Origin of the sequence: Kibdelosporangium persicum (genome assembly GCF_013280595.1) — a bacterium.
Lineage (GTDB): Bacteria > Actinomycetota > Actinomycetes > Mycobacteriales > Pseudonocardiaceae > Kibdelosporangium > Kibdelosporangium persicum.
Genome location: NZ_JAAATY010000025.1, coordinates 56,771 through 142,250, shown reverse-complemented (window position 1 = coordinate 142,250; position 85,480 = coordinate 56,771). Strand labels below are relative to the sequence as shown.

Annotated in this window: 89 protein-coding genes, 1 tRNA gene and 2 pseudogenes (1 of these 92 only partly in view); 27 read left to right on the top strand and 65 right to left on the bottom strand. The window is 67.1% G+C overall.

Annotation, left to right across the window (positions count from 1 at the left end; translation table 11 throughout):
- From GC106_RS34465 to GC106_RS34455, 3 genes are all read left to right on the top strand, one after another.
- Nucleotides 1-935: HNH endonuclease signature motif containing protein (locus GC106_RS34465; protein WP_173139248.1), on the top strand; the 935-nt coding region annotated here is incomplete at its 5' end.
- Between the two features lie 17 nt (nt 936-952).
- A complete protein-coding gene (locus tag GC106_RS34460; protein WP_312873110.1) occupies nt 953-1,774 on the top strand; it encodes a helix-turn-helix domain-containing protein in 822 nt (273 codons plus the stop codon).
- A gap of 16 nt (nt 1,775-1,790) precedes the next feature.
- The gene (locus tag GC106_RS34455) at nt 1,791-1,973 is read left to right on the top strand and encodes a DUF397 domain-containing protein (RefSeq protein ID WP_312873109.1); all 183 of its coding nucleotides are present in this window, start codon (nt 1,791-1,793) and stop codon (nt 1,971-1,973) included.
- On the opposite strand, the gene GC106_RS34450 is transcribed toward GC106_RS34455, so the two are convergent.
- Genes GC106_RS34450 through polA form a run of 4 tightly spaced genes read right to left on the bottom strand, consistent with a single transcriptional unit; the run spans nt 1,948 to nt 7,175 of the window.
- Nucleotides 1,948-2,481: a Rossmann-fold NAD(P)-binding domain-containing protein gene (locus GC106_RS34450; RefSeq protein ID WP_173139246.1), complete on the bottom strand. Its 534-nt coding sequence runs from the start codon at nt 2,479-2,481 to the stop codon at nt 1,948-1,950. The two genes, GC106_RS34455 and GC106_RS34450, sit on opposite strands and share 26 nt — an antisense overlap.
- A 37-nt stretch (nt 2,482-2,518) precedes the next feature.
- Nucleotides 2,519-3,760 (bottom strand): Gfo/Idh/MocA family protein, encoded by a 1,242-nt coding sequence (locus GC106_RS34445; RefSeq protein ID WP_173139244.1) that lies wholly within the window; start codon nt 3,758-3,760, stop codon nt 2,519-2,521.
- 33 nt (nt 3,761-3,793) lie between these two features.
- Entirely contained in the window at nt 3,794-4,432 is a 639-nt protein-coding gene (gene bluB / locus GC106_RS34440) for a 5,6-dimethylbenzimidazole synthase (RefSeq protein ID WP_173139242.1), read from the bottom strand.
- 28 nt (nt 4,433-4,460) lie between these two features.
- Nucleotides 4,461-7,175, bottom strand: coding sequence for a DNA polymerase I (polA, locus tag GC106_RS34435; protein WP_312873106.1), 2,715 nt, complete (start codon nt 7,173-7,175; stop codon nt 4,461-4,463).
- 66 nt (nt 7,176-7,241) lie between these two features.
- On the opposite strand from polA, the gene GC106_RS34430 reads away from it, so the two are divergent.
- Both GC106_RS34430 and GC106_RS34425 read left to right on the top strand, forming a co-directional pair.
- On the top strand, nt 7,242-7,628 hold the full coding sequence (locus GC106_RS34430) for a PaaI family thioesterase (RefSeq protein WP_173139238.1): 387 nt from the start codon (nt 7,242-7,244) through the stop codon (nt 7,626-7,628).
- 1 nt (nt 7,629) lies between these two features.
- Nucleotides 7,630-8,556 (top strand): LysR family transcriptional regulator, encoded by a 927-nt coding sequence (locus GC106_RS34425; RefSeq protein ID WP_173139236.1) that lies wholly within the window; start codon nt 7,630-7,632, stop codon nt 8,554-8,556.
- A 45-nt stretch (nt 8,557-8,601) separates the two neighbouring features.
- Here GC106_RS34425 and GC106_RS34420 read toward each other — a convergent pair whose 3' ends face one another.
- The 7 genes from GC106_RS34420 to GC106_RS34390 form a co-directional block, all read right to left on the bottom strand.
- Entirely contained in the window at nt 8,602-9,447 is an 846-nt protein-coding gene (locus tag GC106_RS34420) for an SgcJ/EcaC family oxidoreductase (protein WP_173139234.1), read from the bottom strand.
- A gap of 101 nt (nt 9,448-9,548) precedes the next feature.
- Complete coding sequence (locus tag GC106_RS34415; protein ID WP_173139224.1) at nt 9,549-10,310, bottom strand: prolyl oligopeptidase family serine peptidase; 762 nt, start codon at nt 10,308-10,310, stop codon at nt 9,549-9,551.
- Nucleotides 10,311-10,438: 128 nt separating this feature from the next.
- A complete protein-coding gene (locus GC106_RS34410) occupies nt 10,439-11,155 on the bottom strand; it encodes an ABC transporter ATP-binding protein (RefSeq protein WP_173139222.1) in 717 nt (238 codons plus the stop codon).
- Nucleotides 11,152-11,985: an ABC transporter ATP-binding protein gene (locus tag GC106_RS34405; RefSeq protein WP_173139220.1), complete on the bottom strand. Its 834-nt coding sequence runs from the start codon at nt 11,983-11,985 to the stop codon at nt 11,152-11,154. Before GC106_RS34405 ends, GC106_RS34410 begins: the two co-directional genes overlap by 4 nt.
- A complete protein-coding gene (locus GC106_RS34400) occupies nt 11,982-13,715 on the bottom strand; it encodes a branched-chain amino acid ABC transporter permease (RefSeq protein WP_173139218.1) in 1,734 nt (577 codons plus the stop codon). The genes GC106_RS34405 and GC106_RS34400 overlap by 4 nt, the downstream gene beginning before the upstream one ends.
- Nucleotides 13,712-14,629, bottom strand: coding sequence for a branched-chain amino acid ABC transporter permease (locus GC106_RS34395; protein ID WP_173139216.1), 918 nt, complete (start codon nt 14,627-14,629; stop codon nt 13,712-13,714). Before GC106_RS34395 ends, GC106_RS34400 begins: the two co-directional genes overlap by 4 nt.
- Nucleotides 14,630-14,732: 103 nt before the next feature.
- Nucleotides 14,733-15,974 carry a branched-chain amino acid ABC transporter substrate-binding protein gene (locus tag GC106_RS34390; RefSeq protein WP_173139214.1) on the bottom strand — a complete coding sequence of 414 codons (1,242 nt, stop codon included), beginning with the start codon at nt 15,972-15,974 and terminating at the stop codon, nt 14,733-14,735.
- Nucleotides 15,975-16,187: 213 nt separating this feature from the next.
- Between GC106_RS34390 and GC106_RS34385 the strand changes: the two genes are divergently transcribed.
- The gene (locus GC106_RS34385) at nt 16,188-18,008 is read left to right on the top strand and encodes a hypothetical protein (RefSeq protein ID WP_173139212.1); all 1,821 of its coding nucleotides are present in this window, start codon (nt 16,188-16,190) and stop codon (nt 18,006-18,008) included.
- Here the strand turns inward: GC106_RS34385 and GC106_RS34380 are convergent.
- Nucleotides 18,001-18,597: an ANTAR domain-containing response regulator gene (locus GC106_RS34380; RefSeq protein WP_173139210.1), complete on the bottom strand. Its 597-nt coding sequence runs from the start codon at nt 18,595-18,597 to the stop codon at nt 18,001-18,003. The two genes, GC106_RS34385 and GC106_RS34380, sit on opposite strands and share 8 nt — an antisense overlap.
- Nucleotides 18,598-18,746: 149 nt before the next feature.
- On the opposite strand from GC106_RS34380, the gene GC106_RS34375 reads away from it, so the two are divergent.
- Nucleotides 18,747-18,820, top strand: a tRNA-Leu gene (locus GC106_RS34375).
- A gap of 864 nt (nt 18,821-19,684) precedes the next feature.
- On the opposite strand, the pseudogene GC106_RS49790 reads toward GC106_RS34375, so the two are convergent.
- From GC106_RS49790 to GC106_RS34355, 3 genes and pseudogenes are all read right to left on the bottom strand, one after another.
- Nucleotides 19,685-20,437 (bottom strand): annotated as a pseudogene (locus tag GC106_RS49790) (recombinase family protein); the annotation flags it as partial.
- Between the two features lie 263 nt (nt 20,438-20,700).
- Complete coding sequence (locus tag GC106_RS34360; protein ID WP_173139208.1) at nt 20,701-21,039, bottom strand: hypothetical protein; 339 nt, start codon at nt 21,037-21,039, stop codon at nt 20,701-20,703.
- 38 nt (nt 21,040-21,077) lie between these two features.
- Nucleotides 21,078-21,575: an XF1762 family protein gene (locus GC106_RS34355; RefSeq protein WP_246367480.1), complete on the bottom strand. Its 498-nt coding sequence runs from the start codon at nt 21,573-21,575 to the stop codon at nt 21,078-21,080.
- 119 nt (nt 21,576-21,694) lie between these two features.
- Here GC106_RS34355 and GC106_RS34350 point away from each other — a divergent pair, with 119 nt between their 5' ends.
- Complete coding sequence (locus tag GC106_RS34350) at nt 21,695-22,156, top strand: hypothetical protein (RefSeq protein ID WP_173139206.1); 462 nt, start codon at nt 21,695-21,697, stop codon at nt 22,154-22,156.
- A 56-nt stretch (nt 22,157-22,212) separates the two neighbouring features.
- Here GC106_RS34350 and GC106_RS34345 read toward each other — a convergent pair whose 3' ends face one another.
- From GC106_RS34345 to GC106_RS34335, 3 genes are all read right to left on the bottom strand, one after another.
- Nucleotides 22,213-22,809, bottom strand: coding sequence for a recombinase family protein (locus tag GC106_RS34345; protein WP_173139204.1), 597 nt, complete (start codon nt 22,807-22,809; stop codon nt 22,213-22,215).
- Between the two features lie 194 nt (nt 22,810-23,003).
- On the bottom strand, nt 23,004-23,900 hold the full coding sequence (locus tag GC106_RS34340) for a DNA methyltransferase (protein ID WP_173139202.1): 897 nt from the start codon (nt 23,898-23,900) through the stop codon (nt 23,004-23,006).
- A complete protein-coding gene (locus GC106_RS34335; RefSeq protein ID WP_173139200.1) occupies nt 23,893-24,888 on the bottom strand; it encodes a hypothetical protein in 996 nt (331 codons plus the stop codon). The genes GC106_RS34340 and GC106_RS34335 overlap by 8 nt, the downstream gene beginning before the upstream one ends.
- 542 nt (nt 24,889-25,430) lie before the next feature.
- On the opposite strand from GC106_RS34335, the gene GC106_RS34330 reads away from it, so the two are divergent.
- The 8 genes from GC106_RS34330 (at nt 25,431) to GC106_RS34300 (ending at nt 35,381) form a co-directional block, all read left to right on the top strand.
- Nucleotides 25,431-26,408, top strand: a complete 978-nt coding sequence (locus GC106_RS34330; protein ID WP_173139198.1) for a hypothetical protein — start codon at nt 25,431-25,433, stop codon at nt 26,406-26,408.
- A gap of 239 nt (nt 26,409-26,647) precedes the next feature.
- A complete protein-coding gene (locus GC106_RS34325; RefSeq protein WP_246367496.1) occupies nt 26,648-26,896 on the top strand; it encodes a pilin in 249 nt (82 codons plus the stop codon).
- 4 nt (nt 26,897-26,900) lie between these two features.
- Nucleotides 26,901-28,004, top strand: a complete 1,104-nt coding sequence (locus GC106_RS48280; RefSeq protein WP_246367479.1) for a TrbL/VirB6 family protein — start codon at nt 26,901-26,903, stop codon at nt 28,002-28,004.
- Nucleotides 28,001-28,813 carry a hypothetical protein gene (locus GC106_RS48275; protein WP_246367478.1) on the top strand — a complete coding sequence of 271 codons (813 nt, stop codon included), beginning with the start codon at nt 28,001-28,003 and terminating at the stop codon, nt 28,811-28,813. The genes GC106_RS48280 and GC106_RS48275 overlap by 4 nt, the downstream gene beginning before the upstream one ends.
- Nucleotides 28,810-30,006, top strand: a complete 1,197-nt coding sequence (locus GC106_RS34315) for a PrgI family protein (protein WP_173139196.1) — start codon at nt 28,810-28,812, stop codon at nt 30,004-30,006. Before GC106_RS48275 ends, GC106_RS34315 begins: the two co-directional genes overlap by 4 nt.
- Nucleotides 30,006-31,916 (top strand): VirB4 family type IV secretion system protein, encoded by a 1,911-nt coding sequence (locus tag GC106_RS34310; protein WP_173139194.1) that lies wholly within the window; start codon nt 30,006-30,008, stop codon nt 31,914-31,916. Before GC106_RS34315 ends, GC106_RS34310 begins: the two co-directional genes overlap by 1 nt.
- 48 nt (nt 31,917-31,964) lie before the next feature.
- Nucleotides 31,965-32,798, top strand: coding sequence for a GP88 family protein (locus GC106_RS34305; protein ID WP_173139185.1), 834 nt, complete (start codon nt 31,965-31,967; stop codon nt 32,796-32,798).
- Between the two features lie 51 nt (nt 32,799-32,849).
- Complete coding sequence (locus GC106_RS34300; protein WP_173139183.1) at nt 32,850-35,381, top strand: helicase HerA domain-containing protein; 2,532 nt, start codon at nt 32,850-32,852, stop codon at nt 35,379-35,381.
- Between the two features lie 197 nt (nt 35,382-35,578).
- Here GC106_RS34300 and GC106_RS34295 read toward each other — a convergent pair whose 3' ends face one another.
- The 4 genes from GC106_RS34295 to GC106_RS34280 form a co-directional block, all read right to left on the bottom strand.
- Nucleotides 35,579-35,782: a hypothetical protein gene (locus tag GC106_RS34295; RefSeq protein ID WP_173139181.1), complete on the bottom strand. Its 204-nt coding sequence runs from the start codon at nt 35,780-35,782 to the stop codon at nt 35,579-35,581.
- Nucleotides 35,783-35,911: 129 nt separating this feature from the next.
- Nucleotides 35,912-37,183 (bottom strand): hypothetical protein, encoded by a 1,272-nt coding sequence (locus GC106_RS47165; RefSeq protein ID WP_217281323.1) that lies wholly within the window; start codon nt 37,181-37,183, stop codon nt 35,912-35,914.
- A gap of 1,091 nt (nt 37,184-38,274) precedes the next feature.
- Complete coding sequence (locus GC106_RS34285) at nt 38,275-38,610, bottom strand: helix-turn-helix domain-containing protein (RefSeq protein ID WP_173139179.1); 336 nt, start codon at nt 38,608-38,610, stop codon at nt 38,275-38,277.
- Nucleotides 38,611-38,614: 4 nt separating this feature from the next.
- A complete protein-coding gene (locus tag GC106_RS34280; protein ID WP_217281322.1) occupies nt 38,615-39,721 on the bottom strand; it encodes a tyrosine-type recombinase/integrase in 1,107 nt (368 codons plus the stop codon).
- A gap of 183 nt (nt 39,722-39,904) precedes the next feature.
- Here GC106_RS34280 and GC106_RS34275 point away from each other — a divergent pair, with 183 nt between their 5' ends.
- The gene (locus GC106_RS34275) at nt 39,905-40,939 is read left to right on the top strand and encodes a replication-relaxation family protein (RefSeq protein WP_173139177.1); all 1,035 of its coding nucleotides are present in this window, start codon (nt 39,905-39,907) and stop codon (nt 40,937-40,939) included.
- Between the two features lie 4 nt (nt 40,940-40,943).
- Nucleotides 40,944-41,900 carry a C40 family peptidase gene (locus GC106_RS34270; RefSeq protein WP_173139282.1) on the top strand — a complete coding sequence of 319 codons (957 nt, stop codon included), beginning with the start codon at nt 40,944-40,946 and terminating at the stop codon, nt 41,898-41,900.
- Nucleotides 41,901-42,216: 316 nt separating this feature from the next.
- Here the strand turns inward: GC106_RS34270 and GC106_RS34265 are convergent, their stop codons facing one another.
- The 6 genes from GC106_RS34265 to GC106_RS34240 all read right to left on the bottom strand — a co-directional run bounded on the left by GC106_RS34265 (nt 42,217) and on the right by GC106_RS34240 (nt 46,518).
- On the bottom strand, nt 42,217-42,705 hold the full coding sequence (locus tag GC106_RS34265; protein WP_376777786.1) for a dihydrofolate reductase family protein: 489 nt from the start codon (nt 42,703-42,705) through the stop codon (nt 42,217-42,219).
- A 327-nt stretch (nt 42,706-43,032) separates the two neighbouring features.
- On the bottom strand, nt 43,033-43,305 hold the full coding sequence (locus tag GC106_RS34260; protein WP_173139175.1) for a hypothetical protein: 273 nt from the start codon (nt 43,303-43,305) through the stop codon (nt 43,033-43,035).
- Between the two features lie 173 nt (nt 43,306-43,478).
- Nucleotides 43,479-44,258, bottom strand: coding sequence for a M48 family metallopeptidase (locus GC106_RS34255; protein WP_173139173.1), 780 nt, complete (start codon nt 44,256-44,258; stop codon nt 43,479-43,481).
- Entirely contained in the window at nt 44,255-45,133 is an 879-nt protein-coding gene (gene dprA, locus GC106_RS34250; RefSeq protein WP_173139171.1) for a DNA-processing protein DprA, read from the bottom strand. The genes GC106_RS34255 and dprA overlap by 4 nt, the downstream gene beginning before the upstream one ends.
- A gap of 71 nt (nt 45,134-45,204) precedes the next feature.
- Nucleotides 45,205-46,005 carry a DUF8317 domain-containing protein gene (locus tag GC106_RS34245; protein WP_173139169.1) on the bottom strand — a complete coding sequence of 267 codons (801 nt, stop codon included), beginning with the start codon at nt 46,003-46,005 and terminating at the stop codon, nt 45,205-45,207.
- A 42-nt stretch (nt 46,006-46,047) separates the two neighbouring features.
- Complete coding sequence (locus GC106_RS34240) at nt 46,048-46,518, bottom strand: hypothetical protein (RefSeq protein WP_173139167.1); 471 nt, start codon at nt 46,516-46,518, stop codon at nt 46,048-46,050.
- Nucleotides 46,519-46,946: 428 nt separating this feature from the next.
- Here GC106_RS34240 and GC106_RS34235 point away from each other — a divergent pair, with 428 nt between their 5' ends.
- The gene (locus tag GC106_RS34235; protein ID WP_158894562.1) at nt 46,947-47,105 is read left to right on the top strand and encodes a hypothetical protein; all 159 of its coding nucleotides are present in this window, start codon (nt 46,947-46,949) and stop codon (nt 47,103-47,105) included.
- A 99-nt stretch (nt 47,106-47,204) separates the two neighbouring features.
- Nucleotides 47,205-47,768 carry an antibiotic biosynthesis monooxygenase family protein gene (locus GC106_RS34230; protein ID WP_173139165.1) on the top strand — a complete coding sequence of 188 codons (564 nt, stop codon included), beginning with the start codon at nt 47,205-47,207 and terminating at the stop codon, nt 47,766-47,768.
- A gap of 15 nt (nt 47,769-47,783) precedes the next feature.
- Here GC106_RS34230 and GC106_RS34225 read toward each other — a convergent pair whose 3' ends face one another.
- Nucleotides 47,784-49,229 carry an MFS transporter gene (locus tag GC106_RS34225; RefSeq protein WP_312873102.1) on the bottom strand — a complete coding sequence of 482 codons (1,446 nt, stop codon included), beginning with the start codon at nt 49,227-49,229 and terminating at the stop codon, nt 47,784-47,786.
- 101 nt (nt 49,230-49,330) lie between these two features.
- Between GC106_RS34225 and GC106_RS34220 the strand changes: the two genes are divergently transcribed.
- The gene (locus GC106_RS34220) at nt 49,331-49,933 is read left to right on the top strand and encodes a TetR/AcrR family transcriptional regulator (RefSeq protein WP_173139163.1); all 603 of its coding nucleotides are present in this window, start codon (nt 49,331-49,333) and stop codon (nt 49,931-49,933) included.
- 85 nt (nt 49,934-50,018) lie between these two features.
- Here the strand turns inward: GC106_RS34220 and GC106_RS34215 are convergent, their stop codons facing one another.
- On the bottom strand, nt 50,019-51,452 hold the full coding sequence (locus GC106_RS34215; RefSeq protein ID WP_312873101.1) for a SulP family inorganic anion transporter: 1,434 nt from the start codon (nt 51,450-51,452) through the stop codon (nt 50,019-50,021).
- On the opposite strand from GC106_RS34215, the gene GC106_RS34210 reads away from it, so the two are divergent.
- Nucleotides 51,442-51,618: a hypothetical protein gene (locus GC106_RS34210; protein ID WP_173138999.1), complete on the top strand. Its 177-nt coding sequence runs from the start codon at nt 51,442-51,444 to the stop codon at nt 51,616-51,618. The genes GC106_RS34215 and GC106_RS34210 overlap by 11 nt on opposite strands.
- A 214-nt stretch (nt 51,619-51,832) precedes the next feature.
- Here the strand turns inward: GC106_RS34210 and GC106_RS48270 are convergent, their stop codons facing one another.
- The 3 genes and pseudogenes from GC106_RS48270 to GC106_RS49785 all read right to left on the bottom strand — a co-directional run.
- Nucleotides 51,833-52,246, bottom strand: a complete 414-nt coding sequence (locus GC106_RS48270; RefSeq protein ID WP_376777790.1) for a MerR family transcriptional regulator — start codon at nt 52,244-52,246, stop codon at nt 51,833-51,835.
- A gap of 71 nt (nt 52,247-52,317) precedes the next feature.
- On the bottom strand, nt 52,318-52,830 hold the full coding sequence (locus GC106_RS48265; RefSeq protein ID WP_312873100.1) for an MFS transporter: 513 nt from the start codon (nt 52,828-52,830) through the stop codon (nt 52,318-52,320).
- Nucleotides 52,831-52,924: 94 nt separating this feature from the next.
- Nucleotides 52,925-53,485 (bottom strand): annotated as a pseudogene (locus GC106_RS49785) (MFS transporter); the annotation flags it as partial.
- A 177-nt stretch (nt 53,486-53,662) separates the two neighbouring features.
- On the opposite strand from GC106_RS49785, the gene GC106_RS34200 reads away from it, so the two are divergent.
- Nucleotides 53,663-54,352: a TetR/AcrR family transcriptional regulator gene (locus tag GC106_RS34200; RefSeq protein WP_173139157.1), complete on the top strand. Its 690-nt coding sequence runs from the start codon at nt 53,663-53,665 to the stop codon at nt 54,350-54,352.
- A gap of 170 nt (nt 54,353-54,522) precedes the next feature.
- Here GC106_RS34200 and GC106_RS34195 read toward each other — a convergent pair whose 3' ends face one another.
- From GC106_RS34195 to GC106_RS34170, 6 genes are all read right to left on the bottom strand, one after another.
- The gene (locus GC106_RS34195; protein WP_173139155.1) at nt 54,523-54,993 is read right to left on the bottom strand and encodes a hypothetical protein; all 471 of its coding nucleotides are present in this window, start codon (nt 54,991-54,993) and stop codon (nt 54,523-54,525) included.
- 2 nt (nt 54,994-54,995) lie between these two features.
- On the bottom strand, nt 54,996-56,111 hold the full coding sequence (locus GC106_RS34190) for a site-specific integrase (RefSeq protein WP_173139153.1): 1,116 nt from the start codon (nt 56,109-56,111) through the stop codon (nt 54,996-54,998).
- A 6-nt stretch (nt 56,112-56,117) separates the two neighbouring features.
- Complete coding sequence (locus tag GC106_RS34185; RefSeq protein WP_173139151.1) at nt 56,118-57,179, bottom strand: hypothetical protein; 1,062 nt, start codon at nt 57,177-57,179, stop codon at nt 56,118-56,120.
- Nucleotides 57,176-58,942 (bottom strand): hypothetical protein, encoded by a 1,767-nt coding sequence (locus GC106_RS34180; RefSeq protein ID WP_173139149.1) that lies wholly within the window; start codon nt 58,940-58,942, stop codon nt 57,176-57,178. Before GC106_RS34180 ends, GC106_RS34185 begins: the two co-directional genes overlap by 4 nt.
- Nucleotides 58,942-59,466, bottom strand: coding sequence for a site-specific integrase (locus GC106_RS34175; protein ID WP_173139147.1), 525 nt, complete (start codon nt 59,464-59,466; stop codon nt 58,942-58,944). The genes GC106_RS34180 and GC106_RS34175 overlap by 1 nt, the downstream gene beginning before the upstream one ends.
- Nucleotides 59,467-59,561: 95 nt before the next feature.
- Nucleotides 59,562-60,269: a phosphoadenosine phosphosulfate reductase domain-containing protein gene (locus GC106_RS34170; protein ID WP_217281333.1), complete on the bottom strand. Its 708-nt coding sequence runs from the start codon at nt 60,267-60,269 to the stop codon at nt 59,562-59,564.
- Between the two features lie 482 nt (nt 60,270-60,751).
- Between GC106_RS34170 and GC106_RS34165 the strand changes: the two genes are divergently transcribed.
- Nucleotides 60,752-61,528, top strand: coding sequence for a hypothetical protein (locus tag GC106_RS34165; RefSeq protein ID WP_173139145.1), 777 nt, complete (start codon nt 60,752-60,754; stop codon nt 61,526-61,528).
- Nucleotides 61,529-61,716: 188 nt separating this feature from the next.
- Here GC106_RS34165 and GC106_RS34160 read toward each other — a convergent pair whose 3' ends face one another.
- The 7 genes from GC106_RS34160 to GC106_RS34130 form a co-directional block, all read right to left on the bottom strand.
- On the bottom strand, nt 61,717-62,100 hold the full coding sequence (locus GC106_RS34160) for a tRNA lysidine(34) synthetase (protein ID WP_173139143.1): 384 nt from the start codon (nt 62,098-62,100) through the stop codon (nt 61,717-61,719).
- A gap of 177 nt (nt 62,101-62,277) precedes the next feature.
- Nucleotides 62,278-62,436: a hypothetical protein gene (locus GC106_RS34155; protein ID WP_173139141.1), complete on the bottom strand. Its 159-nt coding sequence runs from the start codon at nt 62,434-62,436 to the stop codon at nt 62,278-62,280.
- 544 nt (nt 62,437-62,980) lie between these two features.
- Nucleotides 62,981-63,205 carry a hypothetical protein gene (locus tag GC106_RS34150; RefSeq protein ID WP_173139139.1) on the bottom strand — a complete coding sequence of 75 codons (225 nt, stop codon included), beginning with the start codon at nt 63,203-63,205 and terminating at the stop codon, nt 62,981-62,983.
- A gap of 79 nt (nt 63,206-63,284) precedes the next feature.
- Nucleotides 63,285-64,091, bottom strand: coding sequence for a hypothetical protein (locus tag GC106_RS34145; RefSeq protein WP_173139137.1), 807 nt, complete (start codon nt 64,089-64,091; stop codon nt 63,285-63,287).
- On the bottom strand, nt 64,048-64,416 hold the full coding sequence (locus tag GC106_RS34140) for a hypothetical protein (protein WP_173139135.1): 369 nt from the start codon (nt 64,414-64,416) through the stop codon (nt 64,048-64,050). Before GC106_RS34140 ends, GC106_RS34145 begins: the two co-directional genes overlap by 44 nt.
- A gap of 266 nt (nt 64,417-64,682) precedes the next feature.
- Nucleotides 64,683-64,964, bottom strand: a complete 282-nt coding sequence (locus GC106_RS34135; RefSeq protein WP_173139133.1) for a hypothetical protein — start codon at nt 64,962-64,964, stop codon at nt 64,683-64,685.
- A gap of 143 nt (nt 64,965-65,107) precedes the next feature.
- Entirely contained in the window at nt 65,108-65,281 is a 174-nt protein-coding gene (locus tag GC106_RS34130) for a hypothetical protein (RefSeq protein WP_173139131.1), read from the bottom strand.
- Nucleotides 65,282-65,366: 85 nt separating this feature from the next.
- Here GC106_RS34130 and GC106_RS34125 point away from each other — a divergent pair, with 85 nt between their 5' ends.
- Nucleotides 65,367-65,756, top strand: coding sequence for a hypothetical protein (locus tag GC106_RS34125; RefSeq protein ID WP_173139129.1), 390 nt, complete (start codon nt 65,367-65,369; stop codon nt 65,754-65,756).
- Nucleotides 65,757-65,827: 71 nt separating this feature from the next.
- Here GC106_RS34125 and GC106_RS34120 read toward each other — a convergent pair whose 3' ends face one another.
- The 5 genes from GC106_RS34120 to GC106_RS34100 form a co-directional block, all read right to left on the bottom strand.
- Nucleotides 65,828-66,703 carry a hypothetical protein gene (locus GC106_RS34120; protein ID WP_173139127.1) on the bottom strand — a complete coding sequence of 292 codons (876 nt, stop codon included), beginning with the start codon at nt 66,701-66,703 and terminating at the stop codon, nt 65,828-65,830.
- A 61-nt stretch (nt 66,704-66,764) separates the two neighbouring features.
- The gene (locus GC106_RS34115; protein ID WP_173139126.1) at nt 66,765-67,334 is read right to left on the bottom strand and encodes a hypothetical protein; all 570 of its coding nucleotides are present in this window, start codon (nt 67,332-67,334) and stop codon (nt 66,765-66,767) included.
- A 979-nt stretch (nt 67,335-68,313) separates the two neighbouring features.
- Nucleotides 68,314-69,087: a DUF7178 family protein gene (locus tag GC106_RS34110; protein WP_173139125.1), complete on the bottom strand. Its 774-nt coding sequence runs from the start codon at nt 69,085-69,087 to the stop codon at nt 68,314-68,316.
- A 57-nt stretch (nt 69,088-69,144) separates the two neighbouring features.
- Nucleotides 69,145-69,432 (bottom strand): hypothetical protein, encoded by a 288-nt coding sequence (locus GC106_RS34105; RefSeq protein ID WP_173139124.1) that lies wholly within the window; start codon nt 69,430-69,432, stop codon nt 69,145-69,147.
- A 17-nt stretch (nt 69,433-69,449) separates the two neighbouring features.
- On the bottom strand, nt 69,450-69,839 hold the full coding sequence (locus tag GC106_RS34100) for a hypothetical protein (protein WP_173139123.1): 390 nt from the start codon (nt 69,837-69,839) through the stop codon (nt 69,450-69,452).
- Nucleotides 69,840-71,536: 1,697 nt separating this feature from the next.
- Between GC106_RS34100 and GC106_RS34095 the strand changes: the two genes are divergently transcribed.
- Complete coding sequence (locus GC106_RS34095) at nt 71,537-71,896, top strand: hypothetical protein (protein ID WP_173139122.1); 360 nt, start codon at nt 71,537-71,539, stop codon at nt 71,894-71,896.
- A 28-nt stretch (nt 71,897-71,924) separates the two neighbouring features.
- Here GC106_RS34095 and GC106_RS34090 read toward each other — a convergent pair whose 3' ends face one another.
- From GC106_RS34090 to GC106_RS34030, 13 genes are all read right to left on the bottom strand, one after another.
- On the bottom strand, nt 71,925-74,948 hold the full coding sequence (locus tag GC106_RS34090) for a BTAD domain-containing putative transcriptional regulator (protein WP_173139121.1): 3,024 nt from the start codon (nt 74,946-74,948) through the stop codon (nt 71,925-71,927).
- A 64-nt stretch (nt 74,949-75,012) separates the two neighbouring features.
- On the bottom strand, nt 75,013-75,441 hold the full coding sequence (locus GC106_RS34085; protein WP_173139119.1) for a hypothetical protein: 429 nt from the start codon (nt 75,439-75,441) through the stop codon (nt 75,013-75,015).
- 54 nt (nt 75,442-75,495) lie between these two features.
- Nucleotides 75,496-75,948: a pilus assembly protein TadG-related protein gene (locus tag GC106_RS34080; RefSeq protein ID WP_173139117.1), complete on the bottom strand. Its 453-nt coding sequence runs from the start codon at nt 75,946-75,948 to the stop codon at nt 75,496-75,498.
- Nucleotides 75,945-76,442, bottom strand: coding sequence for a TadE/TadG family type IV pilus assembly protein (locus GC106_RS34075; protein WP_246367474.1), 498 nt, complete (start codon nt 76,440-76,442; stop codon nt 75,945-75,947). Before GC106_RS34075 ends, GC106_RS34080 begins: the two co-directional genes overlap by 4 nt.
- Nucleotides 76,439-76,858: a TadE/TadG family type IV pilus assembly protein gene (locus GC106_RS34070; protein WP_312873096.1), complete on the bottom strand. Its 420-nt coding sequence runs from the start codon at nt 76,856-76,858 to the stop codon at nt 76,439-76,441. The genes GC106_RS34075 and GC106_RS34070 overlap by 4 nt, the downstream gene beginning before the upstream one ends.
- A gap of 76 nt (nt 76,859-76,934) precedes the next feature.
- A complete protein-coding gene (locus tag GC106_RS34065) occupies nt 76,935-77,120 on the bottom strand; it encodes a hypothetical protein (protein ID WP_173139115.1) in 186 nt (61 codons plus the stop codon).
- Between the two features lie 50 nt (nt 77,121-77,170).
- Nucleotides 77,171-78,064 (bottom strand): type II secretion system F family protein, encoded by an 894-nt coding sequence (locus GC106_RS34060; RefSeq protein ID WP_173139113.1) that lies wholly within the window; start codon nt 78,062-78,064, stop codon nt 77,171-77,173.
- Entirely contained in the window at nt 78,061-78,984 is a 924-nt protein-coding gene (locus tag GC106_RS34055) for a type II secretion system F family protein (protein ID WP_173139102.1), read from the bottom strand. The genes GC106_RS34060 and GC106_RS34055 overlap by 4 nt, the downstream gene beginning before the upstream one ends.
- On the bottom strand, nt 78,981-80,432 hold the full coding sequence (locus tag GC106_RS34050) for a TadA family conjugal transfer-associated ATPase (RefSeq protein ID WP_173139091.1): 1,452 nt from the start codon (nt 80,430-80,432) through the stop codon (nt 78,981-78,983). The genes GC106_RS34055 and GC106_RS34050 overlap by 4 nt, the downstream gene beginning before the upstream one ends.
- Nucleotides 80,429-81,220, bottom strand: coding sequence for a CpaE/TadZ family protein (locus tag GC106_RS34045; RefSeq protein ID WP_312873095.1), 792 nt, complete (start codon nt 81,218-81,220; stop codon nt 80,429-80,431). Before GC106_RS34045 ends, GC106_RS34050 begins: the two co-directional genes overlap by 4 nt.
- A gap of 38 nt (nt 81,221-81,258) precedes the next feature.
- On the bottom strand, nt 81,259-81,975 hold the full coding sequence (locus tag GC106_RS34040) for an SAF domain-containing protein (protein WP_173139087.1): 717 nt from the start codon (nt 81,973-81,975) through the stop codon (nt 81,259-81,261).
- A 962-nt stretch (nt 81,976-82,937) separates the two neighbouring features.
- Entirely contained in the window at nt 82,938-83,294 is a 357-nt protein-coding gene (locus tag GC106_RS34035) for a hypothetical protein (protein ID WP_246367473.1), read from the bottom strand.
- A 239-nt stretch (nt 83,295-83,533) separates the two neighbouring features.
- Nucleotides 83,534-83,956: a prepilin peptidase gene (locus tag GC106_RS34030; RefSeq protein WP_173139083.1), complete on the bottom strand. Its 423-nt coding sequence runs from the start codon at nt 83,954-83,956 to the stop codon at nt 83,534-83,536.
- A 583-nt stretch (nt 83,957-84,539) separates the two neighbouring features.
- Here GC106_RS34030 and GC106_RS34025 point away from each other — a divergent pair.
- Entirely contained in the window at nt 84,540-84,920 is a 381-nt protein-coding gene (locus GC106_RS34025) for a winged helix-turn-helix transcriptional regulator (RefSeq protein WP_173139080.1), read from the top strand.
- On the opposite strand, the gene GC106_RS48255 is transcribed toward GC106_RS34025, so the two are convergent.
- Nucleotides 84,917-85,480, bottom strand: the end of a protein-coding gene (locus GC106_RS48255) for an MFS transporter (RefSeq protein WP_173139078.1). The gene runs 2,073 nt beyond the window's last position; the window shows 564 of its 2,637 coding nt (coding positions 2,074-2,637); its start codon lies off the right edge, out of view — the gene reads right to left on this strand; it ends in the stop codon at nt 84,917-84,919. The two genes, GC106_RS34025 and GC106_RS48255, sit on opposite strands and share 4 nt — an antisense overlap.

Here is an 85,480-nt window from a genome sequence, read left to right as displayed (position 1 = left end):
GACAGGTGGAGGTCATCCGGAAGTTTGTGGGCAGCCTCGACCATGTGGAGCCCGAAAAGGTTGCTCTGGCTGAAGAGTTGATGGTCGAGCGTGCTGCCGAGGACGACCCGAATGCTTTGGCCCGGTATGGGGAGCGGTGGGTGCGTGATGTCATCGACCCGGATGGCGCGGCGCCTGAGGACGATGAGCCGCAGCGGCCGGAGCGAGAACTGCGGCGGCATATCTTTCGCGACGGGCGGATGGAGTTCAAGGGACGGTTGGATGCTGAGACCGCCGCTCTGTTCGACGCGCTGCTTGCGCCGTTTGAGAAGCGCGAAGCGGACGACACGCGCGAGTATGCCGAGCGTGGCGGCGACGCCTTCGCCGATGTCCTGCAGAAGGCAGCCAACTGTCCCGACTTGCCGACGCACAACGGGTACAAGACCGAAGTTGCCTTCACGATCTCGATGGATGAGCTGAAGAAGTCCGTGGACGATCGGGTGTTGCCGGGCACTCGGTTGACTGCGGGCGAGGCGCGGCGGATTGCCTGCGACGCGCATGCGCTGCCTGCCGTGATGGGCGGGGATTCCAAGCCACTCGACGTCGCCGTTCCGGCCTATGTGGTACCTGCGCATATCCGGCGTGGGTTGGTGCTTCGGGATCGCGGGTGCGCGTTCCCGGGGTGCGACCGGCCTGCCAGCGTGTGCCACAGTCACCACATCAAGTCCTGGTTGCGCGGCGGACCGACCGCTCTGAGCAACCTCGTGCTCCTGTGTGGACAACACCATCGGCTCGTTCACCGCAGCGAGTGGGAGGTGAGGCTCGACGGAGGCATCGCCTGGTTCACTCCACCGGACTACGTCGATCCCGTACGTACACCGAGAAGGAACCACTTACACCAGGCGGTGAGATTCCCAGTTGTGTACCCCGCCGATGTAAAGATGCGCGGAGGGTGAGCACAAAGGAGTTTGCCGTGACGGAGCCGAGTCGTTCCACGTTCCTGCGCCGCAAGCTGGGCGCCAAGCTGAAGAGGATGCGCGAACAGGCCAAGATGTCGTTGGATGACGCGGCTCCGCGGCTGGACAAGACGAGAAGCACGCTGCACCGGATAGAGAAAGGAGAGACTAGGGCGGACGTTCACCTGATCCGGTCGATGATGGACGTGTACGACATCTTCGACGCGGATCTGGTGGAGGAGGCACGCGCCGCCGCCAAGACGCCCTGGTATCGCGCCTATGGCTTCAAGGACCTGGGTTATGTCGACGTGGAGACCGAAGCTGCCCGGGTAAGAGAGTTTCAGCCGGTCGACATCTCAGGGCTGTTGCAGACGCCTGCCTACATGCGCGCGCTTTTCGACGCTTACCATCGTGGCGGACCGCTCACGATGGAAAACGACCTGAAGGTCAGAAGCATCCGCAGGCGTCGCCTGACCAGCAAGGATCGGCCGCTTCAACTGACTTCGCTGATCTATGAGGCAGCCCTGCATCGAGAGGTCGGCGGTGCAGAGGTCATGCGCGAACAACTCCGGCACCTGGTGGAAGTGTCGGAGCTACCCACCGTGACCCTCCAGATCGTCCCGCTCAAGGCGCTATATGTCCCCAACGGTGTGTTCACCCTGCTCGGCTTCGAAGACCCAGCGGACCCGGAAATGCTCTATGTCGAATACCCCACCGGGTCACTGCACATCGAAGACGAATCCGAGGTTCACGAAGCTAAACTGGTCTTCGAGCAGGTGCACGCGAAGTCGTTGAGCCCGACCGATTCGGTTGCCCTGATCGAGCGACTGATCTCATGACAACAAGGGACTGACCGTGGAACTGACCTGGCGAAAGAGCAGCCGCAGCAGCGCCCAGACCAACGCGTCCTGCGTCGAGATCGCTCGCTTACCGCACGGCTCCGCCGTCCGTGACTCCAAGAATCCCACCGCTGGGATTCTGACCTTTCCCGCGGCGCACTGGCAGGACTTCCTCAGTGCAGCGCGGTCCAGGGCCTGAACTCACCCACCTGGTGCACGGCGGGCTGGCGGCCGTCCAGCGCGCGGCGGACTCCGGCCATCACGCCGTCCGCGGTTTCGCGATGGGTGAGCCACCGTGTCCTGCCCGCGTTCCTCCGGAAACCCAGGACCACCTGCTGCGTGGGGTGGCCTGACAACACCGGCTCCGGGCAGCCTTGCAGGGGGTTCGCCGAGGCACTGCCGTGCACTTCAACCACCGGGCAGTCCGCTTTCAGCAGCGGGCTCACCGCGCGGAGCACCGGCACCCGGAAGCTCCCGCGCACCCAGGCGACCAGCAGGTCCGCCTCGCCACCCAGTGCGATACGTGTCCGCTCAGCCAGTTCGTCCGGCTGAGCCCAGTCAGCTTGAACCCAGACCGCCCCATGGGTGTCCAACGGCCGCCGCCGGCTCGGAGAGACCACATACCAGCCTTCGCTGGTCAACACCTCCACGCAACCAGCGAGCATGCCCGTCCCACCCAGGACCAGCGCGCGACGTTGCGACGGCATCGTCCCAGGCTACCGAGCCGGGCCCGAAAGGCAACAGTTAACGAAGTGTCAGGTTCAGGAGATCAGCCGTTCGGACGGGTTCGCCGGTCACGAAACTCTGGTTCGCCGCGAACCCGGTCACCAGCGACAGCGCGCCATCACGGTGGTCCGCCTTGCGGTGCAACGGATCGGGCGACGAGTCCGCGAACAGTGCCTTGACCATCCGCTGATCGGCCCCACCGTGGTCCTCTCGCACGAAATCCAGCGGGATCGTGTACGGCTTCTTCCAGAACGGGTGCACGGTCAGCTTCGCCCAGGACTCCTCGCTCGTCTCACCCAGGCTGACGTGGTCGTTCTCCACGACCTCCAGCTCGAGCCTGCCTTTGCTGCCGTTGACCATCAACCGGTAGCCCTCCCACGGCGAGTAGGCCGTCAGGTGGTACGTCAGGCTCGCGCCCGAGGCGTACCGCACCAGCACCGCCATGTCGTCCTCAATGGACACGCCTGGGCCGAAGGCGTTCTGGTCCCGGTGGTACCCGTCCTCGTGCTCGGCGTCGAGGTACAGCTTGGAGAGCCACGGGTCCTTCTCGAGGTGGATGGCGAACGGGTCCGCGGCCGCTTCCGGCGACCTGCTGGCGCGTTCGTAGTTCCGCTCGTAGCCGTGTGGCTGGCCGTCGCCGTAGAAGAACAGCCTTCCCTGGGTGTAGACGACTTCGGGCGTCGAGCCGACCCACCAGTTCAGCAGATCGAAGTGGTGGGAGGCCTTGTGCACCATCAGGCCGCCGGAGTTCGCCTTGTCGCGGTGCCAGCGGCGGAAGTAGTCCGCGCCGTGCCGCACGTCGAGCAGCCACTCGAAGTGCACCGACCCGATCTGCCCGATCTCTCCCCCGCTCAGCAGTTCGCGGACCTTCTCGTGGATCGGGTTGTAGCGGTAGTTGAACGTGACCGTCAGGTCGCCGTCGTTGCGGTCGACCGCTTCGAGGATCTTGACGCAGCTGGGCACGTCGACCGTCATCGGCTTCTCGGTGATCACGCTGCGCCCGGCGTCCAGGGCTTCGACGATGTACGTCTCGTGGAACCGGTCCACGGTCGTCACGATCACCGTGTCGACCTGGCGTTCGTCGAGCATCCTGAGGAAGTCGCCGGGATGGTGGGCCGGCACCGGCTCGGCCAGCAGCGCGTTGTGCGCCGCCATCCTGGTCTCGTTCACGTCGGCGAGCGCCACGAGCCCGTTGTCCGCCAGCGCGCGGACGTACAGCTTCGCGCGATTGCCCGTGCCCACCAGTGCGTAGCGTTTCATGCCGCCCCCGAAACTTTTCGAAAACGTTTACATCTACGCTAGCGGATCACGTCGCGATCCGAAACGCTCTTGGTGCAGCACGTCCTCTAACGGCAGGCGACGGCGCCAGCCGTGCCGCTCCAGATCCGGCACGTCGTGGACCTGCGAGACCGGGCCGAGGCACAGCCACGCCACCGGACGGATCGGCTCGGGGATGTCCAGCAGTTCGCGCAGGAACTCCTCCCGGTAGAAACTGACCCAGCCGACGCCGAGCCCTTCGACGGTCGCGGCCAGCCACAGGTTCTGGATCGCCAGGCACACCGAGTACAGGCCCGCGTCGGCGATCGCGTGCCTGCCCAGCACCGCGGGCGCGCCTTTCGCCGGGTCGTACGTGACCACGAGCGACAGCGTCGACTCGAGGATGCCCTCCACCTTGATCCTGCTGAAGGTCCGCGCGCGTTCGCCGGTCAGCTGATCGGCGAAGACCGCCCGCTCCTCGGCGACGTGATGCTGGAAAGCCTTGCGGGTCACCGGATCACGCACGATCACGAAGTCCCACGGCTGGCTTAAGCCGACGCTGGGCGCCGCGTGCGCGGCGCCCAGCACCCGCCTCAGGACCTCGTCGGCCACCGGTTGCCCGGTGAATTCGGCTCGCACGTCCCGCCGCCGGGTGATCACCTCATAAAAATCCACGCCGGGACACTAACGCCCCGCTTGCGCGCTAGTGGGCGGCGTCGTTCCAGGAGCGGCCGAAGCCGACGGAGACGTCGAGGGGGACGTCGAGGTGGTAGGCGCTGCCCATGCCGTCGCGGACGAGTTCCTCGACGGCCTTCTTCTCGTCGGCGACGACCTCGAGGACGAGCTCGTCGTGCACCTGCAGCAGCATCCGGGATTTCAGGCCCGCGTCCTTGAGCTTCCTGTGCACGTTGAGCATCGCGACCTTGATGATGTCGGCGGCGCTGCCCTGGATCGGCGCGTTGAGGGCCATCCGCTCGGCCATCTCGCGGCGCTGCCGGTTGTCGGAGTTGAGGTCCGGCAGGTAGCGGCGGCGGCCGAAGATGGTCTCGGTGTACCCCTCGCGCCTGGCCCTGTCCACAATGGACGTCAGGTAGTCGCGGATTCCGCCGAACCGCTCGAAGTACTCCTCCATCAGGCCGCGGGCCTCTTCGGTGGAGATCCGCAGCTGTTGCGAGAGGCCGAAGGCGGACAGGCCGTACGCCAGGCCGTAGTTCATCGCCTTGACCTTGGCCCGCTGGGAACCGCTGACCTCGGTGGGCTCGACGGAGAACACGCGCGCGGCGGTCGCGGCGTGGAAGTCGAAGCCGGAGTTGAACGCCTCGACCAGGCCCTCGTCGCGCGACAGGTGCGCCATGATGCGCATCTCGATCTGCGAGTAGTCGGCCGTCATCAGTTCGGAGTAACCCGCGCCGACCACGAACGCGTCCCGGATCCGGCGGCCCTCGTCCGTCCTGATCGGAATGTTCTGCAGGTTCGGCTCGGTGGACGACAGGCGCCCGGTGGCCGCGATGGTCTGGTTGTACGTGGTGTGAATCCGGCCGTCGTCGGCCACCGACTTGATCAGGCCATCCACAGTGGTCTTCAGACGGGTCGCGTCGCGGTGCTCGAGCAGGTGCTGCAGGAACGGGTGCGCGGTCGTCTCGAACAACGTCGTCAACGCGTCGGCGTCGGTGGTGTAGCCGGTCTTGGTCTTCTTGGTCTTCGGCATCTGCAGTTCGTCGAACAGCACGACCTGCAGCTGCTTCGGCGAACCGAGGTTGATCTCCTTGCCGATCACGCCGTACGCCGCCTGCGCGGCCTCCTTGACCCGGGCGGCGAAGTGCGCCTCCAGCGAGGCCAGGTGCTCCATGTCGATGCAGATGCCGATGCCCTCGATCTCGGCGAGCACCTGCAGCAACGGCAGTTCCATCTCGGCCAGCAGCTTCGCGCCGCCGGTCGCCTCGACCTCGGTGAACAGTGCCTCGGCGAGTTCGGCGACGGCACGCGCCCGGACGACCTCCGTGGCGGCGAGCTTCTCGCTCTCGTCGGCTTCGTCGAACATCGACAGCTGCCGCTCGCCCTCGACCTCCTCGACGCGCAGCTCCCGCTTCAGATGCCGCAGCACGAGGTCGTCGAGCGAGAACGACCGCTGACCCGGCCGCACCAGATAGGCGGCCAGCTCGGTGTCCATCACCAGGCCGCCGAGTTCCCAGCCGCGCTGGGCCAGCCCGTGTAGCGCGAGCTTGACGGCGTGCGCGACCTTCGGCACAGCGGGATCGGCCAGCCACGCGGTGAGCGCGCGCTCGTCTCCTTCACGCAACGCCGTGACGTCGATGAAGGTTCCATCCCCGTCGACACCGGCCACGGTTATCGACTGGAGATCCACCGCGCCGGGCCCGCCGGTGTGGCGAAACGCCAGGCCAGTGCGCCTGCCGGCGGGTGCGTGCTCGGCCAGCCAGGCGCCGAGTTCACCCTCTTCGACGCTCGTCGCCTTGACTTCGAAGCCCGATTCTGCTTCCGGCTCCGGCGCCTGCAGGCTCTGGAACAGCCGGTCGCGCAGCACCCGGAACTCCAGCTCGTCGAACAGCCGGTGCACCGCGTCGCGGTCCCACGCCTGCGCGACCAGGTCCGCGGGCTTCGCCGGAAGATCGAGATCCCGCACCAGCTGGGTGAGCTCCCGGTTGAGCACGACCGAGGACACGTTCGCCCGCAGGTTGTCGCCGACCTTGCCCTTGACCTTGTCAACCTGGTCGATCAGGTTGTCCAGCGAGCCGTACTCCTGGATCCACTTGGTGATCGTCTTCTCCCCCACGCCGGGGATCTTCGGCAGGTTGTCCGAGGGGTCGCCGCGCAGCGCCGCGAAGTCCGGGTACTGGGCAGGCGTCAGGCCGTACTTCGCCTCGACGGTCTCCGGGGTGAACCGGGTCATCTCGGACACGCCACGCGACGGGTACAGCAACGTGGTGTGCTCGGTGACCAGCTGGATCGCGTCACGGTCGCCGCTACAGATGACGACGTCGAAACCGCCCTCGGTCTCCGCCTGCGTGGCCAGGGTGGCGATGATGTCGTCGGCCTCGTAGTTCTCCTTGGTCAGCATCGGGATGTTCAGTGCGCGCAGCACGTCCTCGATCAGGCTGACCTGGCCCTTGAACTCGTCCGGCGTGGCGCTCCGGTTGGCCTTGTACTCGGTGTACTTCTCACTGCGGAAGGTCTTGCGGGACAGGTCGAAGGCCACCGCGACGTGCGTGGGTTTCTCGTCGCGCAGCAGGTTGATCAGCATCGACGTGAAGCCGAAAACGGCATTCGTGTGCTGCCCGGTGCCGGTCTGGAAGTTCTCCTTCGGCAGGGCGTAGAAGGCTCGGTAGGCCATCGAATGGCCATCTATCAGGAGGAGTCGATGCTGCTGGTCTGCCACGCGAGCGAGTCTAGGCCGACCCACCGACAGTTTTACTCGGGCCTTGCATACCCTCTAGTGGTTGCGTACGGAAACTTTCGGAGGACCCGCATGGGGGAGCTCGACGAGCAGCTCAACGACAAGATGGGCATCGAGATCATCGACTGGAATCCCGACCGGGTCGTGGCGACCATGCCCGTGAAGGGCAATCGGCAGCCGTACGGCCTGATGCACGGAGGCGCGAACGCGGTGCTGGCCGAGGCGGTCGGCTCGGTCTGCGCGGCGCTGAAGTCGGGTATGCAGCCCACTGTCGGTCTCGAACTGTCGTGCACCCACCACCGCGGCGTGCGGGAAGGACTGGTGACGGCCGTGGCCACGCCGTTGCACGTCGGCCGCAGCACGGTCACCGTGGACATCGTGATCACCGACGAGTCCGACCGCCGCACCTGTACCGCGCGGCTGACCTGCATGGTGTTGCAGTCCGCCCCGGGCTCGTGAGGTGGATCTCGACCTTGCCCAGGTCAGGGCGTTCGTCGTCACGGCTGACCAGCGGCATTTCAGCCGGGCGGCGGAAGCGCTGTTCCTGACCCAGCAGGCGTTGTCGAAACGGATCAAACGACTCGAGGAATCGCTGAACACGCAGCTGTTCTCGCGAACGAACCGTGCGGTCGAGCTGACCGAGGACGGCCGGAAGTTCCTGGCGCACGCGCGTGAGCTGATCAGGGTCGCGGACGCCGCCGTCGTCGCTCTGGGTGACCGGCCGCTGCGGCTGGACCTGATCGACTTCCGCCTCGCCCCCTCGTCCATCCTGCGCAAACTCGCCGAGAACGACCCGGAGCTCGTCGTCGAACGCAGCGCCCTGCAAGGCCTGGGCAACGCCATCGAGCCGCTGCTCAACGGCGAGCTGGACGTGGCGTTCGGCTACGTCGGCGGCATCGGCAGGCCACTGCCGGACGAGCTGGACCACCGGGTGGTCCGCCTGGAGCCGTTGCTGGCCTTGTTGCCGCCCGAGCACCCGCTGGCCGGGCACGACGAGGTCCGGATCGAGGACCTCCGTGACGAAGGCCTGTGGCTGCCGTCCCGGAAAAGCCCGACCGAGTGGCGCACGTACATGCACCAGCTCGGCAGCAGTCTCGGACTGTGGGTGGACGACAGCGGGATCAGTTACGACCTGAGGCACACGCTGGAGCAGGCCCGGTACGGCAGACCGCGGGTCACGCTGGTCGGCGCGGACATGGACCTGCCGCGCGACCTCAACCTGGCGGTGCTGCCGTTCAAGCCGCTGCCGCTGTTCCCGTGGTCGGTCGTGTGGCACAGGCAGAACAAGCGGCCGGCCCTCCGCGACCTGCTCGCCCTGGTGCGCAGGACAAGCCACGCGGAGGGCTGGTGCTCCTACGCCCCGGAAACCTCCTGGCTCCCCTCGTGAGTGTTTATCAGGGTTAGAACACGGATAAACACTCACGAGAGGTTTTCAGGGGATGGGGACGTAGCGGGTGTTCTGGAAGGATTCCTGCTGCCACTCGCCGTGCCGCCGCACCAGGATGTTTGTGTTGCGGGACAAGGAATCCGGGCGGCATTCGGTGCTCGGCGGGACCAGCTGGCAGCCGGTCCGCACGACCACCGCGACGTCCTTGCCGACGTACCTGACGTGCTCGCCGAGCGTCTTCAACCGGGTCTTGTCGATGTAGTTGTCGAAGTAGAACTGCATCCGCTCGGCGATCCCCTGGCGGGTCTTCAGGTGATCGGCGTTGAACGTCACGACGTCCGCGTCCTTGGTGTACGTGGACGCGAACTTCGCGCCGTCCTCCTCGTACCAGCCATCTTCCTGCCGTTGCCGGATCTGGTCGATCGTCCCGGCGTACGGCTTGGGTTCCGGCATCGCCACGACCCCGGGCGGAAGCGGCTCGACCCTGGTGTTCTGGAACGACTCCTGCGCCCATTTACCGTCCTTTTTGGACAGTACGTTGGTGTTGCGGGACAGCGATCCCGCACGGCAGTCCGTCGCCTCGACGATGCACGTGAGGCGCACGATGACCACGAGATCCCGCTTGGCGTACCGGACGTGTTCGTCCAGCAGTTTCAACCGCGAGGTCGGGATGTGATTGTCGAAGTAGTACTGCATTCCCTCGGCGATGCCTTTCCTGGTGGAAAGGTGCTCGCCGTTGAACGTGACCATGTCGCCGTTCTCGGTGAAGGTCGCGGCGAACTTGGCCCCGTCCTCCTCGTACCAGGCGTCGTACTGCTGCTTGAGAATCCGCGCGAACTGGGCCCCGTCGTCCCCGGACGCGCCGGCCGAAGTACCGATCCCCAGTGCCATTACCATTGTGCCGACCACTGCGGCAGCTTTTCTCCCCAACATGCCGCCAAGCTAGGCAGGCGACGGCGGTGGAGTCGTCCCCCAGGAGTTGCGAGTGCCGGTCAACCCGCGATGTACTTGGCGAACCACCGGGTGAACTCGGCGTCGACCCGCTCGGCGTCCCGGCCCACGACCTCGTGCCGCATGCCCGGGATCGTCACGAGCTCGGAACCGGCGATCTCCTTGTGCCCCAACGCGGCTGGCTCGCGCACCGCGATGTCGTCGTCCGAGCCGACCACTATCAGCAGCGGCACGTGGATCTCGTCCGCGCGACGCACGAAGTCGTAGTGCTCGGCGACCTCGCGGGATTCCTCGCTCCAGGTGTACGTGATCTCGAAGCGCCGCTCGTTGGCGGCGATCAATGGGGCCAGCTGCGTCACCGGGCTCACCACAGCGCCCGCCGCGATCGGAACGTCGCCCCTGGCAATGACTTCGTACGCCACCATCGAGCCCGCCGAACCACCGGCGACGGACACCGGACCGTCCGAAATGGACAGTTGCGCACGCAGTGCGGCCACCGCGGCCGGGAACTCGTCGGCCGCCTGCCGTGTCACCGGCCCGAACACGTTGAGCACCGCGTCCTGCGCCGACAACGCGAAGAACTCCTCGTCGCCGCCGGGCAGCGCCCGCCGTCCCGACATCGGAAGTCCGAAGTAGACGCGCCACGCCGGCAGGTCGTTCATCGGCAGCGCGGACGCCATCTCGGCCTCGGTCCGGGGCGCGTCCATCAAGTGCCACGTCACCACGAGCGGCGCGGGCCCGTCGACGCCCGCGGGCTTGAGAGCCACGAACGGAACACCCGCCGCGATACCGGTGATGCTCATTTTTCCTACTCCCTGTTCTCGGCTGATACGTCCAGCAAACAGCCTGGTCAGGGGGTACGTCCAACAGCCATGACGGCCTTGAGCACAACCGGCGGTTGTGATCACGCACAACCGCCGGTTGTGACCGGCTATCCCTCGCCGAGGTAGGCGGCCCGCACCCGCTGGTCGGCCAGCAGGTCGGTGCCGGGTCCCTCCAGGGTGGTGGAACCGAGGTCGATCACGTACCCGCGGTCCGACAAGGCCAAGGCCGCCAGCGCGTTCTGCTCGACCAGGAGGATGGTCGTGCCCTGCGACTGGAGTTCCTTGATCGTGTCGAAGATCCGCTGGGTCATGATCGGCGACAGGCCCATCGACGGCTCGTCGAGCATCAGCAGCTTCGGCTTGGACATCATCGCCCGGCCGATCGCCAGCATCTGCTGCTCACCACCGGAGAACAGGCCCGCCTTGTTGTGCCGCCGCTCGCCGAGCACGGGGAACAGCTCGTACACGCGCCGCATGTCGGCTTCGATCCCGGCGGCATCGTCGCGGACGTACGCACCGAGCTGCAGGTTCTCCTCGACCGTCATCCGGCCGAACAGCCTGCGGCCCTCCGGGCTGTGCGCGATGCCGCTGGCCAGGATCTCGTGCGCGGCCTTGCGGTGGATCGGCTCGCCGCGGAACAGGATGTCGCCGCGGGTCGGGCGCAGCAGACCGGAGATGGTCCGCAGCGTCGTGGTCTTGCCCGCGCCGTTGGCCCCGATGAGGCTGACGACCTGGCCTTCCTCCACGGAGAACGACACGTCACGGACGGCCTCGATGGCGCCGTAGGCGACGCTGAGGTTGCGAACCTCCAGCAACGGACTCACTGGTTCACTCCCTTGTCGTGCCCGCCGAGCAGTTCGGCCGCGTGCTGCACCTCGGCCTGTACTTCCTCCGGCGGCTTGCCCAGGTACGCCTCGATCACGTGCGGATCGTTCCGCACGACCTCGGGCGGTCCCTCGACCAGCAGCTTGCCCTGCACCAGCACGGACACGTGGTCGCACAGGCCGAAGATGAACTTCGTGTCGTGCTCGATCACCACGACCGACACACCGAGGTCGCGGATCTTGAAGATCAGCTGCCTGGTCGCCTCGGTCTCCTGCGGGTTCATGCCCGCCGTCGGCTCGTCGAGCAGCAGCACCTGCGGGTCCGTGGCCAGCGCACGGGCGATCTCCAGCCGCCGCTGGTCACCGTAGGGCAGGTTGCGGGCGAGTTCGTCGCCCGCGCGGCCGATGCCCGCGAAGGCCAGCAGCTCCTTCGCGCGGTCCCGGGCCTCGTTCTCGCCCTTGCGGAACCGCGGGCCACGGAAGATCGTGGCGATCGGGCCCTGCTTCATCCGGGCGTGCCGCCCGACCATGACGTTCTCCACCGCGGTCATGTTCGGGAACAGCCGGATGTTCTGGAACGTCCGGGCGATGCCCGCGATCGTGACCTGCGCCGGGTCGCTCGGCAACTGCCTGCCGTTCAGCAGCACCTGGCCCTTGCTGGGCGTGTACAGGCCGGTCAGGCAGTTGAAGAACGTCGTCTTGCCCGCGCCGTTCGGGCCGATCAGCCCGACGATCTGGCCGCGGTCCAGGGTCAGCGAGACCTCGGACAGCGCGGTCAGGCCGCCGAAGATCATCGTGACGTCCTGCGCCCTGAGAATCGGAGCGGTCATCGCGCCGGCACCTCCTGCGGCCTCGGCTGTTCCGGTTCGTCACCGGGTGTCTCGGCCAGCGTGTGGCCCTCGGCGTCCTCCCCGGCCAGCTCCGCTCTGCGGTGCCGGTCGGGGATGAGACCCTGCGGCCGGAACCGCATGATCAGGATCAGCGCCAGACCGAAGATCAGCAGGCGGTAGTCGGAGAACGCCCTGAGCTTCTCCGGCAGCACGAACAGCAGCGACGCGCCGAGCACCGCGCCGGGGATCGAGCCCATGCCACCGAGGATGACCGCCGCGAGCAGCGTCACCGACTCCATGAACAGGAAGCTCTCGTAGCCGACCGTGCTGGTCTTGTGCGCGAACACCGCACCGGCGATACCGGCCAGGACCGCGCCGCAGAGGAACGCGAGGATCTTGGCCTTGCCGGTCTTGATGCCCATCGCGCGGGCCGCGTCCTCGTCCTCCCGGATGGCGATCCAGGCACGGCCCATCCGGCTGTTCTTGAGGTTGGCGAACACCGCCATGACGGCGGCGATCAGCACGACGATCAAGAAGTAGTACAGCACGCCGGACGGCAGCGGGGTGCCGAACAGGGTGATCGACTCGTTGTACGCGGTGCCGTCGAACCACTGCAGCGGCGGGATGTTGGGGATCGAGTTCGACCCACCGGTCAGCCCGCCGATGTTGTTGCGCGCGGCGATCTGGAAGATCTCGCCGAACGCCAGCGTCACGATCGCCAGGTAGTCACCCCGCACCCGCAGCGTCGGCGAACCGACCACCGCGCCGAAGATGCCCGCGATCGCCGCGGAGATGATCACCACGAGGTAGAACGGCAGGTGGATGCCCAGTGAGGACGCCGCGGCGCCGGACAGGTTCGCCGCGACGAACGCGCCGATGCCCAGGAACGCCACGTACCCGAGGTCCAGCAGGCCCGCCAGGCCGACCACGATGTTCAGGCCGATGGCGGTCGCGGCGTACACACCGATGTTGGCGGCCACCGTCATCCAGTACTCGGTACCGGCGTTGGTGAACGGCAACAGGAACGCGCACAGCAGCAGCACGATGATGCTGAACGCGCGGTGCTTCTCGGACAGCTTCGAGATCCAGCGCAGGATGCCCAGCCCGGCGGCCGCGGCCATCAGGCCACCGCCGAACCCGAGGAACGACAGGAACATCGGGCCCGAGTACGGGTTGGCCGCACCGCCCTGACCACCGGCAGTCAGCGTCAGCGAGACGACGTACAGCAGGACGGCGAACGAGACCAGCAACCCGAGGTACTCGACCGGGGTCGGCAGGTTCGTCTTCCAGCGCGGGATCTCCTCCAGCGGCTGGCCGAAGGTGCCCAGGATCAGCAGCCCGCCGGCGACCAGCGCGGCGACGCTGCCGAAGGCGGACGCGCCGTCGGCGGCCGTGACCGCGCCGAGGCCGCCGCCCTCGGCCGTGATGAACAGGAAGTTGACCAGGCCGATCGCCGCGACGCCGAAGCCGAGTCCACGCAGGACGCGACGCTGCGCGGGCACCTTCACCACCGAGCACACCAAGGCCACGATGCCGACGAGGAACAGTTCCCACCGGAAACCGGTGAGCGCGAAGGGCGCGTCGAAGAACTGCAGCGTCGCCTTGTCCGGCCACGCGCCCTTGTTGAGCACGAACGTCGTCCACGGCAACATGGCCGCGACGATCGCCAGCACCGCACCGGCGATGCCCAGGATCCGCGCGATCGGCGGGCTCAGGAACGTCTTGGTCATGCCCGCACCCTTTCGGTCTCACCGAACAGGCCCTGCGGCCGGAAGACCAGGACCGCGATCAGCACGACGAAGATCCAGACGTAGTCGTACTGCGTCCCGCCGGGCAGGTACTGGCCGGCGATGGTCTTGACCAGGCCGATGATGAACCCGCCGATGACCGCGCCGCGGATGCTGCCGATCCCGCCGAGCACGGCCGCGGTGAACGCGAAGATGCCGTTCTGGAACCCGATGTCGATGCTGATGTTCGTCAGGTGGATGCCGTAGAGCACGCCGGCGACACCGGCCAGCACGGCGCCGATCGCGAACGTCAGCACGATCGTGCGGTCCGGGTTGATGCCCATCAGCCGGGCGACGTCCGGGTCCTGCGCGGTGGCGCGCATCGCCCGGCCCATCCGCGACTTGTTGATGTAGATCTGCAGCAGCGTGGTGAGCACGATCGTCACCACGATGAGCAGCAGACCCGTCTTCGGGAACACGACCGGGCCGATGTCGATGTTGCCCGCCAGGAAGGCCTTCGGGAACGGCAGTGGCGCCGTCGCCCCCGGGTACCACAGCCGGACGGCCTCCTTGAGGGCCACCGACACACCGAGCGCGGTGATCAGCGGTGCGAGTCTCGGCGCGTTGCGCAGCGGCTTGTACGCGAGCCGCTCGATGATCAGGGCGAGCACCATGGAGACCACCGCCCCGGCGATCACCATCAGCGGCAACGTGATGTACCACGTGCCCTTCACACCCTCGGGAATCACCCAGGTGAACGTGGCCAGCGCGCCGAACGCGCCCACCATGAAGATCTCACCGTGCGCGAAGTTGATCAGCTGCACGATGCCGTACACCATGGTGTACCCGAGTGCGATCAGACCGACAGTTCCACCGAGGATCAACCCGTAGACCAGCTGCTGTAGCAGCGTTGTCACAATCTACCTCCAACAAGGCGGGGGCAGGCCATCCCGTGACCTGCCCCCGCCAGACCACCCCGCCGATCGGGCGGAGCTTGCTAGTCCGCTATTCGGTTGTCACTCAGCTGTCGAGCTTGCCGGTCTCGACCGGCTCGAACTTGCCGTTGTTCACCTGGTACACGGTGAGCAACTTGTTGGTGCTGTCGCCGTACTGGTCGAACGCGATGTCGCCGTTCGCGCCCTTCTGCTTGTACGACTGCACGTTCTTGATCAGGGTCTCCCGCTGCGAGTCGCTCCAGTCGGCGTTGGCCAGCGTCGTGGCCAGCGCGCCGATCAGGGCGTTGGTCGCGTCGTAGGACATGCTGCCGTACGCGCTGTAGCCCTGGTCCTTCGGGAACTTGGCGTTGTAGGCGTCGATGAAGGCCTTGGCCTCCGGCAGCTTGTCAGCCGGGGCGCCCACCGAGGTGGCCAGGTCGCCCTGGGTGGCCGCGCCGCCCAGCTTGCCGTAGGTGTCGTCGACGATGCCGTCGCCGCCCATCAGCGGGATGTTCAGGCCGGCTTCCTTGATCTGCTTGGACAGCGGGCCGGCCGCACCGTACTCACCGCCGTAGTAGACGGCCTCGGGGGCCAGCGGCTTGATCTTGCCGATCACGCCGGAGAAGTCGGTGTCCTTCTCGCCGACCTTCTCACGGGCGACGATGGTGGCGCCGTTGGCCTTGGCCTTCGCCTCGAACTCGTTGGCGAGGCCCTCGCCGTAGGTCTTGCCGTCGGCGATCACGGCGATCTTCTTCTTGCCGGCCTTCTGGACCAGGTAGTTGGCCGCGAACGGGCCCTGGCTGTCGTCCGTGGTGCACACCCGGAAGTAGGTGTCGAACTGGCGCTTCGGCGCGTTCTTGTAGTCCTCACCGCGGGTCAGCGTGGGGCTGGTGTTCGCCGGGGAGATCTGGACGATCTTCTTGCCGGAGAGAATCGGCTGGACGGTCTGCGACGTCGAGGAGTTCAGCGTGCCGATGACGCCGACCGTGTTCGGGTCCGACGACAGCTTGGTGGCGGCCTGGCCGGCCTTCTGCGGGTTCTTCTCGTCGTCCTGCGGGTCGAGAACCAGCTTGTAGCCCTTGACGGTGCACTTCTCGTTGGCCTGGTCGACAGCGAGCTGGGCGGAGTTACGGATACCGACACCCAGCGCGGTCAATTCGCCACTGAGTGGAGCGATCACACCGACGGTCAGAGTACCTTTGCTGGTGTCGCACTGATTTCCACCGGCAGCATTCCCACCCGGGGTTTCCGATTTATTGGTGCTGCACGAAGTAATCAACAGAGCGCCAGCCGCGAGTACAGCAGCTGTAGCTACTTTCTTACGCACGAGACAATCCTCCTCGGTGCCGAGCCACGTAAATACGCAACCCGCATTTCGCCCCCGCCTGCGAGGAGCGCTGGGCGGAACTTAGGCGATGGACCAGCCGACAGTCAGCCATCCGTGCGAGAGCGTAACCAGAACGCAACGTTCGCGTACGTTCAGCGGACACTTCGCAGTTCCGGCTAACTGCTGGCGTCGCCGTAGCATAGACTGCCCGGGATGACTCGACGCGCCCGCATTAGCGTTTGGGTCCTCGGCGCCGCCCTGCTATTGGGGACGATCATCCTGTTGCGCAACGAGACCGGGCCGTCCGAACCGGTCGGTTTCCCGGGTTTCGCTGTGGACGCGGTGGATCCACCGCGTCCGGCGCAGTCGGTACCTCCGCCTGGCCCAGTACGGATGTCGCCTGGACCTGGGCGTCTGCGGCTGGCGTGGGCCGACGGTGTGGCCGGCGGACAGCCGCTTGACGGCGTGACGGGATACGAAGTCCGCTGGGACAACCAGGTTCGGCTGGTGGCGCAGCCGGTCGTCCAGCTGGACGGGCTGGCCGAACGCGAGCACCACGTCGAAGTGCGGTCGGTGGACCCGTTCGGCAGGCGGTCCGAGCCGGTCCGGGTGACCGGAATGCCTTCGAGGGCAGCGCCTCTGCCCCTTGGTCACGTCGACGAGTTCGATTCGGCGGACTCCGTGCACTCGGAGGTTCCCGGATCGAAATGGCACGTGTCGGGTTACAAGGGCTGTATCGACCTGGCTTCCGAACATAGCAAGCTAATTGTGCAGTTCGGCTGCGGCGCCGACGACGTCGTACTGCGGTCGCGGGCCGCGTTCCGGCTTGCCGGGGGAAACGGCAGGCTGACCGTGGTGACCGACGCGGCCGGGCCCCGTGGCGGGCTGAATCTCGACTTCGTGCCCGGGCCCGCGGATCGGGTGGGCTCGCGCGGCAATCCCTCCCCCGCGCTGCCGCCCGGGACGATCCGCGTTTCCATTTCGGACGGTGGTGCCCGGCTGTTCACCGGGCCCGGCATGGGCCGTGGCACGTTCATGCCAATTTCGGCGCCCGCGGCCACCCGGGGAAGCGGTGTGCTGCACCGGTTCGACGTGGTGTTCACGCCGGCCGGAACGCAGGTGTTCCAAGACGATTCGCTGGTGGTCAGCAGTGACGTCGTGCCGCCGTGGGCCACGTCGACGGTGCTGGTGGGGATGATCGGACCTCCGGGCAGGCTGAGCCGTGCGCACGTGGACGCGGTGGGGATGTCGGCGGTCGTGCCGCCCGCGGAGCAGGTCGTGGAATTCGGGGCGGTGTTCGGCACGCAGCGGGTGCTTCGCCCGCAGGAGAACGCTCCCAGCATCGGCGTGAGCCGTCAGCCGATGCTCGGCGCGTCCGCCGTGCGGGTGCGCACCACCGTGACGCTGGGCGCGGGCGCGGATCCGCACGGCATGTCGTTGCAGGTCGGTGATCGAACCGTGCCAATGGTTCCGGCGACACCAGGGCCACCGGCGGAGCCGGGCTCGAACGTGACGCTGGTGGCGCAGCTGCCGCCGGACCTGTTGGCCGGCGACACGGCCTCGTTGAGCCCGTTGGTGATCCGCGGTCAGGGCACCGGCGCGGTGCTGGAGTCCTATTTGGAGATAGTCGGCACGGCGCCGTCCGCACGGCTGCCCGACCCGCGGCTGGCCAACCGCGTACCGGCGCTGCCGACGGTGAACGTGCGGTTGCGTGACGTGAACGGAATCGATCTGGGAAAAACGGCGTCCGCGAACGCGCCATTCCAGTTGGAAATCGTCCTGGACCCGAAGCTGGCACAACGCGACGCGGACGAGGTGGCGGCGGTCCGCGGAATCGAGGTGTTCCTGAACGAAAGACGAATAGCCGCGGTGCCGACGGATTTGCAAGGTCCCGCGGTGGGCGGGACCTATCGGCTGACGGTGCGGGCGGCGGATGAATTGCCGGGAGATCAGACGGTGGAGGTCCGATTACACCCGGCGGATCAGAGCAGGCAGCCGCAATCGACGTCCGTGGGCATAGCCCTGATCAACTGAGGTTTTCGACAACCGCCTCGGCCACGGCCTTCATGGTGGTGCGGCGGTCCATGGCGGTGCGCTGGATCCACCGGAACGCCTCGGGCTCGGTGAGGCTCTGCTTGCTCATCAGCAGGCCCTTGGCCCGCTCGACGACCTTGCGCGTCTCCAGGCGGTCGGTGAGGCCGGCGACCTCGTTCTCCAGGGCCTGCATCTCGGAGAACCGGCTGACCGCCAGTTCGATGGCGGGCACGAGATCATGCTTGGCGAACGGCTTGACCAGGTAGGCCATCGCGCCGGCGTCCCGCGCCCGCTCGATCAGCTCACGCTGGGAGAAGGCGGTGAGGATCACCACGGGGGCGACGCGGTCGCCGACGATGCTGGAGGCCGCCTCGATACCGTCCATCTTGGGCATCTTGACGTCGAGGATGACCAGGTCGGGCTTGAGCTCGGTGGCCAGCCGCACGGCCTCTTCGCCATCCGCGGCCTGGCCCGCGACCTCGTAGCCCTCTTCGTTCAGCATCTCGACGAGATCAAGCCGGATGAGCGCCTCATCCTCGGCGACGAGCACGCGCCGCTGCACACGGGCCTCGGTAGCCACTTCGGTCACCGGGGTCCTCCTGTCGCTGGTAGGGGTACGAAAGCCGGAAACTGCAGCGTACCGGGGCCAGGGCGGCAGCGCCGCGAAGAGGAGAGTTATCCGACACACACCCACCTCGCACCCGGCCGCCGCTGATCGCGTAAAGTTCCACCCCGTCGGCCCCCGTAGCCCAATCGGCAGAGGCAGCGGACTCAAAATCCGTCCAGTGTGCGTTCGAGTCGCACCGGGGGCACGTACAGGATGCACACAGGCTTTGACCTGCGGTTTTGATGCATCCTGCGGGCACTTCATCCTCCAATTCACTCGCTGCTTCGGCGACTGCCGAAATGTGCTCTTCCGGCAGAGTGACCTTGAGCGTCGCCTCGCCAGTCTTGTAGTGCACCTGAATGGTGAGCTGTGTAAGGTCGAACAGCCGAGTCAAGAGCCCTTCAGGAGCTCGGCGCAAGTTCGCCTTGAGACGTGGCAGCGCCTCGAGAAGGCCCACCGAGTCACGGCTGGGCTTGGCAGGTTCTTGCGCTTCTTTCTCGTCCAACTCGGCAATAGTTGCCAGCACTGCGCAGCGTTCTGACTCGAGGTCGTTGTATCGATTGCGGAGTCCCTGCGTGAATGAGTCAGCTGGATCGCCGTCCTCGACTTGCCTCAACACGTTGTCCTGTTTGCGAGCTATGTCCGCTACTTTGCGTTGGAGGCGCTGGCGTTGCTCCTCCCGCTGCTGGCGCTCCTCGTCACCCGCTTGATCGAGTTCTGCGACGAAGATCTCATGCCGAGCCTCACCGAAGACACGCGTCGAGAAGAACTCGTCGACCGCCGCGATGATGAGGTCTTCGCGCATGTAGATCGTCGCCGGATGCCCCTCGTACTTGTCCGGCCTGCCACGGTTGTTGTTCTCCGGGTGGCATCGGTAGTAGGTCCGGCCATGCCGAGGGTTCCCGATCATCCTACGACCGCAGTCACACAGGACTCGCCGCCGGAACAGGTACGTCCGCGTCGCTCGCCGGTCCTTCTTGGCTCCGGCGCCGTCGCGGGAGCCTTGGCGATCGCGGCTCTTCGCGTTGAGTTCGTCGAACATCCACTTTGGGATGAGCGGCTCGTGCGCTGGTTCCGGCGACCACACCCACATCTCCGGCGGGTTGGGTTTGTTCCGTCCGCCGCGACTGCGTCGAGCCCGGCGGTTGTAGACCTGGTACCCCGTGTACTTCGGGTTCTTCAGGATCTCGGCCACGCTGGACTTCGACCACGCCTTGCGCGCTCGCTCCTTGCCAGGAGGCTCCGGCGGTGGATACTTCTCCAGATCCGTGTTGAGCCGTTCAGCGATCGTGTCGAATCCCAGCCCTTCCAAGTGCCGCCACATCGCCATCAACGTGACGGCCTCACCTCGCACCCCGTCTGGTTCCAGCCGCGTCTTGGTTATGCCCTTCGCGGCTTTGCTGGGATTGGGGTGCCGGATCTTCTTGGCCTTGTAGCCGTACAAGGGCTTGCCGATGTTGTAGCCCTCGCGGACGTGTGTGCAGAGGCCGCCCCAAGACAGCTCCAGCATGTTGAGCACTTCATACTCGGCGACTGACTGGTTGATCCGTCGCTGCAGGATCTGCTGAGCACGCCCACCCGACAACGTGATGGGCTCGTTGGAGGCGAAGACGCAGACCTCGGAACGGTCGAGCTCTCGCTCTACTGCAAGAGATTCGAACATGCTGCGGGCGAGCCGAGATGTCGACTCGCAGATGACCACGTCGAACCGGCGATCCTTGCGCTTGGCCTCGGCCAGCAAGTCAGCGATGCCACCGTCACGCGGAATCGGAACGTCGTACCGCTCATAGTTGACACCCCGCCCCCGCTTGTCGAGCTCCATGCGTCCGGACTCGACGTCGAAGAAGTGGCACACGATCACCCACGACTCGGGCAACGCGGACTTCGACCGTCCAAGTTGCCGCACCAGTGATTGCCGCGGATCCTGGTGCTCGTCGGTCGAGGTACGCCCGACCCACGCCACACGAACTTCCTTAGCGTGTAGGGCAAGCGGCAACCCGAATGGCGACACCGCCAGATCGCTCAACCCAGATCCACCGAATCGAGATCCGACGGCCGGCGACGGAGGCGTCGAGTCGTGAACACTCATGCGGCTTCCCAACCCTTGTCCTGCTCGTCAGACCGATTAGGTTCATCGCGCGCCCAGAGAAGCAGCTCTCGAACAACCCCGGTGAGTTCGCGGCGCAGCCACTCAGCCTCGTGACCAGTCACATAGTGGACACTCGTCTCGAAGCGCCTCGCTTCGTCGTTACGCTGACCACGAACTCCCCCGCCGCCAAAGAGGGGGATAACGTCACCGCTGGCAGCGCGCTCCGGCGGGTCGGAGTCCTTCCGCGGATCTTCCAACTCCATCACGCTCCAATGCGCGAGCTGAACGGTGAAACAGCTGATGCGACACAGATGCAGACAGCTGTACCACTTCATCCAGCTGCGAGACAAGGCCTTCACTCGCCAGTGCGAAGCTAGGCAGCAGTATCGATGTGAAGATCGTCCACGGTTGAGGACCGGATCTCCCAGCGGATGCGCGGAATCCAATCCGTCCCACGAACTTGACGGCGCCGTGCTGGCGAATCCCACCCAGACCTGGCGGGCAGATCCGCGACCGGACACAGCCCTGCCGCCCGCAGACTGGCACCACTCTCCCCTTGTTGCGTATAAGTGACCATCCGCCCATACCCCAGTGCACGTGCCGCACGCCACGCGGCGCCATACAACATTGAGTTCGCGTTCGGCACTCCCAACGTGCACGTGCGGGTGACCTCCACGGTGCGCCCATCGTCAAGATGGCGAGCAACCGGACGCCCAACCGTCGCCACACCCACAAGGACATGGTCGAGCGCAACGCCAATTGCGTACTTCATTCCCCTCGGAGGCTGATGATGACGATGATGGTCGGCGATGAACCCGCAGGCCTGCCGGAACGTGATCGGCACGATGGCGAGGTTCATGCCCTTGTCCATTCGCGGTCATCACCAACAAGACATAGCGACGGCGTCGACCACCGCCAAGACTGCTGCGAGGTACGGGAGTCCGGCGTGTTCAGCCAAGGCCAAATTCGTCCTGATGGTTCACTAGTCGGGTGACCATCGCGTCTTTCGTGATCTCGTGCCTCGCGTTCGTCGTAGCCGGCATCGCCGCCTGGTATGCCCGTAGGCAGGCTCACGCGGCCGAGCAGTCGGCCGATGAGGCCAAACGATCCGCAGATGCCGCGGCCGCGATGGCCTCGATCGAAGAGGAACGGCGGGCCGACGAAGTCGCCGAAGCCGAGCGTCATCGAGTGCGCTTCAAGCTCGAGCACCAGAATGCTCAGGCATATCTGCTGCGCAATGCTGGAACCGATTGCGCATACGCGGTCCACGTCGAAACGGGAGAGATGCCGGCACGGGGTGAGGTCGATTTTGCCGAGTTCCCGGCTGGCGACGCGCACAAGTACGTCTTCATGAAGAGCTGGGGCGGTCCTGACCACATTGTCGTCACCTGGCACATGCAAGCGGACCGATCCGATGCTCAGCGGTCGGTGAAGCTCTACTTGGGACAGTGATCGCCCTGCCCTATGGAAGTGGCGTCTGCAGCCTTGTGGTCTCATGGAACGGCCGGTCATACCGCGCTCCATGGGGTCTGGGCCATGGTCGGCGCTTCGTGTGGTTGCTCTGCGGAAGCAGCCTGGGCGCGTCGGAAGGTGCGTTCGTCGACTAGTGGTTCGTGCACCTTCGGCGCGGAGGTGACCCATTGCTCGACTGACACTGGGCGGCCGGCGACGGTGCGGCCCCAGACTTGGCGGCCGACGTACTTCGGGTTGGTGACGATGCGCCGGACAGTCTTGGCGGTCCACTGTCCGCTCGGCGTCGGGGGTGGGTATTGGCGCGGGTCGCTGTTGAGTCGTGCAGCGATGACGGCGAACGTCAGGCCGTGGTCGGCACGCCAGGTGAAGACCTGCTTGACGGCCGCGGTGGTCTGCCAGTCCGGGACGAGGACGGCCCGCAATCTGCTGTGTCCACTGGGGTCAGTGACCCGAATGCGCAGGGCGCGGTAGCCGTAGGGTGGCGGCCCGATCTGGTAGCCGGCGCGGACGAGTTCGACCATCGCCTGGCGTGCACGGCGGGTCGTCTCGGCGTGGTGTGCGGACAGCGCGGCCCACTGGATGCGGTTGCCGCGAGCATCGAGCAATTCGTCGTCACCGGTCTGGTCGTCCATACGTGCGTCGGTATCGAGTGCAGACGTACTCGACCAATCCGTCCACAGGTTTGTCCACAACTGGGACCACCACGATGGACGAGTACTGGCCACCGGTGTGCCGGTGCAGTCGTGGCGAGCGGCGGCGCGGAGCGCGGAGCGCTTGCGTCGGAACTTGGGGTGCCAACCGCATTCGCGGCAGTACAGGCGGGTGGTCATGCCGCTCGCCTCCAGCCGCGGTACTCGCCACCGTTGACGATCGGCGAGGTGGCTTCGTCCTGGGTCGGCCGCGGGATGCCGACTGCCGCCTCGGCGGCGAGTTCGACGTCGTGTGCGCGTTGGAAGACGAGCACCTCGAGGTGCGCGGTGAGGGCGGTCGGCGGACCGGCGGTGCGACGCTCTGTAAGAGAGGCTCGAATGACCAGTCGGCTACCACGCAGACCGGCGGTCAGCGCGATGCACCGCTCGACCAGCGCCAACCCGGCCGACGTCGCGGCGGCGACGAGGCGGGTGGTCAGGTCGACCAGCGAGCCGTCCGAGTGTCGGAGGGGGCGCGCGACGACAATGAGATGGCTGCCGGAACGCAGCAGCGGCTCGCAGTAGAAAAGTGTTGTGGCGAGTTCGGTGATAGCGGACTCGACCGGGTCGAAGTCCGGACCGCTCGTCAGCTCTGCGGTGCGCAGGGTAGTCAGGACGAGTCCGACTCGCCCGATCAACCCGGCGGCACAGACCGTCGCAAGGATCTTCGGTTGGGCGTCGAGGACAGAGCCGTCGCGCCACGCGCCCGCGGTCTTGGCGGCGGTGACATTGGCGCGAGCGAGTGGCCACCACCGGGTGCGGGCGGTGAGTCCGAGGGCGTGCCGGTCGACGCGCAGTGCCGCGGTCAGCACGGTGCCCGCGCCGCAATCCGGGTCGAGAACGAGGTCGCCGGGGCGGGTGTAGGTGGCGATCGCGTGGGCGGCGACGGCGGGCGGAATCCGCTCGGTGTCGGTCTCGGTGCCGGGCACGCAGCCGGCGTCGCGCAGCTGCGCGAGAAGGTCGCGCTGTCCGGTCGGCCAGACCGACAGGGACGGCAGGGAGAGTGGCCAGGGCGACGTGGGGCGGTCAGTCATCGGAGATCTCCTTCCCGTCGACGGCACCGGTGGAGATCGGCTGCCGGGTGAACAGGAAGAGGTCGTCGTGCACCTGGGTGTGCCGAGCGGGCGTCGCGGGCGGTGGGGCTGAAGCCGTCGGTCGAGCGTGCGGGGCCGGGGTCGCGACGGCGAGGGCGCCGTCGCGGACGGGCACGCGAAGCAGGGCGATGCGATCGAGATAGCGCAGTCCGGCGCGGTGCGCGGCACGTACCAGAGAGCCGGCGGGGTCGGCGAGCCGATCACGGGAGCGGTCACCGTTAGTGATGACGGCGAGGGTGCCGGCCGGGGTGAGCAGGCCGGTCCAGTCGGCCGGACGGAACCAGTCGAGTGCGCGCGGTTCGGCCGCGGTGACAACAAGGTCGTAGCGGTCCGGACCGACGCCGGTCGCGGTCGAGTCCGGTCCGGGACGGCGGTGTGTCGACGGTCCGGCGGCGTGGTCGGTGGTCGGACTGTCGGTGCGCGGTGGGCGTCCGGACTCGGACTCGGCCGACGCGTCGTCCGGGTGTTCGCCGAGTGGGTCGGGGTGGGCGGCGGCGGTCTGGGTCTGGATGCCGCGGCCGAGTCGGACCACGGTCCAGCCCGCTTCGTGTAGTCCGGCGTACGGGCTGGGCCGGGGCTGGTTGTGGCCCCCGGTTGGTGGCCACGGCCTGCGCGGTGCGAGGTAGGGCGCGGGGTCGAGCAGGAGGACTCGCTGGCCGGGCTGGGTGTAGGTGGTGACGAGCTTGATGACCGCGGTCAGCAGCCAGTGGGCGAGCAGCCCGGTGCCTTCACGGAGATGGTCGTCTTGAGCGCACGGCCAGACGGTGCTCGGCCGGGTGGGACGGGGTTGGCGCAGCGTGAGGCGCAGGGTGCGCAGACGCGGTGTTCGCCGCCTACGCGGTAGCGGGATCGGGACGGTCGGCGGTTCGGTCGGGCTGTGCTCCTGGGAGTCGTCTCCTGGGGAGTCGTTGCCGTGTATCGGGGTCATCGCGGTCTCCTCCGGCGAGGTGGGTGCCCTGCGTTCTGACGCCCCTTAACTCCGTATTTCGACCCCGTTTTGGACACGCCTTGCCAAATCTCTTACTCCGCGTCGGCTCGCGTTTATCGCGACTCGAAGCCATCCGGGCAGTTCTGTCAAAGCCCTCCGCCGGGCGTCGCTTGTTCGGTCGACTCCGACCCGGCGCGAACCCGTCTCCCGAACAGTCGTGGAGAGATTTTTCAAGATTTTTGAGTGTCGCATTATTTGATCTTCGGCGCTGCTCCGCCCGAAGCACTGTGGTGACTACTAGCACTAGACTAGCGAGCGACTATAAATCCAGCTCAGCCGCTACTAGAATCGATCAAAGCACTAGACGGCAAGTCCGTCCTGTTGATCTTGACTGGCCGCGTCCGTGGGGCGAAATAGTAGTTCACTAGTAGCCCCGGCACGGTTTGCTAGTTGACGACTAGTAATTGCGTGGTATTTCCGTGGTATCGGTCGTGGCTTCCTGACGTCGTTGTTGTTCGCATCGACGCCGTGGGAGTCACGACATGGCAGCACAATCCATTTTTCGCCGGGGTGGCGACGAGGCTGTCCCGAACTCGTTGGATATCGCGCGGGACACCTTTACTTGGCTGGTGACCGGGCCGCATCCGGTGTCGCTGAACGGCCAGCTCTTTCCCGGTCTACCGGACCGGCACATCCCGCTGGACGAGGTCCGCGACCGGCTGCTGGCGCGCCGGTGCCCCCAGGCGACGCGGGACGCGGTGTGGGCGCATCTGGTGCTGCGCTCCCGTAGCGAAGGAGCGACCTGGACGGTCGCCGCGGTCGGGGTCGCACTGCCCGCGCTGACCTCTGTCGCGGCCACCCTGTCCGATCGGTTCGCCGGCGATCCGGCCGATGTTCACGCCGAGGTGTTGCGCGGATTCCTGACCGCGTTGTCGACCATCGATCTGCGTCCGCCACGGATCATGCTGCGCCTGCGGTGGGCCGCCTACCGGTCCGGCTACGACGCGCTCGCCGAGGCGCTGGCGGGTCCGACTCCGGTCGCACCGGGCTTCCGATCCAGCCCGCCGCACACGCCGTGGGGACACCCGGATCTGGTCCTCGCTCGCGCCGTCGCGGACGGAGTCTTGACCCAGACCGAGGCCGCGCTCATCGGCGCGACCCGGTTGGAGGACGTGCCCGTCGCGGACTGGGCCGCGCAGCACCAGACCGGCGAGTGGGCGGTCTACAAGGCGCGCAAACGCGCCGAACTCCGGCTCGCCGCGTACCTGCGCGACGGCGCCGCTGAGACCGATCCGACCGACCCCCTGACCGACCAGGTGGCCACCGTGGTGGCCCTGGCGCGCCCAGTCGCGCCAGCCCGCGACTTGCCACGGTCGTCACTGTCCGTGTCCGTCGCTGGAGTCGAATCAACGCAGGAAGTTCAGGATCGTCTGTCCAAAACGGACGCGAAATCCGGAGTTCAGGGCTGCGGGACACACCCGCGCTCAGCCCGACCTTCGGAGGTGCCCCAATGCGCCTGATCGATCGCGCGAGCGGACTGCGCAGCGCCCGCCTCGACGGCAATCCGCAGCCGCCAGCCGAGGCCGCAGCGTCGAGCACACCGGACGAGCTCACCGGCAGTGAGCGCCCGAATGCTCCGATCATTACGCCGGAGGACTGGACCCCGGTCCGCCCCAGCCGCTGGTCGCACGTGGCGCTGATCGTCGAAGTGGCGATCCTCGCCCTGCTGGCCTCGGCGTCAGCGGCGCACGCCGACACGATGGTCGTCGCCCTCGCGGACTCGGTGACCACAGTCCTGAACAACGTCCGCAACTGGATCATGGGCATCCTGGCCGGCTTGGCCACGGTGTTCCTGTCCATCGGCGGCGTCCGCTACGTGATGGGCGGCGGCGAGCCCGGCGAGGTCGAGAAGGCCAAGACGGCGTTCAAGTCCGCTGGGTGGGGCTACGGCCTGGCGGCGCTCGCGCCCCTGGTCGTGGAGATTCTCAAAGGGATCGTGGGGGCCTGAGGCGATGGCCGCCAGCACCCCGCCCACGGTTCGCCCGCACCGCCGGTCCGGCGGCCCGGTCGCGCCCCCTGCCGACCGGCCACCGGTTGGTCGGCCGCGGCGCTGGCGCGCGGGCTGGATGCTGGCGCTGAGCATCGTCGTGCTCCTAATCAGCGTCCTCACGGTGAGCGCCTCGGCCCAGCCGACCACGCCGAACCCCGACCCCTGCTCCGGGCCCGAGCCGCGGCCGATCCCCTGCGCTCCGGCCCCCACACCGACGCAGCCACCGAGCACACCCGGCCAACCGACCACGCCGTGCACGGGTGAGGACTGCATCCCACAGCCGACCACGCCGCCACCGAGTACGGGCCCGCAGCAGCCCGGCACGGGCAGTGGGGACAGCGACTCGGACTGCGGGATCACCGACATCGGCGCGTGCATCTCCGAGGCCATCAACTCGGCGTTCCGCGGCATCGTCGAAGCCGCACTCTCGCCGATCCTGGAGCTGATCGGCCGCACCGCGTTGTCCACGCCGACGATCAGCGATCTTCCCGGCATCGGCGAGTTGTGGAACAACTCCTGGGAGATCGTGGTCGCCGCCTACGGCCTGCTCATCCTGCTCGGCGGCATCGTCGTGATGGGCCATGAGAGCGTCCAGGGGCGGTACTCGATCAAGGAGATCGGGCCTCGTATCCCGATCGCGTTCGTGGCGTCGGCTTTGTCGCTGTTCTTCGCTGACAAGTTCATTCGCCTCGCCAACGGATTGACCTTGGGGGTGCTCGGCAGCGGCGCGAAACCGCCGACACTCGGGCCCACCATCGTCGAAATAGTCCGCGGTGTCCTCTCCGGCGGGTTGTTCTTGATTCTGACCAGCCTTGTGCTGGTTGTCCTGGGTCTGGCCTTGCTCGTGGTCTACGTCGTCCGGATCGTCATCACCCTGCTGCTGATCATCTCTGGACCGCTGTTTCTGATGTGCCACGCCCTGCCGCACACCGAAGCGCTGGCCTTCTGGTGGTGGAAGGCCATGGCCGCGGTCTTGAGCATCCAGCTCGCCCAATCCCTCGTATTGATCATCGCCGTGAACACTCTGCTGTCCGGCGGCATTCAGCTGTTCGGAGGCATCTGGTGACTGGCCTGGGTACGCTGATCTGCGCCATCGCGCTCTTCTACATTCTGTTCAAGATCCCGTTCTGGCTGCTGTCCGCAGTCAAAGTCAGCTCAGGCCGTTCCTTGTTGGGCGGCCTCGCGCGGGCCTTCATCATGGCCAAAACCTTCGGCATGGTCGCGGGCAAGGCCGGTGCGTTCAGCGCGGCCGGCACCACTAGGGCCGCAAAAGCCGGCGGCCGTGGCAGCGGTGGTAGTGGCAGTGCGCCAGCAGACCCGCCGTGGCCTGCTCAGCCGCGCATCGCACCCACACCCGACATGGTCAACAAGCGGCTCAAGGCGGCCCGCGAGGCCGAGCGCGCCCGCGCGGCCCGCCGGTCGCGGGTGCCCTCCCAGGCGCCGCAGTTCCTGCAGCCCTCACCTCAAGACACCACCCACGATCCCGCCGTCACCCCGGCGAACCAGGGACCAACCATGCCTCCTGAGTTCAGCTCCGCACCTAAGCCCGCTACGCCCACGCCCCGGCGAGGCCAGCGGCCGGGATCGGCACCCCAGTTCCAAGCCGCCGGAGGGCCGCGTCGACGCGGCGCCACCCCACCGCCAGCCCGCCCAATCCGCACCGCGTCGGTGCCCCCGCAGTTGCAGTTCCGGCCCGCCACGCCGCCCGCGCCGCAGCCGTCGTCGCCACCCAGGTCGGCGTCCGCTCCTGCCGCGCCGGTGTTCCGGCAGGCGCAGCCCGAGCCGCGCATCGGCGACGCCTACCGGCGCACCCAATCCGTTCCGCCGCCGGTGTTCCGCGCACCTAAACCCGCGCCAGGAGGTGAAGGGAAATGAGTCAGCCCGTCAGGATTCCCGCCGACGTCGACCGCGAAGACCGGGTGATCGGTCCCCTGACCGCGCGACAGCTGCTCATCCTCGCCGTCACCGGGATCGTGCTGTATGGCACGTACACGATCACCCGCGATTTCGTGCCGCTGGTGGCCTTCCTCATCGTCGCCATCCCGATCGGGGTGACCGCCGCGTTTCTCGCGCTGGGTCAGCGCGACGGCATCACCCTCGACCGGTTGGTGCTGGCGGCATTGCGGCAACGGATGAGCCCACAGCACCGAGTGGCCGCGCCGGAAGGCATCCGCCCGGTCCCCGAGTGGCCGGGCACCCAGGTCACGAACGCCAGCAGCAAGGGCCGCGCCAAGGCGAAGGACGGCGGGGACTCCGTGGCGTCGACGGTCTCGCCGGCCGCGCTGCGGTTGCCCGCCGAAGCGATCACCGAGACCGGCGTCATCGACCTCGGTAAAGACGGCGTCGCCGTTGTCGCGGTCTGCTCCACAATCAACTTCGGACTGCGCACCCCGGCCGAGCAGGAGTCACTCGTCGCCTCCTTCGGGCGGTATCTGCACTCGCTGACCGCGCCGGTGCAGGTGCTCGTGCGCGCGGAACGGCTAGACCTGTCCGGGCAGATCGCCGAGCTCCGCGAACAGGCCGGTGGCCTGCCGCACCCGGCACTGGAACAGGCGGCGCGCGAGCACGCCGAGTACCTCGACCAACTCGGCCGCGCCACCGACCTGCTGCGCCGCCAAGTACTGCTCATCCTGCGCGAGCCGCTGCTCACCACGGGCCCGACCGACGGACTCGGCGGCGCCTCGCCACTGGCGGCGTTGACCGCGAAACGCCGGGCCGCCAAGCAGGCCGCCTTGGTCGACGACGCCACCCGGCGGGCCGCCGAGGCCCGGCTGGTCCGCCGGCTCGGCGAGGCGGTCGAGCTGCTCTCCCCATCGGGGATCGTGGTCACCCCGCTGGACGCCGGCCAAGCCACCGCGGTGCTCGCCGCGGCCTGCAACCCCGACAGCTTGATACCGCCCAACTCCGGCCTCGCCGCCTCGGACGAAGTCATCACCACCGTCCCGGACGAGGGCTGGGACACAGGCGCGTTCGGCCGCGCCGCATTCCCCACCGACGACGAGTTCGGCGAGGCCGAGGACGCCTGGGACGACGAGGACCCCGACGACTACGCGGGGAGGTACCGCTGATGAAGACCAAGACCAAGCGCCGCGGCCGGAAGCCCCAGGCCGTGCAGCCGTCGCTCGGGCGGGCCAGCGCGTTCACCCCCGACGCCATCTCCGTCCGCCCCCGCGCACTGGAAGTCGGCGGCGAATGGGTCGCGTCCTTCGCCGTCGTCGGCTACCCCCGCGAGGTCCACCCCGGTTGGTTGCAACCGCTGCTGACCTACCCCGGACGCGTCGACGTCTCCCTGCACATCGAACCGATCGATCCCGTCACCGCGGCCAACCGACTCAAGAAACAACTGTCGAAACTGGAGTCCGGCAGGCGACACACCAGCGAGAAAGGACGGTTGATCGACCCGCACGTCGAAGCAGCCACCGAGGACGCCTACGACCTGTCCGCACGCGTCGCCCGCGGCGAAGGCAAGCTCTACCGGCTCGGGCTCTACCTGACCGTGCACGCCCCCACCGAGGAAGCCCTCAACGACGAGGTCGCGGCCATCCGGTCGCTGGCGGCATCGCTGCTGCTGGACTGCAAACCCACCACCTACCGCAGCCTCCAGGGCTGGATCACCAGCCTGCCCATGGGCCTCGACCTGGTCGGCATGCGGAGGACGTTCGACACCTCGGCGCTGTCCGCGGCGTTCCCGTTCACCTCACCCGACCTACCACCACCCGACCCGACCTCGGTCGGTGCGCCGAGCGGAGTGCTCTACGGCTTCAACGTCGGAAGCCAAGGGCTGGTCCATCACGACCGGTTCGCGTTGGACAACCACAACTCGGTGATCCTGGGCCGGTCCGGCGCGGGCAAGTCGTACTTGGTGAAGCTGGAACTCCTGCGCAGCCTGTACCGCGGGATCGAGATCCACGTCATCGACCCCGAGGACGAGTACGCCCGCCTGGCCGCCGCGGTCGGCGGAACCTATGTGCACCTCGGCGCCGAGCAGGTGCGGCTCAACCCGATGGACCTGCCGATCCACACCCGCCCGGACGGACGCCGCACCGCGCCGCGCGACGCGCTGATCCGGCGGTCGCTGTTCCTGCACACGGTGATCTCGGTGTTGCTGGGCAGCGAGCTCGAAGCGACCGAACGGGCGGCACTGGACCGGGCGATCACCGCGACCTACCAGCGCGTGGGCATCACGTCGGATCCGCGGACCTGGACCCGCCCGGCGCCGCTGCTGGCCGACTTCGCCGAGGTCCTCGCCGAAACCGGTGATCCCGCCGGGGTCGAGCTCGCGGCCAGGCTGCACCCGTACGTCACCGGCGCGTTCTCTGGGCTGTTCTCCGGGCCAACCTCGACCCGCCCAGAGGGACATCTGGTGGTGTTCGCGCTGCGGGATCTCGCCGACGAACTCAAACCGATCGGGACGCTGCTGACACTCGACACGGTATGGCGGCAGGTGTCCAACCCGGCCATCCGCAAACCCCGGTTGGTCGTGGTCGACGAGGCCTGGCTGCTGATGAAGGAGCCCGCCGGTGCCGAGTTCCTGTTCCGCATGGCCAAAGCGAGCCGCAAGCAGTGGGCGGGCCTCACAGTAGCCACTCAGGACACTGCCGACGTCCTGGGTTCGGACCTCGGCAAGGCCGTAGTGGCCAACGCGGCAACACAGATCCTGCTACGGCAAGCCTCCCAGGCGATCGACGAGATAACCCGCACGTTCGACCTGTCCATGGGTGAGCGGCAGTTCCTGCTCTCCGCAGACCGCGGCCAAGGTCTGCTCAGCACCGGAACCCAGCGGGTGGCGTTCCAGTCCATCGCCTCACCGGTCGAGCATCACCTGGTCACGTCCAACCCCGCGGAAATCGCCGGATACTCCGACATCTCCTCGGGAATCGAGAACTCTTTCGTCGAACTCAGCTCGGACGACACCGAAGCAATCGCGGACGCGTTCGACGACGGCGACGCGTCGCAGGTCGAACTCGACGCCGCCTAACGACCCGACACGGGCACCGTTCACACCGAATCGCATCGAGGGACACTCATGTCTTCACCACGGTCCATTTCGGACACAGCTAGTCGGCCCGGGCGACTGCTCACGCAAAACAGCGAGATGCGCCGCATCGGCGTGTGGAACTGGTCGCTACCTGCCTGGGCCGGGCGACTGGCCGATGGCCGCACCTACAACACCTGCCCGAGCGCCGGAATCTGCGCACAAGCATGCTACGCCCGGCACGGCACCTACACCTGGCCGATGGTCAAAGCCAAACACGAAGCCAACCTGGCCTTCGTCCTCGACGACCCCGCAGGATGGCGGTCCGCCATGCTCGCCGAGCTGGCCGCGCCGAAGTTCCGCGGCGGCTGGGTCCGAATCCACGACAGCGGCGACTTCTTCTCCGACGCATACCTTCAGGCGTGGCTGGACATCTGCCGGGCCCGATCCGGCACGAATTTCTACGCCTACACCAAAGAGGTGTCCCGATTCCGGGCGCTCGTCGAGCCTGACCCGCCGCCGAATTTTCTGTGGGTCTACTCGTACGGCGGGACACAGGATGCCGTACTGGATCCGGCCGTCGATCGGGTCGCTGATGTGTTTCCCGACGAGTCCGCGATCGCCGGGGCGGGTTGGGCCTCGCAGGAAGCCAGCGACCTGCTTGCGGTCCTAGGCCCGCGGCTGGTCGGTGTGCCGGCCAACCGCATTCCCGCCTACCTCAAGCGGCTGGCTGGCCGCCGGTTCTCCGAGTGGCAGGCCGAAGTCGATGCCGACCGCGCCGCCCGCCGAGGCCGCCGACGCCTGCGGCTCGTCGTCGACAACACCAGCCCCGCCCACAGCCAGCCGCTCACGACCGAGCCGGTTGACCAGCCGCGGGCGGCCTGACCGCCGATCGCGTCCGTCCCCGTCGACCGCTTTTGCGTGGGGAGGTCCCCGATGTCCTGGCCAATCACTGCCACACCCCTGTCCACCCGCTTCGAGCACGCCGCAGAAGTGCGGACCTCAGCTGTCGACGACTACCTGCGTGACCCGCTAGGTGCGTTCCAGAACGTGCTGGCCGACCTGCGCGACCTCGCCCTCACCTGGGGGCCGATCGTCGGGCCGGTGGTCGCGTTCGCCGTCACCGCCGCGGTCGTCGCGCGTCGCCGGTGGCGCCGCCGCTACCACCAGCGCCTGATGACCGATGCCCGCCTGATCACCGTGCTAGCGCCACCAACGGTCGACCCGTCCGGAGCAATCACTGTGTGGTCCAACCTCGTCGGCCTGCTGCGGCCGGGGTGGCTGCGCCGGTTCAGCGGGCAGCCGCACCTGGCCTTCGAGCTGACGTTCACTGACGACGGCGTGCAGATCCGCCTGTGGGTGCCCGGCCTGGTGCCGCCCGGCATGGTCGAGCGGGCGATCGAGGCCGCCTGGCCCGGCGCGCACACCCGCACCACCCCCGCCAAGCCCCCGATCCCGATCACGGCGGCAGCGAGTCGGCGGCTCGAGGCTGTCGGTGGTGAACTGCGGCTGGCGCGCTCGGAGGCGCTGCCGATCCGCACCGAGCACCCGGCCGACCCCATCCGGGCGATGCTCGGAGCACCGGTCGGGCTCGGCCCGCACGAACGGGCTTGCGTGCAGATCCTCGCCCGCCCGGTCGCCGGTCACCGAGTGACCAAAGCCCGCCGCGCCGCCCGGCGGGTGCACGCGGGTGGGTCGGTTCATCTGGTCGGCCGGCTGCTCGACGTCATCACGCCGGGCAAGACCCCGAAGCCGTCGACCAGCACGCGGACGCCGGGCCTGGATCGGCAGAACAGCCTGGAGTACGCCGCCCAGGACCGTGCTGTGGTCGAGAAGCTGCGGGCGAACCAGTTCGAGACCCGCATCCGCTACGCCGTGGCCACCACCGTCCCTGACGACGCCACCTCGGGCGAGGTCCAGGCAGTGCGGGAGGTCCTGCGGGGCCGCGGGCACGCGATCGCCTCGGCGTTCGCCGCCTACTCCGAGCACAACTACTACCGCCGGGTCCGGCTCCGCCGCGACCCGGTCACGGTGTTGGCCGAACGCCGCCTGGGCAAGGGTGACCTGCTCTCGATCCCCGAGCTGGCCGCGATCGCGCACCTGCCGATCGACGAGTCCACCCCCGGCCTGCAGCGGGCCGGCGCGAAGGCCGTGCCGCCCCCGCCGGGCATCGCCACGATCGGCGAGCAGATCAAACCGCTCGGGCTGTCGGACTCCGGGCACTCCCGCCCGGTCGGCCTGCACGTCGCTGACGCCCGCCATCACCTGCACATCCTCGGCGCTACCGGTTCGGGCAAGTCTGAGCTGATGGCGCGGATGATCCTGGCCGACGCCGAGGCCGGCCGCGGTGTCGTCGTGGTCGACCCAAAGGGCGACCTCGTGTCGGACATCCTGATGCGTCTGCCCGAGGAGCTCGGCGAGAAAGTTGTGCTCTTCGACGCCGACTCCCGCGCCCGCCCGCCGGTGCTCAACCCGCTAGAGGGTGCAGACAAGGCCCGCGCCGTCGACAACCTCGTCAGCATCTTCTCCCGGATCTACGCCTCCTCCTGGGGGCCGCGCACCGACGACATCCTGCGCGCCGGACTGCTCACCCTGACCGCGATGCCCGGCACGCCGACCCTGGTCGACCTACCGAAGCTGCTGACCGTGCCGGCGTTCCGGCAACGAGCCCGCGACCAAATCGACGACGAAGTCCTCAAGGGCTTCTGGTCCTGGTACGACGACCTGTCCGAAGCCAGCCGCGCACAAGTGATCGCGCCGCTGATGAACAAAATCCGCGGATTCCTGCTGCGCCCCTTCGTCCGCGCCGCCATCGCCGGTGGAGCCTCCACAGTGGACATGGACGAGGTGCTTAACACGGGTGGCATCTGCCTGGTGCGCATCGCTCGCGACGCGTTGGGAATGGAAACCGCGCGATTGGTGGGCTCCATCGTCGTGGCCCGCACCTGGCAAGCGGCCACCCGCCGGGCCCGCGTCCCGCAGCGTCAACGCCGCGACTGCGGGCTGTACGTGGACGAGTGCCACAACTTCTTGAACTTGGCCTATCCGTTGGAGGACATGCTCGCCGAGGCCCGCGGCTACCGGCTCTCCATGGCGTTGGCGCACCAGTACCTCGGACAGCTACCGAAAGAGCTCGAAGAGGGCATCAGCACCAACGCCCGCAGCAAGATCTTCTTCAACGCCTCGCCCGAGGACGCGAAAAAACTGGCCCGGCACACCATGCCGCGCCTTTCTGATCACGACCTATCCAACCTCGGCGTGTACCACGTCGCCGCCCGGCTCGTCCTGGGCGGAGAAGAAGCACCGCCGTTCACCGCGGTGACCGAGAAGCTGCCACCCGCGATTCCTGGACGTGCCAAGGCAATCCGCAAAGCAGCCAGGGTCAACACACGCTCGCCCGTCAGCGACCCCGACAACGCCGTGGGCGGATCCGGGCAGCCCACTGTGGATCCACGCCGCGCGGCCTGATCTCTCGAATCTCGTTCTCCCACAACACATGCGGTCTCACCTATCGCGCACGTTCCGCTCCAGTGATCCGCATGCGTTGCCTCCGCCTTCCCCATTCCGGCCAATACTGGTGAAGGGACGGTACTCCGATGTTGCACAACTCTCCTGATTGCCAGTTAGGGCTCAGGGAAAGAGTGTTCGTTCCGTACTCGCCACCATCATCCACGGCCTCGCCTGCGCAACAGCATCCTCAACACCTTCAAGGCTGCTGCGCGGCGATCCTTTTTACCTGTAAGGATTGCCGTGAGCGATGCGGCGGCGATCAGTACGACATAGACCACGCCGATAAGGCCGGACAGAGTGAGTACGGGGGCGTCGATCAGGGAAGCCGCCACCTGTTGAAACTCGAGGCCCAACCGCATCCCGCAACTCCTTCTTCATGGCGTACAAGAAGAAGCGCGATTCCGAGAACCTTGGCTCGACGCTGTTACGCGTCAGCTCAGGCCAGCGCGACGGCCGGAGCCAATAATACCACCCGACTGCTCTGGTGTTTACGTCTCGGCGGCTATTGGCTTGGTAGCCGTGTCGGCGGCAAGGTAGTCAGTCCAGCTGGCCTGGGCGAACTTGGCCCAGGTGTGAGCTGTTCCGGGGTGGATGCCGAACAGGTCGGCGATCACGATCGGCGGCAGCTCACCGACGGCCTCGATCATCGCCGTGTTGCGGGCGGCGAGCGTGGGCAATCCATACTGCCGCAGGAGTTTCTGCGTTGCCCGAGCGCTTCGTGGCTTGCCCGGCTGGCTGGCGGGCAGCAGATATCGGGGTCGATCACCCTCTGGTGGTCGCACCATCAACCGGTAGCACGGGTCGGCGAGGTGCTCCTCGATCAGCGCTGCCAGTTTGGGTGGCAGCAGCACCGGATGCTTGGCGAGAGTGAGGAAAGCGTCGCCGTTGTCGCGATGGAACCGGTCGGCGGTGAGTTCGACGATGCGACTGATCGGCAGGCCGAAGAGTCTGACCAGACTGCCAGTGATCCGCACCTCGTGCGGCAGGGTGGCGTCGTTGAGGCAGCGACGCAACTGTCGGCGGTACTGCTCCTCGGTCTGGAAGTGGATCGGCAGGCTGTTTTTGCTGGCCGGGAGCTCAAGCCGGTTGGTGAGCCGTCGCTGGTGTGCCCAGCGCAGAAAGGACGCAAGGTCGCCGCGCCGGGTTGGGTTGGTGTCCAGCCAGTGGTCAAGCTGATGTTGGGTGAGCATGTCGAGCGTGGTCGCGGTGGCGTAGAGCCAGTCCAAGAACACGATGGCGGTGCGGATGGCGGTGCGGTCGGCCGCGGCGGCTCCCTCGGTGTACCGGTTGCGGGCGTCGCGTCGGCGGGCGTCGCGGATCACGTGCCATTCCGCGAAGGGGCGGATGGTTCGCTGCTGGCGTTTGGGCAGCCCGTCGATCGTGCGGTCGGCCCAGGCTTCCAGCCGATTGAGGTGTTCGGCCCGCGGTGGCAGGGCACCGGTGGCGATGAGTGCGTCGCGGACGTAGCGGGTGCTGCGGGTGGGCGGCAGCCCGTCCAGCAGGGCATGGGTGATCTCGATGGGCTGCGCGGTCAGATCGGCCAGCAAGGTCGCCGCAGGGTGATAGTAGAGCCAGTTCAGGACCGAGTATTCGTTCGGGGCAGCGGTCAGTGCCTGTGCCAGTGGCTGAAGTTGTTGCGCCACAACGCCATCGTTGTCGCCGAGCAGGCTGCTTACGCGGTGGGCTACCACGCAGCGCGCGCAGCAGCCGTCAGCGTGCAGTCGGCCGGGACGGCCGCACTTGCGGCAGGTGAAGTCCACCGTGGACCCTGCGCACGGTCCGCAGATGTCCTCGCCGGTGTCGGTGCGACCGACCAGGACTCGGAGGACGGCGCACTGCGGGCACTGGGCTGGGTTGCGCAGGTGGTGAAAGTAGCAGCGGAAGCAGACCGAGCCGCGCGGCCACTCGCCATACAGTTGGGCGGTCTGGCCGCAGTCGCCGCACTGCCCGGAGCGGCGGGGTCGGCAGGCGGTGCAATGGAACGCTCCACCTCGGCCGCCGAGGCCGCTGCCCGGCCGGACACGTCCGCAGACCACGCACTGGCCGGTCTGCCGGTAGCACTGGGCGCACCGGTCTGGCTGGTCGCCGACCGCTCGGATGCGGATCGGGCGGATTTGTTGGCAGACACCGCAGCGCCGTGGCGGACGCTGATAGCAGCTATGGCAGACCGGCCCTTCTTCCGTGAGGGCCGCCGTTCGGCGGTGGTTACCGCATCGGCTGCATTGGCGGGTGAGTTTGGGGGCGCAGGACTCGCACCAGGCGGCGCCGTCGGCTCGTCGCTTGGTCGGCCGCCGACGACGCCCGCATTCAACACATTCTTCGAACAGGTCCTCGTCGGTCGCATAGCAACGCCGGCAGATCGGTCCCTCCGGCCGACGGGTGACGACGACGGCTTCCTGCCCGCATCGGACGCAGGTTCGCGCCGCTGTCTTGTGCTTGCACCAGTTGCAGCACCGGCCGTCCGCGGTGCGGCACTCCAGCAGTCGATCGGACCGGCCGCAGATCGAGCACGCAGGCGCGGTGACCGGGTGGCCGGCGGCGGCCAGCAGGTGCAAGAGCCGGGCCAACGCCAGCGGACAGTCCGACGGCGGGACACGCAGCGCGTCGGGATGCTGGTCGAGGTAACGGTGCAGCGCCAGCGCACCCCACGCCGTCCACGCCTGTGCCTGTTCCAAGATCTCCTGGGCCTCTGGCGGGGTCACGGCGGGCTCGGTGATGTTCTGGACGTCCGCGATCAGCCTGGCTCGGGCGCCCTCTCGGGCGGCGATGCGATCCAGGCGCTGCTTCTCACCGTCACGGTTGCGCACCCGACGCCGCGCCGTCGGCCGGGTCGACGGCGCGTCTGGTGTGGTCACCGCTGGCCAGGGCGGCGCACGATCGAACGCCGGGGTGTCGGTGCCGGACCGCCGGTCGATCCCGCAGCATCGTCGGCGGTCTTGCGGAGCTGCTGGTTGACGACCTCCGGTTTGATCAGGTCGTTCGGTGCGCAGTCGAGGATGTCGCACAGCGCCACCAACGTGTCCATGCTCAACCGTTGCGGTGACTGGGTCACCAACCGGTACACCTGCTCACGGGACAACACGATGCCCCGCTCGACCAGCAACGGCACCAAATCCGATGTCTGGAACATGTCGCGCTCGGCCATCAGGTGCCGCAACCGCCACTGGTACCCCATCTTCTTGATCACGCCATCACTCCCAATCCTCGCCCAGCCGACCCTTCAACGCCCTCTCCAGCAGCTTGTTCCGGTACTCATTGGACACTCCCATGTAAATCGCCGTAGTCGACCCATAGGCGTGGCCAGCTTGCTCCTGCACAAAACGAGCCGGATAGCCGAACTCGGTCAGGTGCGTGATGTAGGAGTGCCGCAGGCAGTGCAAATCCAGGCTCGGATCGAGCCCGGCGTCCTCACGCGCCGCGACGAACGCCTCGTTGATCGACCGAGGCGACAACCGCCCAACCCGCTCGGTCACCCACAACGCCGGATGACTGCCCGGTTCGAACCGCGGCCGTATCTCACCGACCCAGTCCCGCAGCGTGTCGAGGAGCCAATCCATCTCCGGAACCAACAAGACCGTCCGCCGCTTTGGCGGCGACCCCTTCGGCGCCTTGCCGTAGCGGACCATCACATTGCCAAACTCGCCGAACTGCGGTGCCGCGCGGTTGCGGCGCAAGTCGACCATGTCCAGTTGCGACGCCTCCCGGCGACGCAACCCGAACGCATACACCGTCTTGAGCACCGCAGCGTCCCGCGCCGCGCACAACGCGCCCTTACGGCCCTGCGCCGCGATCACACCAGGCCGGGCGTCCGCAGCGTCGAACAACGCCTGCACCTCGTCATAGGTCAACGGCCGCCGACGCGGATCGCCTTCGTAGTCGAGCTTGTGCAGGACCGAATTGCCCTCGTGAAACACCTGCTGCGGCGTGTCACCGAACCGTTCCTCACACACCCGCACCCAGCCGTAGCGGGAATCCAGCAAGAACTCCACGAACAGGCTGATCGTCACCTCGTACGACCGGGCCGTGGACGACACGATCGGCAACTGGCCGCCGCGCATGTCATCGATGAACGCCTCACCATCCGCCGGCGCCCACTGCCACGGATACAAACCGGTAAACCGTTCCATCCGGCGAACCAGCCGAAGCCTCGGCGTGATCGTCGACGCCTTCAGGAAACGCGCGGACTGCTGCCGCCGCCACCCCTCCAGCATCGCCTCGAACACCGCCGGCGCCGGATCAAGGTGAACGACATTCTCCACCAATACAAGACGCGCTGAACCAGGCGCTTCAAGACCCACCGCGCCGTTGTATCAGACGCAACATCGATGCGCCGGGCAACGAGGCCCTGGTCCACAGTGGATTCACCCATCTCAGCGACAACTCGTGTCAGTCGCTTGACCAGCGAAAACGGCAGTTAGGCCGTTCTGTCCAATGTTGCATCCAATGCAATTCCGCTCATTTCGCCTGGGAGGTGTCTGACCATGATCTCGAATCCCACGCCTCAGAGGGCATTGCGCGGGCACATGCCCCAACGCCCCACACCACGGGCGGCCACCACCGGCGAACACCACGCCCAACTCGCCGGGCGGCTCACCCTCCGGGACCGGTGGCTGGCCCGGATGCTGCACGAGCACAAGGTCTTCACCACCCAGCAGATCGTCGAACTCTGCTACCCAACCATGCGCGCGGCCAACCACCGCCTGCTCGACCTGTTCAAGTGGCGCGTCGTCGACCGCTTCCAGCCGTTCGTCAGCTCCGGCACTGCACCGATGCACTACGTGCTCGACATCGCCGGAGCGGTCGCCCTGGCCTACGAGGACGGTCTCGACCCCAAGCAACTCGGCTACCGCCACGAAGACGCCATCGGCATCGCCCACTCCCTGCGCCTCGCGCACACCGTGGGCGTCAACGGCTTCTTCACCACCCTCGTCGCACTCAGCCGACAGCCCGGTGCCCGCGGCCGACTGACCGCGTGGTGGTCCGAGCTGCGCTGCGGACGGCTCTTTGGCGACATGGTCCGCCCCGACGCCTACGGCCGCTGGCGCGAAGACGGCCACCAGATCGAGTTCTTCCTCGAATTCGACTTCGGCACCGAGGACCTCGGCAAGCTCGGTCGCAAGCTGCACGGCTACGAAAAGCTCGCCACCGCAACAGGAATCACCACACCCGTCCTGGTGTGGCTGCCCACCAACCGCCGCGAAACCACCGCGCGCCGAGCACTCGCCGACGCACTGTCCCAGTTGGACCGACCGGCGCTCGTGCCCGTAGCCACCAGCGCCGTGGACGTCGCAGGCGTGGCCAGCGAGAACAACCCCGCCGTCGCCCGCTGGCTGCCGATCTCCGGCCAGGCATCGCGACGGCCAGGCCGGCTGCGGCTCGCCGAGCTCTGGCCCCACACCGACCCGCCCACCACGGCGCCGTCCTCGACCGCGGCTCAGGCCCAGCAGGCGCCCGCGGAACTGGCCACGCCGGACCCGCTCCCGCCGCCCCTCCCCACCAGCCGCTTCCGGAGGTGACTCCATTAAGATCGCCGTTGCCGCTCTTGCGGCCATCATCGCCGTCCCCATCGTCATCGGGGGTGTCGGCAAAGCCATCGTCAGTGCGCTGTTCGGCACCGGTGGCACCGAGCCGAGCCAGGCCGCAATCGCCGAGATCCCCAACGACTACCTGTCGCTCTACCGTGCAGCAGCCTCCGTGTGCCCAGGGCTGGACTGGACGATCCTCGCCGCCATCGGCAAGATCGAGAGCAACCACGGCCGCTCCACCCTGCCCGGAGTAAGCAGCGGTGAGAATTTCGCGGGCGCGGGCGGCCCCATGCAGTTCCTCAAGCCGACCTTCGACGGCGTCATCGCACGCCACACAATCCCGCCCGGAGGCTCGAACCCACCCTCCCGCTACAACCCACACGACGCCATCTACGCCGCCGCGTTCTACCTGTGCGACTCCGGAGCACAGAAGGACATCCGCAAAGCCTTGCTCGCCTACAACCACTCCGAGGAGTACGTCAAGGGCGTTCTGGAACAAGCAAAACGCTACGGCACCGCCACCGTCGGAACCGGTGACTGCAACAAGATCCAGGCACCCAACCCGGCCGCGATCATGGCGATCAACTTCGCCTGCGGCCAGCTTGGCCTCCCGTACGTCTGGGGCGGCAACGGACCAGCCGGCGGCCACGCGGGCTTCGACTGCTCCGGCCTCACCAAAGCCGCCTACAACGCCGCTGGCATCAACCTGCCCCGGACCGCCCAGACGCAGTACAACGCCGGTCCGCTGGTACCCGCGGGGCAGCCGCTGTTTCCCGGCGACCTGGTCTTCTACGGCACACCCGGCAACGTCCACCACGTCGGCCTGTACATCGGCGCCGGCAAGATGGTGCACGCCCCGACGTTCGGCCAGCCAGTCCAGGTCAGCAACTACCGCTGGAACGGGGACGACTACCTTGCGGCGAGCCGTCCAGTTGTCGATCCTCGGCTGTAGGTTCCGCGCAAGAATGACTGTTGTCCGATCTTTGATCAGATACCGCGGAAAGAGTGCCAAGCAGGCCTCGGTCTCCTATCTCTGACCTACGGCGCAAAGTAGTCGCTCGGGGCGGCCGGTCACCCGGCTAGTGGGCCTCGCGCAGCCGCTCGCGTTCGTCGAGCGCCTCCGGTTCTAGCGCCATGCGCGTCGCCGAAGTGGCGGGAGGCCGTCTGAATGGGCTCCCCGGTCGTCAGCGTCTCCTAGCCGAGCACTGGCTCGTAGCGGAGGAGGACCGCGCCCGACGAGAAGGTGCGGTTCTCCACCAGCTCCAGCTTCAGCCACTTGTCCAGTGACGGGAAGAACGGGGTACCGCCGCCGGTCGCGGCCGGTGTGACCAGCACCTGGAACTCGTCCACGAGGCCCGGACCAGAGGCGCGGCGAGCGCGGCGCCACCCACCTCCATCAGGCCGTCGGTCTCGGCCTTGAGCCTCCTCGCCACCTCGACGACGTCACCCCGCTCCAACCTGGAGTTCCAGTCGACCGAGTCCAGGGTCTGCGAGAACACCACCTTCGGCATCGCGAGCCACAGTCGGGCGTACTCGGCCTCCACCGGGGGCACGCCGGGTGCCTGGCCGGCGGTCGGCCAGTGGGCCGACATCAGCTCGTACAGCTTCCGCCCGTACAGCGACAGCGCGATATCCCGGGTCCGGTCGTTCCAGTATTGGTGCAACTCGTCGTCCGGCACGCTCCAGCCGAGGTCGCCGTTCGCGTCGGTGGTGTAGCCATCCACCGAGACGTTCATGCCATAGGTCAGCTTTCCCATGGCAGTACAGACTGCCGGGTCGGGAGAAACTCATCGGGATTGGGCGGTGTTGGATTGCCTCGCTCCGCTCGCGCGGCGCAGGTCTGTACCCGGCGTCCTCCCAAATCTCCACGTCGCCACGCGGTCCCCCCTGCCCCACGCGGCGGCCTCCGCGCGGGAGTCGACTTCCGGCAGCCAAAGCCGGCGGCGTAGAGGAAGTCGAACATGTTGGCGACATGCTCCGGCACCGTGACGGGCTCGCCTGCCTCGTCGCTCATTGGCGAAGGCGAGCGCGAACTCCGCGCCAGCGGTTCCCGATAGCGCCTGATTTCAGTCGGTGGTGGCGTCCTACTCGACGTCCTTGCCTTCGAGGAGTTTGTACAGGTTGGTCCTGTCCATCCCCAGCTCACGGGCGACCTGAGCCTTCGGGACTCTGTCCTCAATGGCGGCTGTCATGCGTTGGAAGCGCACCTCGCGGGCTTTCTTGAGCTCTTCGAGCTTCGTGACTCGCTGGGCCTGCAGCTCCGCTTCTTGATCACGAATGCTCTGGAGTTGCTCCTGGAGCCCTTTGACCTGGGCAGCGCTCTCGCGAAGCAGCTCGAAGTGCTGGTCCCTGTCCACGTCCTGTCTCCTTCCGGCTTGCTCGTCGTGCCGGTCACACTGACCCTCACACCATGTTGTATCACGCTGTAGAGGACAACACTCCAGCTCCACACCTGCTGGGGCGTCATGTCGAGACCTGGCCAGCGGCCCGCTCGACGCGACGCCCCGCCTACTAGGCGGATCACTGCCACCTATGACCTGCGGCTTCTGTCGCCGAGCCAGGCGTGGCGGCCGACCTCGGCGAGTTCGGTCCGTCGCCGTTGCCAGTCCGGCATCCAGAGGTACATCTGCCGCTTCCAGGCGCGGCCATGAGCTGCTCCGCTGGGCTGGGTGGCGTGGGCCTGTTCGTGGACGAGCACATACTCGATCAACCGGAGCGGCAGGCCGAACACGGCCCAGTGCAGCGTCGTCGTGTGCTTCGGCGGTCCCTCGTAGATGCCCCAGCGGCGCCGTCCGAGGTCGCGAACCGCGTAGTTCAGGCCGGTGATGTGGCCGTCCAGTTCGTACTGGCGTCCCTCGCGGCGCAACCAGGCGAGCCCGACCTGCTGGTACAACCCGATCACTGCCCGGCGGACCAGCTCTGGTCGCTGTCTCCGCGCGGACAGGACGCCGTCGGACGTGATCACAGGCAGCTGTGCGGCACCCGCGGGCGAGGCGTCGACGAGCCGGAGCCGGTAGCGCCGGCCGAGCAGGTCGAACTCCTCGCCCTCGACGAACTCCTTGACCGCGTGATCAGGGGCCAACTGCGTGGCGGTGGCCACCTTCTCGGTGATCCATCCACGACGGCTGCCGACAAACCGCGCAACCTGCTCCGGGGCGGCCGTCGGCGGGATCAGCACAGCGACACCTCCTCCCGGATTGACCTGGATGCCGGTCGTACGGCGCCGCGGACGGATGGCCACCTCGACCTGCCACTCAGGCGGCAGGTCGAGGGCGGCCAGAGCGGCCAGGAAGGCGTCAGGGCCGCTCATCGCACTCCCTCCTGGTAGTTGATGTGCTCGACCGAGCTGGCCACCGTGGCCACGCCGGTGCGCAGCAACTCGTTGACGCCCTTCGACGTCACGGAGTGGATCGGTCCCGGTACGCCGTAGACCCGCCGGCCGAGCTCGCCAGCGGCTCGGGCGACGGCGAGGGCGCCGCTGCGCTGCCCTGCCTCGACGATCAGGGTCGCCGCGGTGAGAGCAGCCAGCAGCCGGCACCGCGCGTGGAACCGGATGCGGGTCGGTCGTGTGCCGATCGGGTACTCGCTGACCAGCAACCCGCCCTGCTCGACCACCGCCTGGTAGAGCCGGGCGTGCTGGTGCGGATGGGTCCGGTCGACCCCGTTGGCGAGCACGACGATCGTCTTGCCGTTCGCGGCCAGTGCGCCGCGGTGCGCTGCTTCGTCAACGCCGAGGCTGCCGCCGCTGAGGACGGTCACGCCGGCACGGGCGAGTTCGTAACTGACGTCTCCCGCGACTGTGTTTCCGTACTCCGTCGACGCGCGGGCGCCCGTGACGGTGACGGCGAGGTTGGTGAGCTCGGCCAACGAGCCGCTGCCGCGCACCCAAAGCGCGAGCGGGACGCCGAAGCTGGCCAGACCCGTCAGCCGTCCGAGCGGCCAGTCGTCGTCTTCGGGAGTGACCATGCGCGCCGTGCCGCTGTCGAGGGCCCGCAGGTCGTCGTCGATCCGCGCGTCAGGCCGGGTGACCTCGCTGAGCACGGCGGCGGGGGCGGTGCCGTGCCGGATCTGCGCGACGGCGTCGACCGGCCCGTGGACGGCGACATAGTGGTGAAGGGCGGGTGCGGGTGGTTCGGCCGCGTGCAGCAGGAACAGGCGGGCGTGCAGTTCGTCGTGTGAAAGCATGGTTCAACTCCTCAATGGGTCGGGCGTGCTCGGATCGGTGGGCTTCGCAGGTGCGGTTGGCGCTGGCCCGGCTAGGGCTCGGTGCGGTCGTGCAGCGGGATGGGCAGGCTGTGACCGATCAGCTCGCGCCAGCGCCCGTCACCGGTGTGGAGGTGAGCGCCGGAGGCCATGAACCACTTGCCGGGCGGGGCGTCTGCCGGGCGGGCGACGTAGCGGCCGTGCTGGAACAGCAGGTAGACGCCCGGCGCGTCGTCGGAGGGTTCGGAGATCCGGGCGAAGGCGGGCAGCGTCCGGTCTTCCCCGACGCCGAGGATCGTCACGTAGCGGACGCGGGAGGACAGGCCCTTGTTGGGGCAGTGGATCGGGCCGGTCAGGATCTCCGCGCGCAGTCCTTTCCGGATCACCGGGACCTCGATGACGCCATTCCCTACTTCGGGGATCTGGTCGAGTTCCGTGATGCCCCACGGTGTCTCGGTGTAGGCAGCCAGAAGCCGGTAGACCGGGACGTAATCGGCTCCATGGCGCACAGTGGCTTTGGCCTTGGCGGGCAGCCGGGCCAACACCGTCTCGCGCAAGCGACGCGTCCAATCGTGCGCCTCGCTGGTGTGCCAGCCGATCGTGCCGCTGGTCTGGTACTCGTAGCACTCCAGCAGGCACAGCACGGCGATCGGGTGCAGCGCGCGGTCGGTCACCGCCGCGACGTAGTCCGGCGGCTCTCCGTCCTGTTGCTCGACGTCGCGGTGGGGTCGGTGCTGCTGACGCAGCATCTGGCCGACCGGGGTGAGGTCGTCGAAGACGCCGATCAGGCCGAATTGCAGGCCGGCGTTTACGAGTCCGTCGATGTGCGCAGGGTGCAGGTCGAACCGAGACATGGCGATATCCCTTCGAAGAGAACAGAAATTTCGGTGAGGGGTTCAGGCCGCGTTGCTGCGGCCCTGGCCCTCGACGAGGGCTTGCTGCACGGCGGCGACGGCCGTGTCGACGCGGCGTTCCAGCCGGGCCAGTGCCTCGTCGGTGTTGTCGGCCCAGGCGTCGGCGAAGCTGTCGAGCTCCTTGTCCTGTGCCTGGGCGGGCGCGACCGTGTAGAACTCCTCCTGGGTCGGATAGACCCCGTCGCCGCGCCTGCACAGCCATAGCCGGCGGTGGGTATCTCGATCACCATCGCGAGCCGGTGCTCCGGCGATCTCATCGTTCTTCGCCAGCGGGATGTCAACGAGCCGGCTGACCTCTGCCAGCGCGGTGTGGACAGTGCGGTGTCCACCGAGCAGGACACTGTCCACGGACCGGGCCGCGTTGGCCGGCGCGTAGTAGAGCCGGCGCACGCGGTAGATCGCCCACGGCATCGTCTTCATGCGGGCGACGGCGAGGGTGATGGGCTCGGTCACCTGGTCACGGTGAAGTCGCGTGATCAGTGACTTGCCGGGCCCGAACAGTCCCGATCGAGGGTTGAGCGCCAGACAGACGTTCGTCGACGATGTGTTGCGCCGCTTCGCTTGGGAGCGCGGCGAACCGTGCGAGTTGCTCAGGCCAGCCGGATTTGTTGCCAGCGTACGGACAGTTTCTGGCCGCAGTCGCCGTGTCTACATTGATTCGTGTCCTGGTCCAGCGGCGCGGCGGCGGATGGTGCCGGATCCTTGCTGGGCCGTCATGTGTCTCGTTTTCGTGCGACTCTCATGACGAAGATCACGAGATGATCTTACGTCGTAAGAGGGCCTCGATACTCCGCGTCGCCGGAGCCCCTTGCTCCCGCAGATTGACCGTCCGCCAGAGGGCAAGCGCAGGCGGCGCACTGCCGTCGCCTGAACGGTCCCTGGTGGCGGATGCGCTCCTGGTGGACGTGGCGGTGCCGGTGTGGGTGCTGATCGGGCTGGTGGCGGTGCTCGCCGCTCGTGCGGCCAGGAGGCGGCAGGTGGTGAGGGCACAGGTAGCCGGAAATTCCGTTGCCCTGTCCGGATCGTCCGGTATCGGATAGGACCTGACTGCACCTGATGACGAGGAGATGCCCGTAGCATTGCCGTTCCCAGTCGTCGACCGACCCGACGCCCCTACTGTTCTGGTCGCTTCCCTTGACGTGACCGATGAGCGGGTGCAACGGACGCTCGCCGAGCAACTGTGCATCGACTGGCAGCGTGAGCCCTGGCCTGCGGACGTGGTGTCGTTGACCTGCTTTCTGAGTACCGACGGCGCGAGCGTGCTGGCATATATCCAGTGCACGTCCGAGCGCCCCTCTGCCGACCTGCCCGGCTTGCGGACCCTGGGCGCGGAGTCGATCGCCTACCGGGTGTATCGCAGCCTGACTACGGCGGAGGAGACCCGCGTGCCGGGTTGCCTGGTGACCGCGTTGTTCACAGTGGACGGTCCGGAGCGGCAGCGCCGGTTCGTCGACTCGCTGATCGCCGCGCTGCCCGAGGACGATGGCCATCCGGGGGCGATCTCAGCGCACTTTCATCTCAGCCTCGACGGCGGCTGGATGCTCAACTACACCGAGTGGACTTCCCAGGAGGCGCACGGTGAAGTTGCGGCGAGTGGCGCGCACGACGACCTGCACGACCTTTTGGCCAACACTCCTGGAGTGCTGCCGCTCGGCGGCAAGCGCTATCACCTCCACCGCAGCCTCACCGCACCTGTGGGTTAGCCGATCCCGTGGTCCTCAGCGCGTCGGCTCGGGTGATCGGCGTTCGTCGCGCTGGGACGGCAGGATGCACGCCAGCGAGGCGACGACCACCATCAGTGCCGCGATCACCACGAACGCGCGGCTGTAGGCGGTGGCAAGCGCCTCTGGCGTGGCGGTGTGGCTGCCGGCGACGGTGACCAGGATGGCCAGGCCGAGCGCGCCGCCGACCTGCTTGGCGGTGTTCATCAGCCCGGACGCGGCACCGGCGTCCGAGGTGTGGACACCGGAGGTGACGGTGGTGGTGATCGGCGTGTTGAGCAGACCACCGCCGATGGAGAACACGATCGCCGGCCCCAGGATCCCGAACAGGTACCCGCTGTCCGGCGTCAACTGGCTCTGCCAGACGAACCCGGCGGCGGCGAGCAGCGCGCCGATCGCGATCAGCGTCCGGCTGTCGACGCACCGCATGAGCCATGGGGTGACGCGAGCGGCGACCAGGATGGTGACCACGGTGTGCGGCAGGAACCCGAGACCGGTCTGCAGTGGGCTGTAGTGCAGGACGTTCTGCATGGACAGGGTCAGAAAGAACCACATCGGGTTGAGACAGGCCCCGGCCAGCAGCATCACCACGTTGCCAAGGCTGATCGCCCGCGCCCGGAACAGGCGCGGCGGAATGACCGGGACCGGGGCGAAGCGCGCCTCGACCACGACGAACCCCGCCAAGGCCGCGACCCCGGCCAGCATGCTCACGACCGTCACCGGGGCGCCCCAACCCTCGGCGTGGGACTGTGCGATGCCGTAGGTCAGCGCGGTCAGGCCCAGCGTGGCCAGGACCGCGCCGGCCATGTCGAGCCGTGGCCGCGCCGTCGGACGGTCGTGCCCCGTGATGAACCGCAGCGCCAGCACGATGGCTACCGCACCGATCGGGACGTTGATCAGCAGGATCGACCGCCAGGACAGGTACTCGGTGAGCACGCCACCGAGGAGGTTGCCTGCCGTGCCGCCCGCGACCCCTACCGCGGTCCACAGCGCCAGCGCGCGGGTGCGCCGAGTGCCTTCGGGAAAGGTGCTGGTGAGGACGGTCAGCGTAGCCGGGGCGAGGATGGCCGCGCCCAGACCCTGGACCGCGCGGGCGGCAATGAGTAACCCGGCCGTGTCGGCCAGACCACCTGCCAGGCTCGCGCCGGAGAACAGCGCGAGCCCAGTGAGGAAGACCCGTCGGCGGCCGTAGAGATCGGCCAGGCGCCCACCGAGCAGGAGCAGCCCGGCGAACGTCAGCGCGTAAGCGTTGACCACCCATTGCTGACTCGTCTCGTCGAAACCGAGCGACCGCTGGATGGACGGCAGGGCGACGTTCACCACGGAGATGTCGAGCACGACCATGAACTGCGCCGCGCAGGCCAGCGCCAGAACCACCTGCGGGCCGTGCCGTCCGGCCGTCCGTAACGTCGGATCGACGGCATGGGCGTCGCGATACCCCACAGCACCTCCAGACTCACTGCGTCTGCACCTACACTTAATGGTACCGCCGTATCAGATACGCTTGTACCACAATAGCGGTGAAACGGAGGAAGGACGTACCGGTGCCGAGGACCGTCGATCACGCGGAACGTCGCGCCCGCATCGCCGAGGCTCTGGTTCGGGTCGCCGCCCAGGAGGGGTTGCATGCGGTCACGATGCGCGCGGTGGCCGCCGAATCGGGGGTGTCGCTGCGGCTGGTCCAGTACTACTTCGACACCAAGGAACAGTTGCTGCTGGGCGCGCTGCGACACCTGGAGCAGCAGAGCCGTCAGCGGTGGGCGGCACGCGTGGCCGAGCTACCGAGCCCGGTGCCGCCGCGCGCCTTCGTCGAGGCATTCCTGACCGAAGCACTGCCCACCGACGAGCAGAGCCGAACCTTCCATCTGGTCGGCACCTCGTACGCGGTACTGGCGATGACTGACCCCAGTCTGACCGCGGAGCCGTTTATCGCCAACGTGGATGACCTTCAACGGCAACTCGCCGACGCGCTGCGGCAAGCGCAGGCTGACGGGCAGGTGGCCGCAGGCGTGGACGTCTCGGTGGAGGCGGCACGTCTGGTGACACTCAGCCATGGCCTGGGCACCAGTGTCCTTATAGGACAATATGATGTGGACGGTGCGATGACGGTGCTCCGCTACCACCTGGACACCCTGTTCCGGCGCTGACAGCGACGACAGTGCGGTCGTTCCGCCACGGAACTCGCGTGAGCGGCGGCCCGTGACAGCCGCCGCTCACGCGTGGTGCGTGTTGTCAGTGGTTGGCGGCGAGCTCGCCGGTGAGCCTGCCGTGCATGGTGGCGCTGTGCTCGTTGAGGCCGACGATCTCGACGCTCTTGCCGCGTGCCTCGTACTTGGTGGTGATCGCATCGAGTGCGGCGACGGTGGAGGCGTCCCAGATGTGGGCGTCGGTCAGGTCGATGACGACCTTGTCCGGATCGCCGGTGTAGTTGAACTGGTAGACCAGGTCGTTGCTGGAAGCGAAGAACAGCTCGCCGGTGACGGCGTAGACGACCTGGGTTCCGTCGGGGTCGACCGCGGCGGTGACGTTGACCAGGTGCGCGACCCGGCGGGCGAAGATGATCAGGCCGGTGATCGTGCCGACGATCACGCCGATGGCCAGGTTGTCGCTGGCCACCACGACGGCCACGGTGACGACCATGACGGTGATCTCGCCGGTCGGCATCCGCTTGAGCGTGGCGGGCGCGATGCTGTGCCAGTCGAAGGTGCCGAACGCGACCAGCACCATGACCGCCACCAACGCGGCCATCGGGATGTCGGAGACCAGCGGCCCGAAGGCGATGCACAGCACCATCAGGAACACCCCGGCCAGGAACGTCGACAGTCGTGTCCGGGCGCCGGCGGTCTTGACGTTGATCATGGTCTGGCCGATCATCGCGCAGCCGCCCATGCCGCCGAAGAAGCCGGTGACGATGTTGGCGATGCCCTGGCCGATGGATTCTCGGGTCTTGTTGGAGTGGGTGTCGGTGATGTCGTCGACCAGTTTCGCGGTCATCAGCGATTCCATCAGGCCGACCAGGGCGAACGCGAGCGCGTAGGGCGCGAGCAGGGCGAGGGTGTCCAGGGTGAACGGCACCTGCGGCAGGCCGGGCACCGGCAATGAGGTGGGCAGGGCGCCCTTGTCTCCGACGGTGGGCACCGCGATTCCGGCGGCGATGGTCAGTGTGGTGAGCGCCACGATCGACACCAGCGGTGCAGGGACTGCCTTGGTCAGCCGGGGGAACACCAGCATGAGCGCCAGGCCGCCGGCGAACAGCGGGTAGACCGGCCACGGCACGTCGATCAGTTCGGGGACCTGCGCCATGAAGATCAGGATGGCCAGGGCGTTGACGAACCCGACCATCACGCTGCGTGGCACGAACCGCATTAGCCGGGCGATCCCGAGCGCGCCGAGCACGATCTGGAACAGTCCGCCCAGGATCACCGCGGCGATCAGGTAGCTCAGCCCGTGTTCCCGGGCCAGTGGGGCGACCACGAGCGCGATCGCGCCGGTGGCCGCCGAGATCATCGCTGGCCGGCCTCCGACGATCGAGATCACCACGGCCATGGTGAACGAGGCGAACAGCCCGATGCTGGGGTCCACCCCGGCGATGATGGAGAACGAGATCGCCTCCGGGATCAGCGCCAGTGCGACCACGAGGCCGGCCAGGATCTCCGTGCGGGCCACCTTCGGTGACAGCCACGACGGCCTGGTCCACCGCGCACGGGGCAACGACAACGACGAGGATGAGGGCACGCGACAACCTGACGTGTTCGGCGCCGAGCTGTTCCCGGCGCAGGGCGGGCCACGGCACGCCGACAAGCAAACAGCCTGCTGCCTGTCGATGCCGTGACGAGGACTGAGGGGTACAAGGAGCGGCACTGCTCCTGGGTGGCGGCGTATTCGAGTGCCGCCTCGAACGGCGCTCGCTATTTGGCCTGGGCGGGCCGCGAGCCACCGCAACTCGACCCTTACGTTAGGGCAGAGTTGTTCGGCGCGTGTCACCGCTACCGTGAAGTGAGGTCGAGATCACGATCATGGACCGGTCGCGGGTGCGGCCGAGCGGTTTAGGGAGACTGCGGCAGGGCCGAGCCGGTCTGCCGTCGATGGGTGGTGAGCTGGGTGTGCAGTAGCGCGGCGAACTCCTCGGCGACCCGCAGCTTGGCCCGAAGTTCCTCGCATGCCTGTTCGGCCGTGGCGCTGTACTGCCGCAGCCGCGCGGCCGGGTCGTCCAGCGGTGCGTCGTGCGGCAGCGGGTCGAGGATGGCCAGCAGTTCACGCATCTCGTCCAGTTGGAACCCGAGCGGTTTCATGCGCTTGATCAGCAGCAGCCGCTCAACGTCCGGTTCGATGTAGAGGCGGAACCCGCCCTGGCTGCGCGCGCTGGGTACGACCAGGCCGACTTCCTCGTAGTAGCGGATGGTGCGCAGCGACAGCCCGGTGCGCTCGGCCACCTCACCGATCTGCATCTGCTCGCCCACGCCGCGTCCCTTTCGTCGATGACACCCCACCGTACTGATGCGGTCCGCTGGTCCAGGCGTCGAGGCGGTGGCTACGCGGTGTCTCGAGACACTCCCATCTCGGCGTCCTGCTGAGCTTCGCCGCGGTGGCCTGCGTCGTCCTCGGCGTCCGCGCCGATCCGCCGGGCGAGTACGACTGCCAGCAGGATCGCCGATACCGCGCCGGCCACCAGGAAGCCGGTGGTGGTCGAGGTCGCCTCGATCAGGGGGCCGAACAGCAGCGGTGAAAGGAATTGGCCGGCGAAGATCGCGGTGCCCGACAGCGAGGCGGCGCGGCTGCGGTAGTCGGCGCCGGCCGCCTGGTCGACCAAGACGGTCGCTACCGGGAACAGGATCCCGTTGCCGATGCCGAACAGCGCGGGCGCCAGCAGCAGGACGACCGGCTGGGTGACGGTGGCGTAGATCAGGAACCCGGCCAGCGCGGTGATCAGGGCGGTACGCAGCAGCGCCGCGTAGCTCAGCCGCGCCCGCAGCCGGCCGTAGACCAGGCCGACCAGGCTGGTGGTGATCGCCGCGCCCACCACCGCGTAGAGCGACACCAGCACCGGCGCCCGGATCCCCGATCTGCGCCAGTCGCTGCGGCAGGAAGATGGCCAGCACGTACATCTGCACCGCGATCACGATCCACAAGCCGTACCAGCCCAGCAGCGCCGGCCGCCGGCGCAGCATCCCGATCATCCCGGCCGCCTGGGCATCCCGTGGCCGCTCGGTCGTGTCCGGCAGCGACCACACCGCCAGCAGCGCGAGCGGGAGGCTGATCAGGTAGACCGCGAATGTGGCGTGCCAGGTCAGCCCGCCGAGCACCCCGCCCAGCAAGGGCCAGACCAGGCCGCCCACGCTGGTCGCCGTCGAGCGCCAGCCCATCACCCGGTCGCGCTCCGCTCCCCGGTAGAAGGCGAGCATGGCGACGGTGGTGCCCGTGAACACCGCCGCCGCACCGACCCCGAACACCAGCCGGCTGACGATCAGCGCCGGGTAGGAAGTGACAACCAACCCGGCGCCGCCGCCGAGCGCGTAGACGACCAGCCCACCGATCATCGGGCGCCGGATACCCCACCGGTCAATGGCCCGCCCGAACACCGGGCTTGACACCGCGATGGCCAGTCCGTGTGCGGTCAGGATGAAGCCGGCCAGGGTGCCGCTCACCCCTAAATCGCCCCGGATGAGTTCGAGCACCGGCACGATCACCGCGCCGCCCATCACACCCAGCGTCGACGCGGCCAGCAGGACCACCAGAGCGGCCCTGCTGCCCGCGTGCTTACGCGCGTTCAACTGCATCTCCACCCCCAATCAAGAAGTGCCACTCAGTGGCATAGTAGTTCAAGGGGCGTTCGCTGTCGAGAGGCAATGGGTGCGGAGGGGCGCTAGACTGGGTGTATGACGATGTCGACGCCCACGCCGGCCGAGCGCGCCCTACCGCTGCGGGAGCGTAAGAAGCTGCGCACACGCAAGGCGCTGGCCGACGCCGCCCTGCGACTGTTCCTCGACCGAGGCTTTCAGGAGACGACCCTCGACGAGTTGGTCGACGCCGTGGAGGTCTCCAAGCGCACCTTCTTCCGCATGTACGAGTCCAAAGAGGACGTCGCCATGGCCGCCGAACTGGAGCTGTGGGACGCCTACGTCGCCGAGGTCGCCGCCCGCGAACTCCACGGCCCGGTACTCGACTTCCTGCGCGAGACCCTCGTCGCGGCGATCACTGGCCTCGGCGAGGATTGGGACCGGCGGTTCCTTGCCACCCGCGGTCTCATCGCCCGCACCCCAGTGCTGTGGGACCGCAGCCTGCTGCGATCGATCACCGTCCAAGCGAGACTGGTCAACGAGCTGGAAACCAAACTCGGCGTCGATAGTCGCGACGATGTACGACTACGCCTGCTGGGCGAGGTGTCCCTAGCTGCTTGGCGCTGCGCCGCCAAGAACTGGATCTCCGGCCGCGGCTACGACGGACCACAAGGCCCCCGCGAGAAGCTCGGACACTGGAAAGGCCCCGGCGGAAGCACTCAGCTGATCCGCCGGGTCGAAGACGCCTTTCACGCCATCCCCGACAGCCTCACGCTCACCGCACCCTGATCGCTCAGCCTGAACGCCGTGATCAACCACGCGACGTTCTACCGGTCTGGTTGCCTTCGGCCCGGTCGGGGTGGCCACCTGTGCGCCTTCGCAGTGCGTGCTCTTTGGCGGTCGGTGAGTTGGCCAAGGGACGAGGTCGGCACAGGCGAACGGTCAGGCGGAACCACGGTTCACGAGTCGTCCGGCGCCGGCGCCCCGGCTCTGTGATCACGGACTGCCGACAGGTCGCGGATCTTGCTCGTGCTGGCCACCGCGGTACGAAGACGTGTGATCTCCTCGTGCTGGGCGGCCAGCTGCGAGAGCGCCTGGGTGCGAAACGCCGTCAGGTCGGCGTTGTCCTGTTCCTTGCTCGCCAGTCGTTCCTTGAGCTGGCGGACTTGTTCCTTCAGCCGGTCGATCTGGGCGTCCCGCGGATCGGCGATGACGCCGGCGTCGCGGAGTTGGTCGCGGCGGCGCTCGAACTCCTCTTTCAGGTGGAGGTAGGTGGTGTAGAGCGCGGAGCGGGTGACACCACTGGTGTTCGCCAGGGTTTTGACGTCGCATTTGCCGCCTGGTGGGATCTCCCCGCGCAGCAGCCGGTCCAGCGCGGCCCGGATCGCCGCTTCGTTCTGCGCGCGGGTGTGGTCGTTCAGCCGCCCCACAGTCAGTTCGCCTCCTCGTCGGCGTCCACCGGAGTGTTCGCGGCGTCGATGTCAGCCAGGACTCGTTGCGCGCGGTCTCGTTGCGCTTCCAGCCGAGCGCGCTCGGTCTTCTGGGAGCGACCGAGGTTGCCGAGGAATACCGTTGAGCTCCGGACTGCCTGTTCCCACACGGGCCGGTGGCAGGGGTGGTGCGTGGCTTGTGGGCATCGGGCCGAGTCACACATGCCGATCAGCGGCCGATCCGCGGTCGGGGTGCCAGCCAGCCGCAGGCACAGCGCTTTGCCGGGGTCGGTGAACCAGCAGTAGTTCGCCACGCCGAGGTGCAGGGTCTTGGCGCGCTTGGCCAGCATTCGGCGGAGTTCCTGGTCGTTGAGGATGATCTTCGGTGCCGCGCGTTGCTCGTCGGTGAGTTTGCCGTCGACGGCGTCGAAGAACTCGATCAGATCATCGGCGTGCGGTCCCGAGGGCCGGACACCACGCTGGTAGTTGTCGATCTCGCCGAGGATCAGGCCGAGGTTGCGTTTCTGTTCCTCGGCGCCGACTTCGGCCAGGAACTTCGCCTGGGCGCCGCCGGGCCGCCCGGCGTAGCCCTCGGTGGTGACCACACTGATGTGCTTCAACGCCACCTTCGCGGCCAGCAGCCCACCCGGCCGATACGCAAGCTCGATCGCGAGGGTGCGGCGCAGCATCCGCAACTCCACCGGCGCCTCGGGGATCGGGGCGAGCCCGAGCCGCTGCCCCGACGGGCCGTTCACCCACTTTCGGAACGTCCCGTAGGTGTTCTTGAACACCGTCCGGCCGAACAGCAACGCGCCAGGCCCGGCGTCGGCGTCCAGCAGCTGCTCGGCGAGCGCGACCGCCCGATGCACCTCCCCGACGACCACCCACTCGTCGGCCTCGCCGCCGTGACCCCGGTGCTTGATCACCTTCCCGGCCAGCCGGTAGCGGACCAGGCCAGGAGCATTGCGCTCGGGCGGAAGCCGACATCCCAGTGCGAGCTCGAACAGTTCGCTGGAACGCATGCCCGTCGCGGCGGCGACCACCAGCAGGCAGGCCGTGCGCACGACGTCGGGCAGAACGCGGGCGTGGCGCTCGGACAGCGGCAGTGTCCAGGGCACGTCGCCCTAGTCGTCGGCTCGCGCGACGAGCGTGGCGTTGCGGCCGATCGGTTCGTCGATCCCCACCTGGGCCACTGCCCGCTCCAGCGCGGGCCGCAGGACCGCCAGCCATTCGCCGCGGAAATGACCGAAGCCGGCCTCGGCCGCGACATCGCGCAACGAGATTCCCCATAGCGGGTCGGACTCGTCGACGGCGTACCGCGTGATCGGCTCGATGCGCGACGGAACGCGGTTGAACGGCCTGCCCTCGGCCACACGCCGGTTGATCGCCTGCAGCAGCACGCCCCATCCCGGACTGCGTGGCTCGGGCAGCCGGTTGACCCGCTCGCGCTCCGCCTTGACGCGGCGCATCAGCGACACCACGTGTGGGCCGAGCGTGTCGACGACGTAGAGCGCCGCGGCCAGAATCGGCTGGAGAACCTCGATCGACACCGGGGGTGTGCTGTTCTCGGCGGGTGTCTTCAGGCCGGCAACCGCGACCGCAGCCTTCCCGCCGAAGGGCCGGAAACCGGCTGGGTAGCGGTCGGTAGTGAACAGGTCGCGATACTGGGCGAGGCCGGCCACCACCTGGGCCGCGCCGTTGACCGCTCCGCGTTTCTCGACGATCGCGCCGTTCTTGTCGTGGCCGGTGCGGCGGTAGGCGATGTAGGAGTCGCAGAGGTGATCGTCGACCTGCGCGAGCTGCGTGACGCCGTTGTCGGTCAGCCAGTTCAGCCAGCGGATCAGCTCGTAGTGCTTGTTCACGCAGGCCGCGACCGTGCGAGCGACGCGGAACGCGCTCGGCAGGTTCCGCACCGCTTCGTGGGTGGGAATCATCAGCGCGACCAGGTACTCCTTGGCGACGATCCTCCACAGTGGATTGCGGATCGCGGCGAGGTTCCAGCGCTTGTGCGACGCGGCCATGTAGGCGGCCAGGTCGGTGACCGGGTTGAAGTCCCAGACGTCCTGGTCGAAGTTCGGTCCTGCCGCGCCGGGCGCGACGGTGATGCCGATCTCGCGACACAGATCCATGCCCGCGAACGGGGACCTGCCGATGACCTGGTAGGCGGCGGTGACGGGTGAGGTCATGAGGTAGTGCGTTCCTCCGGGAGCAGGGGCAGTTCAGCGTCGGTGTCCGCGACGTCGCGGGCCGCCCGGACCAGCAACTCCGGGTCGCGGTCGCGGAAGGCGGCGAGGATGGCGTCGATGCGCTGGGCGTAGGGGCCGAAGAGCACCATGAACTGTGCGGAGGGCAGTTGCTGCCACTGGCGGGCGAAGAACGCCTGCATGCGCAGCAGGTTCACCGCGTGCCGGGGCGTGAAGATCGCCAGCGGGCAGAGCAGACATACCCACGGCCGGGCTGGGCACGGCTTGCCGACCGGACCGTGCAGGCCGGACAACTGGTCGGCGCACGCCGCCACGAACACGTCCCGGTTCGCGGTGTTGACCAGCTCGGTGACCGTCGTGTCGTGCAGCCCCATCGCAAGGATCACGTCCGGGAACCGCTCGACAAGCTCCGCAGTGGACTCGGTACTCAGCACGATCGGCGGCTGAGCCTTGCGCAGCAGGTCCGCCTGGCTGTTCTCGATGATCGTCTCGACCGCGTCGCGCTGCGCCGGGGTAGTCGCGGTGAGGTAGTTGTCACCCTCGACCGCCGGCGTGTGATTGGGGTCCACGGTGGACCGGGTGCTGCCGAACCAGGACTTGCGGTCCCGCAGCGAGCTGAAGGTCGTGCGGATACGGCGCCGGTCGATCCGCAGCGGGCCGCCGTCGTCCGCGACCAGCGCGAGACCGGCCGCGGTCAACGCCGGATGGCCGCGTTCCGCCCACTCGGCGACCTGCCCGGACGTGAATGGCACGGTGGCGACGTCGTCGTAGCGGCCCGGAACGTATCGGGTCCACAGCTTCGCCCGTGTCTCCGGCGGGGCCAGGTTCCGGGTGGGCGCCGAGTGCTCCAGCCACTGCTCCACCAGCCGCACGGACCGCCGGTTGAGGGTCACGCTCTCGGTGGCGGTGCGGCCCTTGAGGTAGCCCAACAGGATCGTGGCATCACCGGTCCAGTCCAGGTCCTCGACACCGAGAGCTTCGATGCCGTCCGGGACGACCCCGATGTAGGTCCCCAGCAGCAGCCGATACGCCAGCGCTACGTTGGTGTCGACGAACAACGCCGTACACGCCCTGGGCAGAAACTCGATACACGCCTTGCCCGCCGCGGAGCCGTGCTCCCGGTCGAACGCGGTCCACGTCACCGGTCCGTGCTGCCCGAGCAGCCAGCACAGGTTGTCGAACGACCAGCCGTACTCACGCGGATCACGGCCACGCTCGGCCGCGGCCAACGCCGCACGGTGCTCGGCGAACGTGGCACGGATGATCGCGCGGCACACCTGCTGCAACCGCTGCCACTCACCTTCGGTGTAGGGCACCGAAGGGCGCTTGTCCCGGCGGCGCTGCGGGTTGAAGTGGCGCCCGCCGACCAGCGCACGCACGTCCGGCCGCAGCACGAACGTTTCTCGGTCCAGCGCGGCCACCATGCGGCGGGTCTTGTACTCGCGGGCGTTGCCGGCGCTCATCCAGTACTCGGCCAGCCTCGCCCGAGACAGGTCGGCCGCCCCGCCAGTGTGGCCGCGTTCGGCCAGCTCGGCCACGAATCGGCGGATCGCGGTGACGTACTGCTGGAAGGTCTTCAGCTCGTCGATCGGTCCGTGAGGATGGACCAGGTTGCACAGGCCGATCAGCATCTCGCGGGCCAGCTGCGGATTGCAGGTCTTTCCGATGTACACCGTCGCGGTGGTGCGCCGTGCGGTGGACACAAACTCGATGCCCAAGGGCTCGTCGATCAGTTCCGCGGGCATCAGATAGCGTCCTCGAACTCATCGGAGAACTCGTCGTCGGCTTCGCGTTCGGCTGCAGCGATCTCCGCGAGCCCGTGCGTCTGGCCTGCTCGTTCATAGGCGTTGCGGTAGATCCGCGTCATGTCCAGCCGACGCAGATACGCCTCGGTAGTCAGTACCGAGGAGTGACCGAGCAAGTCCCGCAGCACCATCAACGGATCCGCTTTGGACAGGTACAGAGCCAGCGCAGCGTCCGCGTCGGTGTCCTTGACCAGCTTGGCAGCCTGGGCGTAGTAGCCCTCGACCAGCATCTCCAGTGTTCGGATCGCGAACGAGTGCCGAAGGCGGTGCGGATTGACCGTCGGAAATCGAGGCTCGAACCGGTCGCGGATGCGATCCGACGCACGCTCGAACACCGTCGCCCACGCAGTGAAGGGGCCGCCGTCACCGCGCACTGCGACCAGCATCGACCCACCGCCCGGGGCGACCAGGCGCAAGCGTTCGGCCGGTCGCAACGCCGCCCACCGCACCCGCTTGCCGTTCACTCGGCCCCCGACCCCGTCGGACGCTGTGACCAGCAACGGCTCACCGGCCCTCACCGGAGGCCGCCACGCGGAGCCTTCGACCGCGAGTGGGCGAGTTAGGTCGAGATAGTGGTGTACCTCGACCAGCGCGTGTCCCGGTGGTCGGCCGGCGCGAGGCCGACTGCGGTGGGCACGCCGAGGTCGACGTCGGTTTCGGTGAACAACGTGCCGGTGCCGAGCGTGATCTCCTCGCCAACCGTCGGCGTGGTGGGCGCCAAGGCCCGCGCGATGTCGCCACAGTGGCCAGAGCGACGTGTCTCGACCACGACGGCGACGAGTCGTCCAGGTCGGCCGACGGGTGCGTTCTCGAACGAGACGTAGTCCTCGGCGTCCGGGCCGGTAAGCAGGAACACGGTGCCGTAACGGTCGGATTGGCGCTCGAATCTCGGCCACCACAGTTGGCCCTGGCCGAGCCCGATCGTGGCTGCCCCCTCGCTGTGTTCCGCGGTTGCGGCTTGCTCGGCGGCGGTGATGATCTCGGCCATGGACTGGTCGTTGCGGAACCGGTGCCCGATCTCGGCTTCCAGTTCGGCATACTCGGCAGCCAGTGGCGGACGGAGTTGTGCGGCGCGCACGAGATCCGCGCGGCTGCCGAGCACACAGAGCGAGCACGACAGGCGGGTCATGCCCTGGTCGTAGGCCGGGTGATACGGCACACCGGACGTACGAATGCGTTGCCACACTTGGCTTTCGGTCCAGTCGTGGATCGGAAGCCAAGTGTCCACAGTGCGCCGACCACTGCTGGCGGCCTCGTCACGACTCAGGCGTGCCTGCTGGCAACGAGCAATGCTTGTACAGGACGAATGCCTGCTAGCCGATGTGACTCTGAGTTACCGGGGGTGCGCGCCGGCCGGGAATCGAGAGCACGCCGGATGGTGGATGTGCATGGTGGTTCGCCAGCACTGGCCCTTGATCAGTGTCGTGCGCCGATCTATCCTGACCTGCCGGATCTCTCGCAGCCAGCTAGCATCGCAACCTCCAGAACCTCTGTCGTCGAACGTTCCGCCGCTCGACAGAAGCGGACGTCGAAGACTCGCTTCTCGCGGCATGAGCGCACCGCGGTCATTGCTGGCCGTGCTCGCAGATTGACTGGCTGGCGCAACCTGCGGCGGTGTAGCAGAGTGAGCCGCCCAGGCGATTACCATGTTGTGAGGTTCGAGTCCGACGACATTTCTATCGACGCCTGGGTACGCCCGGGAGGTTTGAACAATCCGCCGAGACACGTCGGCGGTGCAGGAGTTCCACTGTGACCCTGCATCTGTTCGACACGCAACTGGTCAGCTACGCGATCAATAAGGGTCGCGATCTGCCGTCGTTGGACGTGGCTATCAGCTCTACGACAGCGCAAGAACTCCTGCTGATCCAAAGCCCTGAGCCAACACGCAACAACTACTACATCCCGACATCGCCATCCAGCTTGCGGGCCGGGCGGCTCTTGAACATTATTCGGAAAGCCAGCCGATCCTGGCCCGGCAATCGGCGCGCCACCATGGCCATGCATCAGACGGATCGCCTGATCCTTAACTTCGGGCGCGACTATCCCGCGGTTGTCGAATACTCCCATCAAGCGGTGGCTTCCGCACTCAACCGCGGCGACTTCGGTCTGCTGGAGCACATGGCCCGCGCGTTGGAGCCGGCTCGCCACCGAGTTGTGGTCCGACGTCTACACTTTCTACTCGATCATAAAGTTCGCTGTGTGCCACTGGGACAGACATCATGTGAGACAGGATTGCACCTGTTCCAGGCGTTCGCACTGAACTTCGCTCTGAAGAACAATTTCCGCAATTCGCTCAATGACATCCTGACACTCGCCGTAGCTCAAACATCTTCCGCATTTCTCCATACGGATGATGAACTTCTGGGAAGATTCGCCAGGCTGCACTCTGCAGTTCCGGTCAACAGGGTGGAGGAGGGAATCTCCATCGACTTCACATCGCCTACGGTTCCCAGGCGGACGAATCGCGGCACCAAAGGCTACGTCAACCACGGGTGGCGAGTACGTACCTATCGGCGAGCGCATTGATCGCTTGCCATACAGACAGTCGCACACTGGATCTCCGCTCGTCGGTATGACAGGACGCTGACATAGGCCGTATCGGAAGCTGTTCGGGTGCATTTGGGCTCATGTCGGGCAGTGCTCGATCTTCTTCAGCCGTGCCCGCGACTCCTCGGCGCGCAGGCCCATGCAGTTCAGCACGCGGGCCGGACGGCCTAGATCGCCGAGCTCGGCGACCAGTTGCGTGAGAGTTTCCTTGCTGGGCCTCGCTTCTGGTCCGAAGTGCAGTAGCGAGCCGAGGCCGAAGGCCAGCGACCGCGGCGACGAACTTGGTCGAGGAGCAGTCCTTGCTCGCGGTGGCACTGTTCGTAGCGTACCCCGTAGTGCTCGGCCTGTTTACGGGCGAGTTCGCTGGTGCCGGGCCACTCGACGTGGCCGAGCGCGCAGTGCAGGACCGTGATGCGATCGAGGACTCCCACGGCCTCGGCGAGGGTACAGACCTCGTCGAGCATTGCTTGTGAGTCCTTCCCGCCGCTGCTGTTGACGAGGATGACGTCATAGGGGGCGAGGTTCGGCATTTCTGTGGTTGACGCGTGCATGAGTCACCTCTTCATCAACGTGACGCAATTTGTGTCCTGAGTGGACAATCCTGGTGTGCTGTCTGGCAGGGCGTTGATGGGCAGCCGTCATCACCGGCCCGCGCGGACGCGGGTCGATGTCGCGTGGGTGCGGGAGGGCGGTCCGGCCGTGTGGCCGGGGAACAGCGGCGCCAGGCGCTAACGGTCGGCGTCTGGGTTGCGCTGTGCCGTGGTGATGTCGCGGTGGTCGGTGGTGCGGTAACTCGTGTCGCGGTCGGTCGTCGGCGTCCAGCCCAGTGCGGCGAGCAGCGGCCGGATGCCGGCCCACCAGCCATCGGGGAACCTCCGGAAGACCATTCCTCGGCGGTGTAGCGATCTTCGTCGTCAGTGGGCCGTGGGATCACAATCGAGATGGGACGGGAGGTGAAGAGGTCGATCGTGATCACGAGAGCGCGGAAGGTGCCGCCGGGGCGCGGTGCCGACCATGGTGGCGCTGGGTGCTGCGTTGATCAGCGTGGCGTGGTACCGGGTGGCGTCACCGGGGCCCACCAAGCCCAGCGCGGGCGTTCCGTGGGAACGTTGATCTCGGCGATGAGTTGTTGGGCATGGTGAATGTCGTTGGTAGTCATGTGGTCTAGATCCTTCGGATGTGTATCAGCCCATGCAGCGCGATGCCCTCCCCCTGACGAGCTGGTGCTGGAGAGGGCATCGCGCCGATGTGGCGTAGCTGGTTGCCAGAGTGGTCAGGTGTGGCGGTGTCGCCGGATGGCGTGCTCGACGGCGTTGGTGATCGTGTCACCGTTGGTCTGCGCGCTGGCGTGCTGGTAGAGCGGCCAGGACCACACGCAGTCGCGGCCGTCGCAGTAGATGCGGACGTGTCCGTCGTCGTTTTCCTGGAGTATCAGGGGAAGGCGGTGCCGCTCGGGCTCCGGCCGCCGGGGCATGCTGCCCGATACGGTGAGACGTGAGCCGTCCTGAAATCCACGTCGACACCGCGTTCGGCGAGGTGTTGCACGACGTGGCTGACCACGTCTTGCGCGTTGACCTTGCCGACGGCCGAGCCGGGCCGGGCGGGATCTTCGAGGTAGTGGTAGACCAGCTCTTCCAGCGTTTCGACCAGAATCATCGGTTGGGCCTTTCGTGGGAAGTGGATTGGTGCGCGGGAAGGGGCGCATGCGGCCAGGAGCAGGCGATGGTTGGCGGCGCTACTTGTATTCGCGCTTCCACCTGGCTTCAACCTTGGGCGCCAGTTCGGCGCACAGGTCGTCCTCGGTGCGGCCATGTTTCGCGGCCAGCGCGGCCAGGATGAGCCGAGCGTCCTCGCGGTACTCGGCGATGGTGTCTCGGTGGTGGGCGATGCTTGCCCTGGCCAGGTGCCGGGCGTAGGCCAAGGCGTCCGCGTAGGAGCGGCGGGCGGTGAACTCGGTGTCGATCTGCCCGTACCCCTTGGTGTGCAAGGGCGTTCCGTCCGGTGCGGTGATCGCTTTCGCGGCTTTGGCCTTCGCACGTTCCGCCTTCTCCGCTTCCCGCGCGAGTTGCTCAGGGGTCTTGATCCGGCTGGGCCGGTTGCGGATGTCGACCGGCGCGCTGGGGTAACACTCGGTGCACGCGGCCTTGCCAACCTGCTCGACGATCTCGGTCTCGTCGTGCCCGGAGAGCTGGGTGAGCCAGGCGAACCGGGTGGACGGAAAGCAGGTGCGGCACGCCATGGTGCGGTGGACGTGGCCGCCGGTGTTGAGGACCAGCCAGGCGCGGGTCCAGCCGCCCCGACGCTCGAACTCCGCATCGAGAGGGCGCGCGGCGGCCTCGCACTCGACGATCGTCTGGCGGGCCTGCTCGATCCGGGGCTGCAACTCGGTCGCGTACTCGGCCATGCCGTCGTTCACCAGACGCTGGACGCGCGCGGTGAGCTTGTTGAGGGCGTCCTGGGCCTTGGCGTGCTCGATGTCGAGCCGGGCGAGTTCTTCGTCAATCTCGGACGGGGTTGCGGTGGTGGGGTCGTCGATGGGCATGGTGTTCACCTCGGAACGGGTTCGGGCCAGGCCGTGTCGGCCAGGCGGGGGTGTGGGAAGGCGTCGCCGGTGCGCCAGGCGCGGATAGCAGGCGGAATTCGCTGGTGACGGCGCGGTCGAGGTCGCGGAGGTCGATCGTGGGCCGGCCGTTGCTGCGGGCGTCGGCCCACAGGTCGAGGACCTTGGTGAGGCTGTCGACCAACAACGCGGTCAGAGCGGTGGGCGGGTAGTCCTCGGCGACCGCGGCCAGCAGGCCGGCCATCTCGGTCAGCGGCATGCCGGGGGTGGTGTAGTGATCGAGCTGGCGGACCGGCAGCGTGACCACGTTCCCGGTCCGGGCTGGGCGCCGGCCAGGGTGACCGTGCCGAGCTGGACGTCGGCGCCGAGTTGGAAGACGTAGACCCAGAAGCCCATGCGGTTGGTCGCGCGAGTGAGCGACTGGCGCGCAGGTGGCGCTCCCGTGCCACGTCGAACGCCTTGGCGCGGTTGGCGGGCACGGTGAGCACGTCGTCCAGACGGGCCCGTGACAGATCGAGGCGGTCGTAGAACTTCACGAACACGAGGGACTCCTTTCCTTGCCGTGGCGCGGTTTCACGCGCGGGTCTGGGCGAGCGCGCGGGGTGGCGGGGCGGTGGTGATCCAGCCGTAGAGGTCGAAGGCGCCGCCCTGGCCAGGCGTGGGTGGCGCGGCGGTGGCAGTAGCGCGGAGGTCCGCCGTTGCGAACTCGGTTTGCCAGGTGCGCATGCGCAACCGGTGGACGCGGATGACGAGGCCAGGACCGGGCCAAGTGGTCAGCGCGTCGCCAGCCGAGGACACGTATGCGACGAAAGTGTTCGCGCGGGTCATCGCGGGCGTTCGCGTTCGTTCGAGCACGCGTAGCAGCTTGTGGTGCCGACGGTCGGGTCGATCGCGCGGCCGGTGCCGATCCCGGTGGGGTCCGGGGTGGGCGGGTGGTCGGCAAGGACGCAGACCGGCCGTTCGGCCACCGAAGGGGCGGACCGAACGGCCGGAGGTGATCAAGGAAGGTGTCCGAACGTGGCCAGCAGCCGGGCGAACTCGGCCACCCTGTCGTGCGGGACGCGGACGGTGAACACCGAGTCGGACGCGCCGGGCCGCACGCAAACGCGGCCGTGGACGCCTACGTCGACCGTGCCGAAGTGGAAGTCGGTCGCCTGGTCTTGGCGCTGCACGCCCAGGGCGTGTCGCGACGGTCGCGGCGAGTTGCTCGCGTGCGGCGGCGATGCCGTCGCTAGCGTGCTTCTCGTCCCAGGCCGCGTGCAGCGCAGCCTCATAGTTCGGCAGCAGCCGGCGCCGGATCTCGTTGGCGATCACGTCGGGCGGTTTGCGCTGGTCCACGGTGATCTTGTGGTCTCGTTCGTGGTCCTGCGGGACGTGGTTACGCAGGAAGCCGAGATGACCGGTAATGATCAATCGGCCCTGGTCGGTCTTGCGGCCGGTGGTGCTGCCGTCGACCAGGTCAAGGACCTGATCGTTCGGTCCGGCGAGATGGGCTTCCGAGCCGTCGTTGGCCTTGCCGGTGTAGGCGCGCCACCCGGTCCCGAGGTGCTCGGCGACGGTGTGCGCGAGGTCGAGGGTGGTCATGGGGTTCTCCCGTGGTTGCTGGTTGACGGCCAGCCCGAACCGAGCTGGCCGACCTGGTGGTGAGGTGTGGCGGTAACCGGCGCGCCGGCCGACCGTCGACGGACGATCGACCGGCGGGTGTGGACGGACTGAGGTCAGCGGCAGTGACCGGTGATCTGGACCAGGTGGGCCATGTCGACCACGGGCCCGGCCCAGTAGCGGACATGGGCCGGTTTGTTGCCGATTCCCCAGACGTAGAGCCGGAAATCGGGGTCACTCGGACAGGCCCACACGGAGCGCTTCCCGGGCCCGTCGGGCGCGGGAGCGCCGTGTTCGTCGCACCGATCATCGACGACCAGGCCACCACCCCAGGACGACCGCAGGTGCGCGAACACCCGGACGTACGAGGCATCGAACTGCGCGGTGTGTGTTTCCTGCCGGGCCGCAGCCCATTCGGCCAGCGCGTCCGCGGACAACGGTCGGCGGGAGGTGATCACGGCGCGCACGGCGTCGACGTCGGTGAGCCAGCCGTGGTCGCTGCTGTCCGCGTAGGCCAGTGCGCACGGCCCGGTGAACCACAACGTGATCCACTGCGGGCCGCGATGCCAGCCGCGCGCATAGCCGCGCCGGTCGCCCAGCTCGGTGATCGGGATCGCCGGCAACACGCCATCCAGACCCCGGTCCGGTCGGGGCGTCCACCCGTTTGCGCGGAGGTCATCGTCCACGGTCGGGTAGATCATGTCCGTGGTCCGGGCGCCGGAGTATCCGCGTGCCGCGCGGCTCAAGGTCGTGGCCAAGCCGTCCATGCGGCCGGTGACGTTGCGCAAGCCGTGCACCGGCATCGGGTGCGAGCTCAGCGTGTCGTCGTGCAGGTCGGCGACCTGGCAGCGGAGTTCCTCCGCGAGCCTGGCCAGGCTGGTGAGGCTGCTGGCTTGCACGCGGTTCACGGTCTCCAGGGAGTCGGCCCGTGCGTGTTCCCGGTCGAGCTCCGCGCGCAGCGCGTCCAGGGTGGTCGAGTGGTCGTTGGTCATCGTGGGTGCTCGCTTTCGTCGGTCGAATTGCGTGGATGTGCGGAGGTGATGGGAAAGGGGGTCACTGTTCGGCGAGCACGCGGTCGAGCTGATCAAGGAAGTAGTCGACGTCCGTGTTCGGGCGCATCGCGTCGCCCGACGGCATCCAGTCGGAGTCGTCCACGTAACCGGTGCCGGAGACCTGGTCGAAGGTGTCGACGTAGTCGGTGTGATCGCATTCGCAGCAGTCCGGCGCAGTCACCGGGTACAACTCGCTTCCGACATTCAGGCAGGCGGTGGCCAACGCGCGTTCCCGGAACGTTGGCGCCGTATAGGTGGCGATCGCGGTTACCACGCGGGCGGCCGGGAATCGGGCGAACAACTCAGCCAGCACGTCGTAGTGGGCGTGCCAGCACGCGGAAATTGTGCGGCGCCTGCCGTTCGGGCCGGTGCCCTTGCCGAACGCGGACGCGCTTCCCTTGGCGCCGGAACCCGCTGTGTCGGTGGCGCGAAGGGTGAACGTGGCGCGGGGTCCAGCGCGGTTGCTGCGATCCTCGCCCGTGCGCACAGTGATGTTTCCGTCGTAGAGCGCGCTGGACACGTCGCGTACGACGCTGTGAATATCGGTGAGGGACACGCCGTACACGAACATGGTTGAACTCCTTTACTGATTCGGGAAACGGTGGTGATGACGTACGCGCGGATGAGTCGAACAATCCGCAACGGAAAGCAGAGCCGTTGCAACCGTTGCGCGCGGGTGAGCGCTGCGTGGCGCCTGTTATGAACGGGCGCCAAGACACGCGGCTGACTATCAGTGAAATTTCCGGGGATGCGCTGGGCGATTGCGCTAGATCCAGGAATCGACTCGGCGGACCGTGGTGCCGCACTTCTTGGCGACGTACTCCGCAGCGTCCGCCAGGTCCGAAAATCGTTACCGGTAGGCGGACAGCGGCGAGAACGACACCGCCGACCGTCGGCGGCTACGTGGCGCGCCGACACGCACAACCAGGATCCACCAAGTCCTGACTGGCCACGACTACGCACTGGCTGCATTAATCGTTACGGCCCGGCACGCCAGTAAAGTACTGATGGAATTCCGTCGCAACAACGGCAAACTGTCGAGGGCTAGTCCTGAACATGCGCTCAGGTTTTGACTGAACGCAGTGGATCAGTGTGGCTAGACGCGTGAGAGCGGCCGGTAGATTTTCAAAGGGTTCCACCCATTCGTTCGCTGTCCAGTCGTTCCAACGCAATTCGAACGTTGTCCCGGTCGTCACGATCTGTGTGGATACATGCCGATCTGCATAGGTGATGACAATGTGTTCACTCGGAGGCCGTCGTGACCCGTACACGACTGAGGGTTGGTCCGGTATGAGAGCTCCGCGATACCACACTCAAGTCGGGTGCAGAGCCGAGTCCAGGTGCCCTCGTCGGTGCTCGCGCCCAGTGGGATGTTGACCTCGGCTGACCATATGTGTTCTCGCTGCTGGGCTGAGTTTTCGATGGACACGGAATACCTCCATAGTGTGTTTTACTGTTTGATTTCAAGGTCGAATGGTGTCGTTCAGGTACGGCCGTGCGTGAACATTTCAGACACACCGATTTCCATCCATGTCGAACTTTCCTTATGTCTATGCGACGGTTTGGTAACCCGTGCCAGGGCAAATGACCAGATTGGGCAGGTGGACAGTCCGGAATGCGTTCCACGCGCGTTCGGAGTTCGCGCGGGCCCGGTTGCGTCCCCGGTCCAGCCGGTTGGGTCCGCGCCGTTGCTCGGCTTCCTGGTTGAGGCGTTGACGGGTCAACCAGGTCACGGCCTGAACCTGGTGCGCCGAGATCCGCTCTCCCCCGCGTGCGGAGATCAGCTCCGCGGCACGGCGGTACAGGCTCACCACGTGGTCGTACTGCCGACGGGAAATCGATCCGTCCTTGCGACGGAAACCGTTGACCGGCGCGGAGGCGTACTCCTCGGAGCTGAGCGCGCGACCGTGCGCAACCGACAGCGCGTGCCGATCGATCACCACGCGTGGATCATCCGGATCTTGATCTCCACCGAACTCGATCAGGTGGGCAAAGTCGCGGATCTTGGGACCGTTCAGAATGTCCTCATACCGCTCACCGGCAAGCAGCCGGTCAGCCGCTCGTTTCTGGCCAGCCGTGGCGAATATTCCGGAACCGGGCCCGCCGATTCCTCTACCCGCGCGAAATACGCGAGCGGCATTAAGGACGTTGCCGATCCATCCCTGTTGTGGGGAGTAAATCGCGAGCATTCCGGCGCCGAGATGAGCGTCACCGCTCGCGATGGCGGTTGCCACGTGGTGAGCATCGGCATACCAGCGCATTCCTTGCGCGATTTCGTCGGGTGTGGCCTGTTCCCAGTGCCACACGATGTTTTCGTGGCTCACGGGGTGCGCCCGGAACCATGGGTGATCGCTGGGGGCAGGCATGACAATTCAGTCCTCTTAGGTGTGATTCACGCTTACCGGCGAGTCGTCCCACAAGCAGGACCATCTCGATTGCGCGGGATGCGCGCCGGCCGTTCGCACATATTTGTCCAATGCGAGCAATTCGCGTCGCACTTCTCCGACGTCCAATTGCCACAGCTCACGGGAGATTTCATCCCGCATGTGGTCAAGGTCAATCGCACCCGATGACGCGAGGGAATACAGAGCGGACGACATACCGCTATGCCACTCGGACGCGATGCGTCGCGCTTGTCCGTCGCTGATCATGACGATGACTGCACTCATCGGTTCCACTCCTTGACTCACGCCGCGACCGTGACCGGAATGGATTCCATGGCGGAAAAATTGAAAATGGCGACCTGGGCGGTTTCCCGCGCGAGGGTCATTGCCTCGGACAGGTCCGCGGTCACGACGGAAACGTCCAGGTAGACGCGACCGGTCGCAGGGTCGCGCCATCCGCCGAGAACGCGACCGGGCCGCGAAAGAGCGTCTTTCGCTTGCGCGATGTACTCGTGTATGTCGCTGCTGGTCACCGGACCATCGAAAACGCGTTCGTGTTCCGGATGCACAGCAACCGCATAGCCGGTACGGACGTCCGAACCGTCGTCAGGCTTGACGGAAAAACCACCGTCCGGAACGGACAGAGCGTCCGCCATCGCGCTAATCCGGGCGGACCAATCGATCAGAGACATAGTCATGGCGGTACTCCATTTCGTGTACGAAAAGTGGTTGACTGGCAGCGATTCAGACCAGTTGTGAACTGGCACCGAAACGCGCAACCCTCTCCGTTGTGAGATCTCCGCAAAGGGGACACATCCTGTATCCGGGCAATACGGCACTGCTCACGGGTGAGGGTTGCGCGTTTCGATGGCACATTCCCTGAATCTCTAAACACTGTTGGGATAAGCCGTTATGTCTAGTGCGCAATGCAAGGAACCATGCCCGTAAGGGTTTGGCGTGCTACAGGCAGGCGAGAGCGATGCTCTCAAGCCAGAGAAACCCAATGTCGGCAACCGCCTAATACAACCCCGAACGCCTACACATTGCGACGTTTTTCGGTGCTAGACCACCATTGACTTATCTTGGGGACATACCTGTGGCAGGCATGCCATTTATGCGCGCTTCTCCGCTTTATAGCAAGAGCTTTACGTCGCGAAGCTGCAAGCACAGTTACTACGCATTCCAGAATTAGAAATGCGCGTTTGGCTACGCGTCGTTCTTCACGCTGCTCTGCACGGTTTCGCTGCTGTCCGCACGGCCCAAGCCGTTGCCCGCGCTTTACGGGACTACTGTCATCCCGACACCCGGAAGGAGGTACTGACCGAATCGGAGAGCTCGCAGGAACGCCGTGCCCTGGTCCTCACCCTCTCGGTTTGATCTGTTGACTTCCTTGTGTGGAGTCGACATGTAGAAGTACACACCTTCGGTCCACACTTTGCAAGACCAAGGAGCCCCGTCGTTATCGTTCCGTTACCTCGTCGCGCAAAGTCGCTGGTCAGAGCTGCACAGAGTCAGCCGACCCCTGGGCCTTGACTGTCCGAACCGGGCATAGAAGAGCCATAGCGGCCAGCACGGCGACACCAGCGGAGCGGACAGCTTCCCTCTTGCTTTTCTGGTTTATGAATGGCGAAATGCAGAGAAATGGCGAATCGCGAGCGCGTCTAGTCCTCGTTCAGCTCATGCGATTCACCCGAGAGAACTCAAATCAAGTTTGAGTATTGACACTCGGTCGAAACTGTGCTTGTCAAGCGCAAACGACAATCGGACGCGAATTGATACAAAGTGTCAGATTCGACGAGGTTGATCAGCGACGAATGTGCGGCAGGGGGGATGCGACCGAGCATCGGAGCAGCGAGAGTCGGGCCAATGCATTGCCATCGAACAGCGGGAAGTGGGGTACGACCGCATGGTGAGCAACGCAGTCAGGGTGACCACGGGATCACGAATAGCGGCAGGTGACCACCCACCCAAATCGACTGTTCATATGCCTGCCGGCCACCGAGTCGGGGGTTACATCGGTAGCCCTTGCGGACAGCATGACCAGGCACTTCGCAGGGTCGGTGGGCTACCGCACTAACAGGTAGCTGGATCGGACCGTCGTCCGGCAGGTGACCAGGACACTACAACTGATCACCGACTACGCTGCGATCTATTGGCTGGTCACTCAATTTGGTGGCACAGGTTCGCCCTAAGCAGAAATACGCTGCACCGAGTACCCCGTTTGACTTAACATTGACAACCTTGACACTTCTCATCGAGGCCGCTGGTACCGCACGAAATTATACGCGCCTGTAAGCGGCAAGGAGGCGATTCCAGCCTTGAATTTCAGGGCTCGCCTGTGCCGCGGGGCGGAGTGTAGGCGAGGATCTCCGTCACGTGCTCAACGGGAATGGATCACACCCATTCTGGTGGCGTTGAATGCTGGGCCGCTGCATTACAACGAGCTTCATGCCGCCATCCAGGAAATGACCACGTTCGATCTGTCGACCGGGACGGTCCGCAGGATTTAGAGCCGGGCATCGGGCCGGATTTTGCGGCAGATGGAGACCGCCGGGCCTGGTGGACCAAGGACGAGGACGACGTTCCGCAGTCGGTGGTGTACGGGGCTGACGCCCGCCAGCGCGGACCTGCTGGACCGGGCGCGGCCTCTGATCGACTGGGCGAATTGCACCGCGATCTGCTCGAGCGCCTGCAGAAGGCGCCGGATGACGGCGATCAGCCGCAGGACGACGACGACCAGCCTGACTGAGGTACCGCTGCACTGACGCGGACACGGTTCAGCTGGCCGCAGCGTTGTCTGTGCAGACCGGCCGCCGGGCGCTGCCGCGGCGCTGAAGAAAGTCGGCGAGGTTGACCGTGTCAGCGCTGGGGTGCTGGCCGATTTCATCCAGAGTGGCGGTCAGCAGCGCGAGGGTGCGTGGAATGGCGGAGTACTGGTCGAGGCGGGCTTGGGTGCGGATGATGTCGCGGTAGACGCCCTCGTTGTAGCGGTCGAGCTTCCGGGTGCGTTCCAAAAGAGTGAGCATGGTTTCCGGGTCGCTGTCGCCGTGAGCACGGATCAGGGCGCCGAGCGCGTCCAGGACGTCGCGTCGGGTGGCCTCGCGGAACGGTTCGATCCAGGGCACGAGTAGGTCCTCGGCGAGGTCGCCCTGGTAGAGCTCAACGGCGTCGTGCAGCTGAGCCTGGGCCTCGGTGTCGATGGGGCGCGGCGCCTGCAGGGCGTGCTGGAGTTGCCAGTAGTCGACGGCGACGAGTTCGTCGTTGAGCTGGTAGCGGCCATCGTCGTTGAGGACGAGGTTGGTGATCCTGCCGTCGGTGGCGTCGGCGAGCGCGCGGCGCAACATGGACAGTGTGTTGTGGAATGAGTTGTACGGCCGCGGCGGCCGGCTGTTGGGCCAGACGGCCTCGTTGAGCACTTCGCGGCGGACGCCGTGGGGGTGCAGCGCGAGGTAGACGAGCACTTCCCGTTGCTTCGGTGTCAGCACGCCGCTGAGCTCGCGGTCTCCCTCGTCGCCGCGCAGGGCCAGGTGCAGGCGCCCCAGCACACGCACGACCAGCGGGCGCTGCGATGCTGCCCCGTCACCGTTCTTCGGCTGCGGAGAATCCTCGACGGCAGCCGGTGCCTGATCGGCGGCTGGCTTGACGTCCTCGGCGGACGTGCGGCGGTCCTCGGTGTCATCCCGGCTGGCTGAGGTCGGGTCCTTCGGTTGGACATCCACAGGGATGGGCTCAACGTCCAGCAGTTGCAGGCTCCGGCTCGGTGGGGGCTGCTCGTCGGCTTCTTGTTCCAGTGGGCGGGCGGATTCGAGCTGGGTCATCTCGTCGACCGAGCGTTGCTCGGGCACGGGTGGGGTGGGTACGACGTCGTGATCGTCCGCAGGCGGTGCGTGCTCGTCGCCGGTGACGCCACTGGTTGCGTAGTCGGGTGTTGTCAGGTCGGCGGGGCCTTCGGCGTCCCGGAGCACGGCAAGCAGCTCGGTGGCGTCAGTGGCGGGCAGGTTGAACAGGCGTGTATCGGCGAGGGCGTCGCCGATACCGGGGCTGGTTGCGCTGATGGTGCCGTCGTGACGGACGCGCACGGTCGCGCCTGGGCGCCATTGGCCGAGGAGCACGCCGGCCAGGCCGAGGGTGGAGCCGTTGTCGAGGACGGCTTGCAGGCGGCGTTCGGCGTGAGGTGCGGGGCTGGCGAGCAGCACGAGTGAGGCCGGGATGGGTTGGGTTTCGGTCTCCTCGATGGCATGGCGAGTGCGGGTGAGCAGGGCCGCTTCCATCTCGTCGAGGGCGGCGTCAAGCGTGGTGACGACGTGGGCGGTGGACGGCAGGGTCTCGACGTCGGTGCCGTCGAAGACCAGGTGCAGGTCGTCGGTGGGTACGAACACGCGGATGCCGTTGCCGGGCTGCTGTTCGGTAAGCAGGTGCAACAGGAGCGCGCGGGCAGCGGCGGTGGCGCCGGGTCCGGCGAGACCGAGGCCGCGGGTGCTGGCCAGGTTCAGGGCGAGTTCGCGACCGCCCCGCACGCCGACCCTCGCCGGTACGGGGACTGGTTCGTCGTCGGGTTCCAGGGCCCCGGCGGCGGTGATGTGGATCCGCGGTGGAGCCGGCGCCAGGTCGACGAACTCCACGTCGTCACCTGGCCTGCGGTCACTGTCTTCGTCGTGGTCGTACGCGGCCCGCAGGACACGGACCACGGGAGCGATCGGGCGCTGCAGGTCGCCGCGATCGCCGCTGCCGATGCGATAGCGGCGTCGGCGCCACATCCGGGCCGACACCATGGCCGTCGTGATCGCTCCGGCTAGGCCGAGGCTGACGAACACGCCCGTCAGCAGGTCCAGCCCTGGTTCAGCCTGATCGTCGCTGTGCTCGCCGGCCTGATCCGTGGCCGGCGCTGGGGTCGTGTTCGGAGCGGGCTGTGTAGGAGGTGGTGGCTGCGGGGGCGGCTCCTGCGGTTGCTGCTCACCGGGCGGATGCTGTTCGGGCGAGGCGGGGATGTAGGCGGTGATCTTCCAGCCGGGGCACACGAGGTTGGGCTTGGTCAGCACACGGCCGTCGGGCTGCTCCACGCCGCGGTTGAGCTGGAACAGCTCCGGCCAGCGGCTGCCGCCGCCGGGACCGTAGATGCGCTCGGCGACCCGCCAGAGGCTGTCGTAGATCCCGTCGTGCGGGAGCCGGACTACCTCGGTGATCTCGACCATGCCCGGAGGGGCCGGTGCGGCGCGATCGATCACCAAGGTGGTCGCCGGGACCACGGTCGCGGCCGTCCGCGAGGCTACTGCCTGGGTGGCCGGGCCTGGGGTCAGCGGTGCGACGACCGCGACGGGCGTGAGATCGGCGGTCAGGGCTGCGGTTGTCGGGGTGGGCGCCGTGTACGGGGCCCGGTTGCCGAGCAGGGTCAGCACGATGGTGCCGATCAGGGCCGCGGCGAGCCCGTGCAGCGGGCCGGGTGGGCGGACCTGCGGCCAGGTGATCCCGCGCGCCGCGTCGATGGTGCAGCGCAGGACGTCGAGCGCGAAGAAGAACCAGACGATCCAGCACAGCACCGCCAACGTGTTGAGAAGGAATTGCGCGCTCATCGGGTTGAGCAGCGTCGCCTGGATCTCGTCCCAGGTCGGCACGTGGTCGGGCAGGGGCCATCCCACGAAGTGCACCAGGGCCCAGGGCAAGCCCGCCACGAGCGCGAGCAGGACGACGAGGGCGAGCAGACCGCGCACGAACCGGAGCACCGCGGCCAGTGCCCACCACGAGGGGCGGCCTGTACTCGGCCGTATCGGCTTCCGGTGGGAGAAGTGCGAGTGTGCGGTCATGACGTACTCGATTCCTCGGAGGTACAGGTTTACGGCTGCACCTTCGCCACCAGAGACAGCGGCGTCATGTCACCGGCGTGAGAGTCCGGGTGGAGGTGTCCGTCGCGCCGTTGCGAGGCCCGGCGAGCTGAGGTGACGCGGACGGCTGGGTGGCCGGCGTCGTGTTCGATGTGGACGGTGCTTGGCTCGCGTCCCGTTTCGCGGTAGCGGTGGACCGCTTGCGCTTGGGGCGAGTCGTCTTGCGGCCGTTGAGCCACTGGGTGAGGTCGGTGGCCGGTACGTCGGTGAACTTGGCCAGCTCGTCAACGCTGATGACGTCGCTGGACTTAGCGAGGACGTCGCCGAGTTCTCGCTCAATGTCGCCGAGTTTCTCGGCCACCTCTGCCCGCAGCTGTGCGAGCTCACCGACGCGCTTGGCCGCGGCGGCCCGCTTCGCGCTGCGGGCGGCGTCGGCTTCCTCGATGCGGCGTTCGATCTCTTCAGTCGTCGCCATCCTGGTCTCCTTCCCCGTTGTGGCACTGAATTTGGTACGAGCGTGTGCGGGTGGTCATGGGAGCACTCCGGAGATTCCGCGTTGCGGTTGGGCTTGCCCGGTTCCGGTGACCGTGACCGAGCCGATGCTGACCAGTCCGAGCAGCTGGGTGGGCTGGTTGATGCTGACGGTCACGTTCACCGTGTTGCCCGCGACCGACACGGTGCCGGTGTGGCCCGCGGCGGCGAGGTAGCTGTGAGCGGCTGCGCTGGCTTGGTGCGGGACCAGGCGCAGCGTGCCGTCGGCACGGTAGGCGGCCAGGTCGATTTCCTGGGCGCCAGCCCGTGCAGCTTCCTGTGCCTCGCCCATCGCACGGACCTTGGCGGCCAGCGCGAGCCCGCCGTCGAGCACGAGCCCGGCGAACAGCAAAGCGGCGAGGGCGATGATGACGACGAAGGCAGTAACCCGACCGTCCTGCTCCTCGCGCAGCCGGCCGGTTCGGCGGCGCAGCGATACGGTCCACCTCATGGCGTGCCTCCTGCCTGGGCGTTCGGCGAGGTGCCGCGCCACACATCAACTGGGGAGGAGAAGCTGGATTCGAACGTCCGACGGCCGGGCACACCGAGCGAGGTCAGGTCACCGAGGCCGACGCCGCAGGACACAGTGACGGTCACCGTGGAGCCCGGCTTGAGTCCCTGGGTGTCGGTGGACACCGACAGCGACTGACAGGTGATCCCGGCGGACGCCAGGGCTGCGCTGGCGGTGGCTTGGGCGTTGGCAGTGGCCTGCGATGGGGTGCGGGCCAGGGTGGCGGCACGGGCGGCTTGGTGCGCGACGTCGTTGATCCGCAACTTGGTGTCGGCCAGTCGGCCGCAGAACACCACGAACAGCAGCAGCAGGATCAGCAGCGGGGTCAGTAGAGTGAGCTCGGCCGCAGCAGAGCCTCGTTCGTCCTGGCGCAGCGCATGAATCCCCGCGCGCATCGAGCGCGTGAACGCGGGAAGACGGCGGGCCGCGGTCATGGTGACACCGCTCCGGTGCCGGTCGGCGGGGTGAATTTCTCAACAGGCCCAACGGCTTCGGCGTGCACCGTGAAGGTCGCGAACGGGATCACGTTGATCACGGTTCCGGTGACCATCACGGATGCCTGGGTCGGTCCTCGCTGGACGTTGACCGATGTCCCCTGCAGCGGGCCACTTCCGAGTTGAGTGAGGACTCGTTGTCCCTCGGCATTGCCTGCGGCCGTACTGCCGCCATACACCCGTGCCGCGGACAAGGCTTCGGATGCAGCGGCTTGGGCGACGTGGGTGGCGTGCATGTACAGGGCGAACTGCGCGAGCAGCAGGATCAGCAGCAACAGCAGCGGCGTGGCGATGACGAGTTCGACCGTGCCGGCGCCACGCTGATCCGTCCGCAGCCTGCGCAACGCCGCCCGCACGCGCGTTCGGTGTGGACGCTCGCACGTTTTCGGCGTGCGGGATCGGCTGGGGCGTCGAGGCATCGTGGTCACCGGCCTACAGGTTGATCCCGTTGGCTTTCTGGGTGACCTTGACGACGATGATCGCGATGACCGCGATGGCCAGCGCAGCCAGCAAAGCGGTGACCACGACCGCTTCGGTCGAGTAACCGCCCTCGTGGTGGCGCAGCCGCTCCAGCTCGGCCCGGATGCGGGCGATGAGGATCTGAACTTCGGTGAACATCAGCTTCTCTCCTGCGATTCGGGGTCCGGTATGGACAGTTCTTGTGGAACTCAGAGACCTCCCAGCACGCTCGCGAGTGCCGGGAACCCAATGAAAATCAGGAATCCGCCGAACAGCATCACCACGGGAAGGCTCATTCGTTCGGTGGCTGCCTGGGCGTCGCCTTCGGCGTCGGTGAGCTCGCGCGTGCGCAGCGCGGCGGCCTTGGCCGCGAGGCTGGCGCGCACGCGGGCGCCTTCGGTGCCGGCGAGGCTGACCGAGGCGGCGAGCTCGGACAGCTGGTGCACGTCGAGTTCGGTGCCGAGCTGGCCGAGGGTGGACCATGGTGTGGTGCGGGTCAGCTTGGCGGTGACCAGCGCACGGCGCAGCTGTTGGAACGCCCAGCCCCTGCCGATACCGACCGCATCCGACAAGGCACCGTCGACTCCGGCGCCGCCAGCCAGCAGGACCCGGATCAGGTTCAGATAGGTCGACAACGCGTGCCGGAAGGTCGAGCGGCGCCGCTCGGCTTCCTGCCGGACGCTGATGTCCGGCAGCAGGAACCCGCCGAGCGCGAACAGCAGGCTCGCGACCGCAGGGACTTCCCAGCCGAGACCGACATCGGCCGCGACGAGCAGGAGGTGCATCAGGATCGGCAGCACCAGTCCGGTCAGCGCCAACGTGGCCTTCTCGGCCAGGTGGTGTTCGATGCTCTTGCCGGTGACCGCGAGGTCGTTGCGCAGCTTGCGGTTGGGCAACCCGAGTGCCGCCAGCGGTTTGATGAACGGACGGCCCACGCGCAAGGCCCAACCGTCGGAGTCCGCGGTGAGGATCGGCGGTGGCGCGGGGGTCGCGTGCAGCCGGTCGACCAGCGCTCGCAGCGGCGGCCGGGGCGGGAACACGTAGACCACCAGCGCCCACAATCCGACGCCGAGCCCGGCGCCCCACAGCAACGCGCTGATCATGACGACGCCCCCTTTCCGGTGAGCAGGTCATCGACGTCCACGTCGGCGTCGTGCGGACGGATCGTGCCCAGCTCGGTGAGGAACCTTTCGGGCTCCCGGAGACGTGCAATCCTTGCCAGCCAAGCGAAAGCGGCAGCGAACAGTGCACCGACGAACAGCAGCATGATCTGGCCGAACGCCGAGTCGTACGGGGCGAGGTAGCCGCGGTTGAGCAGCACCAGCCCGAGGGCGAAGGACAGCGTGGTGATCACGATGACGCGCACGCTGGTCCGGGTGCGGGCGCGGCCGGCTTCGACCCGCATCCGCATGGATGCCTGCTCGCGTGCCTCGCTGGCGAGTTCGCCGAGCAGGTCGGCCAGTTGCCGGGCCTGGTGTTCGGCAGCCAGCACGAGCGCGGAGATCACCAGGTCCGCGGTGGGGTCGCGCAGTTGGTCGGCAAGGTGGCGCAGCGAGGGCGCGAGGCGTTCGCCGCGTTCCAGCTGGACGGCCAGTTCGGTGATCTCTTCGCGGATCGCCTCGGGGCAGGCCGGGGCTGTGGCGAGGATGGCCTGTTCCAGACCGGCCGCGGCGACCAGGGTGTCGCGCAGCATCTCGGTCCAGCCGGCGATCGCCTCGATGCGTTCGAGGTGACGCTTGTGGTCGACGTTCGAGCCGAGGATCCGCGGCAGGCCGACGACCGCGAGCGCGGTCAGGATGGCGGCGACCACCCAGCCGGTGACCGCGCCGACAGCCAAGCCGGCGAGCACGGCCACGACGAGCCACCCGACCAGCTTGCGGTCGTGCCGTGCCGCCAGCCAGGCACTCAGCCGCGACGGCGTCGCCGCGCGGGCGGACCGGCCGCGCAGTCCGGCGACGATGAGCAGGACACCGACGGCCACACCGGCGCCGAGCAGGCCGAACAGGGCGGCGGCGGTGGTCATGGCGTCCACCACCCTTCGCGCCGCTCGAACAGGTCCGGGTCGTAGCCCGCCTCGACGAGCAGGTCGACGGTGTCGGTGCGCAGCGGCGCACCCGGCACGGCTCGCAGGTCCGGGCCGGGGCGCCAGACCTCGTTGCTGATGATCTGGGCGCCGTCGGCGCCGACGACTTCGCGGATGGAGGACACGACCCGCTTGCTGGGATCGTCGCGGGGTTTCTCCAGGTGCACCACGAAGTGCAGCGCCGCGGCGACGAGCAGGTTGGTCGCTTCCATCGGCAGCCGCTCGGGGCCTTGCACTGCGTAGGCGGCCAGCTTGGTGAACGCGCCCTGGCTGCTGGAGGAGTGGAGGGTGCCCATGCTGCCGTCGTTGCCCATGGACATCGCGTTGGTCAGCGGGATGACCTCCGGGCCGCGGACCTCGCCGACGATGACCCGGTCCGGCGACATCCGCAGGGACTGCCAGACCAAGTCCGACAGGGAGATCTCGCCCTGGCCCTCGATGTTCGGTTCGCGGGCCTGCAGCGCTACCACGTCCGGATGGGCGTCGGCGTCCTCGCCTAGGCCGAGCTCGAAGACGTCCTCGATTGTGATCAGTCGCTCCCACGACGGGATGGCCGAGGCCAGGCCGCGCAGCAGCGTGGTCTTGCCGATCGCCGTGCCGCCGGTGACCAGAACGTTGCGTTTGGCCCGCACCAGAGCTTTCAGGAAGCTCTCCAGGGCGAGGTCGATGGTGCCGTTCTCGCGCAGCTCGGCCAGGGTGACCTTGGCGAACCGGTGCCGGCGGATCGACACCGACGGCCGCGTGGTGACCGCCATGACCGCCGAGACGCGCTCGCCACCGGGCAGCTGGAAGTTCACGATCGGGCTGCCGCGGTCGAAGCGCCGCTCTTCCACCCCGGAGCGGGTGGCCAGGTCGCGGATGAGGTCGATCAGCTCGGTGTCCGAGCCGACGACCGGTGGCAAACGGTTGCGGCGGCCGTCGGCGTACTTGACGAAGACGCGGTCGCCGTTGATGTTGATGTTCTCGATGTCGGTGTCTGCCAGCAGCGGTTCCAGGCCGGCCAGGCCGAAGACCTCGTCGAGGACCTGGCCGATCAGCCGCTGCTCGACCTCGGGCCCCACCAGCATCCCGCCGGTGGCGGAGTTACGAAGTTCAGCCTGCGCATGCGCCTCGGCGGCGTCGGTCAGGATCGCCTCGGCCAACCGGCGGCGTTGCGGGGCGTCCATCGGTGGGCGGCCGGCGGTCTCGTCAGCCCGAATGCGTTGGCTGAGCTGGGTGGACAACTCCTCGCGCAGGTGCTGCCGCAGTCGCTCGACCGCGGCTGCCTCGCCTGCCGGCCGGTGAGGCAGCTCCGCCGGTCCAGGCAGATGCTGGGCAATAACCGGGTTCGGGCCAGTGCCGTTGTTCGAGGCCGTCAGGCGCGGGTCGCCGAGGCCGGACCGGGTCATGATGTCGCTCCGCTACGGGTCTGCGGCCCGAGCGGTTGCAGTGGCGCGGCCGAGACCGGCTCACCGGGAACGGCCACCCGCAGGTGGGGAACACGAGTGCCGTTGTTCACGGCCAGCGCGTGAATGTTGTGCGCGATCTTGGCGGCGGCGCGGCCGAGCGCGGACTTGTCGGGCCCACGTCGACCGGTGCCCTGGCCGCACAGCACAGCGGCACCCTTGTCGTCTCGCGGCACGCGACCCATCACCGGGATGCGTAGCGCCTGGGAGACCTCCGCGGTCGGGTAGCCGTCGCCGACCAGGACGAAGCACGGGCGGCGCGACCACTGCTGGGCGGCCTGCAGCTTGAGCGCGACGTGTGCGAGTTCATCGTCGTGGGGGCGGGCGACCAGCAGCATCGCGTCCGCGCTACGGATGATCGGGAACACAGGTGAGTCGGGATCCACCCGCCCGCAGTCGGCGATGACCGTGGTCTCTGGGTGATCGGCGGCCCGACGCAACGGCCACGATGGCCCCCAGGCCAGCACCGTCAAAGCGGCGCGAGCTTGTTCGGCGCCGACCGGACCGAGCACCACCCGCAGGCCGCCGGGGAGAAGCTGGGTGTGCTGGGGAAGTAGGTTCGGATCAGCCGCGCTGCGGCCTCGTGCCGCCGCGGCCAAGCTGACCAAGCCCGGTGTGTCGGACAGCCGGAAGCGGGCCATCAGGTCACCGCCGGCTGGGTCGGCCTCGACCACGATCGGTTTTTCCTGGCCCGGCCAGCGGACGGCGAGCGCGGTTGCCAGGGTGGTCACGCCCGGAGACCCTTTCAGTGAACAGACGGCGATGAGCATCAGCGACCTCCTCCCGCGAGGGCGACCAGACTGAGTTGTCCTGCCGGGGCTGTGGCCAAGGCTCGAGCGTCCGATTCGGATAGTTGTAGCGACACCACCGTGGTCTGCTCGGTCTCACGCGTGGCAATGCTTATCGCTACTGCGGTCCACGACGACGTCTGTCCGGAACCCGTCGTCGTTCCGGTCGTTGTGCCCTGCCCCGGAGTGGTCAGCACGGCGACTGTGGCGCCGGGCGACAGGTCGGGCGGGAACTGTCCCGGCTTAAGTCCCACGGCGGCGATTGCCTTGCCCTGGGGTGGAATCTGCTGTGTGCCGAGGACAGAGCGGGTCACGAGCGAGCCGGCGGGAAGGCTGAACGCGACCGGCTGTCCCACTGCGGCGGACGCAGCCGATGCGGGCATCACGTCCATATCGGAGTCCACCGCCATACTGACCTGCTTGAGGTCTTGAGCGCTGAGGACCTGGCCCACCGCAACAGGACGGGCCAGAGCCAGAACGCTTTCCCGGTTGCCGAGCCGCATTCCGGCGAACACGCCGCCGGCCGCACACACCAGAACCAGCAGGACGCCGAGCAACAGGTAGGGCACGCTGCGGCGTCGGGCGCCGCCGCTCATCCGCGCAGGAGTCTTGCCGTCTCGAGCGGTCCACGCGTTCGGCCACGCTGGTTTCTGCGTCGTCGTGGGCGTGCTGGTCGAACCTGCGGTAGTGGTCACCACCGACCTCCTTCAGGCATGACGCCATCGTGACGCGTCGACTCGGGTGTTCGACGTGCCTTGTTTCAACAGGGCGTTTCGTTATGTGCCCACCCGTGAGGTGGGAGGCTTCGCTCAGCCGGTTGCGATTCCCTGGCTCTCTGCCACGCGGAACGCCACCGACGCCGAGGTCGTTATGTTCGGGAACGTGCCGCCCTGGCCCGCGCCCGACCACGTCACGGTCCAGGTCACCGTGGCGGTCACCGGGTACGCATCCGCGCGCTGCCCCGCCGACGATCTCCTGTAGGTGTAGCCGCAGTCCGGCGAGGACCTCGTCGGGTCGCTGCCCGCGGGGAACGGTGACCCAGGCCCACCGCAGGTGACGGATCCGCCTTCGCCCATGGACCAAGTCACGGAAGTTGGTCTCGCAACTGCAGTCACGGATACACCCGCCACTGAAGCAGTCGCCGAGACCTCCTGCCAGCCACGCGACAACCACAGCCATGTCGGCAGGTTCACGAGTTGTTCGGCGGAAGGGTTCGTTGCTACGACAGGGCTTGGCAATCGAAGACGTGCGCGTGCCATCGCCGCGACCTGCGCCGGGGAGATCGACGGTCCTTCTGCTCCAGCAGGTATCCACACTGGACCGCGAGAACGGGGGTCCTTGCCGTCAGCCGAACACAGTATGTAGTACCAGCCTCCCGGACCTTCTGGGTGAGCCAAAGCTGAATCGACGTCATCGAGCGGAATGTTGACACAGTCGAATCCCAACCAAGGGTCATCAGACCCAGGACTACTCGAACCAGCTTGATGGTTCCCAGATCCTGCACCCGAACCGTTGTATCCACCTGAACCAGCTATGAGCTCGCAGCCTGGATGAGGGTATTGGCTGCAGTCGGTGAACCCGTATCCATCGTCGGCCAAGGCAGGAACCGCGCATGCCAACATGGCGGCTGCGGATATGCCACCAAGGATCCTGAAGCGTCTCAACATGAACCCACCTTCTCCACAGCGAAGCGGGTGACTTTCCAAGTGCCGTCTTGCTGCTTCTTGACCTCCGCCGTGATGGACCGCCGTCCCCCTGGCGTGTCATCGAGCAACTTCCCGCCCTTGTACTTCAGCCAGTTCGAGCTGTCGCTGCAGTCCGCGACCGCGACGGTAGTCGGCTTGTCTGTGGGATCCACAGTGGACACAGTCGGGTTGTTGGTCGGCCTGCCCTTCGACACCACTCCGTTGAGCCGATCCGCGTACAAACTGCGGTTGAGCACCCCGAGTGCGTCACCAGTGGCGTACTTCGCGAGCTCAGGTGACTGTGCGTCCGCGGTCTCTGCAGCCTTTGCCATTGCCTGCCACATGTCGCGATACGCGGCAACAGCTTGCGACTTGGCATGGTCCGAAGCTGAACTCGCCGAGGAAGTACTCACCACGGTCGGCGGTGCCTGCGCCGTCGTTGCCGATGTGCGAGGTCCCGCACTGCACGAGGCCACCGTCAGCACGAACACCGCGGCTATGCACCCTGTCTTGCAAGTGCCCTGCATGATCCTCCCTCGTGCCCGTCTGTCCGACGCCCTAAGCCCAGCCACTACGGCACCAGCAGGGCGAGCGATGCGCCCGCGATAATCATCGGACCGTATGCGAATCGATCGCCCATCCTTGCTCTCCCGAAAAGCATTACAAGTAGCCCGATGATCCCGCCGAGTGCCGTAGTGATCATGATTCCCGCGAATACAGCATCCCACCCGACCCAGCCAAGATAGAGCGAGACTGCTCCAAACAATGTGACATCTCCAAAAGCAAGACCACCGCGCGCGATCACTGCGAGCACCGTGTACATGACGAAGACTCCAAACGCAGCTACGAGCCCTCGCGCCAAGTCGGTGACGCGCCCGTCCAGTAATGCAGCGGGGGCTAGCAGAACCACGCCGCCCAAGGCCATTCCGGCCACGACAGTTCGCGGTAGACGCTGGCACTCGATGTCGATCACACCAAGCACGATCGAGGTCATGGCGAACCAACAGAATGCTGGAATGGCAGCAGAGCCAAGCCAGCGTTGCGCAAGGCAGAAGCTCAAGCCAGCGGTCGCGAGACAGAACCAGACGATACGAAGCCAATCGACACCAGCTCCACGCCACCAACCGGCTACGAAAAATGGGCGGCCGGCGACGCTACGAGTCGCCCATGTAGCCAGCATCGGACTACAAGCGACACCGACTCCGGCGGACGCAATAGATGTCCACATACGAGTCCCTTCGGTCGGCCGCCGCACCCCTTCTGCGGGTGCCGCGCGTTCACTGCGACGTGCTCGGTGAGCCAGTTGCAAAGGGGGCGACCGATCGTCATCGCAGTTAGGGGCACTTTGGTCGACGATCGGCCGCCTGCTTCCGTGTCCAGGTTCCCGAAGGCGTCCTGACGAGGCTGTTTGTACTCGGCCCCGTCCTAGTGAGTGCAACTTCACTAGCCAGTGAGTCGAGACTCACTAGGGCGAGATTCACTCGTTCGGAGGAGGGCAGGCGGGAATCCGGAGATCGTTATCGAGCATGCCCGCGATTCCGATCGCGGTGTCGTGTGCGCTCGTGTACTTAAGACGCATGGAGGAGTGGGAGGTCTCGTACCGGCAGAGCATCCTGGAAGCCCTCGAAGTCCTCAAGGGATCCTGGACCGTAGCCGTGCTCGCCGAACTGGCTCTGGGCCAAGTTCAGTACAAGGACCTCTTGGAGAAGATCAATGGCTTCGAGGCTCGGTCAAACTGGACGTTCCACGACAAGCCATTGACCGGCCGCACACTGACCGACACCCTGCAGCGCGCTCGGGAAGCAGGTCTCGTTGATCGCCTTGCCGGAGAAACTCAATTCCAGGGCGTTTGGTACAAGCTGACCCCGATGGGTCAGTCGTTGTTGTTGGCACTCCGCCCACTGGCTACGTGGGCGCAGGAGTACCGGGAAGAAATGGCCAGGCTTCGGCGACCCTAGGCGGATTCGAAGGAGCGAACCCGGTCTCGGCCGCTGTCTTTGGCGGCGAACAACGCCACGTCAGCCGACTTGAGCAGGTCCTCCAGCGTGTCACCATGGTGTGGATACGTCGCGATACCGATCGAAACACTCAGCCGCTGAAGGCCCGATTCTGTGTCGATGTGAAGTTTGCGGATGTTCTCGCAGATGCGGTTGCCGACGTCTTTTGCCGCCTCACGGCCGGTCGCGGTCAGCAAGACGGAGAACTCGTCGCCACCGAACCGTCCGACGCAGTCATAGCTCCGCGTCGCCTGCTGAAGCGTCTTCGCGACAGCTCGCAGTGCGCGATCGCCGACCAAGTGCCCGTGCTTGTTGTTGGCTCTTTTGAAGTGATCGATATCGATCATGAGGATGCTGAGACTCGCTCCGTGCCGGCGAGCTCGGTCGAGCTCTTTCTTCGCACGGACGTTCCAACTGACCGCATTGAGCACACCTGTCTTGCCGTCCATGGTGGCCGCGATCTCGTAGTCCTGAGTAAGAACGCTTCGGTGCAAGCGGTACATCGGCAGAAGGACCAATGG

Bases quoted from the DNA above. Each gene is read 5' to 3' on its own strand.
- GC106_RS34450 (WP_173139246.1), bottom strand. From the start codon at position 2,481: ATGCCGTCGCAACGTCGCGCGCTGGTCCTGGGTGGGACGGGCATGCTC.
- GC106_RS34445 (WP_173139244.1), bottom strand. From the start codon at position 3,760: ATGAAACGCTACGCACTGGTGGGCACGGGCAATCGCGCGAAGCTGTAC.
- GC106_RS34430 (WP_173139238.1), top strand. From the start codon at position 7,242: ATGGGGGAGCTCGACGAGCAGCTCAACGACAAGATGGGCATCGAGATC.
- GC106_RS34420 (WP_173139234.1), bottom strand. From the start codon at position 9,447: ATGGCACTGGGGATCGGTACTTCGGCCGGCGCGTCCGGGGACGACGGG.
- GC106_RS34415 (WP_173139224.1), bottom strand. From the start codon at position 10,310: ATGAGCATCACCGGTATCGCGGCGGGTGTTCCGTTCGTGGCTCTCAAG.
- GC106_RS34405 (WP_173139220.1), bottom strand. From the start codon at position 11,985: ATGACCGCTCCGATTCTCAGGGCGCAGGACGTCACGATGATCTTCGGC.
- GC106_RS34400 (WP_173139218.1), bottom strand. From the start codon at position 13,715: ATGACCAAGACGTTCCTGAGCCCGCCGATCGCGCGGATCCTGGGCATC.
- GC106_RS34385 (WP_173139212.1), top strand. From the start codon at position 16,188: ATGACTCGACGCGCCCGCATTAGCGTTTGGGTCCTCGGCGCCGCCCTG.
- GC106_RS34360 (WP_173139208.1), bottom strand. From the start codon at position 21,039: ATGAAGTGGTACAGCTGTCTGCATCTGTGTCGCATCAGCTGTTTCACC.
- GC106_RS34355 (WP_246367480.1), bottom strand. From the start codon at position 21,575: ATGGACAAGGGCATGAACCTCGCCATCGTGCCGATCACGTTCCGGCAG.
- GC106_RS34345 (WP_173139204.1), bottom strand. From the start codon at position 22,809: ATGGACGACCAGACCGGTGACGACGAATTGCTCGATGCTCGCGGCAAC.
- GC106_RS34340 (WP_173139202.1), bottom strand. From the start codon at position 23,900: ATGACTGACCGCCCCACGTCGCCCTGGCCACTCTCCCTGCCGTCCCTG.
- GC106_RS34335 (WP_173139200.1), bottom strand. From the start codon at position 24,888: ATGACCCCGATACACGGCAACGACTCCCCAGGAGACGACTCCCAGGAG.
- GC106_RS34330 (WP_173139198.1), top strand. From the start codon at position 25,431: ATGGCAGCACAATCCATTTTTCGCCGGGGTGGCGACGAGGCTGTCCCG.
- GC106_RS34325 (WP_246367496.1), top strand. From the start codon at position 26,648: ATGGTCGTCGCCCTCGCGGACTCGGTGACCACAGTCCTGAACAACGTC.
- GC106_RS48280 (WP_246367479.1), top strand. From the start codon at position 26,901: ATGGCCGCCAGCACCCCGCCCACGGTTCGCCCGCACCGCCGGTCCGGC.
- GC106_RS34315 (WP_173139196.1), top strand. From the start codon at position 28,810: ATGAGTCAGCCCGTCAGGATTCCCGCCGACGTCGACCGCGAAGACCGG.
- GC106_RS34310 (WP_173139194.1), top strand. From the start codon at position 30,006: ATGAAGACCAAGACCAAGCGCCGCGGCCGGAAGCCCCAGGCCGTGCAG.
- GC106_RS34305 (WP_173139185.1), top strand. From the start codon at position 31,965: ATGTCTTCACCACGGTCCATTTCGGACACAGCTAGTCGGCCCGGGCGA.
- GC106_RS34300 (WP_173139183.1), top strand. From the start codon at position 32,850: ATGTCCTGGCCAATCACTGCCACACCCCTGTCCACCCGCTTCGAGCAC.
- GC106_RS34295 (WP_173139181.1), bottom strand. From the start codon at position 35,782: ATGCGGTTGGGCCTCGAGTTTCAACAGGTGGCGGCTTCCCTGATCGAC.
- GC106_RS34275 (WP_173139177.1), top strand. From the start codon at position 39,905: ATGATCTCGAATCCCACGCCTCAGAGGGCATTGCGCGGGCACATGCCC.
- GC106_RS34265 (WP_376777786.1), bottom strand. From the start codon at position 42,705: ATGGGAAAGCTGACCTATGGCATGAACGTCTCGGTGGATGGCTACACC.
- GC106_RS34255 (WP_173139173.1), bottom strand. From the start codon at position 44,258: ATGAGCGGCCCTGACGCCTTCCTGGCCGCTCTGGCCGCCCTCGACCTG.
- dprA (WP_173139171.1), bottom strand. From the start codon at position 45,133: ATGCTTTCACACGACGAACTGCACGCCCGCCTGTTCCTGCTGCACGCG.
- GC106_RS34245 (WP_173139169.1), bottom strand. From the start codon at position 46,005: ATGTCTCGGTTCGACCTGCACCCTGCGCACATCGACGGACTCGTAAAC.
- GC106_RS34200 (WP_173139157.1), top strand. From the start codon at position 53,663: ATGACGATGTCGACGCCCACGCCGGCCGAGCGCGCCCTACCGCTGCGG.
- GC106_RS34185 (WP_173139151.1), bottom strand. From the start codon at position 57,179: ATGACCTCACCCGTCACCGCCGCCTACCAGGTCATCGGCAGGTCCCCG.
- GC106_RS34180 (WP_173139149.1), bottom strand. From the start codon at position 58,942: ATGCCCGCGGAACTGATCGACGAGCCCTTGGGCATCGAGTTTGTGTCC.
- GC106_RS34160 (WP_173139143.1), bottom strand. From the start codon at position 62,100: ATGCACGCGTCAACCACAGAAATGCCGAACCTCGCCCCCTATGACGTC.
- GC106_RS34155 (WP_173139141.1), bottom strand. From the start codon at position 62,436: ATGGTCTTCCGGAGGTTCCCCGATGGCTGGTGGGCCGGCATCCGGCCG.
- GC106_RS34150 (WP_173139139.1), bottom strand. From the start codon at position 63,205: ATGATTCTGGTCGAAACGCTGGAAGAGCTGGTCTACCACTACCTCGAA.
- GC106_RS34145 (WP_173139137.1), bottom strand. From the start codon at position 64,091: ATGCCCATCGACGACCCCACCACCGCAACCCCGTCCGAGATTGACGAA.
- GC106_RS34120 (WP_173139127.1), bottom strand. From the start codon at position 66,703: ATGACCAACGACCACTCGACCACCCTGGACGCGCTGCGCGCGGAGCTC.
- GC106_RS34115 (WP_173139126.1), bottom strand. From the start codon at position 67,334: ATGTTCGTGTACGGCGTGTCCCTCACCGATATTCACAGCGTCGTACGC.
- GC106_RS34105 (WP_173139124.1), bottom strand. From the start codon at position 69,432: ATGAGTGCAGTCATCGTCATGATCAGCGACGGACAAGCGCGACGCATC.
- GC106_RS34100 (WP_173139123.1), bottom strand. From the start codon at position 69,839: ATGTCTCTGATCGATTGGTCCGCCCGGATTAGCGCGATGGCGGACGCT.
- GC106_RS34095 (WP_173139122.1), top strand. From the start codon at position 71,537: ATGGATCACACCCATTCTGGTGGCGTTGAATGCTGGGCCGCTGCATTA.
- GC106_RS34090 (WP_173139121.1), bottom strand. From the start codon at position 74,948: ATGACCGCACACTCGCACTTCTCCCACCGGAAGCCGATACGGCCGAGT.
- GC106_RS34085 (WP_173139119.1), bottom strand. From the start codon at position 75,441: ATGGCGACGACTGAAGAGATCGAACGCCGCATCGAGGAAGCCGACGCC.
- GC106_RS34080 (WP_173139117.1), bottom strand. From the start codon at position 75,948: ATGAGGTGGACCGTATCGCTGCGCCGCCGAACCGGCCGGCTGCGCGAG.
- GC106_RS34075 (WP_246367474.1), bottom strand. From the start codon at position 76,442: ATGACCGCGGCCCGCCGTCTTCCCGCGTTCACGCGCTCGATGCGCGCG.
- GC106_RS34065 (WP_173139115.1), bottom strand. From the start codon at position 77,120: ATGTTCACCGAAGTTCAGATCCTCATCGCCCGCATCCGGGCCGAGCTG.
- GC106_RS34060 (WP_173139113.1), bottom strand. From the start codon at position 78,064: ATGATCAGCGCGTTGCTGTGGGGCGCCGGGCTCGGCGTCGGATTGTGG.
- GC106_RS34055 (WP_173139102.1), bottom strand. From the start codon at position 78,984: ATGACCACCGCCGCCGCCCTGTTCGGCCTGCTCGGCGCCGGTGTGGCC.
- GC106_RS34050 (WP_173139091.1), bottom strand. From the start codon at position 80,432: ATGACCCGGTCCGGCCTCGGCGACCCGCGCCTGACGGCCTCGAACAAC.
- GC106_RS34035 (WP_246367473.1), bottom strand. From the start codon at position 83,294: ATGGCAAAGGCTGCAGAGACCGCGGACGCACAGTCACCTGAGCTCGCG.
- GC106_RS34030 (WP_173139083.1), bottom strand. From the start codon at position 83,956: ATGACCTCGATCGTGCTTGGTGTGATCGACATCGAGTGCCAGCGTCTA.
- GC106_RS34025 (WP_173139080.1), top strand. From the start codon at position 84,540: ATGGAGGAGTGGGAGGTCTCGTACCGGCAGAGCATCCTGGAAGCCCTC.